This window comes from Thiomicrorhabdus sp. Milos-T2 (genome assembly GCF_000702325.1).
Taxonomy (GTDB): domain Bacteria; phylum Pseudomonadota; class Gammaproteobacteria; order Thiomicrospirales; family Thiomicrospiraceae; genus Thiomicrorhabdus.
This window is the reverse complement of record NZ_KL370891.1, coordinates 1,977,333-2,079,229: the sequence shown is the minus strand read 5'-3', so window position 1 is coordinate 2,079,229 and position 101,897 is coordinate 1,977,333. Positions and strand designations below refer to the sequence as shown.

General features: G+C 38.6%; 87 protein-coding genes, 2 tRNA genes and 1 pseudogene (1 of these 90 only partly in view). 49 read left to right on the top strand and 41 right to left on the bottom strand.

Annotated elements, in window-relative coordinates; all coding sequences use genetic code 11:
* Window positions 1–259: 259 nt before the first annotated feature.
* On the bottom strand, window positions 260–577 hold the full coding sequence (locus BS34_RS0109415) for a hypothetical protein (protein ID WP_029408272.1): 318 nt from the start codon (window positions 575–577) through the stop codon (window positions 260–262).
* Between the two features lie 373 nt (window positions 578–950).
* Here BS34_RS0109415 and BS34_RS13235 point away from each other — a divergent pair.
* From BS34_RS13235 to BS34_RS0109380, 8 genes and pseudogenes are all read left to right on the top strand, one after another.
* Window positions 951–1,148: pseudogene (locus tag BS34_RS13235) on the top strand (5'-nucleotidase); the annotation flags it as partial.
* Between the two features lie 406 nt (window positions 1,149–1,554).
* Window positions 1,555–2,550: an Abi family protein gene (locus BS34_RS0109410; protein ID WP_029408271.1), complete on the top strand. Its 996-nt coding sequence runs from the start codon at window positions 1,555–1,557 to the stop codon at window positions 2,548–2,550.
* A gap of 27 nt (window positions 2,551–2,577) precedes the next feature.
* Window positions 2,578–2,766 carry a hypothetical protein gene (locus BS34_RS0109405; RefSeq protein WP_029408270.1) on the top strand — a complete coding sequence of 63 codons (189 nt, stop codon included), beginning with the start codon at window positions 2,578–2,580 and terminating at the stop codon, window positions 2,764–2,766.
* A 69-nt stretch (window positions 2,767–2,835) separates the two neighbouring features.
* On the top strand, window positions 2,836–6,507 hold the full coding sequence (locus BS34_RS0109400) for an ATP-binding protein (protein ID WP_029408269.1): 3,672 nt from the start codon (window positions 2,836–2,838) through the stop codon (window positions 6,505–6,507).
* An 86-nt stretch (window positions 6,508–6,593) separates the two neighbouring features.
* Window positions 6,594–7,142 carry a hypothetical protein gene (locus BS34_RS0109395; RefSeq protein ID WP_158661000.1) on the top strand — a complete coding sequence of 183 codons (549 nt, stop codon included), beginning with the start codon at window positions 6,594–6,596 and terminating at the stop codon, window positions 7,140–7,142.
* Entirely contained in the window at window positions 7,139–8,386 is a 1,248-nt protein-coding gene (locus tag BS34_RS0109390; protein ID WP_029408267.1) for a hypothetical protein, read from the top strand. The genes BS34_RS0109395 and BS34_RS0109390 overlap by 4 nt, the downstream gene beginning before the upstream one ends.
* Window positions 8,383–9,264, top strand: a complete 882-nt coding sequence (locus BS34_RS0109385) for a DUF7281 domain-containing protein (RefSeq protein WP_029408266.1) — start codon at window positions 8,383–8,385, stop codon at window positions 9,262–9,264. The genes BS34_RS0109390 and BS34_RS0109385 overlap by 4 nt, the downstream gene beginning before the upstream one ends.
* Window positions 9,254–9,976 (top strand): NYN domain-containing protein, encoded by a 723-nt coding sequence (locus tag BS34_RS0109380; protein WP_029408265.1) that lies wholly within the window; start codon window positions 9,254–9,256, stop codon window positions 9,974–9,976. The genes BS34_RS0109385 and BS34_RS0109380 overlap by 11 nt, the downstream gene beginning before the upstream one ends.
* Window positions 9,977–10,101: 125 nt before the next feature.
* Here the strand turns inward: BS34_RS0109380 and BS34_RS0109375 are convergent.
* Window positions 10,102–10,178 (bottom strand) — tRNA-Arg (locus tag BS34_RS0109375).
* 731 nt (window positions 10,179–10,909) lie between these two features.
* Here BS34_RS0109375 and BS34_RS12675 point away from each other — a divergent pair.
* Both BS34_RS12675 and BS34_RS12670 read left to right on the top strand, forming a co-directional pair.
* Window positions 10,910–13,813 (top strand): bifunctional diguanylate cyclase/phosphodiesterase, encoded by a 2,904-nt coding sequence (locus tag BS34_RS12675; protein WP_051640782.1) that lies wholly within the window; start codon window positions 10,910–10,912, stop codon window positions 13,811–13,813.
* A 134-nt stretch (window positions 13,814–13,947) separates the two neighbouring features.
* The gene (locus BS34_RS12670; protein ID WP_084151605.1) at window positions 13,948–16,794 is read left to right on the top strand and encodes an EAL domain-containing protein; all 2,847 of its coding nucleotides are present in this window, start codon (window positions 13,948–13,950) and stop codon (window positions 16,792–16,794) included.
* Between the two features lie 33 nt (window positions 16,795–16,827).
* On the opposite strand, the gene BS34_RS0109360 is transcribed toward BS34_RS12670, so the two are convergent.
* Window positions 16,828–18,174 carry a Y-family DNA polymerase gene (locus BS34_RS0109360; RefSeq protein WP_029408262.1) on the bottom strand — a complete coding sequence of 449 codons (1,347 nt, stop codon included), beginning with the start codon at window positions 18,172–18,174 and terminating at the stop codon, window positions 16,828–16,830.
* 78 nt (window positions 18,175–18,252) lie between these two features.
* Between BS34_RS0109360 and BS34_RS0109355 the strand changes: the two genes are divergently transcribed.
* From BS34_RS0109355 to BS34_RS0109335, 5 genes are all read left to right on the top strand, one after another.
* A complete protein-coding gene (locus tag BS34_RS0109355) occupies window positions 18,253–18,900 on the top strand; it encodes a LexA family protein (RefSeq protein WP_029408261.1) in 648 nt (215 codons plus the stop codon).
* A 175-nt stretch (window positions 18,901–19,075) separates the two neighbouring features.
* A complete protein-coding gene (locus BS34_RS12665) occupies window positions 19,076–20,959 on the top strand; it encodes a sensor domain-containing diguanylate cyclase (RefSeq protein ID WP_051640780.1) in 1,884 nt (627 codons plus the stop codon).
* 222 nt (window positions 20,960–21,181) lie between these two features.
* Window positions 21,182–21,568 (top strand): glycine cleavage system protein GcvH, encoded by a 387-nt coding sequence (gene gcvH, locus BS34_RS0109345; protein WP_029408259.1) that lies wholly within the window; start codon window positions 21,182–21,184, stop codon window positions 21,566–21,568.
* A gap of 595 nt (window positions 21,569–22,163) precedes the next feature.
* Window positions 22,164–23,357: a class I SAM-dependent rRNA methyltransferase gene (locus tag BS34_RS0109340; protein WP_029408258.1), complete on the top strand. Its 1,194-nt coding sequence runs from the start codon at window positions 22,164–22,166 to the stop codon at window positions 23,355–23,357.
* A 34-nt stretch (window positions 23,358–23,391) separates the two neighbouring features.
* Window positions 23,392–24,621, top strand: coding sequence for a hypothetical protein (locus tag BS34_RS0109335; protein WP_029408257.1), 1,230 nt, complete (start codon window positions 23,392–23,394; stop codon window positions 24,619–24,621).
* 323 nt (window positions 24,622–24,944) lie between these two features.
* Here the strand turns inward: BS34_RS0109335 and lysA are convergent, their stop codons facing one another.
* Together lysA and BS34_RS0109325 are read right to left on the bottom strand one after the other, a co-directional pair.
* A complete protein-coding gene (lysA, locus tag BS34_RS0109330) occupies window positions 24,945–26,198 on the bottom strand; it encodes a diaminopimelate decarboxylase (RefSeq protein ID WP_029408256.1) in 1,254 nt (417 codons plus the stop codon).
* A complete protein-coding gene (locus BS34_RS0109325; RefSeq protein ID WP_029408255.1) occupies window positions 26,195–26,392 on the bottom strand; it encodes an LPS translocon maturation chaperone LptM in 198 nt (65 codons plus the stop codon). Before BS34_RS0109325 ends, lysA begins: the two co-directional genes overlap by 4 nt.
* Before the next feature lie 428 nt (window positions 26,393–26,820).
* Here BS34_RS0109325 and BS34_RS0109320 point away from each other — a divergent pair, with 428 nt between their 5' ends.
* The 3 genes from BS34_RS0109320 to BS34_RS0109310 are packed head-to-tail and all read left to right on the top strand — an operon-like array spanning window position 26,821 to window position 29,061.
* Complete coding sequence (locus BS34_RS0109320; protein WP_233993184.1) at window positions 26,821–27,525, top strand: alpha/beta hydrolase; 705 nt, start codon at window positions 26,821–26,823, stop codon at window positions 27,523–27,525.
* A gap of 39 nt (window positions 27,526–27,564) precedes the next feature.
* Window positions 27,565–28,101 carry a HugZ family pyridoxamine 5'-phosphate oxidase gene (locus BS34_RS0109315; RefSeq protein WP_029408253.1) on the top strand — a complete coding sequence of 179 codons (537 nt, stop codon included), beginning with the start codon at window positions 27,565–27,567 and terminating at the stop codon, window positions 28,099–28,101.
* 36 nt (window positions 28,102–28,137) lie between these two features.
* A complete protein-coding gene (locus BS34_RS0109310; protein ID WP_029408252.1) occupies window positions 28,138–29,061 on the top strand; it encodes a PilZ domain-containing protein in 924 nt (307 codons plus the stop codon).
* A 65-nt stretch (window positions 29,062–29,126) separates the two neighbouring features.
* Here the strand turns inward: BS34_RS0109310 and BS34_RS12330 are convergent, their stop codons facing one another.
* The 9 genes from BS34_RS12330 to proC form a co-directional block, all read right to left on the bottom strand.
* Window positions 29,127–29,549 carry a hypothetical protein gene (locus BS34_RS12330; RefSeq protein WP_051640779.1) on the bottom strand — a complete coding sequence of 141 codons (423 nt, stop codon included), beginning with the start codon at window positions 29,547–29,549 and terminating at the stop codon, window positions 29,127–29,129.
* 111 nt (window positions 29,550–29,660) lie between these two features.
* On the bottom strand, window positions 29,661–30,608 hold the full coding sequence (locus tag BS34_RS0109300) for a PilZ domain-containing protein (RefSeq protein WP_029408250.1): 948 nt from the start codon (window positions 30,606–30,608) through the stop codon (window positions 29,661–29,663).
* A 41-nt stretch (window positions 30,609–30,649) separates the two neighbouring features.
* A complete protein-coding gene (locus BS34_RS0109295) occupies window positions 30,650–30,928 on the bottom strand; it encodes a FeoC-like transcriptional regulator (protein ID WP_029408249.1) in 279 nt (92 codons plus the stop codon).
* An 11-nt stretch (window positions 30,929–30,939) separates the two neighbouring features.
* On the bottom strand, window positions 30,940–33,270 hold the full coding sequence (gene feoB, locus BS34_RS0109290) for a Fe(2+) transporter permease subunit FeoB (protein WP_029408248.1): 2,331 nt from the start codon (window positions 33,268–33,270) through the stop codon (window positions 30,940–30,942).
* The gene (locus BS34_RS0109285; protein ID WP_029408247.1) at window positions 33,267–33,509 is read right to left on the bottom strand and encodes a FeoA family protein; all 243 of its coding nucleotides are present in this window, start codon (window positions 33,507–33,509) and stop codon (window positions 33,267–33,269) included. The genes feoB and BS34_RS0109285 overlap by 4 nt, the downstream gene beginning before the upstream one ends.
* A 679-nt stretch (window positions 33,510–34,188) precedes the next feature.
* Window positions 34,189–34,791: a methionine biosynthesis protein MetW gene (metW, locus tag BS34_RS0109280; protein WP_199774097.1), complete on the bottom strand. Its 603-nt coding sequence runs from the start codon at window positions 34,789–34,791 to the stop codon at window positions 34,189–34,191.
* Window positions 34,792–34,796: 5 nt separating this feature from the next.
* On the bottom strand, window positions 34,797–35,954 hold the full coding sequence (locus BS34_RS0109275) for a homoserine O-succinyltransferase MetX (protein WP_029408245.1): 1,158 nt from the start codon (window positions 35,952–35,954) through the stop codon (window positions 34,797–34,799).
* 6 nt (window positions 35,955–35,960) lie between these two features.
* Window positions 35,961–36,539 carry a YggT family protein gene (locus BS34_RS0109270; protein WP_029408244.1) on the bottom strand — a complete coding sequence of 193 codons (579 nt, stop codon included), beginning with the start codon at window positions 36,537–36,539 and terminating at the stop codon, window positions 35,961–35,963.
* Window positions 36,539–37,366 (bottom strand): pyrroline-5-carboxylate reductase, encoded by an 828-nt coding sequence (proC, locus tag BS34_RS0109265; protein ID WP_029408243.1) that lies wholly within the window; start codon window positions 37,364–37,366, stop codon window positions 36,539–36,541. The genes BS34_RS0109270 and proC overlap by 1 nt, the downstream gene beginning before the upstream one ends.
* 430 nt (window positions 37,367–37,796) lie before the next feature.
* Between proC and BS34_RS0109260 the strand changes: the two genes are divergently transcribed.
* Window positions 37,797–38,801 carry a hypothetical protein gene (locus BS34_RS0109260; protein WP_051640778.1) on the top strand — a complete coding sequence of 335 codons (1,005 nt, stop codon included), beginning with the start codon at window positions 37,797–37,799 and terminating at the stop codon, window positions 38,799–38,801.
* Window positions 38,802–38,931: 130 nt separating this feature from the next.
* Here the strand turns inward: BS34_RS0109260 and BS34_RS0109255 are convergent, their stop codons facing one another.
* Window positions 38,932–39,630: a YggS family pyridoxal phosphate-dependent enzyme gene (locus BS34_RS0109255; RefSeq protein ID WP_029408241.1), complete on the bottom strand. Its 699-nt coding sequence runs from the start codon at window positions 39,628–39,630 to the stop codon at window positions 38,932–38,934.
* A gap of 232 nt (window positions 39,631–39,862) precedes the next feature.
* Between BS34_RS0109255 and ppk2 the strand changes: the two genes are divergently transcribed.
* Both ppk2 and BS34_RS0109245 read left to right on the top strand, forming a co-directional pair.
* On the top strand, window positions 39,863–40,657 hold the full coding sequence (gene ppk2 / locus BS34_RS0109250; protein WP_029408240.1) for a polyphosphate kinase 2: 795 nt from the start codon (window positions 39,863–39,865) through the stop codon (window positions 40,655–40,657).
* A gap of 240 nt (window positions 40,658–40,897) precedes the next feature.
* Window positions 40,898–41,128 carry a hypothetical protein gene (locus tag BS34_RS0109245; protein ID WP_029408239.1) on the top strand — a complete coding sequence of 77 codons (231 nt, stop codon included), beginning with the start codon at window positions 40,898–40,900 and terminating at the stop codon, window positions 41,126–41,128.
* Between the two features lie 86 nt (window positions 41,129–41,214).
* On the opposite strand, the gene BS34_RS0109240 is transcribed toward BS34_RS0109245, so the two are convergent.
* The 13 genes from BS34_RS0109240 to metK all read right to left on the bottom strand — a co-directional run bounded on the left by BS34_RS0109240 (window position 41,215) and on the right by metK (window position 55,785).
* Window positions 41,215–41,937 carry a hypothetical protein gene (locus BS34_RS0109240; RefSeq protein ID WP_029408238.1) on the bottom strand — a complete coding sequence of 241 codons (723 nt, stop codon included), beginning with the start codon at window positions 41,935–41,937 and terminating at the stop codon, window positions 41,215–41,217.
* A 401-nt stretch (window positions 41,938–42,338) separates the two neighbouring features.
* Window positions 42,339–43,616 (bottom strand): dihydroorotase, encoded by a 1,278-nt coding sequence (locus tag BS34_RS0109235; RefSeq protein WP_029408237.1) that lies wholly within the window; start codon window positions 43,614–43,616, stop codon window positions 42,339–42,341.
* Complete coding sequence (locus BS34_RS0109230; protein ID WP_038126339.1) at window positions 43,613–44,668, bottom strand: aspartate carbamoyltransferase catalytic subunit; 1,056 nt, start codon at window positions 44,666–44,668, stop codon at window positions 43,613–43,615. Before BS34_RS0109230 ends, BS34_RS0109235 begins: the two co-directional genes overlap by 4 nt.
* The gene (pyrR, locus tag BS34_RS0109225) at window positions 44,665–45,177 is read right to left on the bottom strand and encodes a bifunctional pyr operon transcriptional regulator/uracil phosphoribosyltransferase PyrR (RefSeq protein WP_029408235.1); all 513 of its coding nucleotides are present in this window, start codon (window positions 45,175–45,177) and stop codon (window positions 44,665–44,667) included. Before pyrR ends, BS34_RS0109230 begins: the two co-directional genes overlap by 4 nt.
* A gap of 42 nt (window positions 45,178–45,219) precedes the next feature.
* Window positions 45,220–45,642, bottom strand: a complete 423-nt coding sequence (gene ruvX / locus BS34_RS0109220; RefSeq protein ID WP_029408234.1) for a Holliday junction resolvase RuvX — start codon at window positions 45,640–45,642, stop codon at window positions 45,220–45,222.
* Window positions 45,635–46,192, bottom strand: a complete 558-nt coding sequence (locus BS34_RS0109215; RefSeq protein ID WP_038126621.1) for a YqgE/AlgH family protein — start codon at window positions 46,190–46,192, stop codon at window positions 45,635–45,637. Before BS34_RS0109215 ends, ruvX begins: the two co-directional genes overlap by 8 nt.
* A gap of 16 nt (window positions 46,193–46,208) precedes the next feature.
* The gene (locus BS34_RS0109210; protein ID WP_029408232.1) at window positions 46,209–47,237 is read right to left on the bottom strand and encodes an FAD:protein FMN transferase; all 1,029 of its coding nucleotides are present in this window, start codon (window positions 47,235–47,237) and stop codon (window positions 46,209–46,211) included.
* 56 nt (window positions 47,238–47,293) lie between these two features.
* Window positions 47,294–48,253, bottom strand: coding sequence for a glutathione synthase (gshB, locus tag BS34_RS0109205; RefSeq protein ID WP_029408231.1), 960 nt, complete (start codon window positions 48,251–48,253; stop codon window positions 47,294–47,296).
* A 457-nt stretch (window positions 48,254–48,710) separates the two neighbouring features.
* Window positions 48,711–50,021 (bottom strand): glutamate--cysteine ligase, encoded by a 1,311-nt coding sequence (gene gshA / locus BS34_RS0109200; RefSeq protein ID WP_029408230.1) that lies wholly within the window; start codon window positions 50,019–50,021, stop codon window positions 48,711–48,713.
* Between the two features lie 79 nt (window positions 50,022–50,100).
* Entirely contained in the window at window positions 50,101–52,575 is a 2,475-nt protein-coding gene (locus BS34_RS0109195) for a transporter substrate-binding domain-containing diguanylate cyclase (protein WP_051640777.1), read from the bottom strand.
* A gap of 285 nt (window positions 52,576–52,860) precedes the next feature.
* Entirely contained in the window at window positions 52,861–53,607 is a 747-nt protein-coding gene (locus BS34_RS0109190; RefSeq protein WP_029408228.1) for a 16S rRNA (uracil(1498)-N(3))-methyltransferase, read from the bottom strand.
* Between the two features lie 11 nt (window positions 53,608–53,618).
* Window positions 53,619–54,473, bottom strand: coding sequence for a methylenetetrahydrofolate reductase [NAD(P)H] (gene metF / locus BS34_RS0109185; RefSeq protein ID WP_029408227.1), 855 nt, complete (start codon window positions 54,471–54,473; stop codon window positions 53,619–53,621).
* Window positions 54,474–54,624: 151 nt separating this feature from the next.
* The gene (gene metK / locus BS34_RS0109180) at window positions 54,625–55,785 is read right to left on the bottom strand and encodes a methionine adenosyltransferase (RefSeq protein WP_029408226.1); all 1,161 of its coding nucleotides are present in this window, start codon (window positions 55,783–55,785) and stop codon (window positions 54,625–54,627) included.
* A 322-nt stretch (window positions 55,786–56,107) separates the two neighbouring features.
* Here metK and BS34_RS0109175 point away from each other — a divergent pair, with 322 nt between their 5' ends.
* From BS34_RS0109175 to BS34_RS0109165, 3 genes are all read left to right on the top strand, one after another.
* A complete protein-coding gene (locus BS34_RS0109175; RefSeq protein ID WP_233993182.1) occupies window positions 56,108–57,961 on the top strand; it encodes a GGDEF domain-containing protein in 1,854 nt (617 codons plus the stop codon).
* A gap of 227 nt (window positions 57,962–58,188) precedes the next feature.
* Window positions 58,189–58,692, top strand: a complete 504-nt coding sequence (gene purE / locus BS34_RS0109170; RefSeq protein WP_029408224.1) for a 5-(carboxyamino)imidazole ribonucleotide mutase — start codon at window positions 58,189–58,191, stop codon at window positions 58,690–58,692.
* A 147-nt stretch (window positions 58,693–58,839) separates the two neighbouring features.
* On the top strand, window positions 58,840–59,949 hold the full coding sequence (locus BS34_RS0109165) for a 5-(carboxyamino)imidazole ribonucleotide synthase (RefSeq protein WP_029408223.1): 1,110 nt from the start codon (window positions 58,840–58,842) through the stop codon (window positions 59,947–59,949).
* 71 nt (window positions 59,950–60,020) lie between these two features.
* Here BS34_RS0109165 and BS34_RS0109160 read toward each other — a convergent pair whose 3' ends face one another.
* From BS34_RS0109160 to BS34_RS0109150, 3 genes are all read right to left on the bottom strand, one after another.
* On the bottom strand, window positions 60,021–61,538 hold the full coding sequence (locus BS34_RS0109160) for a bifunctional ADP-dependent NAD(P)H-hydrate dehydratase/NAD(P)H-hydrate epimerase (protein ID WP_029408222.1): 1,518 nt from the start codon (window positions 61,536–61,538) through the stop codon (window positions 60,021–60,023).
* A 181-nt stretch (window positions 61,539–61,719) separates the two neighbouring features.
* Window positions 61,720–62,487, bottom strand: a complete 768-nt coding sequence (locus BS34_RS0109155; protein ID WP_029408221.1) for an undecaprenyl-diphosphate phosphatase — start codon at window positions 62,485–62,487, stop codon at window positions 61,720–61,722.
* 105 nt (window positions 62,488–62,592) lie between these two features.
* Window positions 62,593–63,813, bottom strand: a complete 1,221-nt coding sequence (locus BS34_RS0109150; RefSeq protein ID WP_051640776.1) for a class I SAM-dependent methyltransferase — start codon at window positions 63,811–63,813, stop codon at window positions 62,593–62,595.
* Window positions 63,814–64,371: 558 nt separating this feature from the next.
* Here BS34_RS0109150 and BS34_RS0109145 point away from each other — a divergent pair.
* Window positions 64,372–64,836 carry a FliG C-terminal domain-containing protein gene (locus tag BS34_RS0109145; protein ID WP_029408219.1) on the top strand — a complete coding sequence of 155 codons (465 nt, stop codon included), beginning with the start codon at window positions 64,372–64,374 and terminating at the stop codon, window positions 64,834–64,836.
* A gap of 38 nt (window positions 64,837–64,874) precedes the next feature.
* Complete coding sequence (locus BS34_RS0109140) at window positions 64,875–65,339, top strand: FliG C-terminal domain-containing protein (RefSeq protein WP_029408218.1); 465 nt, start codon at window positions 64,875–64,877, stop codon at window positions 65,337–65,339.
* Window positions 65,340–65,362: 23 nt separating this feature from the next.
* Here BS34_RS0109140 and folB read toward each other — a convergent pair whose 3' ends face one another.
* Window positions 65,363–65,746, bottom strand: a complete 384-nt coding sequence (gene folB, locus BS34_RS0109135; RefSeq protein WP_233993181.1) for a dihydroneopterin aldolase — start codon at window positions 65,744–65,746, stop codon at window positions 65,363–65,365.
* A gap of 187 nt (window positions 65,747–65,933) precedes the next feature.
* Between folB and plsY the strand changes: the two genes are divergently transcribed.
* Window positions 65,934–66,575, top strand: a complete 642-nt coding sequence (gene plsY / locus BS34_RS0109130; RefSeq protein WP_029408216.1) for a glycerol-3-phosphate 1-O-acyltransferase PlsY — start codon at window positions 65,934–65,936, stop codon at window positions 66,573–66,575.
* Window positions 66,576–67,120: 545 nt separating this feature from the next.
* Here the strand turns inward: plsY and tsaD are convergent.
* Window positions 67,121–68,146, bottom strand: coding sequence for a tRNA (adenosine(37)-N6)-threonylcarbamoyltransferase complex transferase subunit TsaD (gene tsaD, locus BS34_RS0109125; protein ID WP_029408215.1), 1,026 nt, complete (start codon window positions 68,144–68,146; stop codon window positions 67,121–67,123).
* 177 nt (window positions 68,147–68,323) lie between these two features.
* On the opposite strand from tsaD, the gene rpsU reads away from it, so the two are divergent.
* The 5 genes from rpsU to BS34_RS0109100 all read left to right on the top strand — a co-directional run bounded on the left by rpsU (window position 68,324) and on the right by BS34_RS0109100 (window position 73,133).
* A complete protein-coding gene (rpsU, locus tag BS34_RS0109120) occupies window positions 68,324–68,539 on the top strand; it encodes a 30S ribosomal protein S21 (RefSeq protein ID WP_029408214.1) in 216 nt (71 codons plus the stop codon).
* A gap of 16 nt (window positions 68,540–68,555) precedes the next feature.
* Complete coding sequence (locus tag BS34_RS0109115) at window positions 68,556–69,005, top strand: GatB/YqeY domain-containing protein (protein ID WP_106379968.1); 450 nt, start codon at window positions 68,556–68,558, stop codon at window positions 69,003–69,005.
* A gap of 126 nt (window positions 69,006–69,131) precedes the next feature.
* Window positions 69,132–70,913, top strand: a complete 1,782-nt coding sequence (dnaG, locus tag BS34_RS0109110) for a DNA primase (protein ID WP_029408212.1) — start codon at window positions 69,132–69,134, stop codon at window positions 70,911–70,913.
* A 183-nt stretch (window positions 70,914–71,096) separates the two neighbouring features.
* Entirely contained in the window at window positions 71,097–72,881 is a 1,785-nt protein-coding gene (rpoD, locus tag BS34_RS0109105; protein WP_029408211.1) for an RNA polymerase sigma factor RpoD, read from the top strand.
* Window positions 72,882–73,056: 175 nt separating this feature from the next.
* A tRNA-Ile gene (locus BS34_RS0109100) sits at window positions 73,057–73,133 on the top strand.
* 48 nt (window positions 73,134–73,181) lie between these two features.
* On the opposite strand, the gene BS34_RS0109095 is transcribed toward BS34_RS0109100, so the two are convergent.
* Window positions 73,182–74,042, bottom strand: a complete 861-nt coding sequence (locus BS34_RS0109095; protein WP_029408210.1) for an HDOD domain-containing protein — start codon at window positions 74,040–74,042, stop codon at window positions 73,182–73,184.
* 312 nt (window positions 74,043–74,354) lie between these two features.
* Between BS34_RS0109095 and BS34_RS12660 the strand changes: the two genes are divergently transcribed.
* A complete protein-coding gene (locus BS34_RS12660) occupies window positions 74,355–75,173 on the top strand; it encodes a putative metalloprotease CJM1_0395 family protein (RefSeq protein WP_051640775.1) in 819 nt (272 codons plus the stop codon).
* A 141-nt stretch (window positions 75,174–75,314) separates the two neighbouring features.
* On the opposite strand, the gene BS34_RS0109085 is transcribed toward BS34_RS12660, so the two are convergent.
* On the bottom strand, window positions 75,315–75,632 hold the full coding sequence (locus BS34_RS0109085; RefSeq protein ID WP_369699485.1) for an ArsR/SmtB family transcription factor: 318 nt from the start codon (window positions 75,630–75,632) through the stop codon (window positions 75,315–75,317).
* 201 nt (window positions 75,633–75,833) lie between these two features.
* Between BS34_RS0109085 and BS34_RS0109080 the strand changes: the two genes are divergently transcribed.
* The 13 genes from BS34_RS0109080 (at window position 75,834) to BS34_RS0109020 (ending at window position 90,212) form a co-directional block, all read left to right on the top strand.
* On the top strand, window positions 75,834–77,156 hold the full coding sequence (locus BS34_RS0109080) for a S41 family peptidase (protein WP_038126337.1): 1,323 nt from the start codon (window positions 75,834–75,836) through the stop codon (window positions 77,154–77,156).
* A 136-nt stretch (window positions 77,157–77,292) separates the two neighbouring features.
* Window positions 77,293–77,853 carry a DJ-1 family glyoxalase III gene (locus BS34_RS0109075; RefSeq protein ID WP_029408206.1) on the top strand — a complete coding sequence of 187 codons (561 nt, stop codon included), beginning with the start codon at window positions 77,293–77,295 and terminating at the stop codon, window positions 77,851–77,853.
* 139 nt (window positions 77,854–77,992) lie between these two features.
* Window positions 77,993–78,394, top strand: a complete 402-nt coding sequence (locus BS34_RS0109070; RefSeq protein WP_158660999.1) for a type 2 periplasmic-binding domain-containing protein — start codon at window positions 77,993–77,995, stop codon at window positions 78,392–78,394.
* Window positions 78,395–79,645 (top strand): hypothetical protein, encoded by a 1,251-nt coding sequence (locus BS34_RS12655; protein WP_051640773.1) that lies wholly within the window; start codon window positions 78,395–78,397, stop codon window positions 79,643–79,645.
* A gap of 16 nt (window positions 79,646–79,661) precedes the next feature.
* On the top strand, window positions 79,662–82,499 hold the full coding sequence (locus BS34_RS0109060) for an EAL domain-containing protein (protein ID WP_029408203.1): 2,838 nt from the start codon (window positions 79,662–79,664) through the stop codon (window positions 82,497–82,499).
* A gap of 146 nt (window positions 82,500–82,645) precedes the next feature.
* Entirely contained in the window at window positions 82,646–83,047 is a 402-nt protein-coding gene (locus BS34_RS0109055) for a twin-arginine translocation signal domain-containing protein (RefSeq protein WP_029408202.1), read from the top strand.
* 254 nt (window positions 83,048–83,301) lie between these two features.
* The gene (locus BS34_RS0109050) at window positions 83,302–84,144 is read left to right on the top strand and encodes an HvfB family MNIO-type RiPP peptide maturase (RefSeq protein WP_029408201.1); all 843 of its coding nucleotides are present in this window, start codon (window positions 83,302–83,304) and stop codon (window positions 84,142–84,144) included.
* Entirely contained in the window at window positions 84,134–84,997 is an 864-nt protein-coding gene (locus BS34_RS0109045; RefSeq protein ID WP_051640772.1) for an HvfC family RiPP maturation protein, read from the top strand. Before BS34_RS0109050 ends, BS34_RS0109045 begins: the two co-directional genes overlap by 11 nt.
* Before the next feature lie 207 nt (window positions 84,998–85,204).
* Window positions 85,205–86,185, top strand: a complete 981-nt coding sequence (locus BS34_RS0109040; RefSeq protein WP_051640771.1) for a YihY family inner membrane protein — start codon at window positions 85,205–85,207, stop codon at window positions 86,183–86,185.
* Window positions 86,182–87,228, top strand: a complete 1,047-nt coding sequence (locus BS34_RS0109035) for a FecCD family ABC transporter permease (protein WP_233993180.1) — start codon at window positions 86,182–86,184, stop codon at window positions 87,226–87,228. Before BS34_RS0109040 ends, BS34_RS0109035 begins: the two co-directional genes overlap by 4 nt.
* Window positions 87,229–88,083: an ATP-binding cassette domain-containing protein gene (locus tag BS34_RS0109030; protein WP_051640770.1), complete on the top strand. Its 855-nt coding sequence runs from the start codon at window positions 87,229–87,231 to the stop codon at window positions 88,081–88,083.
* A 750-nt stretch (window positions 88,084–88,833) separates the two neighbouring features.
* Complete coding sequence (locus tag BS34_RS0109025) at window positions 88,834–89,367, top strand: sigma-70 family RNA polymerase sigma factor (protein ID WP_029408196.1); 534 nt, start codon at window positions 88,834–88,836, stop codon at window positions 89,365–89,367.
* A complete protein-coding gene (locus BS34_RS0109020; protein WP_029408195.1) occupies window positions 89,364–90,212 on the top strand; it encodes a DUF3379 family protein in 849 nt (282 codons plus the stop codon). The genes BS34_RS0109025 and BS34_RS0109020 overlap by 4 nt, the downstream gene beginning before the upstream one ends.
* Window positions 90,213–90,567: 355 nt before the next feature.
* Here the strand turns inward: BS34_RS0109020 and BS34_RS0109015 are convergent, their stop codons facing one another.
* On the bottom strand, window positions 90,568–91,491 hold the full coding sequence (locus BS34_RS0109015; RefSeq protein ID WP_029408194.1) for a histone deacetylase family protein: 924 nt from the start codon (window positions 91,489–91,491) through the stop codon (window positions 90,568–90,570).
* Between the two features lie 28 nt (window positions 91,492–91,519).
* Between BS34_RS0109015 and BS34_RS0109010 the strand changes: the two genes are divergently transcribed.
* Entirely contained in the window at window positions 91,520–94,213 is a 2,694-nt protein-coding gene (locus BS34_RS0109010) for a bifunctional acetate--CoA ligase family protein/GNAT family N-acetyltransferase (protein WP_029408193.1), read from the top strand.
* Window positions 94,214–94,803: 590 nt separating this feature from the next.
* Here BS34_RS0109010 and nrdB read toward each other — a convergent pair.
* Window positions 94,804–95,937 carry a class Ia ribonucleoside-diphosphate reductase subunit beta gene (gene nrdB / locus BS34_RS0109005; protein ID WP_029408192.1) on the bottom strand — a complete coding sequence of 378 codons (1,134 nt, stop codon included), beginning with the start codon at window positions 95,935–95,937 and terminating at the stop codon, window positions 94,804–94,806.
* Between the two features lie 429 nt (window positions 95,938–96,366).
* Here nrdB and BS34_RS0109000 point away from each other — a divergent pair, with 429 nt between their 5' ends.
* Entirely contained in the window at window positions 96,367–96,831 is a 465-nt protein-coding gene (locus tag BS34_RS0109000) for a hypothetical protein (RefSeq protein ID WP_029408191.1), read from the top strand.
* Window positions 96,832–97,274: 443 nt separating this feature from the next.
* Here the strand turns inward: BS34_RS0109000 and BS34_RS0108995 are convergent, their stop codons facing one another.
* From BS34_RS0108995 to BS34_RS0108985, 3 genes are all read right to left on the bottom strand, one after another.
* Window positions 97,275–99,212, bottom strand: a complete 1,938-nt coding sequence (locus BS34_RS0108995) for an ATP-binding cassette domain-containing protein (RefSeq protein ID WP_029408190.1) — start codon at window positions 99,210–99,212, stop codon at window positions 97,275–97,277.
* A gap of 79 nt (window positions 99,213–99,291) precedes the next feature.
* Entirely contained in the window at window positions 99,292–100,005 is a 714-nt protein-coding gene (locus tag BS34_RS12650; protein WP_051640769.1) for a spermidine synthase, read from the bottom strand.
* Window positions 100,002–100,559 (bottom strand): redoxin domain-containing protein, encoded by a 558-nt coding sequence (locus BS34_RS0108985; protein WP_038126335.1) that lies wholly within the window; start codon window positions 100,557–100,559, stop codon window positions 100,002–100,004. Before BS34_RS0108985 ends, BS34_RS12650 begins: the two co-directional genes overlap by 4 nt.
* A gap of 69 nt (window positions 100,560–100,628) precedes the next feature.
* Between BS34_RS0108985 and BS34_RS0108980 the strand changes: the two genes are divergently transcribed.
* Entirely contained in the window at window positions 100,629–101,261 is a 633-nt protein-coding gene (locus BS34_RS0108980) for a thiopurine S-methyltransferase (RefSeq protein ID WP_029408187.1), read from the top strand.
* A gap of 605 nt (window positions 101,262–101,866) precedes the next feature.
* Here BS34_RS0108980 and yrfG read toward each other — a convergent pair.
* Window positions 101,867–101,897, bottom strand: the end of a protein-coding gene (gene yrfG, locus BS34_RS0108975; RefSeq protein WP_029408186.1) for a GMP/IMP nucleotidase. The gene runs 647 nt beyond the window's last position; only the last 31 of its 678 coding nucleotides appear in the window; the start codon falls outside the window, past its right edge; it ends in the stop codon at window positions 101,867–101,869.

The window sequence follows — 101,897 nt, the reverse complement described above, 5'->3', positions numbered from 1 at the left end:
CTGGTTTATGCTATTCTGAAGAGTGGTAAACCCTTTGATCCAGAATATAAGATTGGTGCTTGACTATGAAAATCAAACACGGTATCTGGTATGTTGATAAATGCTTAAGAGCAGGTTAGGGGAATCTAAGATAATTTGGTGTTTTAGCGATGGCTTGAATCAATAAAAACCTTTGCATTAGTTTTAATATTTTGCATGAAGTTGCCCTTAGGTTTTTTCATGCAAAGCCATGCAAAGGTCTCTATTTTAAGGCAAATAATTATTTGTCTAATTTACGTAAAGACGCAACTTCTTCATCTAATGCTTTTTGGTCTTTTTTCAATTGCAACTTGCACACTCTAAAATCATCTTTTTTAATACCAGCCTGTAAACACATTTGGTATTTCTGAATGGTTTGAGCTCTTTTAAAGTGGCTTTGAATTTCAAGTTGCATTAAATTTTGTGCTTTAGCCAATAATTCCATCTGCTCTTGGATAAGCTTCTGACGATCATCCATCTTAGAAGACTCATTGGCCTGTGCCACAGAGAAGAAAGAGGAAAGAAGGGCGCATGCCATTAAAATTACAAATTTATTCATGTGAAAATTTCCTTGGTTTGAATATAAATTAAACCCAGGTTGAACAGTCAGAGTTTTAAAACAAAAGGTTTTACGGACAGCATTTTGTTTTAAAGGTATTCATTTCTGAGTACAAAAAAATAGTAACACACTATTAAAACCAATCCTCACAGGTATTTTTTTGTCTTAATTAACGACTTTTATATAAGTAACAACTTATGGAGTAGATGAGAGAGCTCTCTTTATCAGTTACCTACTTTAGTGGGAATTCACATTTAAGTTAATTAAACCTAAGTTAACTAAACCTAAGTTATCTAAATCTAGCGTCTTCAAAAAAATTTAAAGGTCATTGCTATGATTGAAATGATGAAAGACTTATAAAAATGATAAATGTTGCAATTTAGGTGGACTTCAAAAATCCAAAATTTTACGTGCCTTTAAGGCACATATTTTCTTTGATGATCAAGATACTCACTTAGAAACCACCTCGCAGTTTATCCCTTCTGGTAAGGTGTCATATGCGAGTAGTTCGCCTTTGAAATCGTTACCAATAAAGCCTGAAAAGGTAATATTTACTCAAGAGACCGAATAAAAGTAGTAATTTCATTTAAGCTCTTTTGTTATAGCAAAACTAAGCATTAACCTAGATAAAAACAGATAAAAATTTGAGAATTAGTATTTTTACCACTAAAATCAATGTTCATTAAAGAGTGCATGATAGGCAGGTATACCCAAAAAGCCTATTTAAATTTTATCTTAGGAACCATAAATGCTTACATTGAACCTCTTAAAATTCTTGACACTATCGGTTCATGTAACTAAACTTATATTTAACACACCCGCCATGCCTATGACTTGTCCGCAAGTTACGCACAAATCGAGCGGGTTTTTTACTTTTTACGCCTGTAAAAGTAATTCCTTACCAAATTTGACACACGCTCTATGCCTCTCATGCAAGCACACTTTAGGGCGTTTTTTATTTGTTATTGGAGGTTCATGTGCGAGCCTTTGATAAACCCGCCATTAATGTTGATCAACAAGTCTTAATGCTTAAAGAGCGTGGATTAACTATTCAAAATGAAGAGAGAGCTAAGTTATTTCTAAAAGCCGTTGGCTTTTTTCGCCTAAGTGCTTACATGCGCCCTTATCAAGTCCCTAATGCTGAAGATCATAGGTTTCGAGAAGGTACGACCTTTAAACAAATTACGCAAACCTATGAATTTGATCGAAAGTTGCGACTCCACTTAATTGCTGCAATTGAACGAGTTGAAGTTGCAATCAGAGCTATCATTAATAACCATATGGGCCCTAAATATGATGACTCTCATTGGTATCTAGATCGTTCATTATTTAAAAAATACTATTCCTATTACCGTCTTCTTCAGACTATTGACTATAAACAAAGCCAAGAATTGAAGAACTACCAAAAAGAGTGTGTTCGAATTGATAAAGGGCGAAACCGAACGCCACAGCAAAAAGAACAGCTGAAAGCAAAGCGAGCTAAAGAAAATTACGCTCGTCACTATCCTATTAATTATGAATTTCCTGATTTAATGCCCAGCTGGGCTATGCTTGAAGAACTTACACTGGGTGAGTTATCACACCTTTATGCTGGCCTGGCTAAAGACATTGATAAGAAAGATATTGCACGTGAGGTTGGATTAACAATGCCTTTGCTTGAGTCATGGCTCAAAACGCTGAATGCAATCCGTAATATTTGCGCCCATCACAGTCGATTATGGAATAGGGAGTTGGGTTTAAAACCTGAACTCCCTAAAAATTCAGATATTATTTGGCCTGAGTATCATAGAGAACATCAAGATCATATGCGTATTGCGGTTTTAATAAGTATCCTGCAACACTTTATGACTCAAATTAGCCCTCATGATGGCTGGAAAAATAAGTTGTTTAGCTTGTTTAATAACTACCCTGAAATTAACCAAGCTATGATGGGACTGCCTGATAACTGGCAAGATGACCCTTTTTGGAATTAGTTTAAAACGAAACGAAGGATAACTTTTATGGTTAGCCAAACCAATGAACAAGCATTAGAAGTTGCTATTGAGAGAGCCTTAACAGGGACTTGTGTTGAAGAACACAAGGCAGGATCTTCTGGTGTTGAGGAAACACCTGCGAATTATGTGACTCATAATGGCTTTAAGGTAGGATTGCCATCGGATTTTAATCTGATCAATAGCTTGAGAAGCTAAGAGCTGTTTAAGTTTTTTGAAACTTTTTTATCTACTCAACATAAATTACTAAGAAGAAAGAATTAGTCAATGAATTATCTCAATTCAATCATTACAGTGAACTCTTATAGAGGTCATAAAATCAATCAGTTTAGCGTTGATGATGGCGCTTTGATTCAAGGTTCAAATGGCGCAGGGAAAACTAGTATCCTGCGTTTGATACTACTTTTCTTTGGTGCACCTGCAAAGGACATTGCCTCTATCTCGGGTAAGAACAACCGATTTGCCGATTACTATCTTCCTTCAATCTCAAGCTATCTGGTTTATCAGTATAAAAAAGACAATAAAGACTTCTTGGTGATTGCGTTTGCCAAAAGCCGGAATGAAGTGACTTACTATTTCTGTGAAGGTTTATTTGACGAGGCACTCTTTGTAAATGAAACCGGACAGTTTATTGATTGTTCAGAAATTAAATCGCATATTCAATCGGTGGCGAAACGCAAAGTCTCTCCGGCATTTAGCTGGAGTCAGTATAAGCAGATAATTCAGTCTGGAAAACGTATCACTGGTCGTGACCGCGATAGTCAGAAGATTAACGAAGCAAAACTGAAATTTTCCCTCTGTGCGCCAAATCAAAGCTTGGATAATATTGAAAAGATTGCTGTTTCCATTCTGGCCAACAAACCCAGTTTGCATGCTATCCGCAGTTTGATTGCTGACGGAATTCTTGGTTTGGACAGTTTCTTAAAAGAAGACTTCGGTTCCAATTTCGATTCAAAACATCTTATTCAGCAACAAAACCTTTTGCGTCAAGCGAAACGCTTTAAAGAAAAACAGCCTGTGCTAGACGATATTCGTACAGCTGCTTCGCTAATGAAAAACTGGGAACAAGAGAAGTCGGTTTTAGGCGATCGGATTCTGCAAAGTTGGCAGCACTACTCCGAACAGCTACAACAGTTAACCTCTGATCGAAATAAGCTAATCCATGATAGAGATGAGGCAATCGATGCGCAAAACTATCAAATACAGCAACTCTCTTCACAGATTGGTGAACTAAAAGGTGAATCTAAAAGTCAGACTACTCGACTAGAAAACTTGAATAAGAAATACAATGATTATCACCAAAATGGTATTGAGGAAAAACAGCAGTTTGTTAAACAGCTACCGCATTTAACTGAGCAAGTCGCCTCAACTAAAGCCGAGAAAAAAGCGCTTGAAAGCAATTTTCAACATATTACTAAGCAATATGAGGTTGCCACCAGTGAAGCCGAGAACCGCAAGTTAAAACAACGGGAAGAACTGAGATCGGTATACGATAAGCAGCTGCAACAACTTGACAAACAAGAACGTGAATTAACTGATCAAAAATCAGAGAAACAGACTCGAATTTACGAACGATTCACTGTTCGTAGAGAGGAATTAAACAATAAACTCGATAAGCTGAAAGATGACAAAACAGCAGTTCAGTTAAAAATCCAGCAACCGTCTTCCCCTCTAACTGAGCAAAATGAATCGGATCTCAACAGCATTCAAAAAAAGTTAAACGATCACGTTCAAAATCATACCCAGCTATTGCAGGCGATTAATCAACTGCAGACAGAGAAAAATTCTGCGCAGAACCAACGTGTTGCGGAATTAACTGAACTGAAAAGAATTAGTTCAACCGTTGCAGAGCTTAATCAAAGTCTTGATGAAAATCGTGACGATCTGAAACATCTTGAACAGACGTTTTATTATCAATTAAACTCCTTATCTCCTCAGAAAGCGGAGCTAGCGGCTCGCGTGCTAAGAAGAAACGTCTTAAAAGCACCGTTAAAATATCAACTGGAAATAACTGAAAGAGATCATGGGCTCTTGGGGTTGAATATCGACTTTACTCAATTCCCTGCTCAACTGATTTCCGACAAGGCCGAGTTACAAAAACAGGCGGCTAAAATCGGTCAAAATCTACAAGTTCTAGAAGCATCAAAAACCGATACCGAAAATAAAATTCAATTTTTGAATCAAGGTTTAGAAGCTGATAAAAACCAGCAAGCCGATTTTGACCAGCAGCTTAATGTCTTAAAGACAGACAAAAAACGCTTAGAAAAACGACTCTCAGAACAGCGTCAAAACCAGGAGGTCGAAAAGAAAAAATTAGTATTGGAATTTGAAGCAGAAGCCGGCGAAATTCAAGCAAAAATCGACTCTCTGCAGGTCGAAAAACAATCGTTAGATCTAGAGCAGAAAGCACAAATTGAACTGGCACAAACACAATTTGATGAGCAAATTACTAAGCTTTCCCAACAAAAAACCGATGCAAAAAGCCATTATGACGCTGAACATAAACGTTTGGATGATACAACTGAACAAGAGCTTAGGCGAATTAACCAAGCTAAAAACAAAGATCTTTCAGATGCCGGTGCGCGTACCGAAGAAATTGCCAAGCTTGAACAACGTTTGCGAGAGCTGAATGGACAGCATAGTTCGGCCGTGAAAGCTGAAAAAGAAGTTGAAAAATACCAAGTTTGGTATGAGAGTGAATATAGCTTACGACCTAAATTAGAACAAACTATAGCTGAACTGACTTCTAAGCTAGAGCAGTTAAGCATCCAACATTCAGAAATGTTAAACCGCCTAGATGAAGTGAAAGAAAACTTCAAAAAACGTTTAGGTATTTTATCTAAGGATTTAGATGATTGCGACCACGAGGTCAAAACCTTTAATTTCCTTTTAGAGAATTATTACAAACGCGATTCTCTTACGGCGAAAGAAGACGATGCTGTTATGGTCGTCAAAATGGCGCGTGAGCAACTCGAAGGCTTAGTCAGTAATATCGAGGAGCAAAATAAAAATGGCCAAGAAGGCTATAAATCCTTTATTTACGCGCTGCGAAATCGCGACAACCAAGAGCTTTCCGAACGCTTAAGAGAATTATTGATTGAAAACGGTCTAAGTGAAATCGATTCCACCCAAAATTGGCGTGATTTAATTGACTCGCTTGCGTATGTAATGAAAACAATTGACGGCTTGATTACCGCTGCCCAGCAAGAGTTTCATACCATTGCTGGTGATGTTATAGGGCTGGATGCCAAACTGGATACGATTGCGCAAAAAATTGTCGAACGAGGTCGAAGTATCTCCAACAAGCTTAATCAAGCCGGAACCGCGTTTTCTAATATTGAATCGATCGAGGCGAAAATCTCCTCTAATATCGAAAGTTTGGGCTATCGAGCAGCTTTACGCCAAGCAGCAGAAGAGGCCAGAAAAGTTCAACGTTTACCGACACACGAAGCGATACCGGAAAGTTATTTTGACAAGCTTTCATGGGCATTAAAGCAGATTGAACGTTACGGTCGTGGGATGAAGCTGGAACAGTTTATCGATGTGGAATTGGCTGTTAAAAATACCGGCGTAATTCAACTGCGTCGTGCGAGAAATGACAAAGAGCTTAAAGATATTAGCAGTGAAGGTTTAAGCTTTTTGATTCTAATCGCGCTCTATATGGCGATTAAAAACACCTTTGGGGAAAGTCAAAATGTCAAACTGGTCTGGGCAATTGACGAGATTGGAAAACTTCATCCGGACAATATCGAAATCTTAATGAACATTCTTAAAGCTGAGCGCGTTGATTTCTTCTGCGCAGAGCCGCGCACCGATCCTCAAATTTTAAGCCAGTTTAAACACATTTATGAAATCATCGAATCCGGTAAGATCATTAAAGTAGAAGGTGACACGCTAAAAACTGCAGGTGTCGCATTTTTAGAAGTGGCTGGAGGTTAAAGATGGAAGAGAAAAATTGGCTACGACGTATAATTAGCGGTGAGATCTTGTGTATTGTTACCGAGGAAAAAGCTGTTGACTGGCTAATGACAAATAGCGGTCAAGAATACTCTGATTTAGGACTCGGTTATGTGGGTATGCAGCTGGCTAGTGATGAACAACAAACCTATTTTTATGCGGCTTACGACAATCTTGAAGATAAAGCGGATGCTAAAGCATTGAAATCGCATTTGCAGTACATCGTAAATCTAATGCATCCGTTATTGGCCTTCTTGGATTTTATTGCCCAAGCAAACAATGATGATCAATACGCTGATATTGAGCATATCTACCGCTATTCAGAATTAATTACAGCCATTGAAAATAGTCAGGCAACAGAAGAATCGTTAAGGGCCTTAAGCTCACATAGTTTGTTTAAAACCGCACGTTCAAAATCCAGTTTGGGAGAAAAACTCAGCTCGGTTCTTAAAACGATGGAAGAAGAAGGTTTTCTGTTATCGGACGGCTCTGGCACACACTATACCGTGACAGGAAAGCTCGCTTATTACATCAAACTATTTGAAGAAATCGTGCAACATCAGGCACCAAGTCTGATGGAACAAAGCGATGATTCGCAAAAGGAGCTTGTGGTTTGAATGCTGACGAGATTAAAAAACTTGGCGAAGCGATTACGAAAAATTCCGAATTTTTAGCCCATTTAGACCTTATTGAAGCCGATCCAATCGAACTCATCGAGGCTTCGCAAAGCTTAGGTTTATTAAAAAACTCACGCATTATTGAAGAGCTGGAGCTAAACAGTTTTTTTCCAGGTGAAAATTTTGAGCTACTTAGAAGCGCCATCCACTCTTCCAACTATGAATCCAATACCACACCGGATATTGGCGAATGGGTAACCAAATTTAAACATCGTTGTGAACATTTCGCCCGAGCATCGATCGAAAATGATGCTGAGCTATTTGCTGTTAAACGGTTTATTTACCGTTATATCCATCAGCTCACGTCAAATTTAAAAGGTTCAATTCGCGATATTGATTCGCAAGTCAGCAATGAATTTGGTCACATCAAACGACTAGAAGACAAAATTGCAGAAACCGATTTTTATCTCAATCACACCCAAGAAATTCTTGAGAAACTTAACCGCTTAACCTATCGAGAACTCAAAGACTTCTCTAATCATCCAGAATTGGAACGAATTATTCTATCGGTACTGGATAATAAGCTTAGCGCTTTACGAAAATATCTTGGATTGGTGATTCGTAAAATCCAGAAGTTAAGTCTCTCATTCCGCCGGATTGAGCTAAGAACCCGCCGCTTAAAGCGTATTCTGAACGCCCTTGAAGAAAAGGCCTTTCAACCGAATTTTGAATCCTTGTATGTGGAGGATTTCACCGGATTACTCGTCAAAAATGCGGTTCCACAAATAAAAGCCGGATATCGACTTGATGATGAGAGTTTCATTAATCAAAGCCGCTTTAAAGACTTGGTTGTTCAAATTTCAATGCCGGATGTAATTTCTTCAACAGCAACCGATTCAGAGAAGTCTGTCATCGAACGAGAAACGACGGTTGAAGAAATTAAAGCACATTTTTGGAAGCAATTAGAAGCATGTAAATCAGAATTTTCGAAACAAATACTTGCTGCGGATTCACCAATCTCTGTGGTGAGCTTTTGGCAAAACACTTTGCAACTGCAAGAATTACTCAGTCTAGATGCCTGGCTCTCCTATGCAAATCGTTGGCTAGAGCAGTTGCAAAAGGATCTAAATGGAAGCGAATGGCTCTGTTCTAACAAGCGTATTGAAAAACCTTTATCGGACTATTCAAATATTTATGTGTTGTCAGATATTGAAATCAATATCATTAAAGGCATAGTGGCATGAAACTAAATAAGCAACAGCTAAAAAAACTGCAACAGATTATTCAAAACGCAGTCTCTACCCATGTTGCTTTGGGTAAAGGTTGGCAAAACTTTTATGATTCGGAAATGATTGGTTCAGTGCAAGGTAAAGAACTTATTTTTGGCATTTCTGATATAAACAAGATAAAAAGTTTTCTGGAAATTAACGGTTACCCACTAGCTTCTCAAGAAAAAGACTTTTCCTCAAGAACACATGCGGCAAATACCTTACCAAGTGAAAAAATGGCAACCAAAGCTGTAACTGATAATCGACTGTTGCTTAAATCAATTAACGAACCTTTTCAGCTTGATCGTGTGAATTTCCCGCCACGACACGGCATTGAATTCAATGTCGATGAAGCACTTCAAATAAAAGCATCGCAAATCGTTTTAATTGAGAACCTAGAATTGTTCTTAAAGGCTGAAGACTACCAACAGTTTTCGATTCAGCTTAAGCCGGATGCATTATTGGTTTACCGTGGTGGAGCGGGAATATTTTCCACCAATGCATCAATTAAGTTTTTAGAAAGTTTTGGCGGCGAACGCATCGGATTTTTTGACTTCGACCCCGCCGGTCTTTGCCGTTTAGGACACAAACATTTGGACGTGATCATCCTACCTGATTTCGAATGCATGAGTCCAAACAAACTGAAAAGCTGGTCCCGAGAAAACGTGTACTATCAACAATTGCCAAAGTATCAGTCTTGTTTAGAGGAAATGGTTCAATCATCTTCAGAGATGTCCGAATATGCAAAATTAATGAAGCAGGCGCAACTGGCCATCATGCAAGAGAAGTTGTTTGCTCACAACATCAAACTCATCCAATTAAAAAATATATCGGTAGAGAAAAATGCCAAATAAAAAAATTGCAGTACTAATCGACTCAGAAAATACACCAAGTACAAAACTTCACCTGATTTTAGATGAACTTTCGGGGTTTGGACAAATTATTGTTAAGCGTGCCTACGGTGACTTTTCTATGGATCAGTTGAAAAACTGGAAACAACCGCTAAACGCTTTAGCTATTCAAGCTAAGCAGCAATTTGCTTACACTACCGGAAAAAACTCAACAGACTCACTGATGATTATCGATGCTATGGATTTGCTATATTCCAGTCGGTTTGATGCTTTTGCATTAGTATCTAGTGATAGTGATTTTACTAGCCTTGCAACACGTTTAAGAGAATCTGAAATGCATGTTATTGGCGTTGGGAAGGCAAAGACACCAACAGCCTTTAAAAATGCTTGTGATGATTTTATTGCCGTTGAAAACCTTACTAGTGATGAAGGTTCTGAAGAACAATCAGAGAATAGTAAAAGTAAAAATCTAGAACAAGAAATTTGGCGTTTAATGCATCAGGGCTATCAAAAGTTTAGTGATGATTCTGGATGGTCCGAACTCAATGAAGTTGGTAAATATTTAAAACGCCTTAAACCTGATTTTGATCCTAGAAGTTTCGGATTAAACAAACTCTCAGAATTTTTTAATAAATTTCCCGGTCGATACGAAACTCGCCGAGTCAAAGGAACCGGTGTAGAGTTTAAATTGATTACTAAGTCTAATAGCAAGTAATTGTAATTTTGTCATTGACCAGAAAAAAGATACACTCGGTTATTGCCGTTTTTGATGTCACCATAGTTGGCACAAATCTGTCACAGAAGAAAAATTGGAGATTTAGAGCTACACTCAAAAAGAAATGGTGCGCTTGAGAGGATTTGAACCCCCGGCCTCTCCCTCCGGAGGGGAGCGATCTATCCAGCTGATCTACAAGCGCGTTTTGTTAGGCCTTGTATTATAAGGGTTTGAGAGTTTAGTATGAATTTTTTTCTGTTTTTTTGAAATAACAGTCGTTAGAAATTTTTAGTGAAAATGTAATTTGACGTAGCCCTCAATTTTCCTAAAAATCGACTTTTGCTCTCGGTGTGATTATGCTCGCTGACGCAGCACTCCGGAGGGAGAGGCCGGGGGTTCAAATCCTCTCAAGCGCACCATCTTTTTATATACCTCGCTATTAGTTCTGTTCTATGCGTTCACAGTTCAATATTAAAAAACATTTTGACCAATCTTTTGCTGTGGTCAAACCGATGCCCTTAAATTTATTATTGACTAAACTAATCAAAACATAAAAAAATAAACTGCAATTTTACGTATATGACTGTATTAATTTCCAGAGAGTTGTTAGACTAAGATATTGTGAGACCTTTGCACTAGAGTATGCACGAGTAAAAATGGTTCTAGGTGCCCCTTGAGGGTAAAAATTCACCCGATTTTTGTTGTACCCCAAGGGCACTTCCGTTGGGCGACAACTTGCGAATAGCTAGCTATTCCCTGCGTTTTCCGCCGCAAACGAAGAACTCGACGCCCGAAGGGGTAAGTCGAGAATCAGGCAAATTTTTTACCCTCAAGGGGTACTCACGCCTATTTTTCTTTCGCACCTATCTCGTGTTTATGCCCTTGGGTGCAAAGGTCTCTATAAATTAATCACTTATTAGTATTGGTTTTAATATGCCGATTTTAACGTTAGATAAAGAGTATGACGTTTACCTTGTCTTAGGGTCGCTTTTAATCTCTTTTTTAACCAGTTTTTTAGCGATTGCATTTGCCAGCTTTATTGTGTGGCATAAAAAAAATACCTCTAATTGGTGGTTAATGGGTGCCTCCGTTAATATGGGGCTAGGCGTGTGGGCAATGCATTTTGTTGGAATGCTTGCACTGCATTTAGATGTGCCATTTGCCTTTGAACCTATTCGAACGATTATTTCCGCACTTATTGCCGTTTTAGCCAGTTATGGAGCCTTTTGGGTTCTTTTGTCAGAAGATTTTAATACCAAAAAACAACGTCAGCTTTATGGCACCTTTGTATTAGGCTCAGGGGTTGCTGCCATGCATTATCTAGGCATGGACGCAATGCAGATGTTTCCTAAAATACAATACGACACTGCGCTTTTATTGCTCTCTTTGATTATTGCTTACAGCGCCTCTTATATTGGTTTAAGTTTATTTATTAAAGCGTCCAATAAAATTAGTCACCATCTCTTTTCTAAAGAAAATTTAGTCTCTTCTCTGGTCATTGGCTTAGCGGTTTCGGGTATGCATTACTCGGGCATGGCAGCGGCACAATTTAATTACAACTCTTATTGCACAGTATTAGAACAGGGAGTTGGCGCCGGAAGTTTATCAATAATGGTAGTGATTGCTATTGTTGTCATGTTGTTAGTTTCATTTTTGTTAATTGCTTATGAGCAATATGCCGAGGCTCAAGAAAATGAACAAAACCGTTTGATGTTGCAGATGGTAACCATGGAGGTTGAAAAAAGAGCCAATGAATTACAGCAGCAAACGAGTATGAATCAACGTTTGCTTGAAACCATGGATGCTATTGTGGTTGTTTTAAATCCGCATGGGGTGATAGAACAATTTAATTTAGCGGCTCAGAAAATTACGGGTTACGATTTTAAAGAGGTGGTGGGATCAAAACTTTGGGATAAGTTAATTCCAGAAGCCGATATTGAAAAATCTAAGCTTGCCTTTAAAGGATTTACTTTAGACGAACAATCAAATAAACATCAAAATCAACTTTTAACAAAACAGGGTAGTTTGGTTGCTATTGATTGGCATAACTCTATATTGCATGATAAGCATGGCAATATAGAGTTTATTATTGCCACAGGTATTGATATTACCCAAAGGTTAAAAGACCAAGAGGCCTTAAGACTTTCCTCCGTAGCATTTGAAACACAGGAAGCGGTTGTCGTCACCGATAACCAAGGTGTGATTTTAAGAATTAATAAAGCCTTTCAAGCCATTACAGGGTATTCCGAATCTGAAGTCGTTGGCTTACGTATGAGTGTGCTTAAATCGGGAAAACACAGTGATGTTTTTTATAAAAAATTATGGAAAACGGTTGCAGAAAACGGTTGTTGGCAAGGTGAAATTTGGAACCGAAAGAAAAATGGAGACATCTTCCCTGAATGGTTGCGTATTACTCAAGTTTTAGATAATAACCAAAATGTCACTAATTATATTGGCAGTTTTTCGGATATCACTCAGCGTAAAAAAATTGAAGATGAGCTTCAGTTTTTGGCCTTTTATGATGCTATAACCGAATTACCAAATCGACGGTTATTCAATGACCGTCTAGAACAAAACCTTCAATGTCATAAAAAAGAGCATCATCACCTTGCGGTTGTTTTTATTGATTTAGATAACTTTAAACAAATTAACGATACTTTTGGGCATGCTTTTGGTGATAAGTTGTTGGTTCAATTTAGTCAATTAATTAAAAATATGATGTCTGATAGTGTGACAGTTTCGCGCTTTGGCGGGGATGAGTTTGTCATGCTATTTCCTGAACTTGCCGATAAGATTGAAGCGGCAATTTTTCAGGTAGAAAATATCGTTAAATTATTATTAGAAGAGTTAACTAAAGGGTTAGCCGTAGATGAACATCATGTTCATGTTTCCTGTAGCATAGGAATTGCCGTGAGCGATAGCTCTAATGACTCGGTTAGCAGCTTATTAATGCAGGCTGATAGCGCGATGTATCAAGCTAAATCTATGGGCAAAAATACTTTTCGTTTTTATACAGACTCTCTTGGAGAGTCTATGGCTGAACGTTTTAAAATGGAAGTTGCCTTGCGGCATGACTTGTATCAAGTAGATTCTGGAGAATCGCCATTTTTTGTTGTGTACCAACCTCAATATAATCGAGATATGCAGATGATTGGTGCGGAGGCTTTGGTACGCTGGAATTCAAAAGAATTTGGTTTAGTCTCGCCTTTTTATTTCATTACAATCGCAGAAGAGTCAGAGCTGATTGATAAATTGGGGATGTTTGTTGTTGAACAAGTGTTAAATGACATTAACCATATGGACGCTTTATTTTCATACAGCACGCTAAAACACATCTCTATTAACCTTAGTATTAAGCAGTTGACTAACCCCAATTTGACTTCACGTTTATTAAGTTTGTTTCAGGAAAACAAGGTTGCGCCTAATAAGGTTCGCTTTGAATTTACCGAAAGCGCCTTTTTAGATAATGCATTGGATCCAAAGGCGCTTTTTGCAGAGATGTCTGAAATTGGATTTACTTTTGCATTAGATGACTTTGGAACCGGCTTTTCATCACTGTCCTATCTTAAAGATTTACCTATCTCAGAACTTAAAATTGATAAATCATTTGTTGATGGAATCCCTGCTGATGAAAGTGATATGACGATTTGCAGTGCAACCATTAGTATGGCTAAAAAATTAGGATTAGAATTGGTTGCAGAAGGGGTCGAGACACAAGAGCAATTTGACTGGCTAGTCTCTCATGATTGTGACTTGCTTCAAGGATATTTAATGAGTAAACCTATTTCTTACGAAGAGTTTATTGCAGTATTAAAAGAAAACTCTTTTTACGATTAATGTTCTACCGGTGAATCGCCTTTTTAAGAGTCTTGTGCTCAATTAGAAATATAACAAATTTTTAATGAACACGGTTTGTGGTAATAAAGTATAATTTATAAGGTTATTCATCTTTGTTATGTTCTTGGTACTTTATGCATTTTTTTAATTCCATTCGTGGTCGTTTAATACTTTCCTTAATGGCGGGGCTTTTGTTCGTCGTTATTCTGATTGTTCTATTATCGTCATTTCGCTATGAACGTATGACGGTTGAGAATAGGGGGGAATTATTGTCGCAACTGTCCTCTGGAATGGCTTATCAATTAAGCCAGGATATGCATAGTCGAACGACAGAAATACAAATGCTGACGCACCTCCCCGATATCCAAAACCCCAATGTCAGTCTTGAACAGAAACGTGCCATTTTTGAAAAAATGAGAGATTCTTATCCTTATTATGCTTGGATAGGCATGACCGATGCGAAAGGCAATATTCTCACCGGCACCCAGGGGTTGTTGGTTGGTAAAAATGTTTTTAAGCGCAGTTGGTTTATGGAAGGGGCTAAAGGACCACATTTGGGCAGTGTGCATGATGCATTTTTATTATCAAAAATTATGCCGAAACCTAAGTGGGATGACTTACCTCTTAGATTAGTGGATGTCTCCGCGCCAATAAGGGATAAAAACGGCCAGCTTTTAGGGGTGATTTGTGGCCATTTAGGTTGGGATTGGGCGTTTGAAATGCGTGACAAAATCCTGGCATCGCCAAATTTGGCGAATATTGATCTTCTAGTGGCTAAAACTGATGGTGCTTTATTAATGGGTACCGCCCGCTTGCCATCTAACTCAATTGATTTGTCTCAATATGATTTCTTCCAGCAGGCGTTAAAAAATCGTCATGGTATTGGGTTTGAAACTTGGTCTGATCAACACTCCTATCTTACCGCTTCAGCTTATGAGTCTTCTGTTAGTAATGACATGTTGAAATGGGTTGTGCTTGCCCGAGAAAACAAGTCTATTGTCATGGCTCCTTTCTGGCATCAAGTTAAAATTAACCTCCTTTTCACATTAGTTATTATTTTACTGTTAATCGCGATTGTCTATCGTATTGTCTCTAAATCAACGCAACCCTTAGAAAAGCTTACAGAGGCCGCACAAGCCATTTATTCAGGAAACAATCAGACCAAAATACCGCTATTTAATAAGCAGGATGAAGTGGGTATTTTATCGCGCTCATTCAAAACATTAGTGGATTATTTACAACTGGAAATTAAACAAAAAACCGCTTATGCAGATCAGCTTAGGTTAATGGGTCGAGTTTATGAAAGCAGCCCTCAGTCAGTGATGATTACCGATAGTCATCAGAATATTCTGGATGTCAACGAATCGTTTACGAAGATGACAGGGTATCAAAAAACCGAAATCATTGGAAAAACCCCGAATTATTTGAACTCTGGTCGTCAAAATCGTGCTTTTTACGAGCAGATGTGGCAAAAAATTTGTGATGACGGGGTTTGGCAAGGCGAGATTTGGAATAAAAACAAGGCAGGTAAAATTTATCCTGAATGGTTGTTAATTACGTGTTTAAAAAATGACAAGGGTGAATTAACACACTTTATTGGTATTTTCTCTGACATTAGCGAAAAGAAAGAGGCGGAAGCGCAATTGGTGTTCTTAGCCAATCATGATGTGTTAACGCAGCTTCCGAATCGACGATTATTGCAAGACCATGTTAATTTGGCTTTGAAACAGGGTGAAACTAAGCAATCGGGACTTATCTTCTTAGATTTAGATTTCTTTAAGTCGATTAATGATTCACTCGGTCACATTGTTGGAGACCAACTGTTAGTTGCCATTACAAAATCTTTGAGCCAGGGCTTTAAAAAACCTAATTTAGTGGCTCGGTTTGGAGGGGATGAGTTTGTTATTTTTGTGCCCGACTTATCTAGTGTGAATGAGATGGAAAAAATTGCATGGCAAATAGATCAGTTATTCTCTTCTCCTTTTATGGTCGGAGATTATACCCTTCAAGTTGGGGCTTCAATGGGGATCAGTCTCTACCCGCAAGATGGCCAAACCGCTGAGGAACTCATACAGGCGGCAGATACCGCAATGTATAGCATTAAAGGAAACCATAATGCTAGCTATCAATTTTATACTCGTGAAATGCATGACGCCGCTTATGAAAAACTGTTGTTGGAGCGCGATTTAAAACAAGCACTTATTAATCATGAATTCTATTTAGTTTACCAGCCTCAAATTGATTTAGATACTTGTAAACTCAATGGTTTAGAGGTCTTGATTCGCTGGGCTCATCCGAAGCGTGGCATTGTTTCACCTATGGTGTTTATTCCCGTTCTTGAAGAAATGGGGTTGATTGATCGGGTTGGCTTGTGGGTGTTGGAAGAGGCGCTAATGCAATATAAATCTTGGTTGAAAGAGTTTGCAATAGACGACGATACAACGCTTTCAGTTAACTTATCAGCATTACAATTTCGTAACCCTAATATTGTGAAGATGCTTGAAAATGCGGTATCACAGTCAGGCGTTGAGTGGGAACAAGTGATCTTTGAAGTGACTGAATCGGTTATGTTGGCTGATGATGCTCGCATTCAGCATGATATGGAGAAGTTAAAAAAATCTGGGTGCCAGTTTGCATTGGATGATTATGGAACCGGCTATTCTAGTTTAAGTTATATTGATCGTTGTCACTTTTCAGAACTAAAAGTTGATCAAGCTTTTGTCCGCAAAATGATGGAAAAAGAATCTGATCAGCTTATTGTGCACCATACGATTGAAATGGCAAAAGCGCTGGGTATGAAAGTGGTGATTGAAGGGGTAGAAACCCCACAGCAAATTGATTTCTTGAGACAATATCCAGGCTTGACTATCCAAGGTTACTATTTTTCAAAGCCGTTGACGGTAGACGATTTCACGCATAGATTAAAAAACAATAAAGATAATATTTGGCAGCCTGATGCGTTGATTGAAGATAAGGTTTAGATTCAAGTTGGTTTTTTCGATTGTTAAATAGCGTTATCCGGCATAGGCTTTTAGTAGTTCTTCCCATCGCGTGGTATAGCGCTTGGACATTAAATTACGGTTCATTTGCCAACGATTTTTTTGCAATCCACTACTCGCCAGCTGTAAGGTGTTTTTACCCATTTTTTGATTAATGTTATCTAATGCTTTCATTAAGTTATCGGATTTAGGATTACCTGAATATTGTGGGTTAGGTGCAAATAAATCAGGCTGTAAGTTGGTTTTAGTTTGAATGTTAGTCAGCATAACGCCTGCTTTTTGGTATTCATATCCTTCGTACCAAATATGTTGTAGAGCTCGTAAGGCAATTTTGGTTAATAAAATTGTGCTGTCGGTTGGGTAAATAAGTGGCAGTGTGTATTGGTTTTGATATTGTGCTAAATGGGTTTGATAGCGCGGTGTGTTAATAAATACGGTTAACGCTTGGCAGGTGCTTTGTTGCTTACGCAGTTTAGCCGCCGCCGTTGCGGTATAGCTGCTGACGGCTTCTCGCATTGTCGTAAAATCTAGCACGTTTTGTCCAAAAGAGCGTGATGAAACAATATTTTGTTTGTTATCTGGTTTTTCATGAAAATCAAAGCAAGCTTGACCATTAAGCTCTAAAGCGATGCGTTCAACGTTAACCGAAAAGCGTTTTCTAAGTGTTTTACTGTTCGCGCTTTTTAAATCGTATACGGTTTTAATCTCTTGATTAATGAGTTGTTCAGAAAGACGTTTGCCAATACCCCATACCTTGCCGACTTTAACTTTTTTATATAATGCATCTAATGCCGATTCTGGCATTTGGGTTAAATCTAAAACGCCATCAGCATTGGTTTTAGCTAAATGGTTAGCCAGTTTAGCTTGGGTTTTTGAGTGCCCAATGCCTACCGCAACCGGAATACCAATCCATTGCGCAATGCGTTTTTTTAAAGCCAAAGCGTGTGAGTGTAAACTCTCTTTTGGCATGCCGGTAAAATCTAAAAAGCTTTCATCAATAGAGTAAATTTCTTGTCTTGTGGCAAACTGTGCACTAATGGCATGCATGCGTTGGCTCATATCCGCATAGAGTTCGTAATTTGAGCTAAATACGGCTGTGTTGTAACGCTTTAATAAAGGCGCGACTTTAAAAAAGGGTTGAAACATCATGCTGTCTGGCGTAGCAGCATGATATCCACCAGAGCCCATACTATTGGTTTTTATGTGTTGTAAATCTAGGTTTTTCGCAATTTGATTAGCCGCCACAATGCAACCATCATTATTTGATAAAACCACAACTGGGCGATTTACCAGGCCTGGTTGAAAGGCTATTTGGCAGGAGGCATAAAACGAGTTTCCGTCAACTAAAGCGTAAATGGTCATTTAATTTTGTCATAGTGTATAATTTAATTTTGAAAAGTGTAACATAAATCAAAGTAAATTGAACATGAGTAAAAAACAATGACTAAAAAGCAAAATAATGGGATTTCTGACGTTTCTCGAGGTGGCGTTCGTCAAGGTGCTGGGCGCAAGAAAGGGTCTGGTAAATTTGGTGAGCCAACCAAAGTCATGCGTATCCCTCAGTCTAAGGTTTCGGCTATCCAGGCCTGGTTAAATTTGCAAAACAGCCAAAGTTTACAATCGGCGCAAGACATTATCCCTTCTAACCAAGCACAAAGTGATTCGCCTTTTGTTTGGCATTTACCGCCAGAGGAGACTGAACCTGCTGAATTGCCATTGTATGCCCATAAAGTGGTAGCTGGGTTTCCCAGTCCCGCAGAGGATTATATAGAGGCACGTTTGGATTTAAATGAAAAACTGATTCGCAATAAAGAGGCGACTTTTTTATTGTCTGTACAGGGCGATTCTATGAAGGATGTTGGGATTTTAGATGGTGATATTCTAGTGGTGGATAGAAGTATTGAGCCACAAGATGGAAAAATAGTTATTGCTGCTCTAGATGGCGAGTTGACGGTAAAACGATTGTCTATGAAATCAACAGGGACTTGGTTAGTTCCTGAAAATGAAAACTACCCTCCGATTTTAGTGAGAGAGTCTTCTGATATTGTGATTTGGGGAGTGGTAACGGCAACAATTTCTCAGTTTTAGCTTCGCACATATTCTCGTGTTTATGCCCTGTGGGTGCAAAGCTCTTTAAGTGTTATTAATATGGGTATAAATAGCTTAACCGCAATGAGATTTGCAACCCTTTGTGAAAAGGCGCAAAATTAAACTAAGCTTAAAGTGAAGTGAGCTAAAAAAGAGAAGAGGCATTATTAAATTTATGAATTTTTTTAAACATGCTAAACCTTTAATCATCTCGACGTTGTTAGCCACACTGCTTATGATGTTTGCTATTTACTGGCTATATGGAAGCGCTAAGGCGCAGCTTTATGCTGATGTGCAATCTAAGTATTACCATACTCTAAATGGCGAAATTAATAGCCTAATCAATCACCGGCGGGAAGCTTCTATTGCACTTGCAATAGTCTTATCTGAAAATCACGAAGTACGTAGTTTTGTTTGTCAGGAATGTCATACCCACCCTGAGTCATCATTTTCTTTACGTCGAATTTTGGATGAGTTGGCGTTGCACGCTCAATATAAAGGCTTTTGGATTCAGGTTTTAGATAAAGAGGGCATCAGCCGTTATCGCAGCTGGACAGATAAAGTGGGGGATTCTTTAGTTTCTGTTAGAGCAGATGTACGAAAAATGTTAAGAACCCCACAAGTCATTCAAAGTGTAAGTGTAGGTAAATTTAGCTTAACGTTAAAATCAATGGTGCCTTTGTTAGACAACAATAATCAACTGATTGGGATTGTTGAGGTCATTTCTAATATTACACCTTTAGCGGAACGTTTAAAAAATAGCCAGGGAATAGAGTCGGTTATTTTGGTCGATAAGCGTTATAAAAGGCAGTTGACTAAGGCATTGAGTCAAAGTTTTATAAACGATTACTATGTAGCTAACTTCCCTGTTTTAAAAGAGAATGCCGTTTATTTAGAAGATATGGCGGATCAACGGTTTGCTAAAAGCCTTGATATTAGCGTTAATCATCACCGAGTCATTACTCAACATGCAATTAAAAATGATAGTGGACTTGTGTTGGGTTATTGGTTTACCTTTAGTTCAGATGAAGTCTTGAATGTTATAGACATTGAACAACTCAAAAAACGTTATTTATATGTTGCCATTATGGTAACGATACTGAGCTTATTGTTAATGTTTGTTTATCTATTTAAGACTCGTTCAGATACCAGCTTAAGCTACTATCGCCATGTTTTGGATTCGGCTTCAGAGATTATTTTTGTAAGTAATCATCATCGGATTATAGAAGCCAATCAACAGTTTTTTGAATTTTATTCTGACTTTGCTTCTATTGATGAATTTCTTAAAGAATATGCTTGTGTGTGCGATACCTTTGAAATTAACGATGGGTATTTGCAAACTGAAATGGAGGGCGTTTATTGGTTAGATTATGTTTTAAAACATCCTGACAAACAACATAAAGCGATGATAAAAAAACAGGGTGAGCTTCATTATTTTGTGATTAAAGTTGCTGAAATTAACCTTTATGACAAGCCGCTATTTAGTGTCATTATGCATGATATTACCGAGCAAGAAACTTACAAGCAACGTTTAGAGCTCTTGTCAGAAACGGATACGTTAACGGGAATTTCCAATCGTCTGGTGTTTAATAGAACACTTATTCAAGAGATACAACGCTCGCATCGTTATCATTCCGATTTAGCTTTGTTAATGTTTGATGTAGATTATTTTAAAAACATTAATGATACTTTTGGTCATGAAGTGGGCGACCAAGTTTTAATTGCTTTAAGTGAAGAGGTTAAACGTTTACTACGTGAAACGGATGTGTTTTGTCGAATTGGTGGAGAGGAATTTGTCATTATTATGCCTGAAACCAGTTTGGAATTTGCTTACCAAACCGCAGAACGTTTACGTAAATCCATAGAAAATTTACCAGCTAATATTTTACCTACGCAGTTAACGGTTAGCTTTGGTGTGGCTGGAATGACTCGATGGGATAATGACAAAACAATGTTTAAACGAGTTGATAAAGCCCTTTACAAAGCTAAAGAAAATGGCCGAAACCGAGTTGAAAAAGCTGAAATGACAGATGATTCATCTGCAGGCATTCATTTGTAAGTTTGGTGACGCTTTTAAACATTACTCATGCATACTCAGTATAATAACGATTTTTGCATAGAGCCGATTTGAATAGGAGCGGTAATCTAGGCAAAAGGTGTGTTTAAAACGTTGAGTATAGAAAGCCATCCAATATTTTTCCCACAATGAAAACCTATTCTCTTAAATCCATGAGAATCTTTGCATTTATCTCTTGTAAAGATCGCAGATAAAGGAAATCGTATGAGTGTTTTACCTAGTCATTTAAAGTACGCTGAAACCCACGAGTGGGTTTATATTGATGAGAATGGTGTTGCCACCGTAGGGATTACCGATTTTGCTCAAGAATCTTTGGGTGAATTAATGAGTGTGACTTATCCTGAATTAGGGACAGATATTGCCGCAGGGGAAGAAGCCATGTCACTTGAATCGGTGAAATCAGCATCGGATATTTTTGCTCCAGTCAGTGGAGAAATTATCGCTATTAATGAAGATTTGGAAGAAGACCCTGAATTAATCAATGAAGAGCCTTACGATGGTGGGTGGTTATTTAAAATTGCCGCACATGATGAGGCAGAATTAGAAGATTTATTGACGGATGATGAATATCAAAAACTGATTGATGGTTAAGTTTACAAAGCGGTTTACAATTAAAAAATCTAGTTAGTCAGAGTCAACGACCTATTTGAAGAGGCTTAACCTTTTTGGTTAAACCTCTTCTTTATTTTATGTTCTCATAATATCTAAACGCTTAGATTTAATCAGACAGTTCAGCGATTGAGAAGCCTTTTTAAATATTAACCGTTGCCTTAAATATTGTCACTCAGGCTTCCCGTTACTTTTTGCAATTTGGCAAAAAGTAACCAAAAAACAAACCCCACTCCATAAATGGGCAAGTTCTAAGTTTGTGAACTGAAAACGCTGAACTCGCTGCACTCAAACAGCAGCGTTTTTTGACCGTTCACTACACTAAGAACTTTGCGCCATTTATTACAAGGGGACTTAAGGCGTTTGTCCAAGCTTCAATATCAAGCATCACAAAAGTGAAAAATAATTCTAATCTCATGATGATGGGTTATTAAATTAGTATAGTATTTGACTGTTGTTTTTTCAGGTTAAGTTCAATTTTTACAAATTAATAGAGACCTTTGCACAAGTCTCTATTAATAATTGAACTTGAGACCATTGAACATAAAAACTAAGCATAAGAAAAAGAGAGTATTTCATGTTAGCCAGCCTACGATTAAAAAAGAATGAAGAACGCCGTATTAAACAAGGTCATGTTTGGGTATATAGCAATGAAGTGGATACCACGGCGACGCCATTAAAAGCTTTTGAGCCGGGTCAACAAGTGATTGTTGAGGCTTCCAACGGAAAGTCATTAGGCTTAGCATTTGTTAACCCTAATACATTAATTTGTGCACGTATTTTAAGCCGTAGCACCAAGGTTGAATTCAATATTAAGTTTCTTAAAAAACGCATTCAGGCAGCGCAAGCTTTACGTGAATTGAATTTTGATCAACCCTTTTATCGTTTAGTTTTTGGTGATTCAGATGGTTTACCAGGCCTGGTAATTGATCGTTTTGGTGATGTTTTCTCGGTACAGATTACTACGGCAGGTATGGAAGTCGTTAAAGACGATATTCTTCAAGTATTAGAGAATTTGTACCATCCTCAAGCTATTGTGATGAAAAATGACACATCTAGTCGAACTCTAGAGGGGTTACCTTTGTATGAAGAGGTGGTGGCAGGAGAATTACCTGACTCTTTAGTGATTACTGAAAACGATACCTTGTTTGAAATTCCGGTTCAAGAGGGGCAAAAAACAGGTTGGTTTTATGACCATCGTTGTTCACGTCAACGTTTGCAAAAACTGGTAGAAGATAAACGTGTGCTGGATGTGTTTAGTTATTTAGGCGGCTGGGGCGTTGCGGCAGCAAATGCTGGTGCTGAAACGGTAACTTGTGTAGATGCTTCTGAATTTGCGTTAGATGGAGTTGATCATAACGCGGCTTTAAATGGGGTAGCAGACAAAATGACCACCATTCAAGGGAATGCGTTTGATGTATTAAATGCCTTGAAAATGGAAGCTGAGAAGTTTGATATCGTCATTGTTGATCCTCCTGCGTTTATTAAACGTAAAAAAGACTTTAAACAGGGCTTTGAAGCTTATCGCCGTATTAATGAATTAGCAATGCGTCTATTAGAAAAAGACGGTATTTTGGTTTCCGCCTCCTGTTCTCATCATTTAACACGAGATAATTTATTACAAGCCGTTCAGTCTGCTTCACGTCATATTGATCGTAATGTGCAATTGTTTGAACAAGGGCATCAAGGGCCAGATCATCCCATTCATCCCGCTATTCCAGAAACTGAATATATCAAAACCCTATTCTTTAAAGTTTCGGCAAGCTGGTAATGGTATTTTAAAGTAGAGGATGCGAGTTAACGCGATGAAAACGCCTGGCCTGTTAACGGCTCAAGACCGTAAACAAAAAATGCTCGCTAAATTTTGTTTTTGGGATGAGTTTGAGCAAAAACTTTATATAGATGCTCGCACGCTCTTTCCGCAAGAAGGCGTGGTCACTATTATTAGTTGGGATAATATGATGCTTAACGCTCAACCTATTCCAAACTACCCTAGCTATTTCAAAATGATGGGGTGGTCTAATCACCCTCAGTTCTCTGATTGGCGTAAACAAATCCCTAAATGGGTTCAAGATAGTTGTGCGTTGTTTCCATCACATCAAATGACATTGCTGCACTACGCAGGAAAATATCCACAGGTTTTTGAGTTGCTTGATCATGCCCCCATGCTGGCGTGGAGATTGGTGACTTCAGGATTGGAGGAACCTGAAATAGTGGCTTTATTATCTGGCAAAAGAGCGCAAATCGCACAAAGCATTGGTTGGCCTGGAAAGGCCGAAACCATCAAGTTTTTAACCAACTTACGCTTACGCTGGGTAACGAAAGAAATTGCTGAACAGATAGAAACCTGCTTATTAGACGAACAGCGATTAAATGCCTTGCAAACGCTGCCAAGAATTAACTCTATGGCCTTATCTTTAGCGGCACGTTTTCCGGAATTAATTGGCAGTAAATTGCATCATGCCTTAGCACAATTGCCTTGTCGGCCAATGCAATGTCAAAGCATGTTGGCCCTCTTAGAGGATGCCTACCGTGCGGCAGAATTTTTGCAGTACAGCGATGATGTTGTCGATAAGATAGGAAAATGTCGTTATTTGGTAGAAGTCAGCGAACTCTACCAGGCCTGGTTAGTTGAAGCGATTAATCAAAGTCGTGATGCCAAAATTAAGCAGCATGGCGCCACTCAAAAACACTTAAAGCAACGTTTAACCACTGAGCCACAAGTAATGCATGGATTAGACGACTGGATTACGTTGACTCAAATTCAGCAACACATTTGGTTAACAGAATATATTGCGCATGAAGAAGCTCTTAAGCAAACAAAAAACCAAGGTATTTTAGTTGCTTGGAAAGATGAAGAGGGCATATGGGCAGCGTTAACTTATGCGCATTTACCTGAGAGTCCGCAAGTGACGAATAATGTCATGGAAATGAACTCTATTCTAAGAGTAAGAGGCCTAGAAAATAGCTTGCCAGGAGCAAAACAACTCTCCACCCTGCATCTATGGCAAGCCAGTCAGCTAAGGCAAGAATAAAGCTAAAGTGAGCGTTTGGGTTCTATTGCAAAGATCTCTTAATATTGAAGCTACCAGGCCTGGTAGCTTAATTAAAGTAAATATAAATAAAGCCAGTATAAAGTTAATATAAATGAAGAGGGTTTGTATTTAGCGCTAAGTTATTTAAAATAAAAGGATTTTAGTTAACATTCTAAAATTCATTATTTCCATAAATCCAAAATATGTCATTACCCGGCTTGACCGGGTAATCTCTATTTTGCTCTAGGTTGATTGCTTAACGATTTTTAAACAATCTTCGAGTAAAGTAGGTCAGCAGCTAAGCATATTAGATTAATTTTGAATTAATCCTGGATAATCTGCTCTGTTCCCATTAGGTCTTCATAGGTTTCACGTGGTCGAATTAACCAGGCCTGGTTATCTTTTACCATGACTTCAGCCGCTCTTGGGCGAGTATTGTAGTTTGAGCTCATGGTAAAGCCATAAGCACCGGCCGATTTAACCACTAATAAATCGCCTGCTTTTAAATTAAGAGTACGGTCTTTTCCTAAGAAATCGCCGGTTTCACAAACCGGTCCAACTAAATCCCATTGTGCTGTTTCACCGTCGGTTCTTGGAACTACAGGCACAATATCCTGATAGGCCTGGTAGAGGGCTGGACGAATTAAATCATTCATCGCCGCATCAATAATGGCAAAGTTTTTGTGTTCAGTTGGTTTTAAGTATTCTACTTCGGTTACCAAAACACCGGCATTACCGGCAATTGCTCGCCCAGGTTCAATAATGACTTCAACGCTGGAATCATTCAATTTATGTAATAAGGCTTGAATGTAGTCTTTGATAAGTGGTGGGGTTTCATCGGTGTATTCAATACCAAGACCGCCACCTAAATCGAGGTGATGAATGTCAATTCCCATCTCTGCTAAGGTGTTTTTTAAGGTTAATACACGCTCTAACGCATCAACAAAAGGGGTGATTTCAGTTAATTGCGAACCAATATGGCAGTCAATACCGATGGGGTTAATATGTGAACAGGCGCAGGCATCAGCATATAATTCAGGTGCGGTATTGATATCTACCCCAAACTTATTATCTTTAAGGCCGGTAGAGATGTAAGGGTGCGTTTTAGCATCCACATCTGGATTCACTCGAATAGAGATATTGGCAATTAAATCCATCTGTTCAGCTACGGTTTGAATACGAGTGAGTTCTGCGTGTGATTCTAAGTTAAAACAACGAATGCCCACTTCTAAAGCACGACGAATTTCTGCTGATTGCTTAGCAACACCAGAAAAAACCACTTTTTTAGGGTCTCCTCCGGCTTTTAAAACGCGCTCTAATTCACCCAAAGAGACAATATCAAAGCCCGCACCTAGTTTAGCTAAGACATTTAATACGGCAATATTTGAGTTGGTTTTTACCGCATAACAAACTAAATGTGGCTGCGATTCAAAAGCGGAATCAAAGGCTGTCCAGCGGTTTTCAAGTTCGCTACGAGAATAGATGTAAAGCGGAGTACCAAATTCTTTGGCTAAAGATTCAATACTAACGTTTTCGGCATAAAGCCCGTCGTTTTTATAGCTAAACGCTGGAGTCATGATTTGTCCTGTTGCAATCGGGTTTGGATAGTGGCTAATCTTAAAGCTTGCTGCGGCATATTGATACTAGAGACCTTAGAAGTATTCATCGCTTGTTTTTTTGGCTCATCAGGTAAGTAGAGCGGCCCTTTTTTACCACAAGCGGATAGCATGATTGAGCATAAGATAATGCTAATTAAAAGTGGATTTGGCACGATTTACATCCTATTGTTGTGAATCTACGTTGAACTTATTCTTATTAACTTATTCTTATTGCAAGCCAAGCTAAAAATGGAATTTAGCCATCTTTAAAAAGCCGTTATTTTAACAGAGGAAAACAAATAACTCACGATAGAAAATCGCTGGCATAGAGAATCTTTTAACAAATCTATCTTAGTGCAGGGCTTATAGTCCGTCATTTACCGTGACTAGGCATGGTGAGACCTTTGCACGAGAGTATGCACGAGTAAAAATGGTTAAAATTCACCTGATTTTTGTTGAAAAACTTGCGAATAGCTAGCTATTCCCTGCGTTTCCCGCCGCAATCAGGCAAATTTTTCCTCATTTTTCTTTCGTACATACTCTCGTGCAAAGGTCTCATGGTAAAATTCCTATCATTCTTTTTTAGGAGATTAAGTTCATAATGAGCTCTATTAATAACCCAACTATGAAACCTAGCTATACCTTAGCCGATTTAGATGAAAGTATTGTGGTTGAGCCGCAAGAAAAAGCAACCTCTGTGGTGATTTGGTTGCATGGTTTAGGTGCGGATGGTCATGATTTTGAAGGGATTTTGCCACAACTTCAGTTGCCAGAAAATCATACCATTCGCTTTATTTTTCCTCATGCTCCTGTGCAACCAGTAACCATTAATGGCGGTATGACCATGCGCTCTTGGTATGACATAGTGTCCATGGAGATAGCCGACAGAGTTGATATAAATGGTGTTGAACAATCGGTTGCGGTGATTAATGAAAGTATCGACCAGCAAAAACAGCTTGGTATTGAGGTAAAAAACATTTTGTTAGCGGGTTTTTCTCAAGGCGGTTTAATAGCCTTAAATGCAGGACTAAATTGTTCTGAATCATTGGCCGGTATCTTAGCCTTATCCACTTATTATCCTGAGCCTTGTTTTAAGGAAAGTATTAACCGTTCAGCTATTTGCCCCATTTTTATGGCGCATGGTAATTACGATCAAGTCATTCCTATAACGGTTGCACAAGATTCAAAGAACTTTCTTGAATCTAAGGGAATTGAAATTGAATGGCGTACTTATCCCATGGAGCATAGTGTCTGCATGCAAGAAATTGAAGATATTGCCGATTGGATAAAAGCCCGTTTACTGTAAGAGACCTTTGCAAAGGTCTATATAAATCTAAGGTGAGATATGACTAATCAACAACAATGCAAAGCCTTTTTTAAAAGTAAAAAAAGCCTAGTGTTAAGTACGTTAGATGCAACAGGACAACTTGAAACCAGTGTGGCTCCGTTTGTTTTGTATGATGAAAAAATCTATATCTATGTCAGTGAATTAGCTAAACATACTCAAAACTTATTGTGGCTAATTGAGGGTAATCGTTATCACACCCAATCCCAAGGACAAGACACCTTAGATTTTGATTTACCAGGCCTGGTAAGTGCAATTTTAATCGCTGATGAAGCACAAGCAGAACAGCTCTTTGCTAGAGAACGTATGACTTTGCAATTGTTAGCCAATGAGGTTGAAAGAGAGAATAGTGATTATTCTAAAGTTTTAGGGCTATTTCAGCAGCAGTTTGGCGAGGTTGTTGATGTGCTTAGTGGGTTAAGTGATTTTCATATGATTCAATTAAGCATAGTCAAAGGCGGTTATGTTAAAGGATTTGGTCAGGCTTTTGCTTTTGAAAGCAAGCCCTGTGATAATTTAACCCCGGTCTTTAGATGAGACCTTTGCTCGAGAAATTAATTAGGATTCTTCTTTATGTCTAACAACGCCCGTCGTTACTTTCGTTACGATGTAATTTTACCCATGCATCTAGAGCCGGTTGACCGCTATGGAAAACATTTAAGTGCTGAGCGTAGGGAATTGATTTCTTTGGCTGAAGAAGAGGGTTTAAAAGAGTTAAATGCCCAGTTAAGTGGTTGGTTAGAAAAAGTGTTTGATGCTAGTTCCAATGCGCTTTATGTATTTTATGTGTTAAATCATCGTTTAGATTTTATGTGGTGGTTGATTGAACATTTAATGGAGTCGAATGATCCACGTTTAGCCGATGATTATAAGTTTAGAACCCGAGAAGATAAGAAATTTAGCCCTCCTTCAAGTAAGAAGTCGTCATCTATTGGGCCGTTAATTTTAGGTTTATATGAACAAATCAATCAGTATATTGAGGAGTTGCAAACCGTTGTAACAGGCAGTGTTGATGGTAAGATTTTTATCTATTCCAAAGCCTCGTTAGAGGTTTTTGATGATAAAAAATATGTTAAAAACCTTGATGAATTAGCTCAAAGTGGCGTTTTGCCCGCTAAGGTACTTCGTTTGATGTTAGATAAGTTGAACTTACAAGCCAAGGTATTAGAAAGACTAAAAGAGGCTTATAGAGAGATTTCCCACTCGCATGAATGGAAGAATTATCGGGTGAACTTAAGCGCGGGTGGTTTTAGTTTTTTATCAACCTCGCCTTATAAACTGTTTAGTATTATGGATGTCTTTATGGATATTGACGGTGAAATACTCATTTGTAGAGGTAAAATTATCTTTCAGAAAGAGACCAACGAACAGATTCATCCCTATCGAGTTGGTGTTGAATTTGATTTGCTAACCTCTGAGCAGGAACAAAAGATAACCTTGTTTGAACAGCGTAAAGAGCTTAGAGATGCCATTGTTTCAGTTGCTTTATCTTATTAATGGCTGGCGGGTTAAGTCTGAACTTCTGGTGATAAAGGCATATAAAGGCCATCTAAGACCTTTTTTTATGTATTTGAACTATGTTGAATACGAATATTAGCCTGTTTTGTTTGAATGGCTGTTTTAATCCAGCGGGCAAAGCTAGGGTGCTCTGAAAGTACCGACTGATATAGTTCCATAGGGTCGTTAGCGGATAAACCGCGTGCATAACAGGCTATTTCAATGAGTTTATCTATATAACGATTGGGAAAGTTAACTTCGATTTTAAAATAGCTTATTTTAGTTAAAATAACCGCATCTAAAACAGCTGACCATTGATCTTCTGATAAGGGAAAGCGATCTTTTAAAAATTCAGAAGGTCCTTCTAATTTGAATGAAAGCATATCTTTTAAACTTGAGTAACGAATGAGGTCCGCAGCGGCTGCTCTGACTGAAAAAGGTAAGGCATCCATAAAACTAGCATCAATGTCGTGATTACTTCCGGGCATTTTTTTGGGTTCTCAATGGTGTTTGGACAATTCGTTATCTGTAATGGCTTAGCGGTATTATTTATTAATTAGTTATTAATTAGTTATTAACTTGGTTATTAATAAACTCTCTTATGAGTATAAAGCAAATTTCATGCACTCTTTGACTTCTTGCTTTTGAATCTCATTTTGTATATAGTCTTGGTCGTTTCCATTTGGAAATTCAAAGTTAATTGCTACCCGTTCTCTGTGGTTTTCATTGTCTTCACGTAAGTCAACCACACTGCCATCAAAGTTAATGATTTTATTGTCGTGTTCAAAATACAAATAAACATCGACTCGAGAGTACAATTCAAATCTTTTAGGAAGTAAAACGGCTAATCCACTCGCACTTAAGTTGCCAATTTGATTTGGCCAGTTTTCAGGAAACTGTTTGATGTAATTATCATCGTTAATTTGTCGATAAACATCTAGATAGGCTTCTAAGAATTCTGCTAAGTGTAATATCGCTTGAATTAGCGGTATCTTTGAAAATTTGGGGTTTTGAAAAACGCCTATCATTTCGTCAAGTTTATATCCGATGGGCAAAAGACCCTCAACATAAAAGTGTTCAGGCGTAGATTGGCCAATGCTATTAGTTAAGCGTTGTAAATAACTTAAATACTTTTCTTCAATTAATGATAAGTATTGAAATGTCTTAGGCGAGCTAGCTTTAATACTATGAATGGAAGAGAACCCTTCTAGCTTCTCTTTTACTTTCAACCAATAACTAACATCATTTTTGGGGTTGACACCAATAGAGACGTTTTTGGCACATTCCCCAAAAAACTCAATGTCTTCAATAACATCGTTAAAAATTTTTGTGACCAATTCGCTCTGTTCTTTGATTTTTTCAACAGAGTGAATAGTATGATATTTTTTAGTTTCAATCATATCGACTAAAGTTGGTGGAAAGTAGTCGGCACCAGTAGCATAAATTTCACGGTCTTTGATAGGAGAGCTCGGCACGATAAAAAAGCGTATAGGTATATCTACACGATGAAAGCGTCGAGCATTGCCTTTTCTGAACCATTTATTCATGCAGTATCGAACCTAAAATATTTGTTGTATTGAGTGGTATTCTAAAGAATTTGTACCGGAATTGATAGCGGTTTAATCGGTTTATCAATCCATTGAAAATCTGAACCTTTGCTAACTTGATGACATGTACTTGAACATTTACCTGATGAGCATGAATCGGTATTAGTATTGGGTATTAATTCTTGAATATGGCCTTGTTGGAGTAGAGGTTCCATTAAGCCTATTGCGGCTTGCTCATCAATATCAAAATGACGTTGAATATCTTGAAGAGAGACACGTTCATGGCGTTTAATATATTTTTTTAAATCTAATAAAATCATACGCAATTACCTTAGAGTGCAGCAGTTTGATTTCTGTAAGGTTTTCCTTGCTTCCATAATGCTGCCACCAAAATAGCAAAGGCTAAAAGAATTATGCCAATCCAACTTAATGTTTGTAGAGGGTGTTGTGAATAGGTTGCTATTTGATAAAAACCTACTGCTACGCTATAGCCTAAAAACATACTCCAACTCCCACTGTATATCGCCCAACGCCAGCCCAACTCCTGTTTAATCGCTCCAAACGTGGCAACACAAGGAAAGTACAATAAAATTAATAATAGGTAAGCGTATGCGCCTATTTTGCCATCAAAAAATTGCACCATTTTATCAAGTGTAGAAGGTGTAAAGCCTTGTTCTTCTGCAATTTCATTTTTATCAGCAACGCCATCAATCGACTGTAAACCTAATGGGTCAGGTATGTCGTAAAATATGTTTGATACATTTTCAGGTATCGTTTTTAGCGCTTCTTGTATCGCCCCAACAAAGTCATAGCTATAGTGTTCTATCGTTTCTTGTTCAGCGCTTTGATAAAGTGCATCTAAAGAACCCACAACCACTTCTTTAGCCAGTAAACCGGTAAATAATCCTACCGTAGCAGGCCAGTTTTCTTCTGTGATGCCCAAGGGTTCTACAATAGGGGTTGCCGCCTTGGCGACGGTACTAAGCACAGATGAAGGTTGATTTTCATGTCCAAAGGTGCCATTTGTTCCTAAACTGTTAAAGAAGTTTAAGACTAATACCACTAATACAATGACTTTACCCGCATCTAAAATAAAGCTTTTTAGCTTATTACGTGTATTCAATAACACATTGATAACCGCTGGCTTATTGTAGATAGGCAGTTCCATTAATAGAGCAGGGGCTTCACCGGGAAGCAGTGTTTTCTTTAATAAAATAGCGGTGAGAATAGCGGCTAAGATTCCCACAAGATAAAGTGAGAATACTATCAACGCTGCGTTTTCACTAAAGAATGCAGTAGCAAACATGACATAAACGGTTAAACGTGCACTACAAGACATAAAGGGAGTCATCATGATCGTCATAATGCGATCACGTTGGTCGGGTAAGGTACGGCTTGCTAGTACAGCAGGGATGTTACAACCAAAACCTACCACTAACGGTATAAATGCTTGTCCGGATAAACCCAGGCGGCGCATTAAACCATCCATAATTAAAGCGGCTCGTTGCATATAGCCGGTTTCTTCCATAATTGAGAGCAGTAAAAAAAGAGCTCCAATAACAGGAATAAAGGTTGCCACAACTTGCATACCGCCACCAATACCATTTGCCAAAAAGGCAATGACCCATTCAGGTGCATGAATAGAGTGTAATAGTGCAGAAGGTCCATCCACAAAGAGTGCTTGTGCGCCTAAATCAAAAAAGTCTAAGAATGCATTTCCTATGCTAATAGAGAGTGCAAATACTAGATACATAATGGTTAAGAAAATGGGCATCCCTAAAAGGGGGTGCAAAGTCCAGCGGTCAATGCTATCGGTCGTGTTTCGGGTAAATTGATCCGTATTTTCTTGACTGGCATGAGTGGCATCATGGGCATACTGAAAGTATAAGTCAGCCGCAATAAGTGCTAAATCTTCTTCGTAATGGGTTTCGATTTTTTTCTTTTCAGTTTCACAAAAACTTTGCAATTCAAGAGGAGCTACCTTTGGCTCAATTAGCATTTGTAATGTCTTCCAGCAAGATTCTGAATCAGGGTTTTGCTGTTCGTTTCTTACCGCATGCACAGAAGTATGCAAGGCTTCTGGGAGGTCAAAATGCAAATCAGTATGCTTATTTAGCATTTGAGGAAGGTGTTGTTTGAGTTGGTCAATCCCTTTGTTGTAATAAGCAGAAACAGGAATAACCGGGCAACCTAATTGTTGAGAGAGCTTATCGACATCTATATGTAAATTACGCTCTTTAAGTAAATCCATGCGGTTTAGCACCACAACAACGGGTAATCCCATATGTAACAATTGAGCGGTTAAAAATAATTGGCGCTCTAAGCTCGTTGCATCCACAATATTTAGAACTAGATCAACGGGCTGACACTTTAGGAAAGAGGTCGTCACTTTCTCATCTAATCCGCTCTGTTCAGAATGCTCTAGACTGTAAACCCCAGGAAGGTCAATGAGATGATATAACTTATCATTCAGCTCAAAATTTCCTGTTTTTTGTTCAACGGTTACGCCAGGCCAATTTCCTGTAGTTTGTTGCGAACCCGTAAGACGATTAAATAGTGTGGTTTTGCCACAGTTTGGGCTACCAATTAGCGCAATTTGATAGGCGTGTTTTCCTAATGGTATTTGTTTTTTAAACTTAATTTTGGGTTTGATAACGGTCATGCTAAAGGTTCTACTTGAATATATTCGGCCATGTTTTTATCAATGGCAAAACGGCTACCATCAACGCTGATGACGAGGTTGTGACCTCTTGTTAATATCATTTCAACAATACTATGAGTGTGAAAGCCTAAGTTTACTAAGCGCAGTTTCATCTCTAACTTGCCATTTAAGGCTACTATTTGACAGACTTGGCCAGTATGGCATTGTGATAATTGGATGGAGTGTTGGGGTGCTTGCATAAGGTTTCAAATGATAATAGTTTTTATTTAGAAGTAGGATATCAAAACAAATTCTTAAATGCAATTAATTCTCAATAAAAGGGTTGACGACTTTTCGGAGCTTGTTATTAAGAGTTTTTTTAATACCATTTATGTCAGGTTACCAGGCCTGGTGAGTTTAAATAATTAGAACCTTTGAAAAAAATAAATAATGGAGTGGATACACTATTTAGTACATAGATTGAGAAGCCTTTTAAAATATTACACCTTTGCCTTAAATTTTGTCACTCAGGCTTCCTGTTACTTTTTGCAATTTGGCAAAAAGTAACCAAACGAAGAACTTGGCTGTAGAGCCAAGAAAAAACAAACCCCACTCCATAAATAGGCAAGTTCTAAGCTTGTGAACTGAAAACGCTGAACTCGCTACGCTCAAACAGCAGCGTTTTTTTACCGTTCACTACGCTAAGAATCTTGCACCATTTATTACAAGGGGACTTAAGGCGTTTGTCCAAGCTTCAATATTAATCATTCAAAAGTGAAAACAATTCAAATCTAATTATGATTTGTTATTAAATTAGGATAGTAATTGACTGCTGAAATGTCAGATTAAGTTCAATTTTTTACATATAACAATACATATAACAAATTGAATTTTAGAGAGCTTTGCACAAGTGAGGTTAGTGCAAAACTCTTGTTTAGATTACGATTTCTTTTGTACTTGATATAAAGCGACTTCACCTAATAAGTTAGGGGCAATTCGCATGCCCATAGTGGAGCGATGTTGTGCGTTTACAACGGTTCTGGCTACGACTTCTAAACCTTTCTCTTCACATAAATCTTCAAAGTCATTAAAGGTACACATATGAATATTGGGGGTGTCATACCAGCGATAAGGAAGGGTATCGGTTTCTGGCATACGACCATTTGTGAGTAATTGTAGGCGCATACGCCAATGCCCAAAGTTAGGAAACGTAATAATGCACTGTTTACCAATGGCGAGCATGTCATCTAATAATTCATCTGGACGGCTCACCACTTGCAAGGCCTGGGTCATAATGACAAAATCAAAAGAGTTTTCATCAAAGTATTCCGCTAAATCATGGTTGTTTAAATCACTTTGAATGACATTAATATCTTTTTGAATAGCCTGCACATTCTTTTTAGGGTCTAACTCCATTCCGTAGCCGGTAATTGAATAGGTATCAATAAGGTGCTCTAGTAAAGTACCGTCACCGCAACCTAAGTCAAGAACTCGGCTATTTGGGGTTATCCAATCGGAGATAAGTTTAAACTCTGGAGAAATCTGTTTCATTTTTGCTCTCCATTTTGACTGTGCTCAGGCAATTCATTAACTAGTTTTTGCATGTAAGCTCTAAATACTGCTTCATAATGTTCATTGGGTAATAAAAATGCATCATGACCATGTTCAGATTCTACTTCCGCATAGCTCACATTGGCATCGTTATCCAATAATGCTTTTACAATTTCATGTGATCGTTGTGGTGAAAAACGCCAGTCAGATGTAAATGAAACCACTAAAAACTTAGCGGTTGCTTGAGCAAGGGCTTTTGTTAAATTGTGATCAAACTCTGCTGCTGGGTCAAAATAGTCTAAGGCTTTAGTCATGAGCAGATAAGTATTGGCATCAAAGTTCTGTTTGGTTGCAAATTTTTCACCTTGATAGCGTAAATAGCTCTCAACCTGGAACTCTACCCCATAGTTATATTGCAATTTGTCTTCACGTAATTCACGTCCAAACTTTGATCCCATCATGTCATCAGATAGATACGTTAAATGTCCTAACATTCTGGCTAATGAAAGCCCTTGTTTAGGAATGGTATTGTTTTCAAGGTAACGTCCATCATGAAATTCTGGATCTGTCATAATGGCGCGACGCGCCACTTCGTTAAACGCAATATTTTGCGCCGAGAGTTTAGGTGCGGCGGCAATAACTAAGGCGTGACGTAATTTATCAGGATAATCAATCGCCCACTGTAAAACCTGCATTCCGCCCATAGAACCACCAATTAAGGCCGCCCATTGCTCAATACCTAAATGTTTACGTAATTCATTTTGACTGTTAACCCAATCACGACAAGTCATCATTGGAAAGTCTGGACCATAGACTTTGCCTGTTTCAGGGTTAAGACTAGTGGGGCCAGTACTGCCGCGGCAACCCCCTAAGTTGTTAGAACTGACGACAAAGAATTTGTTGGTATCTACCGGTTTTCCTGGTCCAATATAACCATCCCACCAACCTGGTTTTTGGTCTTTATCTAGGCCGGCAACATGGTGGTCACCACTTAACGCATGGCAAACTAATATGGCATTTGAAGCGTCAGCATTTAGCTCGCCGTAGGTTTCATAAACCAAGTCATAACGGGGCAGTTCAGCACCACTTACTAAGGTTAGCGGGCGCTCTACTTGAAGGAGTTGTGGTGTAATTACACCTAAACTTTGGGACATTGATTCTTAACCTATCATTTGCTGAGCAATTTGGGTGATTGATCCAAGCACCACAATTTGAAAAAGTTTGATTGCTAAAATAGCAAAGATTGGCGATAAATCCATGCCGCTAATCGGTGGGATTAGACGTCTAAAAGGATCTAAAATAGGCTGGGTTAATTGATTGAAAATCACGGTATTTGGGTTATATCCAGGTGATACCCAACTTAATACGGCTTGAATAATAATTAACCAAAACATCATATCTAATAATTGATTAGCAATTTCAGTCATTGAAGCCAAAGCAATAAACGGCACACTAAAATCACGAGCCGTAAAATAGCCCACTAAAACCACAAATATTGCTTGAATAATCACGGCAGAAATAATGGCTGACCAGTCCCAACGAGTTTTAGCGGGGATGATTTTATTAAGCGGAGCGCAAACAGGGTTCGTTACTTTTGCAATAAACTGCACAATAGGATTATTCCAATCGGCATAAGTCGCCCGCATTAAAAATCGTAACATCAACGCAAAAATAACTAAGCCAACGATGGCTTGCATTAAAAATAATCCGCCCTGTCCAACAGGTGAAGTCATTTCCATTAGGCTTTTCCTCCAAGTTCATTTGCCAGTTCTTGTGCACGGGTTTGTGAAGCTTTCATTGCGTTTTCTACTATTTGGTGTAATCCCGCATTTTCAAAGCTTTGTAGAGCTTTTTCGGTAGTACCATTTGGAGAGGTCACATTTTGACGTAAGGTCGCACAGTCTTGCTGACTCTCTAAGGCCATTTTTGAGGCTCCCAAAGCGGTTTGCAAAGTTAATAAATGGGCGGTTTTTTCATCTAAGCCTAGTTTTTGAGCGGTTTGTTCCATGGCTTCCATAAACATAAAATAATAGGCTGGGCCACTACCAGAAAGAGCAGTTACCGCATCCAGTTTAGACTCTTCATCAACCCAAACCGTAATTCCCGCCGCTCGTAAAATGTGTTCAGCTTGGCTCTGTTGCTCTTGAGAAACGGATGCATTCGCAAACAGTCCCGTTGCTCCAGTTTGAATCAGGGCTGGGGTATTTGGCATAGTTCTAACAATTGCCATGTTATCACCTAACCAGCGGTTAATATCGTTTGAGCGAATGCCTGCGGCAACCGAAATAATTAGCGGTTTTTTCGCTTGAACCGCCTCAGTAATCGTTTGGCAAACTGATTCAAATACCTGAGGTTTAACAGCTAAAACCACTATGTCAGATTTAGAAACGGCTTCTGCGTTATCTGCTAAGCAGTGAATGCCAAATTTTTGAGTCACCGCATTGCGTTGCGCCTCAGTAGGGTCGGTAGCAATAATGTTCTGTTGGTTATAACCACTGGCTATTAACCCGCCAATAAGACTTTGCGCCATGTTCCCTGCGCCAATAAAACAGATAGTAGTATTCATAATTATTCAGTATTTCCTGTCAAATGTTTAGACAAATGGCCTGTAAAAAGATAGAAAATATTATACGCTATCTTTTATATGAAATTGTAGAAGAGACCTTTGTAAGAGATGGTTGCGTGAATAAAAATGGTTAAAAGCTGTGTGATTTTTGTTCAAAAACTTACCAAATAGCGAGCGGTTAGTTACGGTTTTCACTTAAATCAGGCATTTTTTTTACACCTGACTCGCGCAAAACCCTCTTAGTTCAAATTAAATTTTGAATTAAACAATCGTTATCTCAATGAAATTATTAAAGTTAATAAGTTTTATGCCGATAACTTTTTTATAAAAGTTCTAATCTATAATCAAAACTATTTAATGTCGCATTACACAAGTTACCTTACACAAGGTAGATTACACAAGGGTTAGCGATAAGAAAGAGGATTGTTCCATGCCAAATACTATTACTGATAATCCGTTTTTAAAGCAACTTTTTGAGAATAAAGATGCGAATAAAAACAATAAACCCGGTCAGGATGTTTCTGAATTAGCCAAAGCTAAACAACAAGCCGATCAAGTTGCCCAACAAGCGAATATGGGCGATGTTTCCTATGACCCAAGTAGCAAAGCTCTGCAGTCCATGGCCAGTATGCAACAAGTGGAACGGGCTTATCAATATAGTGAAACCACGAGATTACAACTTACCACTAAAGAGGGCGATAAGGTCTCGGTAGATTTTCGTCAATTGTATGCACAGTATCAATCTTATAAAGAGATGCATTCAGAAGAACAAGGGCCTAAAGGCGTGCGTCAGTTTGATAGTCGAGAAGCGATGGAAATGACGGCATTTGAAGAGCAGTTTGCTTTTAGCGTAGACGGCGATTTAAATGAAGATGAGCTTAAAGCGGTATTTGATGTATTTGAACAGGTAGACACATTATCCAATCAATTTTTTGATGGCAATATTGAGAAGGCTTTACAACAAGCAAATGAGCTTCAAATTGATTTTGGACAGTTAAGTAGCATTAGTCTTAATTTGACTCAGTCTGAATCTATGGCTGTTCGCCAACAACAAGCGGCTTTGGCAGAATATAGTGACGTGCAAAAGCAGACTAACCCAGAAGAAACTGATGAAACGGCTGATGACTATGGCGTGAATATGGCCGATTTACCGCCGTATTTACAAACTTGGCAAGACACAATTAATCATTTAGACGAGCAGTTTCAAAACTCTCAAGATTTCTTAAATGGATTAATGGGCGAAATCAATGCTCAGCGTTTTCCTGATCAAGATACTCGCCCTGGTTGGTTAGAAAGAGTTCGTGCGTTTCATGAAGAATTAATGGCAATGGCAAATAAAGAGTCAGAAAAGACTTTACAAGAGCCCACTGAAGTAACGCCAACAGAAAATAGTGAAACGCCTTTGCCAGAAGAAAATCTTGTGAATAATGATTAAGTGATAAAAGCTTAGATTTAATCAGACAGTATAAATATTGAGAAGCCTGTTTAAAGATTAAGGCAAAGGCTAATACTTCAAAAGGCTTCTCAATCGCTGTACTTTTTGAATACATCGAAGCTTTTACATGTTATTTTTGGCTATAGTCTCTGGCACCAAAAATATCAGTTCCTATTCGCACAATGCTTGCGCCTTCATAAATCGCGGCTTCCAAATCTCCTGACATTCCCATTGATAAGGTATCCAGATTTTGGTTGGGTAATGAATCCTGTAATTTAGATAAAAGCTGATGCATCTCAGTAAAGGGTTTACGTTGTTCTTCTAAAGAAGCAGCCGGTTGAGGAATGGCCATTAGTCCTCTTAATTGTAAATTAGGAAGCTGGGCAATTTGCGGTGCAATTTCTAATAACTCTTTAGGGGTAAATCCCGCTTTTGAAGGCGCTTCACTAATATTGATTTCCAGTAAAATGTTTAACGGTGGTAAGGCTTCAGGGCGTTGCATGCTTAAACGTTGAGCAATTTTTAAGCGATCAACACTATGCACCCATTGAAAGTTTTCGGCTATCGGTTTTGTTTTATTAGATTGAATCGGACCAATAAAATGCCATTCAAGGTTAGGCAAAACTTCAATTTTACTTAGCGCTTCTTGCAGGTAATTTTCACCAAAAGCAACTTGGCCATGTTCTGCTAATTGTTTAATGTCTTCAATTGGCTTGGTTTTACTTACGGCCAATAAATGCACAGATTCAGGGGCACGTTTGGCATTTAAGCAGGCCTGGTTAATTCGGTGTTTAACGTTTTCATAACGGGTAATAATAGAATCAGACATCAGTAATCCAGTCGTTTTTATAGTTGGGTAAATAAGTATATTTTAATCAATTACCAGGCCTGGTGCTTTTTAATACGGTCACCGACCTTCAAAAAGTTCTCTTTTAGTTTTATAAATGTAAATTATTCTTAATCAATTATTAAAAAAAATCTTGTATAACCCTACAGAATAATCTTTTGATAGGGAGTATAGTTTAATTATAAATACTGAATAATTTAAGCAGGAGGATAGAGTGAAAAAAGTTAAGTCCAGTCAAAATAACTACCCTTATAAAGAAAAGATTAGCCGTGATGAATATGAAAAAACAAAGCGTTCTTTACAAATTGAACTTTTAAAGTTGCAGAAGTGGGTAAAAGAGAATGATGAACGTATTGTTTTAGTCTTTGAAGGGCGTGATGCTGCCGGGAAAGGGGGCACAATAAAACGTATGATGGAACACCTTAATCCTCGTGGTGCTCGAGTGGTAGCCCTTGATAAACCGAGTGAAATCGAAAAGGGTCAATGGTATTTTCAGCGTTATATTGAAAATATGCCAACAGCGGGAGAGATTGTTCTATTTGACCGTTCTTGGTACAACCGAGCTGGAGTTGAGCGTGTAATGGGATTTTGTAAGCCTCAAGAATACACCTTGTTTATGCACCAAGCCCCAGAATTTGAACGTATGATTCAAGCGGATGGTGTACGCATTATGAAGTTTTGGTTCTCCGTAGGGCGTAAAGAGCAGTTAAGACGTTTTAATGCACGTAAAACTGACCCATTAAAACAGTGGAAGTTAAGTCCAATGGATTTAGCCTCGCTTGATCGATGGGATGATTATACGCGCGCTAAAGAAGATATGTTTTTCTATACCAATACCAGCCATGCACCATGGACAGTGGTGAAATCAAATGATAAAAAACGTGCACGTATAGAAACAATGCGTCATGTTTTGAGTCAGATTCCATACGATGGTAAGGATGAAAAAATTGTAGGAATACCGGACCCTTTAATTGTCAGTTCGGGTGAAGATATTTTTCAGAACGATTAAATTTAAGAGACCTTTGCACGAGAGTATGCACGAGTAAAAATGGTTAAAATTCACCTGATTTTTGTTGTACCCCAAGGGTACTTCCGTTGGGCGACAACTTGCGAATAGCTAGCTATTCCCTGCGCTTTCCGCCGCAATCAGGCAAATTTTCTCTCATTTTTCTTTCGCACCTACCTCGTGCAAAGGTCTCTGTAAGTTAATTAAAAAACACTACCTAAAGCTTAGTGATTGGAGTAAAAAATGAATATTGAAAAGCATGCCACCAATGTGGTTGAAGGTTTTAAAAAAAGTTTAAATACGCAACAAAGAGCGTTATTAACAGAAGATAATTATGGTGAACTGCATATTTTAGTTGAAGCGGCTTTAGGTTCAACAGCGCAATTAGCTTTACATACTGCCGCTAAAGATTTAGAAAATATGGCTAAAATGACGCGTAAAAAAGCGGCTTCGGTTAATGGTTTAGAAGAATGATTTTGTAGGTTTAAACAAAGCCTTTTTATAGATTTATCGACTCTTGCAAAGGAGTCTATACCTTATTCTATACATTATTGTGTACCTTATATAGTGCCTAAATGTTTAATCCAATCATGCTGTTGGATGACATTTAGGCATTTTTTTTGAAATTCTTTCTCAGCAAAGATGATGATTTGCCAAGTTTCAATTTCTAACAAATTTTGATTGTTAAACTGTTTGGCGGCAAGCCATTCAGACAAAATTTCATCTAAGCTTCCCCCAAAACTGCCTGGTAGCCCCTCTGAAGAGGCTAATCGGTTTTGAATTTTCCAATCCTCCAGTAAGGTGCAAGCACCAATCGCTTCTGCAGGCATTTCATCCATTAGGTAACGAGCCGGTTTTACAACAAAAGGAAATAAGTTTTCGGTTGAGAGAATGACATTGGTGATGCTCTGTGGATGATTGAGACTTCTATTTTTGGCTAAGGCAAATGCATTGGCTATATAGAGGTTACTTGCCAATATAAGCAAGGGTTGAGAGGCTTCAGGTAAGCTGATATTTGAACTTGATTCAAGGCAAAGAGTGGTGCTGTTATCAAGAGCTATTTGCGGTAGAGGCTGGTTTGTTAAAAACTGATAATTTGTAGAGGGATTATCTTTAGCATGCTCAAATAAGGCTAAAGAGATGTTTGGGATATCTTTTAAATAAAAGTGTGATGTTAACCCCTCTGACAATGGGATTTTTTCATTCAAGGTCAGACTAACCATCCAAAAACCATTAAGTTGTTCGGTTTGACTGGCAGGTTTATTGAGTGAATAGCAAGACATAAAAATCGCAGAGCCTAAAATGTTGTGGTTTATAAATTTGGGGTATATGTATTTTATGATTGATTAAATAAATCTTTTAACCACGAAGACACAAAAGCACGAAGATTTCTAATATTTAATACCAACTTAAATTTAACGAATAACGAAACTAAACGTAATAAATTAATCGCTGTTAAACTATACAAATGCAAAGCTTATAGGCATGAGTTAATAACGTTAGGATATGATTTTGTAATCGCTTTTATTTATTTTTTTATCTTCGTGCCTCTGTGTCTTCGTGGTTAATTTTTACAATATTGGATAATCAATCACAAAATATGGATACTCTAAATTCGTTGCAACTCACTAATCACTTTAACCCAGTTTATTTTATGAGAGGGTATCGAGTTGCAATAAACTCGTTATAAACGAAAAACAGGTCTTCCTTGGAAGAAGGTTTGTTCTACTTGTCCCACAAATTCCCAGCCGGCAAAAGGGGTATTTTTGCCTTTACTTAGCATCTGTTGAGTGTCTAATGTCCAAATGGCTTCAGGATCTACAATGCAAATATCTGCAGAATGACCTTCTGTTAAACAGCCCGTTTTGCAATCGATGATTTCAGCAGGTTTTTGGGTGACAGATCGCACCGCTGTCATTAAGTCTAAATCACCATTTTGAACTAGTTTTAAAACTAAAGCCATTAAGGTTTCTAATCCACTAATGCCTGGGGCACTTTCACCAAAGGGGAGTAATTTAGCGTCGCGGTCTAATGGGGTATGGTCACTGACAATGGCATCAATAACTCCGGTTTTGACACCATAGATAAGCGCCTGTTTATCACTCATGCTACGCAGTGGAGGGGAGACGTTAAATAGACTATTGAATCCTAGTAAATCCATTTCTGAAAGGTGTAACTGATGAATGGCCACATCACAGGTAACGGGTAAACCACGTTTTTTAGCATCGGCAATGAGTTCAACAGAACGAGCGCAAGATAGCTGTGAAAAATGAGCTTTAACGCCTGATTGTTCAACTAAAACTAAATCTCTCGCCAGTGCAGCGGTTTCTGCAGCAGGAGGGTTTTCAGGTAAGCCTAATCGAGAACTGACTGGGCCACTATGCGCAATGCCCCCATTACGGAGTTGTTTATCTTCACTGCGCAAAAAGATAGGAATATCTAGGGTTGAGTTGTACTCGAGTGCATTTTTAAGGGTTAATGAATTTTGAATAGGTTTATTGGCTTGGCTTAATGCAATACATCCTGCATCTTTGAGAGAGAATGAGTTGCTTAAACGCTCGCCATCTAAACCTTGAGTCATCGCTCCAATTGGCATAACAAAAGCCGTAGCAGCCTGACGGCCACGACGTTGAATGAGCTCGGTTACAGCTTGAGAGTCGTTAACGGGTGCAGTATCCGGAGGGCAGCAAATACTGGTAATCCCTCCGGATACGGCGGCTTTGGTTTCTGAGGCAATACTTCCGGTGTATTGGCTTCCTGGTTCGCCTAAACGTGCGTGTAAATCTACCAGGCCTGGTAAAACCCATTTACCTGTTGCATCCACTTCTTGATCTGCATTAAACCCTTCTGGAGCTTCATCGCTAACCGCGACAATTCGGCCACGTGAAAAATACACATTGGTGACTTTATCAAGGTTTTGGCTAGGGTCGATGACACGACCGTTTTTAATAATGCGTCTCACAGTGTGCCCTCCGCTTGGTTGTTCTGTTCAATTAAATCAAGGTTTGCTTGCTGCTCTTGTTCTAGTTTGTGTTGTGAAAGTTGGGCTGCATTACTCATGATAATTGCCATAACAGCCATTCTTACCGCAATGCCGTATGTTACCTGTTCTAAAATAACGGATTGGGAACCATCAGCAACCGCAGAGTCAATCTCTACCCCGCGGTTGATCGGGCCAGGGTGCATAACAATGGCATCGGGTTTGGCTAATGCCAAGCGTTCTTCTGTTAGGCCATATACTTTAAAAAACTCTTTTTCACTAGGAATTAAGGCACTGGTCATGCGCTCATTTTGAAGCCTAACCATTATGATGACATCGACATCTTTAAGACCTTCTTCCATATTATGATAAACGTGAACCCCAAGCGCTTCTGGAGACTCTGGCATAAGGGTCTTAGGGCCAATAACTCGGATTTCACGTGCTTCTAAAATACTTAAAGCTTGGATTTGTGAACGAACCACTCTAGAGTGCAAAACATCCCCAATAATGGCAACGGTTAAATCATAAATATCACCCTTATGTTTGCGAATGGTATACATATCGAGCATGGCTTGAGTAGGGTGGGCGTGTTGACCATCTCCGGCATTCATGACATGAACATGCGGCGCAACGTGCTGGGAGAAAAAATGTGCCGCTCCACTTTCGGCATGGCGGATAACAAACATGTCTGCTTGCATGGCCTGTAAATTCCATAGGGTATCAAGCAGAGATTCACCTTTTTTGGTTGCAGAGGTTTGAATATCTAAACTTTCTATGTCAGCAGAAAGACGCTTTTCGGCAATTTCAAACGTAGTACGAGTTCGTGTACTAGGTTCAAAAAATAGGTTCATAATGCTTTTACCACGCAAAATCGGTACTTTTTTAATCTCGTTGGTAACAGGATTAATAAAAGATTCTGCGGTATCCAAAATCTCGGTTAAATGATGCGCTTTTAATCCTTCTAAGGTTAAAAAGTGCTTCAATTTTCCCAATTCATTGAGTTGGATATTGGGGCCAGCTAATTTTGAACTCATGCTGTTTCCTCTTGTGTCTCTAAAATTGTCACTTTTAAAGGTTCAGGACCAGTTAACTTAATGGTTTGGCTACATTCTAAACTTTCGCCAATGATGTCAGCTTGAAAAGGAAGTTCTCGGCAGCCTTTACGGTCAACTAAGGTCACTAAAGTGACACTAGCAGGGCGGCCATAATCAAAAATTTCATTTAAGGCGGCGCGGGTTGTACGCCCTGTATATAAAACGTCATCGACTAAAATAATATGTTGATTATCAACATCCCAAGGAATATGTGACGGCTTGACGGTTGGATTTAATCCAGTTTTTGAGAAATCATCTCGGTAGAAGTTAATATCAATAACACCTAACTCGTCACTCAGTTCGAGTTGCTGGTGTATTTTTTGGGCAATCCATTCACCACCTGTTCGAATCCCAATCATTTTGGGAGATTGGGCAAACATAGGTTTTTGTTTAATTTGTTCGCAGATTTGGGTAATGAGTTGTGGAACATCAATGTCGAGTTCAGTCATTCGAATGTCTCATTCAGTATTTAAAGTAAGGTTGCAATGAATTTATGACTGCAACCAGTTTTCTAATAAAATTTGGGCGGCATGATCATCAATATGTTTTTGTTTTAAACCGCGGTTTTCTGCTTCTATTGAGCTTAGTTGTTCTTCTATATAGAAGATAGGTCGATTATAACGGCCACTTAAACGTTGTCCAAATTTGCGAGCAGGTTGGGTTAATGCTTGTTCAGTTCCATCTAATCGCATTGGCAAGCCAACAACAATAGCAACGGGCTGCCATTGTTCAAACAGTTTGGTGATATGTTCCCAATCCGGTTTACCGTCTTTACTGTTTACTATCGCTTGTGGCGCGGCTGTTTGAGTGATGGTTTGTCCTATGGCAACGCCTATTCTACGTAAGCCAAAATCAAAACCAATCACAACTCCTTTGGGTTTAACGGGCTGTTTGGTTTGCGCTGAATTAGGCATTACCTGCCTCACTGCTCAAGAATTCTGGTGAAATACCTAAGGTTCCTAATGCAACTTGCCAACGCTCTTCTATTTGGGTTTCAAATAATAAGCTTTGGTTGTAAGGAATAGTTAACCAACTATTTTCTTGAATTTCATTAGCAAGTTGCCCGGGTTCCCAACCGGCAAAGCCAAGACAAACTAAAAAGTGCTCCGGTGCATCACCTACACTTAATGCTTCTAAAAAGTCTTCTGAGACGGTCATATTTAAGTTATCAGGCAGGCTCATCGAGCTTTTCCACTCTCGGTTACCATTATGCAAAATAAAGCCACGCTCTAAATCAACCGGGCCACCAATAAGCACTCTTTGTTCTAGATAGTCGGCACCTTCTGGAATAGGAAGGTCAAAATGTTCTAGAAGTTCAATGGTATTGATTTTATTGGGTAAGTTGATGACCAACCCCATAGCACCATGTTGATTGTCTTCTACAATATAGATAACGGTTTTTTCAAACCAGCTATTCTCTAGGGCCGGCATAGCGATGAGAAAGTGGTGTTCAAGCGAGTTCATTTGATTCATTGAGAAATTATAGCAGTTTAAGGCGTTTTGCCATCTGTTTTGTTTGCCTGATTTGCCCTTGATTATCAATACAAAAAACTTGCTCAATCCCCATTGACTTAGCTACGGCTAACCAGCGTTTAGGGCCGGCGACTAAAATTGCAGTCGCTGCTGAATCGGCGGTGGTGGCATCTTTATGGATAACCGTAACCGATGAAAAACTGTTGGATGGATAGCCCGTACCAGGGTCTAAAATATGCGAGTAGCGTTTGCCTTGCCATTCAAAATAGCGTTCATAATTTCCTGAGGTAACAATACTTTCACCTCCTTTTAACTCTATTTTAGCCATCGCTTGACTTGGCTTTTGTGGGTTTTGAATACCAATTGACCAGGCCTGGTTGTTTTTTAAACCCAAAGCTTTCATGTCTCCACCAATGCTAACCAAGGCATGTTTAATGCCCGCATCTTTAAGGGTTTTAAGTGCAATATCAATGGCCAGGCCTTTAGCATTGCCGCCAAAGTCGAGCTGTACATAAGGGTTTTTACTGGTTAGCTGATTGTTTTTTATTTTAATATCGGCAATAGAGGGTTTGTGGTTAAGCCAATTTTGAATTTTTTCAGCACTTGGCGGGGGGCCTTGCCAGTTTTCGGAATGAAACCCCCATAGCTCAACTAAGCTTCCAATGCCTGGATCAAAAAGGCCTAAACTTTGTTGACTTAATTTTTGAGATTTAATAATGAAATCAGCCACTGAATTGGGGATTTCTATTGATGTTTTTTTAGCGATAGCTTGATTGATTTTACTGACAATCCCGCCTTTTTCCCAAGCATGCCATTCGTGATGCATGGTTTGAAAAGTTTGTTCTACTTGGTGAATTGCTTGATTAGCTTTATTTTTATCAGCGCTATAAACCGTAATATCAACAGTGGTTCCAAATACAATTAAGCTGGCTTTAATAGGGGGCGTTGGTGGATTATTGCAGCCCATAAAAGTCAGAATAGAAGCGAAGATAAAAAGCTTAATAAACCAAAAAGAAGGTAAGCGAGTTGTTGTCATGGAGTGTTTAATCCAATGCGGTTAAAGTTATTCAAGTTAACCAAAAAAATAAGGTTTTAATGAGATGCTAGTTGGCTTTCTAAACAATCAAATAAGATTCCGGATATATTTAGGTTGAACTGACTATCTAATTCTCTAATACAGGTTGGGCTGGTGACATTAATTTCAGTGATGTAATCTCCAATCACATCTAAACCAACAAAATAGAGACCTTTGGCTTTTAGAGTAGGCGCTATTTCGCTGCATAGCCAACGTTCACGTTCGGTAATTTCCATTCCAACGCCGGTTCCGCCAGCGGCAATATTGCCACGTGTTTCGCCTTCTGCGGGTATGCGAGCTAAGGTGTAATCAATAGGCTCACCGTTGATTAAGAGTATACGTTTGTCGCCGGCTTTAATTTCTGGAATATAGGTTTGCGCCATAATGTGATGTTTGCCATGGTCGGTCATGGTCTCAATAATGACGTTCATATTGGGGTCGTCTTTGCGTACTCTAAAAATAGAGGCGCCACCCATGGCATCCAGCGGTTTTAGAATGGTATCTAAATGCGTCTTTACAAACTCTTTTAGTTTATCCGCATTGGCGGTAACCACTGTTGGTGGGATGCATTGTGGAAACCAACTTGCAAATAGTTTTTCATTAGCATCACGTAAGCTTTGCGGTTTGTTAACCACTAAAACACCCTCGGCCTCTGCTTGCTCAAGAATATGCGTACTGTAAAGATAGTCGTTATTAAAAGGCGGGTCTTGACGAATTAAGATGATATCTAAGGTGTTTAAGGCAATATCATGCGAGTTGCCAAAACCATAAAATTGTTCATCTATAGTGCGATCCCAAACCTTTAGCTCGCTACTAATCGCAAAGGCTTGACCGTTTTTTAGGTAGAGGTCTTCTGGTTGCATATAAACCAGCTCGTGACCACGGCGTTGTGCTTCCAAAAGCATGGCAAAAGAACTGTCTTTATGAGGTTTAATATTGGCAATGGGGTCCATTACGATACCAACACGATAAGTCATTTTGTTCCCTTTATAGACTGGTTTTCAATCAATTTAAGTTTGTTCTTCAGATTTTACTAAATTGTAACAGCTTAGGTTTAATCAGAAATTACAGCGATTGAGAAGCCTTTTAAAATATTACGCCTTTGCCTTAAATTTTGTCACTCAGGCTTCCCGTTACTTTTTGCAATTTGGCAAAAAGTAACCAAAAAACAAACCCCACTCCATAAATGGGCAAGTTCTAAGCTTGTGAACTGAAAACGCTGAACTCGCTGCGCTCAAACAGCAGCGTTTTTTTACCGTTCACTACGCTAAGAACCTTGCTCCATTTATTACAAGGGGACTTAAGGCGTTTGTCCAAGCTTCAATATTAAGCATTAAAAAAGTGAAAAATTATTTAAATCTCATCGTGATTGATGATTAAATTTAAATGGTAATTGACTAATCTTCTGTAAAATTAAGTTCAATTTTTTACAAACTAAATAGCCTCAATAGATGGTAATTCACCTTTGGCTTCTGCAATTTCACGCGCGGCGGCTAATAAGGCTAAACGGGCAATAACGCCATAAGCATAAAAGCGGTTAGGGCTGGCGTCTGGATTTTGATTTTCATCAGGTAAAGCGCAAGCCGCTTCAAAAGAGAGGGGTTCAAAATGCATGCCGGGTGAGTTCAGGTTATCGGTGGCTTCTTTGCCGGTATGCACTCGGTAAAATCCACCAATGACTTGGCTGCCAATCATATAAACTACGGGTTCTGCCACGGCATCATCAACGGTTTCGTAAGTGTAAACACCTTCTTGCACTAACATTTGCTCAACTTGTAAACCTTCTTTTACCGATGCCATTTTGTTACGTTGTTTGCGGTTTAAATTCAGAATGTCTTCAGGGTTATTGACCGACATAATAGACATGCCGTAAGTACCGCTATCTGATTTAACAATCACAAATGGTTTGCAATCAATTTTGTGGGTATCGTAATAACTTTGAGTTTTTTCTAAAACCTGGTTAACTGCTTGTGCCAAATCTTCAATTCCTGTTCTGTCCTTAAAATTGATAGGCCCACAGGGAATAGATTTAGGGTTAATTAGCCATTGGTCAATATCAATAAGCTTGGCAAAAGCTTCGGTAACGTCAGAATAGTGAGCAAAGTGCTCGGTTTTATAGCGATTAGCCCAACCTAGTTCCATAGGTGGTAATAAGGTTTGTTCAATATCTTCTAAAATTTCTGGGCGGCCACCTGAAAGGTCGTTATTGAGTAAAACCGCACAAGGGAAAAAGTCATTTACCCCAACTCGATTGTCTTTTCTAACCACCGGTTTTAAAGTTAATGTATTGCCTGAAGGGAGTTCGATTACCATGGGAGCATCTAAATCGGGTATTAATGAGCCAATATGAACTTCATAACCGGCTTTTTCTAAGATAGTTTGCAGTGCATAGACGTTTTCGAGATAGTAGAGGTTACGGGTATGGTTTTCTGGAATAATTAAAATGCCATCTGCAACAGGGCAAACCTGAGTCACCGCTCTTTGAGCAGCTTGTACTGCAAGAGAGCGTAAGTCTGGGTGAAGGTTATTAAAACCAGCAGGGAAGAGGTTGGTATCAACCGGGGCAAGTTTATAACCAGCATTACGTAAATCCACAGACCCATAGAAAGGAGCAGGCGTATTTTTAAACTGCTTTCTAAACCATGATTCAATAGCGGTATTGTTCGCTAAAAGGTGTTTTTCAAGTTCTAAAAGAGGCCCATTTAAAGCGGTTTGTAAATGCGGCACTTGATTGGTTGATGGCATCGATACATCTCTTAATGTTAAGCAATATAAAGGCACTATTATACTCAGATTTTAAGGCCTTTATCAGATACTTAGTCTATTAGCTTTCAGAAGCATAAACTTGGTTTCTGCCTAGGGTTTTTGCTTGATAGAGATTGGTATCGGCTCGAGCGATAAAATTTACATCCGGTTCATTTAGCGTGTAGGTTGCTACCCCAATACTGATGGTTTGAACAAAACCTTGTTCAAAGTGAATGTTTTGAGCGGTTTGCAAAAGCTTATTGGCCATAATAATGGCTTGTTCATGACTGGTTTCTGGGCAAATAAGCATAAACTCTTCCCCTCCCCATCGGCCAAGCGTATCGGTTGAGCGAATATTCTGTTGAATGCTTTTGCTCATGGCTTTTAAAACCGTATCTCCAACCAGATGACCATAGGTATCATTAATTTTTTTAAAGAAATCTAGGTCAATAATCATTAAACTTAACTCTAATTGATAGCGGTTACTTCGTTCGATTTCGTCCTTAAGAACTTTGTCGAGATGAATGCGATTGTATAATCCGGTTAAGAAGTCGGTAATGCTAATAATTGAAAGTTGCTCATTGCTCTTTTCTAGCGCTTTTTGGGTCTCTAAAAGAGTGGCATTACTCTCATTTAATTTAAAATTTAATTTTTTGAGCTTACGGTTATAAATTAACATGATGAGCAAAAACAGAACGATGGGTAAAACAATCCAAAAAAGTCGATTCCATTCAAGTTCTTTTTTATAGTTCACTTTTAACCAAGAGTTTTTTAGTTTAGCTTGAGTTTTTAGATCCATGTTATCTAAGCCTTTTTGAATAATAGATTTTAACTCAGGCCAGTCTTTGCGTATTGCAATGGAGATATCTGCTCTAAAAGGCATTTCACCACTAATTTGAATGTTTGATAGCCCTGTTGAGCCTATGTGATATGAGATGACGGCAATATTATCAACATAGCCTAATGCTTCGCCCTTAGATACGGCTTTTAAACCTTCCGAAGGGGAGCTGACTTCTTTAATGGTTAAGTTAGGATAATGTTTTTTAATGAGTGTTTCTGATGCATAACCCTTTACAACGGCAATGGTTGCATTACCAAGGTTCTTTAAATCCATAATATAGACGTGTCCTTTTTGGGTGGCAATGACCATAGGAAATTTAAGATAGGGTTTAGTAAAATTTAGGTATTTTTTACGTTCAGGGGTGGAGATCAGTGCCGAGAACATATCAAGCTTATGTGCTTTAACTTTCTGTACTGAATCTAGCCAGGATAATTCGGTTTTAGGGATAAACTTAATGCCGGTAAATGCCGTTAAATAATTAAGGTATTCATTTGAGATGCCTTTATATTCGGCTTTATGTTCGGTTTTATGTTGGGCTTCATCACCTACAAATTCAATAGGCGCCCAGTTTTGGTCAATGGCGACATTTACGGTTGGGTGGGCGTTAATCCAAGCGATTTCTTTGTCGGAAAACTTAACTTGATGGGTTTCTTTTTGATAGATGCCTTGTGAAAAATCTAAGTTGCTATTGATTAACTCACTCTTAATAAACTGTTTTTCAATATATTTAAGGCGCCCCTTATCTAAAGTTCCAATAGGGGTTGAATTTGGTAGTATGACATCTTCAATCACACTGGCTTCATACATTAGGTGTTCATAGCTTTTATCAACTTTTAAGGTGTTGATCATATAGTTAATTATTTCATCTTTGTGACTTAGCGCATATTGCCAGCCTTTAATGGATGCGCGTCGAAAACGGTCAACTCTGTCTGGATGATTATTGCGTTCATCTAGGTTGGTAAATAACATATCTCCATATAAATCTACCCCATAGTTGATTGGGTTGATGATGTTAATTTCAACCCCTTTTTCCTTAAAAAAGTAGGGTTCATTAGAGAGGTAAGCCGGGTAGGCATCCACTTGTCCATTTAATAACATTTCCGGCCCAGTCTTAATCATGACTCGGTCTAAATTGGGCTCAACATTATTTTCATGCAGCATGGCTAAAAGAGCAAAACCACCGGTATCCTTGTGATAAAAGGCAATGTTTTTACCCTCAAGGTCGTATAGGTTATCTATTCCACTTGATTTTAATGTAATAAATACTTGCGGAGAGTGCTGAAAAATAGGGGCAATAATGGATAGAGGGGCTTTTTTTGACAGATAAAGGAATAGCATTGAATCGGCAATTCCATACTCAGAATCTCCATCAATAACTTGCTGAATATTGTTTACAAAGGTATCTCTTTCTTTGATAGTGACATCAAGGCCTTCATCTTGATAAAAACCTTTGAATTTTGCGGCGTAATAGCCAGCAAACTGAAACTGATTAAGCCATTTTAGTTGCAATGAAACGGGTTCGAGTTTGGGGCTTTGATGGGGCGTTATGTTAGTTTTAAGGTTGGTGGGCTTGCTGATAGCAGGCGTTATTGCATTAGACAAGGTTGTGTCGTTTGCCATGATAGAAGAGGAGTAGGGCAGCCAGAACAGTGAAAAACAGATTAAAAACCATTTTATTAGATTACGTTTGAGTTGCATTTTCGTTAACTTCATCTTGATATCTGTTGATATAATTGAATCATGATATCACTTTAACACCTTTCTTGAATGTATGGATTAGTTAAGTTGAGACCTTTGCACGAGAGTATGCACGAGTAAAAATGGTTAAAATTTCCCCGATTTTTGTTGAAAAACTTGCGAATAGCTAGCTATTCCCTGCGTTTTCCGCCGCAATCAGGCAAATTTTACCTCATTTTTCTTTCGCACCTATCTCGTGCAAAGGTCTCAAGTTATTTAAAGAGTGAGATAGTTGTCCTTAAATAATTTTTGAATTGTATTTTAAGAAAAATCACCCCATAAACTTTGTAATATGGCAAGTACGGCTGGGCCTGCGGTTTCAGTTCTTAGTATTCTGGGGCCAAGTTGAATAGCTGTTAATCCGGCGTGTTTGGCCTGCTCTACTTCATTCTCGGATAATCCCCCTTCTGGGCCAATAAGAAGTTGAATCGGCGTGTTCGTTTGGGGTGGTGTAATGTTGGTAAGATTCATACTTGAATATGGGTCAAGCACTAATCCAAAAAGGTTTTCATTGCTTTGGGCTTCAGTTAACCAGGCCTGGTAAGTTTTAATGGGCAATATTTCAGGGACAACATTACGACCGCTTTGCTCGCAAGCATTAATGACCATAGCTTGCCATTGGTTGCGACGTTTTTCTAATTTATCGTCTTTGAGTTTAACATCGCAGCGTTCCGTAAATATCGGTTGTATAGCGGTTACGCCAAGCTCGACCGCTTTTTGTATGGAATAATCCATACGGTCGCCTTTAGAGATACCTTGAACTAATACGGTATTAATGGGGGATTCATTATGAGACTCTTCAATCGTTTCAATCGCAAAGTCAGCGGTTCTTCGGCTGGTAACGATGAGTTTGCCTCTAGCCAATAACCCTTTGCCGTTAAAAGTCTCAATGAGGTAGTCATTTTTTAGCCTAAGGACGGTAAGCGCATAATGCGCTTGTTCCTTAGGTAAAGCAATGGTTTGATTCGCTTGATAATCACCTTCTAAAAATAGACGAGAGATTCGCATATCAATCGCCTTTAGCTTTTAAAGGTTAGGTTTTTAACAATATCTAGGGTGGGTTCAACGCTGTTCATGCTATAAAAATGCACACCTGGAGCGCCGGCATCTAATAGCTTTTGTGATAGCTCTTGCACGACCTCTTTCCCAAATGCTTTTAAGCTTTCGGTATCGTCTTCGTAACTTTCTAAACGGCACTTTAACCAACGAGGCACTTCCGCACCACAACCTTCTGAAAAGCGAATTAGGTTTTCGTAATTGGTAATGGGCATAATGCCAGGGATAATGGGAAGATCAATGCCGTTACGTTCACAATTATCAATAAAATAACGGTAACTATCAAAGTTAAAGAAGTATTGCGTGATTGCCGAATCCGCACCTTGCTCAACTTTGTTTTTAAACCATTTAATTCCAATATCACAGTTACGAGCTTGTGGATGGGTTTCAGGGTAAGCCGCGACTTCAAGATGAAAGGTATCACCACGAGTGTCTTTAATAAATTTAACTAAATCACTGGCGTACTTAAATTCACCCGGGTCCATCATTCCTGAAGGAAGGTCTCCGCGAAGCGCCACAATGCGTTTAATACCCATGGCTTCATAGGTGTCGAGTAGTTCGGTGACGCTCTGTTCACTTGCACCAATGCAGGTTAGGTGAGGAGCCGCTTCATTATTTGTGTTTTCTTGAATATAACGAACCGTTTCTAACGTTTTTTCTTGCGTTGTGCCGCCCGCTCCGTAAGTTACCGACATATATTGTGGGTTTAGGGTTGCCAGTTCTGTAATAACGTTTTTTAGTTTATCCATTCCCGGTTCGGTTCTGGGAGGAAAAAACTCTAAACTGAATTTTTGAGGATATTGTTGTTGAGATTTCATTTCAATGTCTCTTGTAAACTCTACCAGGCCTGGTGATTTATAAGTTACCAGGCCTGGTTAATCTTAAATTGAGTTGTTTATGTGTAGTTCATGTATTGCGTTGTGAAGAATGCTTGGCTATTAATGTTTGGTTATAAAAACCAACCCATTCTTACAAACCCGCATCAGCTCTTAAAGCGTCAGCTTTGTCAGTTTTTTCCCAAGTAAACTCAGGTAATTCACGACCAAAGTGACCGTAAGAGGCGGTTTTTTGGTAGATAGGACGATATAGGTCTAACATTGCAATTAAGCCTTTAGGGCGTAAATCAAAGTGTTCACGCACTAATCTTTCTATTAATTGAATATCAACTTTTTCTGTACCAAAAGTTTCAATGCTAATAGAGGTAGGCTCTGCCACACCAATCGCGTAAGAAACTTGAATTTCACATTTATCTGCAAGGCCAGCGGCAACAACGTTTTTAGCCACATATCGTCCAGCATAGGCGGCAGAACGGTCTACTTTTGAAGGATCTTTACCAGAGAAAGCTCCTCCACCATGGCGCGCCATACCGCCGTAGGTATCAACAATGATTTTACGCCCGGTTAATCCAGCATCACCCACTGGGCCACCAATCACAAAACGCCCAGTTGGGTTGATGTGGAATTGGGTCTCTTTGTGTAACCATTCTGCTGGCAGAGTCGGTTTTATAATCTCTTCCATAATAGCTTCACGCAGGGTTTTATTATCAATGTCAGGACCATGCTGGGTTGATAGAACAACGGCATCAATCGCAACCGGTTTACCGTCTTCATAACGTAGTGTTACTTGGCTTTTTGCATCTGGGCGCAACCAGTCTAGTTGGCCAGATTTGCGAACCTGTGCCTGGCGCTCCATTAAACGGTGTGCGTAGTAGATAGGTGCAGGCATTAAAACATCGGTTTCATTTGAAGCGTAACCAAACATTAAACCTTGGTCTCCAGCACCCTGTTCGTGTTCGCTGGTATCGTCTACACCCATTGCAATTTCAGGTGATTGTTTACCAATGGATGAAAGTACCGCACAAGTTTCACCATCAAAACCTAAATCGCCATGGTTGTAGCCAATTTCTTTGACGACATTTCGTACAAGCTCTTCTTGGTCAACCCAAGCTTCGGTAGTGATTTCACCACCCAGCATAACCATGCCGGTTTTGACAAAGGTTTCACAGGCAACACGAGCGCGTGGGTCTTGTTTTAAGATGGCATCAAGCATGGCATCTGATATTTGGTCGGCGATTTTATCTGGATGACCTTCAGATACGGATTCAGAAGTAAATACTGTGGTTTTAGTCATGATTGTTCCTCGAGGAAAATAATTTATTAAAAACGAGGTACGGGGTTATGCTGGGAACTGAATATTTGGAATGGTTCCTCGCTTTAGCCGTACTTTTATAAAGCGCCCGCAAGCTGATATCAAATCGGCGCATTTGTTTATTATCGTATATTTTTTTTATCGCTGCAAGTTTCAATCAAGTTGGAAGAGAGTTGTAAGAGAAAAGGTTTGCTGTAAAAGGCCTATGTAACCTGTTTGTAATCTTACGGTAATATCAGGTTAATTAATTGAAGGCGCTTAAAAGGTAATATTGATTGGCTAAACTATTGGAAGGGAAACGGTTATGCCTTTATTTAAAAACACAGCTACAGATAACGATAAACTTCAGTCTGTTAATGTGTTGGATGCGGCTCAGCGATTGATGTTAAAGCAATCAAGTCTGGGAACAGAGTTATTAGATATTGTAGATAATAAAAAACTTCAATGTGTTTTTCAGCCTATTGTAGATCTTAAACGCAAGCGTGCATGCGCTTTTGAAGGTTTGGTTCGCGGCCCCTTTAATTCAGTTCTTCATCACCCTTTAAATTTTTTTAAAGTGGCAGAAGAGCAGGGTGTTCTTTATGAAATGGACACCTTTGCACGAATCTCGACAATTGAATCTTTTGCCAAACAAGCATCTCAAGAAGAGCATCTCCATCTTTTTATCAATATATCCATTAATGCGGTCATGAACCCGGCTCACCAAAAAGGTATTACTTTAGAGGTTTTAGAGTATTTTGGCCTTTCTCCTGAACGAGTGGTTATTGAAATAACGGAACTGCAACCTGTCGATGATTTTGAAGCCTTTATTACCGCAATAAATTATTATCGTTCTATCGGTTTTAAGGTAGCCATTGATGACTTAGGTAGTGGTTATAACGGTTTGCGTATTTGGTCGGAAGTACGTCCCGATTTTGTCAAAATTGACCGACATTTTGTTTCTGATATACACTTGCATGATGATAAAAGAATGTTTATGGAAACATTGATGACTTTGGCAAAAAGCACCCATACTCGAGTGGTTGCTGAAGGGGTTGAAACAGAAAAAGAGTTGGAGGTCTTAACGCATTTAGGCGTGGATTTAGTGCAAGGTTTTCTATTTAAAAAACCGGAAGAACTGATTGATGAATCTTTACTCTATGAATGGCCGGAATCACATCATGAAAACCAAGCTGAAAAAGGTGAGGCTACGGTAGCTGAAATTACTTTTGAACACCCGAATGTAAAACCTGATATGACCGTCAACGAGGTTTCTGAAATGTTTTTGGCTCATCCTGAATTTGACTATTTTCCAGCGGTAGACGGAAAGCAAGTAGTAGGAATGGTCTGGCGACGAGATTTAATGAATCTGTTGGCAAGAAAGTTTGGTCAAGACTTACATGCCAGAAAAAGTGTCTCTAAAGTGATGGACAAAACACCTATTATGGTTGATTCAAGAACCTCTTTAGTTGAATTGAGTCGATTAGTGACGGATAGTAATGAGATTGGTTTCAGAGATGCATTTATTGTTGAAAAAAAGAAAAAATATCTAGGTTGTGGAAACTTTAAGGATTTACTAAGAAAAATAACCGATATAAAAGTTGAAAGCGCGCAGTTTGCCAATCCTCTTTCAGGGTTACCAGGTAATGTCCCAATTCAAAAAAAGCTTAATAAACTCTTAAAGCATAAACAAGATTTTATGGTCATGTATATTGATGTGGATAACTTTAAACCTTTTAACGATAATTATAGCTTTGAAGAGGGTGATGGGATTATTCGTCTAATCGCGGAGATTCTTATAGAGGTGTTACCGGAAGAGCAAATTATGCATGGTGAAACCTTTATTGGACATATTGGTGGAGATGATTTTGTTGTTTTAAGCAAGTTTGTTGACGACCATGCTGCCTTGGCTGAGAAAATTTTACAAAAATTTAAATTAGAAGTGCAGCGCTTTTATACCCAACAAGATCAACAAAATGGTGGAATTGATTCTGTCGATAGAGATGGAAACCGTAAGTTTTATCCGTTAATGAGTTTGTCTATTGGTATTTTGTTGGTACACCCACAATATTTTGAACACACCCAAAAATTATCGTCCTATGCCACGAAGGCTAAAAAAGGTGCAAAAGCCGCGGGTGGTAATCAGTATTTTATTGTAGATTCTAAAAACGCCTTGTAAAAAACAGAAAAACACTTTTTAGAAATGCATAAATAATGTAAAAAACGTATAAATAACGCATTAAAAATAAAGCTACCAGGCCTGGTAGTTCATCAAAACAAAGCGATATTGTAAAAACATTATTTGTTCAGGCGCCTCGTGCAAAGGTCTCTATAAGAATAACAGCTTGAAAAATAAAATAAAATCTATAGAATACCCCGCTTTCCCTATTTCTAAGGTATTAAAACATGAGTGAAATGAAGCAACCAGTCGTTGGCGTAATTATGGGCTCAAAGTCAGATTGGCCAACCATGAAGTATGCTGTAGATATGCTAGAGCTTTTTGGAGTGCCTCATGAGGTAAAAGTCGTTTCAGCACACAGAACTCCTGATCTAATGTTTGAATACGCAGAGCAAGCTGAAGAACGTGGATTACAGGTGATTATTGCAGGTGCAGGGGGTGCGGCGCATTTACCAGGCATGGTTGCAGCAAAAACGCTTGTGCCTGTATTAGGTGTGCCAGTTCAATCACGTGCTTTAAGTGGTAAAGATTCTTTATTGTCAATTGTACAAATGCCGGGCGGAATCCCAGTGGGTACTTTAGCAATTGGTGATGCCGGCGCAAAAAATGCAGGTATCTTAGCATCTCAAATCGTGGGTAATTCAAACCCAGCAATTCGCACTGCAGTGGCTAATTTTAGAGAAGAGCAAACGGATTTTGTTTTAGAAAATTCAGACCCACGTGAAGAATGATTTATGGTTTATGGCTTAGTGGGAATATTTAAATTAAATCGATTAGTTAATCATTAAGCAAATTGAATATAACGTTTTTAAAACCGTAATGGTGGTTGTTTGATAAAATGGCCTTCATTACGGTTTTTTTATTTGGAGAGAGTGGGTATGACCCCGATTACAAAATGCATTGGTGTTTTAGGTGCTGGCCAGCTTGGTCGTATGTTAGCGATTGCTGGTTATCCTTTAGGGCAAAAGTTTGGTTTTTTAGGAACTAATGAAAGTGAACCATCTGCACTGCTAGGTCACATGCATATGGCGTCAGATGATACGGATTCACTTAATAATCTAGTCGATTTTGCCGATGTCATTACCTACGAAAGTGAAAACACGAGTGTAGAGCTTATGCGTGAAATTTCCAAAACCACCCCTGTTTACCCGGCAGAAAAATCTCTGTTTATTTCACAGCATCGTGGTCGTGAAAAAGGCATGTTTGATCAATTAAGTATTCCATGCGCGCCATACCAAGTGGTTGATTCATTAGAAAGTCTAAAAATTGCCGTGGATGAAATTGGACTGCCCGCTGTGCTAAAAACCACAACCGAAGGCTATGATGGAAAAGGGCAATTTGTGCTTAAAGAAGCGTCTCAAATTGACCAGGCCTGGTCAGAAATTGGCGGAAGAGAACTTATTTTAGAAGGCTTTATTGATTTTCAGCGAGAGCTTTCTATTGTGGCTGTGCGCAATGCGAATAATGAGCATGTTTATTACCCGTTGGTACAAAATGTGCACCACGAAGGCATTTTACGTTACACCATTGCCCCGGCCAGAGAAGTCTCAGCAGAAATTCAGCAGCAAGCTGAAGAGTATATGCACAGCCTGTTAGATGAGTTGGATCATGTGGGGGTATTAACCTTAGAATTGTTTGAAACCGTCAATGGTTTAGTGGCAAACGAAATGGCACCACGAGTCCATAATTCGGGACATTGGACAATTGAAGGGGCTTATACGTCACAATTTGAAAACCATGTAAGAGCTATTACCGGCATGCCATTAGGCGATACCTCTCCACGCCAGCCTTTAGCCGCAATGATTAATATTATTGGCGAGACTGGACCAGTAGAAAAGGTGTTAACCATGCCAAATGCCTTTTTACACTTGTATGATAAAGAAGAAAGAGTGGGACGCAAGTTAGGGCATATTAACGTATTAGCGGTTGATGAAGACTCTCTATACAAAGATATTCAAACCTTATCCGGTTTCTTGCCTAAAGTTTAAGTGGTTTGAGTTTGAATGACTTGAGTTTGAATGACTTATGAAATAAGGTTTAGCGACCAGGCCTAGTAGGTTTAGATTTTTGGGCTGTCGCTATAGCTTAATAGCTGACTCATGACTTGTGCGACTTCAGAGGGTAAGATACCGGGTTGACTGTTTTGGTTGGCGAGGACGTCTCCGGCATGAGCGTGTAAAGAAACCCCTAAACAAGCCGCATCCCAAAGAGATAAACCTTGTGCAATGAAGGTGGATATCGCGCCGGTTAATACATCTCCCATCCCGCCAACCGCCATGCCTGGGTTGCCGGCTAAACAAACTTCCATATTCTTGCCATCATAAATTAAGGTGCCATTGCCTTTTAAAACAATGACTCCACCGTATTTATTTTGTAGCGCTTTAATGGCGGCAATTCTATCTTGCTGAATGCTTTGGGTGTCGCAATTTAGTAACACTGCCGCTTCGCCAGGGTGTGGGGTGAGTACCCAGTTTTGATTGCTTGCTTGCTCCTGGGTTTGTTTAAAGAGGGTCTGACCAAAGCGACTTTGACAAAAGCTTGCTAGATGTTTTAAGGCATCGGCATCAATCACTTTATTTAATGGCAAGTCCATCACTTTTGAAAATAAATCCTGCCCCCAATTGTCTAATCCTAAACCCGGGCCAATACCAATCACATTAGCTCGACTGGCTTGCGTGGATAAGTCTTCCGTTTGATAACACATGACTTCTGGAATAGCTTGAGTGATTGCAATTCCGTGTTCTTGATGGGTAATCACTTTTACCAGGCCTGCCCCAGTTTTTAAACTGGCTAGGCCAGCAAGCTGAATGGCTCCCATCATGGTTTTATTGCCACCCACTAAACAGACAGTTCCCGAAACCCCTTTATGGCGACTTGCGAGCTGAATAGGGAGTTTGTTTAGCCAGTATTTTAATGGATGGTTTTCAGCGATATGAGGTTGCGTTTGATAAAGTTCTTGAGGAATAAAGAGTGGGCTAAAATGAATTTTACCTGCCGTGTCATTGCCTTGGAAGGTGTATAAACCTAACTTTTGCGTAATAAAAGTACAGGTATTTTGCGCTTGAATTGCTGAGCCTAAAATGGCACCCGTATTGGCATCTAAACCACTAGGAGTATCAATGGCTAAAACGGGTTTTTGAGTTTGATTGATTTGCTTAAATATGTCAGCAAATTCACCTAATACCGGTTTATCTAATCCTGTTCCAAATACGGCATCGATAATGACATCGGCTTGTGCAAAATTTTGCAGTGAAAAGGGTTGTGATGTGATGCCCAATGCATTGAGTTCGAGCAATGCACTTAAAGCATCACCTTGTATTTTGGATGAATCACCTAGTTGAGTAACAGTGACCTTGTAGCCGGCTAAGATGGCATATTGAGCGACAACAAAACCATCGCCACCATTGTTGCCTGTGCCACAAATAATCTGTATATTTTTGGCCTTTGGCCAGAGGGATTCTAGGGTTTTAAAGGCAAAAAATCCCGCACGCTTCATTAGTAAAAGCCCGGGAATATGGGCCTTTTGAATCGCCAATTTATCAATGGCTTGAGAACTTTGGGCGCTGTAGAGTTTCATAATGAGACCTTTGCACGAGAGTATGCACGAGTAAAAATGGTTAAAATTCACCTGATTTTTGTTAAAAAACTTGCGAATAGCTAGCTATTCCCTGCGTTTTCCGCCGCAATCAGGCAAATTTTACCTCATTTTTCTTTCGTACCTATCTCATGTAAAGGTCTCATGTTAAAAACCGAGTTGTTTAAACAAACCAAATCAGTAAGACAATTCCAAAAATAATGCGATAGATACCAAAGGCATTAAAGGTGAATTTTTCTAAAAAGCGTAAGAATAAACTCATGGTTAAATAAGCCACAATGTAAGCCATAATAAAGCCAACAATAAGAGGGAGCCATGAGGTATTGGCAAATTCTGAGTAGTTTTTAAGTAGGTCTAGCCCAGAAGCCGCCGCTAAAACGGGCAGCGCTAATAAAAATGAGAACTCGGCTGAGGCTTTTCTATCGAGTCCAACCATGATGCCCCCCACGATGGATGCCCCTGCACGGCTTGTTCCAGGAATGAGCGCAAACATTTGGGCAATGCCTATCCAAAAAGCTTGTGTGATGCTTAGGTTTTCAATGTCTCGAGTGCGGTGGGTGCCTTCGTTATAGAGTTTTTCCATTATCAGAAAAATGATCCCGCCTATAATAAACATCCACGCGACGATGCTGAGTGCAAAAAACTCTTTGATTTGATGATGAAACAGAAAACCAATGGCGGCAATCGGTAAAAAAGCGATGAAGACGTTAATCCACAAGCGAACGTGCTCTAGGCTAAATTTGGCACTGTAATGCGAAAAAATAGCCAGAATAGCGGCAACTTGAATAATGACTTCAAATGCCATGTTTTGATTGGTTTGTTCTAATCCCAACCATTCACTTGCCACAATAAGGTGGCCAGTGGAGGAGATGGGCAAAAATTCGGTCAGACCTTCAATAATACCTAATATAGCGGCTTGAAAAATATCCATGGTTTTTCCTGTATTGGTTAGTGAGTTTTTATAAGAGACTTTTGCACCTATCTCGAGTTTATGCCCCTGGGAGCAAAGGTCTCTATAAGTTAAAGTTGATGAAAGTTAAAGTTGATGACGTAAATCCCTTACACTAAAGCCTATTAAGGGTTGGTCAAAGTTTTTAGTTAAAGCGATAGCCTTAAAGGTTTCGCCCATTTCATCTGGTAGTGTTAATGTTTTGATTTGTTGTGCATTGTGAATCTGTTCTGTTACGTCTGCATTAGCATCAAACGACATTTCTAGTAAGCCGCTACCCATTAAAAAGTGGGCTTGCGTTGTATATCCGGCCACTTTAAATCCACTATCAAAAGCTTCTTCGGCCACAGCTGTAAAATCGACATGGGCGGTGATGTCTTGTAACCCTGGGTAAAAGAAAGGGTTGTTATGAGCGCGATGTTGATAATGACAGCGCAAAGTTCCCATAACTCGAGCGGGTTGATAGTATTCATCTCGAGTGTAACCATAATCAACTAAGAAAACGGCACCACTTGATAGGATAGCATTTAAGCTTTTTAACCACGGTTTGATATTTAGATTTATTTCAGTTTCATAACCTAAATCAGAGACTTTACCTATGTGTTTAATCAGTTGATTGGCAAATCTTTGAAGTTTGGTTTCAGTAATGTTTTTGTAGTCCCAATCAAATTGTTGGGTTGTTTCATTAAAAACAACATAACCTTGCAGAGCTCGCTCGGGTTCGATACGGAGTCGTTCAAAAGGCATGGCGTCTAAGACTTCATTGGCCAAAATAACAGCTGAAATGGGTGTGGTAGGTAGTTTATCTAACCAAACGATTTTGGCAAAAATCTCTGCGGATAAATTTTCTGAAAGAACCTGTTGTTGGCGCTCACGTAAATCGGCACTGATTTCGATAATATAGTATCGATGCAGAGTTTGCTGTATGGCCTCAAGTTCTAATAAGATGTCTTTAGCCATGGTGCCTTGACCAGCACCAAATTCGACAATATTCGGTTCATCTAATTGAGATAAAACTTGAGCTGTTTGACGAGCTAAACAACGAGAAAAAATGGGCGAAACTTCAGGCGCAGTAATAAAATCACCGGCTTTACCAAATTTGGGTAAACCTCCTGCATAATAACCTAACTGAGGTGTGTATAACGCCATTTCCATAAATTTAGAAAAAGGTAAGTTCTGGTGACGAGCTAAAAATCGTTTAATGTTGTCGGTTAATATCTGACTATGCTCTGCCGCTTCTTCAGTTGGCTGAGGTAAAATTTTGGCGCGATTTCGGCCTTTTGCTGTGTGGTTATGGGTTGGTTTCATTGTAAAGAATTATATTATCTTGAATTGGGCTATGTTTTGTTTCTATTCTATAAGTACTGAGCATTATGCATCAAAGCAGATAAAACAGCTACTTAATCCACGGATTTAAATGTTATTAATATAGTGATTTTTTCGTATGGTTTTCAACTCAAAAATCGAAGTTGAACGTTTCTTTTTTTGCTGTAGATAGAAAAAAATAACCTTTTTTGTAAATTTATCTACTTTTGCAAAGGTCTCTATAAGTTTAATTGTTGGATTTAGTTGGTTTTGGAAGCATCTTTGCTTAAGATTGTTTATTGTGAGACTTTTGCACGAGAGTATGCACGAATAAAAATGGTTCTAGGTGCCCCTTGAGGGTAAAATTTCACCTGATTTTTGTTGAAAAACTTGCGAATAGCTAGCTATTCCCTGCGTTTTCCGCCGCAATCAGGCAAATTTTTCCTCATTTTTCTTTCGCGTCTATCTCGTGTTTATGCCCTTGGGTGCAAAGGTCTCATTATGAAAGCGAGTCGTTAATTAAGAACTTGGACTCAACCGAGTCTAATCTGTGAGACAGAAATGAAAGTTGGTATAAAAAAAATACAAGAAAATGAATGGTTGGTGCATATCGGCTGCGGTGTGGTCAAGATGGATCAGTTTTCAGTTGCGTTACTCAATATTACTTTAGAGCACTTATTAGCGCTTGAAAAAGGTGAGCAGCATTCAACTTTAGACAGTTATGTAAAGCTTGGTTTGCGTATCAAGTCGCTTACTCCCATTCATATGCAAAAATTGCTTCGTACTCTTGATTCACAAGATTTAATAATCATGATGATGTTGGCGCAAGATAAAACGCTTAATGAATTAATTTTGTCGAATATCGGAAGTATTCTGGCAAAACAGATTGAAGCTGATTTACTCACCTCAAACATTCCTGAAGAGTCTGAAGCTAAAGAGTCGCTTCGACGTATTGTTGAAAAAACATTTGAATTAGAAGCTTTAGGTGAAATTGAATTTATTTCTAGCGAAACACGTTACATATAAAAAAGACTCTTGTAATGGTCTTAAATAAAGGATTGAATATGGAAATTTCAGCAAGCCGCGATAAGACGGGAGCCTATCAGCTTGAAATAGGTCCGGTAACTTTTTCTTTGCCTGTTGATGTCATACAAGCTTTGCATCAAGTGGTGGATGAGCGTTTAAATAGCCATTCTAAAGTTGATGAAGCGGGGTTGGAACGTAAATTAACGGCCTATCGCGTTTTGGCTTCAAAAATGACCGGGGTTGATGATCGAATTGTTCAGAAGTTTGCACCTAAGGTGACACCAGAGCAATTGGTAACTATAGTGCGTTTGGCTGAAGGAGATGCGCTTTATCAAAAAGTATTGCGTAATTTATCAAAGCAAAATCGTAGGCAGTTTGAAGCAGATTATCAAGCAATGGATAAAATTACCGAACATAATGCTTGTCTATATATGGAACAAATTGTTCCATTTATTAAGCTTGCTGCTAAAGAACAAAAAGAGCTACACGCTTCAACTATGTGAGGTCTTTAAAAGAAAGCCCGTTTCTAATTTCTAATACGGGTAATTTTTAAACCAACCGTGTCTGTTTCCGCCACCGCTTTAGGTTTACTTACTTTTAGATGTAATCGCTTTACAGCTAAATGGTTGGTAAGAATGTGTTGGCAAATTTCTTCACACAATGTTTCCAAAAGTTCATGCCGGCTGTTTTCTACCAGTTCAATAACTTCATCTGAAACCTGTTTGTAATTAACGGTGTCATTAATATCGTCACTTTTTGCCGCTTGCGTTATGGGTAAATCCATATCTATATCAAAAATAAGAGGTTGCCGATTTTCTCTTTCCCAGTCATAGATCCCAATAATTGCTTGAGTTTTTAAGCCTTCAATAAAAACGGTATCCATTTGTTGTGAAAAAGAAGATTGATTCATATTGATTGTCCTTGATGGATAGCTGACTTCGGTAAGTTAACGAGTTAGCGAGCAAATGTGTTTGAATTCATATTTAAATTAACGCTTATTATCTACTTCTTGTAAAATCATGCAATTATTTAAAATCCACGTATTGCTGAGTTGCACGTTGGTTCACGTTATTACCAGGCCTGGTAGAGGAAAGTAGATGGAATTACAAGCTGTATTAATTATTGTGGCAGCCTATTTGTTAGGTTCTATTTCAACCGCAATTATTGTATGCCGATTAATGTCTTTACCCGATCCACGAGAGGGAGGATCGGGTAATCCTGGTGCCACTAACGTATTACGTATTGGTGGTGACAAGGGTAAAAAGGCAGCAGCAATTACCTTGTTTGGCGATATGTTAAAAGGGTTGTTGCCAGTATTGATTGCACATCAATTAGGTTTTTCGGCCTTAGTGATAGGGCTTGTAGGATTTGCGGCGTTTATTGGTCATTTATACCCAGTGTTTTTTGGTTTTAAAGGCGGTAAAGGGGTTGCAACTATGTTAGGTGTAATGTTTGGTTTATCGTTGCCAATCGGTTTAGCCGTTGCAGGGACCTGGTTGTTTGTGGCAAAGGTCTTAAAAATCTCATCATTGTCGGCTTTAATAGCGACGATTTTAGCGCCTATTTATATTTGGTTTTTATCCGCTGAAATCGATTGGGTGTGGATCGTATCTATTATGACGTTGATTTTATTTTGGCGTCATAAAGGCAATATTCAGCGTTTATTGAATGGTGAAGAGAGCTTAATTAAAGTTTCTAAAAAAGAAGAAGATAGTCAAGAAGAGCAAGAGCGTAAATAGAGAATTCGACTCTTGCAAAGGTTTTACTGACTAGCCGATTGGATAAATTAGCCAAAACCAGTCTGTTAGCTTTATCAAATTAAAGGGTATCCGTATTTCGTGATTGATTATCTAGTATTGTAGAAATTAAACACGAAGACACAGAGGCACGAAGATAAAAAATAAATAAAAGCGATTAGAAAATCATACGCTAACGATCTTAAGTCATGCTTATAAGCTATGCAGCTCTGCATTTGTATAGTTTAAAAGCGATTATTTTATTAAATTTAGTTTGGTTATTGGTTAAATTTAAGTTGGTATTAGATATTAGGAGACCTTTGCACGAGAGTATGCACGAGTAAAAATGGTTAAAATTTGTCTGATTTTTGTTGAAAAACTAGCGAATAGCTAGCTATTCCCTGCGTTTTCCGCCGCAATCAGGCAAATTTTACCTCATTTTTCTTTCGCACCTATCTCGTGCAAAGGTCTCATTAGAAATCTTCGTGCTTTCGTGTCTTCGTGGTTAAAAGATTTGTTTAATCAATCATAAAATACATATACCCAAATTAAATTTTAGGTAAGTCTTCTAAAGACCATCTTGGCGTTGCGGCAAAGTTTAAATCATTAGACTGGCCGGCTAATAAACGCTGCGCACCTGCATAGGCTATCATTGCGCCATTATCGGTACAGAATTCGAGCCTAGGGTAAAACACTTCGCCTCTACGTTTTTTCATTAAGGCATCTAATTTATTCCGAATCTCTCGGTTGGCGCTGACTCCGCCTGCAACCACTATACGGTTAAGCTTTTCTTGCTCTAAAGCGCGTTTACATTTAATGCTTAAGGTATCGGCAACCGCAAGTTCAAAAGCGCGACAAATATCTGCTTTGGTTTGATCAGTAGCGTCATTGTTTTTTACGGCGGCTTGCCAAGTATTTAACGTAAAGGTTTTTAAACCACTAAAACTCATATCCAGGCCAGGGCGGTCAATCATTGGTCTAGGAAATTTGTAGCGATCCGCATTGCCTTTAAGCGCTAAGTCAGAAACTTTTGGACCGCCAGGGTAACCCAATTCTAAAAGTTTAGCGGTTTTATCAAACGCTTCACCGGCAGCATCGTCTAAGGTATCGCCCAATACTTTGTATTGACCAATGCCATCTACTCGAATAATCATGCTATGGCCGCCCGAGACTAATAAACAAATAAAAGGGAATTTGGGTTGATTTTCTTCAAGCATAGGGGCAAGCAAGTGGCCTTCCATGTGATGAACACCCACGGCTGGAATTTTTAATGCGTAGGCTAAACTACGCGCAACCGAACTGCCGGCTAACAAAGCACCAATTAAACCAGGCCCTGAAGTGTAAGCAATGCCATCTAATTGAGAGCGCTCAATATTTGATTCTTGAAGGATTTGTAAAATAAGCGGGGTGAGTTTGCGAATGTGATCACGAGAAGCAAGTTCAGGTACTACTCCACCATACTGAGCATGCAGTTCAATTTGAGTGTACAGAGTATGTGCAATTAAGCCTTTATCTGTGTCATAAATAGCCACTCCAGTTTCATCGCAAGAGCTCTCTATACCTAATACCAACATTGTAAAATTCTTCTATTAAAATCAAAGTGACTGAATTTTAACAAATAATGTTAAATTTTATCGGAAAAAGGTTTGCAAATAGTGAGTAGTAATTTTATAATTCCCCCTTTCTGCTATTTCTCATTTCTTGCGTGAGGAAGATGCAATGAATTCTAAATTTTGTAATAGGTTGAAATTATGCCAAGCGTAAAAATCAGAGATACTGAACCATTTGACGTAGCTTTACGTCGTTTTAAACGTGCTTGCGAAAAAGCAGGTGTGTTAACTGAAACTCGTAAACGTGAGTATTACGAGAAGCCTACTTGGGCTAAGAAGCGTATGAAGGCTGCAGCAGTTAAGCGTTTAGCAAAACGTTTATCTCGTGAAAACCGTCGTACGACTCGTATGTACTAAGTAAAGGCTTAAGTTAGTGTCAGCAACAATGAAAGAACAACTAACGGCTGAAATGAAAGCCTGTATGAAAGCTAAAAATAAAGAACGTCTTCAAGTAGTACGTTCAGTTTTAGCCGCCATTAAGCAGGTTGAGATTGATAACCAAACAACAGTAGATGATGCAGGTGTTCTAGCGATTTTAGATAAAGCTATGAAACAGCGCCGTGATTCTCATCAGCAATATACGGATGCCGAGCGTCCTGATTTAGCTGAGCAAGAAGCCTACGAAATGAGCGTTATTCAGGATTTCATGCCACAAGCCTTAACTGTAGATGAAATTAATGCATTAATTGACGATGCAATGACAAAAACAGGTGCCAGCTCCATGCAAGACATGGGTAAAGTGATGGGCTTGTTAAAACCTGAGATGCAAGGTCGTGCAGATATGGGTGAAGTCAGCAAGTTAATTAAAGCAAAGTTAGGCTAGGCTATAACCGCTAGACTGATTTAATTTTATTGGAACTGACTCTTCCTCAAGAAACCCGTTAGTGTAATGCTAGCGGGTTTTTTTGGTTTTAGGGCCTGTGTATTTTTCTGTGGATAAGGTGTGAATATGGCTGAACAGGGTGGAAGTATTCCACGTTCGTTTATCGAGACATTATTGTCTCGAGCCGATGTTGTGCAGGTTATAAATCAACGTGTTCCCCTTAAAAAAGCAGGTTCTTCTTATAAAGCTTGCTGCCCATTTCATGATGAAAAAAGCCCGTCATTTAATGTTAGTTCCAGTAAACAGTTTTACCATTGCTTTGGTTGCGGAGCCAGTGGTGATGCCATTAAATTCCTTATGGAATACGATGGTCTATCATTTGTAGAAGCAGTAGAAGCTCTTGCCGCTCAATACGGTATGGTTGTTCCTCGTGAACAGCGTTCTCCTGCGCAACAAAAAGCCCAGCAGCTCAAACAAGAAAAACAGCGCGATTTATATGATGTTATGCATCTTGCTGCCAAATTTTATCGTCATCAATTGCGTGATCATTCGCAATCTCAACAAGCCAAAGATTATTTAAAAGAACGGGGTCTGAGTGCCGATGTAGCCAAAGAGTTTGTCATTGGATTTGCTCCTCCTGGTTGGGATAGTTTGGTTAAAGGTTTAACTGCAGATAAAAAACTTCAACAGCAATTGGTTGAAGTGGGTTTGTTAGTAGAAAAAGAAGGCGGTAAACAATATGATCGCTTTCGTCATCGCGTTATGTTCCCTATTAGAGATGGTCGAGGACGGGTTATTGCTTTTGGTGGGCGGGTTTTGGGTGATGACCAACCCAAGTATTTAAACTCTCCGGAAACCCCAATATTTCATAAAAGCTATACCTTGTATGGTTTGTTTGAAATGCGTCAATCACGTGAAAAGTTTGACAATATTTTGGTGGTTGAAGGGTATATGGATGTCGTTGCATTAGCGCAGTACGGTATTAGAAATGCGGTGGCTACTCTAGGAACAGCAACGACGGTTGAACACTTGGAGCTGCTGTTTAGACAAGTCAATGAAATTGTATTTTGTTTTGACGGTGATTCTGCAGGCTTAAAAGCTGCTTGGAAAGCTTTAGAACTGGCTTTGCCGATGATGGAAAAAGAGCGTTCAGTTAAGTTTTTATTTTTACCAGAGGGAGAAGACCCCGATTCAATGGTAAGAAAAGAGGGTACTGAAGGCTTTAAGAAAAGAGTCGCAGAATCCTTGTCACTTTCCGAATTTTTAATGCAAGGCTTACAAGGTAAGTTGTCTTTTCCGGTAAATAGTATAGAAGGGCGACAGCAATTTGTGTCATTGGCCGAACCCTATGTTCAATCTGCGCATGGGCTTTACCAGTTCTTATTGGCTGAAGGCGTTGCTAATTTAGTTGATTTGCCAACCTGGCGAGTTGAAAAACAGATGAATGTTAAATCTGGTTTTGCTCAGTTTAAAAAAGATTCTACCAGGCCTGGTAAAAACCTAAGTTCTGAAAGTGTTGTGACCAAAGTCGTGACATTGCCACTTAAAATGCTGCGTTTATTACTTAAGCGACCTGAATGGAGTGTGGTTTTTGCAAAAGAATTTGTGCAAGACCTTGTAAAGTCTAAGCAGCGTGACTATGTAACCTTAGGTGGATTTATTAAAACGCTGCAAGCAAATGAATTTAATGTGCAAATAGCCACTCAAGTTGTAAATGATGCAGGGTACCAACCCGAAATGGAATTGGTTATGCAGTCTGATATTCCAGATGATGAAGCCTTTATTCAGGCTGAATTTGATGTGTGCGTTATTGCGTTAGCGACGGCTTTAGATGAACGAAACCTAGGCAAGTCAGGCTGGAATGCTGATGAAATGCTTAAGCTACAAGCTTTAGTGCAAAATAAATAGTCGATTAAATTCAGTGGCCTTGTTAATTTGGCTTAAGGCTAACTGACTAATTTAAAAGCATAAAGTTACCAAAACTAAACGGAAATTTAGTATAATCGCGTGTTCCGTTTTTTCTGTCCTAATCAAAGACCAGGCAGATTTTTGATAAAAAATGAATTATAGATACATTATTTGAGGCAAAACATGACTAAAGTCGAAAGAAAGCAACAGCTAATTGATTTGATTGAGCGAGCGAAGGAGCTAGGTTACCTGACGTTTGCTGATGTAAACGATGTTTTGCCCGATGATATCGAAGAAGATCAATTAGGCCAAGTTCTTACCATTCTGAAAGATTTTGGTATTCGCCTTTTTGATTCTGCGCCAGACGAAGATGAGCTTTTAACCCAAGAGGGTGGCGCATTTGATGATGCAGCAGCTGAAGCGGCGATGACAGCTCTTGCTGAAGTGGATGGTGAATTTGGTCGTACAACTGATCCCGTACGTATGTATATGCGTGAAATGGGGTCGGTTGAGCTACTGACGCGTCATGGTGAAATTGATATTGCTAAGCGTATTGAATGGGGTATTCGCGATATGCTTGACGCCTTGGCGCGTTATCCAGTATTCGCGTCAACGATTCTTGATACTTTTGCCAGAATGGAACAAGGCGAAGGAAAGGTCGCAGATGTGGTTCAAGGCTTTATTCGTCCTGAAGATTTAGTGGACATTCCAGTTGAAGAGTTATCACCAGATAGTGATAACCAAGAACCTAAAGAAGACGGAATTAATGAAGAACAACTTGCAAAGTTTTTAGCAACATTAACAAAACTAAGTAAAGCCGCCATAGATGCAGAAGCAAAATATGGTTCTGAAGATGAAAAAGCGATTAAAAAGCGTCATGCTGTTGTTGAGCATTTAAGAGGCCTTAAAATCACACCGATATTTACTAACCGCTTGATTCGTAATATTAAAGACCGCATCAAAAGTATTCGAGAGCAAGAAAGAGTGGTGGTTGATTTAGTTTTACGTAAAGTAAAAGTACCGCGTCCAATCTTTTTAAAGACTTTTATTGGTTCAGAAACCGATCCAGAATTAATTGATCGTTTAATCGCTAGCGCACCTGATCAAAGTGACGCATTAGAAGCCGTACGCTCAGAAGTTTCACGTGCCCAAAAACGTTTAGCAATGATTCAAAAATCTGAAAAAATGCCTATTTCTCTGTATAAAAGCGTTTATAAAGACCTCAGTAAAGCAGAAAATAAAGCGCGACTAGCGAAACGTGAAATGATTGAAGCTAACCTTAGATTGGTTATCTCGATTGCCAAAAAATACACGAACCGTGGCCTTCAATTTCTTGATCTTATTCAAGAAGGAAATATCGGTTTAATGAAAGCGGTTGATAAGTTTGAATATCGCCGTGGTTATAAATTCTCAACCTATGCTACTTGGTGGATTCGTCAAGCAATTACAAGATCTATTGCTGACCAAGCTCGTACAATCCGTATTCCAGTACATATGATTGAAACCATTAACAAGCTAAACCGTATTCAGCGTCAGTTGCTTCAAAAAATGGGTCGTGAACCGACTCCAGAAGAATTGGCTGAAGAGATGGAAATGCCTGAAGATAAAATTCGTAAAGTCATGAAAATTGCCAAAGAACCTATCTCAATGGAAACTCCAATTGGTGATGACGAAGATTCTTCTCTAGGTGATTTCATTGAAGATTCAAATATTTTGTCTCCGCAAGATGTTGCTGATTCTGAAGGTATGGGTGAAACGGTTCGTGAAATGTTAAGTACATTAACGCCACGTGAAGCAAAAGTACTACGTATGCGTTTTGGTTTAAGTATGAATACAGACCACACTCTTGAAGAAGTCGGTAAACAGTTTGATGTTACGCGTGAGCGTATTCGTCAGATTGAAGCAAAAGCGCTTCGTAAGCTTCGTCACCCAAGTCGTGCAGAGCGTTTAAAGAGTTTCTTAGATTAATTCTAAATATTCTCTATAAAAAAGCCCCAGTTCTTATGTTTGAGAACTGGGGCTTTTTATTTTATGCCGAGTTATGCTTAAATATTCATAGAAACCATTCACAAAGCGTTTTCTAGCCGCTATAATAGGCGCCACCTAAAGTTACCAGGCCTGGTAATAATAGTTATCCCATTTGGGGCCCTTAGCTCAGTTGGTTAGAGCACTCGACTCATAATCGATAGGTCCACAGTTCAAATCTGTGAGGGCCCACCATCTTTTTCAATTTTTTGTTTCTTTCTTTTGTTGTCAGTAATGGGTTAGTTAATGACTGCCTGTAGATAATCCCATAGACCTACCCCATTTAATAACCGCAGCATTGGCAGCTTTGATGGCATTTTCAGGTAAATCTAACTGGTTTTTACCTAAATCCCGGTATTCTTTTAACTCTTGGGTAATATATTGTTCATCGGAGTTGGTGCTGACAACGTAGTTGGCTAGCATAACGAGTGAAACTAGATGTCTAACTTTTTGATTATTTGCGAGTTTTACAGCAAACTCAGTATCATGATGCATTAATATTGATTTATATACATCAGAATTAATATGCCATTTTTTTGCAATAAAAGTTCCTAGATAAGTGTGACTTGTTTTATATTCAGTTATTTCTTTTTTATAGCCTGAAATAGGGTTAGAGAGCTGCGAATTAATGATTTCCAAATACTTCTCAGGTTCAGAGCGAGTAAAATAGACAGCGCCGATATTTTGCATTAATCCAGCCATATAAGCTTCAGAACGCGAAACATCAAACACCCAGTATGAGAGTTCTGCTGCCGCTAACCCAGCCTGCGCACCATGACTGAGAATAGCTTTTTCTTGAGGCGTTTGCGCAATAATTTTAGTTAAACTACTAGATAGAAAAATATTATAAATTTCATCGAGTCCTAGTACGTTTACAGCCGCTTTGGCATCTTTAATTTCTGTTTTTTCACTGGTAATATTGGTATTAACTAAAGTTAAAAAATCACCCAGTAGTTCAGGGTTATGACTAATTAAATTTGCAATAGAGACCGTGTTTGGATATTTTTTATTTAACTCTTCTTTTAGACGAATAATCTCTTCTGGAATGGAAGGAATATTGTTTTGAGAAAGTATTTTGGCAGCTAGGGCGAGTTTTTCTTGCATAGTTAATGTAGTCCTTTTAACTATTGTATTTTTTAATGTGTAAAAAAGATTTTTTCGATTAAATCAAGTTTTTTAAAACAAGTTTTATGGATTCAATGGGTGGTGTAAGGTTTTCTTTTGAGCTTAATAATAACTGAAATTCTGGAGTATGTAACTTCTTTAGACGGTTAATTGAGCGATAAGTTTTTCGATTAAGGTCTAATATCCTATTTATTGGCGGGGTTTAATATTTCGGTGTATTTATAAGTAATTGATTAATAAGATTAAATTATTTATAATAAATCTATCGGAGTGTTTTGAGAGTATCTTGAAATGATAAATTCTATCAATGGAGCCTTAGCAGCGAGTAGTGCGTATACATTGCCTAGCAGTGATATGCGGGCGTCAGCTAATTCTGCTAATGTCTTAAATTCTCAAGATTCCAAAATTATCTCTGCACAAAAAACTGCTACAAACGTTACATTAGACTCTTCTGAATCAAATCATCTTGCTTCTCAGCCCTCAAAACCTGTTAATTTTACGAATGAAGTACCAAGCGGTTCTGATAGTTCACAGGATCAATCTTCTGGTAGTGACCAAGCCCTTCAAGAGCAGCAAACAGCGCAGGTTATTGCCCAGTTAAAAGCCCGTGACCAAGAGGTTAGAGCTCATGAGATGGCACATTTATCTGCTGCTGGAGGTTATTCAACTGGAGGAATGAGTTTTAGCTATCAAACTGGCCCTGATGGTAAACGTTACGCTATTGGTGGCGAAGTGGGGATAGATACATCACCTATTAGTGGAGATCCTGAGGCGACATTACAAAAAGCGATGGTTGTTCAACGGGCCGCACTTGCTCCCGCAGAGCCTTCTTCTCAAGATTACAAAGTGGCTCAAAGTGCTTCACAAATGATGATTCAGGCTCGTTTGGATATTGCAAATGCCAAGATTGAAGAGCAAAACAAAACGGATTCTGAAAACGATAATGCAAACTCCGTGGGGTCTAATTCAAATCAAGATAATCAGGTTCTAGAGAATCAAACTCAAAATAATCAAATTCAAGGCAGTAGCAAAGATGAAGGTGCAGCGTTACTGAACGCTCAACGTCAACAATTTGATTTAAGAGTTCAGTTGCCGATTGATGTTGCTTAATGATGTTGCCTAATGATAATAATGCGGCGAATCCCTAATTCACTAATAAGGTTGTGAATCAGCCAGATTGGGGTGTTTTTAGCGAGTCTTATTCTTGCAATATGTTATGAAAAGTTTAATTAATATAAAGTTTATTTATATTTAGTCTACTGGGCAAAATGTTTCTTGCATGGCGTTCATCAACATTAGAATATTGTGGTCACGAACCTTACATAAGATTTTGCTGCCTTCTCTGCGAGAAGTAATAATTTCTTTTTCACGCAAAATATCAATATGTTGAGAAATGTTACTTTGAGTTGTTCCCACTTGTTTAACAATATCCATAACAGGTAATTCTTGTTCACCGATAACACACAGAATTTTAAGTCTTAAAGGGTGTCCCATTGCTTTTAAGGCCTTGGACGCTCTGTTGATATTATCTTCTTTCATTTCAAAGTATGAACTGTCTTGCATTGTCATTTTAATATTTCACTATATAACCATATATTAATTAGTTATGAATTCTAATGAAATCCATCTCATTTGTCACCTTAAGTTAATTTATAATGAACTAGTTATTTTTGGGACTAAATTTTAAATAATTCGTAATGCATTGATAATAAAGAACAAAATAAAATATCCATGGAGAGCAGTGTGAGTACATCTGGAATAAAAAAAGTAATGTTGATTGGGTCTGGAGTGGTATTAGGGGCTTTAATCGCTATTGGTACTACGGTTTGGGCTGACAAAGAGGCTGTTTCAGAAGCCAAAAGTGATCAAATTTCATTACCTCTTCAAGAATTACGCGCTTTTGTAGAAGTTTTTGAACGCGTTTCACATGACTATGTTGATGAAATTGATGATAAACAACTACTTGAAGGCGCAATCAGTGGAATGCTTTCGCATCTTGATCCGCATTCAGCTTATCTACCACCCAAAGATTTTAAAGAGATGGAAGAACATACCCGAGGTGAATTTGGTGGGCTGGGAATGGAAGTTGGAATGGAAGATGGTTTTGTAAAAGTGGTTTCGCCCATTGATGATACTCCTGCTCAAAAATCGGGAATTAAAGCGGGTGATTTAATCATTAAACTGGGTAAAGAGCCTGTTAAAGGCAAAACCTTAAGTGAAGCCGTTAAAATTATGCGCGGCAAACCAGGCACTAAACTGAATTTAACCATAGTTAGAAAAGGTGAAGATGCACCCTTAAAAATTGAAATTACTCGTGCGGTTATTAAAGTTAAGAGTCTTAAACAACGCATGTTAAAAGACAATATTGGTTACGCTAGAATTAGTCAGTTTCAAGTTCGTACGGGTCCAGATTTAATAAAATCTATTGCTAAACTAGAAAAAGAGAACGGAGCGCCTTTAGAAGGACTCGTGCTTGATTTAAGAAATAACCCTGGTGGTGTTTTAAATGCAGCCGTTCAAGTTTCAGATGCATTTTTAGATGATGGTTTAATCGTTTACACAGAAGGCCGTATTAAAAATTCAAAAATGCGCTTTGAAGCTAAAAAAGGCGATGTAATGAACGGTAAGCCAATTGTCGTTTTAATTAACGAAGGTTCGGCTTCAGCATCCGAGATTGTAGCGGGAGCTTTACAGGATCAAAAACGTGCGCTTATAGCCGGTAGAACCAGCTTTGGTAAAGGTTCAGTTCAAACTTTATTACAATTAAATAATGGTGCGGCAATAAAAGTCACCACGGCTCGTTATTACACGCCATCTGGACGTTCAATACAGGCGGAAGGGATTAAGCCTGATTTAAAAATTGATTTAGTTAAAGTTGAAAAGGTAGAAAAAGAAAATCTGACCAATATTAAAGAGAGTGATTTAGCCGGTCATTTAGAAAATAGTGAAGCAGATACTTCAAATAAAACTGATGCAGATAAAGATGCTAAAAAAGCCTCTGAACTGAACACGATTCTAGAAAAGGATTATGAGCTGAATGAAGCTTTACGCATTGTTAAAGCAATGGCCTTGGCTCAAAAAATGGCAAATTAACAAAATACACATGTAAGTTTCGTCTTAAAAAGCCGTATGTTAATTAAATGACATACGGCTTTTTTTTTACCGTAATTGGATAATAGAGACATTTAGGTGTAAAGGTCTCTAATAAAAAGTGAATGATGGGGATAATATGAATTTAAAAAAAGTATTAGTGCCTTTAGCACAAGGCTGTGAAGAAATAGAAGCAGTAACAATTATTGATATTTTAGTGCGAGGTGAGGTTGAAGTTATCACTGCAAGCTTAGATGACAATAAGGTGGTTACAGCGAGTCGTGGAGTGCAATTAGTCGCTAATAAAACGTTAAATGAAGTTTTAGAAGAATCTTTTGACATGATTGTTTTACCAGGTGGGTTACCAGGTGCAGATTACCTAAATCAAGACCCTAGAATAATTGTGTTACTTAAAAAAACAGTGTTACGCGGCGGTATATCTGCGGCAATTTGCGCAGCACCTAAAGTTTTGGTGAGTGCAGGCTTATTAGATGATAAACATGCCACCAGTTATCCTGGAGTCATTGACATTAATTCAGCCAAAGGCATGAAGTATCTCAATCAACCAGTCGTTGTTGATGGTCAAGTAATTACTTCTCGTGGTCCAGGTACAGCAATGGATTTTGCTTTAGTTTTATTAGAAACGTTACAAGGACAAGAAGTGAGAATAAATGTTGAAAAGGGTCTCGTTCGTAGTTAGAGTAAATTTAATGCGTACAAAATCCCAAATTAAACTTGAATCTGTTAAGGTTAATTTATAAGCAACGATTAAGTACCAATGGAGAGAAATTTTGATCTTATCAAAATTTAATATTACTTTGTTAATACAAAGATTTTTTGTGTTTATGATTCTGTGGCTTCCAGCTCAGGTTATAAACGCAGAAACAGTCGTTGTTGTGAATTCTCAAGTACAAATAGATACCATTAGTGCTAAATCTCTAGGTCGTATTTATGCCATGCAGGTAAAACATTGGCCTGATGGTCACCCCATCAAGGTATACACTTATTCAACTCAAAAAGAGTTGTATCGTCACTTCATGATTTCTCAAGTCAAAATGCAACCTCATCAATTAGAAAGGTTATGGAGCCGGTTAATATTTACGGGAACAGGCCGAGTCCCCGTGGTGGTAGGAAATGAAAAAGAGATGTTGCAAAAAGTGCGAATGACGCCTGGTGCAATTGGATACGTAGAAACAGAAGAAAGCTTGACAGGTGTCAAGGCTTTAACGGTGGAAAAGTAAATGAAAACGATAATTCAAAAAATGACTTTACCTCTTTTGCTTTCTATTTCTATTCACGCTTATTCTTTGGATATTAGTGATTCAGTTCAGTTGCATGGATTTGTTTCTCAAGGCTATATGCTTAGTCCAGATAACCCATTTTCTGGTACGAAAGCTGAAGATGGAAGTTTTGAGTTTAGAGAGTTGGGTCTCAATGCTTCATGGGAGGCAACCCCTAAATTAAGATTTGCTGGCCAAGTATTAAGTCGTACTATGGATGAAGCTTCTGACGGTAGTTTAAAAGTAGATTTTTTACTTGCAGATTATTTGGCTTATAGTAACGCTACAACTTCTTTTGGCGTGCGTGTAGGACGTATTAAAAGTGCGTTAGGTTTGTATAATTCTACCCGTGATATACCTTCAAGTCGTCCAGGCATTTCGGTACCTAATGCTATTTATTTTGACGCATTTCGCGATCCGTTATTGGCAACAGATGGTATTAATTTATACGGTAGCCATATTTCTGAACTAGGTTTATTTAGTTTTAACGCTTATGCAGGTGGTCGAGAGCTAGAAGGGCTTAGTATGGAAAATTACTTGTTAGGTAAAGATGTTGAAGGCGAGGTTAAAAACGTAGAGTTGAAAATATTTCAACTTACCTTTAAACCAGAAAGTGAACATGATTTGAACTTTGGATTAAGTTTTCTTCAAGTTAATACCAAATTGAGCGGGGCGCAGTCTGTTACTAAGGCTAAAACACAGTCTGTATTAGATTCACTGGCTGGCACCCCTTTTGATTATCGAAATTATATAACGGGTGGGGCGTTAGATTCATTATTTGTAATAGCATCGGCCCAATATGGTTATCAAGACTGGTTATTTACCGCTGAATATCTAAATATATTTAGTGACATTACTAATGAGGTTTTAGGCAATGAAGTGATAAACGATCCAGTGAGTGAAGCCTTTTCTATTCAAGCAGAATGGTTTACGACGCCACAAATACAAACGCTTATTCGTTATGAAGAACTTTATTTAGTAAATAATAATAGATCGTATAGCACGGTGGCTCGTCCGACTGATATTTACTCTGGTTATGGAAGAGGGCTAACTTTAGGCGCTAAATGGCTTTTTGATGAAAATTGGACCTTAAGGGGTGAAATGACTGTAAATGATGGTACTGCTTGGATACCTATCTATGACGGTATTGGTGATGTTGAGTTAAAAGAGCATTGGAATACTTATGGACTACAATTAACGTACCAATTCTAAGGTTTTTTAATAATCTATGTTTATTAGCATCAAATGGAAAGCGGTAATATTTTTAAGTTTGGTTCTATTTTTAATTACCCTGGCATGGGTGACGCAAAGTATTTATCAAAACATAGACAACTACCGTGTGGGCATAGAGCAAAACCAAAATAGACACCAAAAGATATTAGATCAACTCATCACGGATAACTATATAAAGTTATCGCAATATTCACAGTTAATTGTCGATAATCCTCAAATAAAATCTAAAAGCGTTACCGAAATCTCAAAATCCGTTAATCAATATCTACAAGACCAATGGTTTGCCTGGAATTTAAATATTGGTATTGATTATGTTGCCATTCTAAACGTTAACAAAGAATTTATAGCTGAGGCACATCAGTTTGAAAATCAAGCATCCCTTGAAAGCCTGCATGATTCACTTCGTCTCTTTGTTTCTCAAGTAACACGTAAACCTCAAAATTTTATTTTTTGCAGAGAGTCTTGTCAACAACTTGTAATGGAGCCTTTTGTCTTTGAAAATGGTAGCTTGGGGGTTATCATTCTAGGTCAAAATATGACTGATGTTATTACCCGTTATCAAGCGGTAAGCTCTTCCGATATAGCGGTGATTATAGATGCTCAAGAAAAAGTTAGCGCAAAAAATGGGCATTACATAGAAGAATGGAACGCCTATATTTGGGCAATGACAAACTTTGATGAGATGTTTCCAATTCTTAAACAATACAGCACACAAAATGATATTCATTCAATTCAAGCAGTTTCTTTATGGAATGCTTGGAATAATAACTATTCTGTTCAAAAAATGATTCCAAGTAGCTATAAACAGGTTGGCTCAGCTGCTTATTTCTTGAATATTGCTAATGAATTAAAACGTCAAGAGCTTCTCAAGTTAGAAATTATGAGCGAGGTCTCTACAAGTTTAGTGGGTTGGTTTGTCGCTGAGATATTTTTGATATTCGTCATGCTTGGGCCGATTAAACGTTTATTAATAATCGCGAAAGCCCTAGAGTTATTGCCAAAACATCAATATAAAGCAGCGTCTGAATTAGTAAAATCTTCTCAAGGTTATATTCGAGATGAACTGACTCAACTTGAAGATAGTACGCTTTATTTATCTAACGAACTTGACTCATTACATAATGAGGTTGAGATCTCTAAACAAGAATTAAATTCAAAGATAAAGATGTTGACTCGCTCTAAAGCCTTTTTGCAAAGACTCTTTGATAACGCTAATCTTTACATATTAACGCAATCCTATAAATTTAAAACAACCAGCCATAACAACTTATTTGCCAATGATTTGTTAAAAAATCAACATACTAATTTTTTGGATTTATTTATATCTTCTTTTGACAGAGAGTCGTTTGAAGATGGTGTTGAGAGTTTAAAAAATGGCTTAGTTGAAAGCTTTCAACAAGAAGTGAATATGCATACTAAGCAGGGTGAAGATCGTACACTTGCATGGACACATACTTTAGTTAAAGATGATAGCGGTAACGACCAAATTCTATCTATAGGAATGGATATAACCCAACGCAAAAAAGATGAAATAGCTCTTCATTGGTTAGCAAACAATGATAGTTTGACTAAAATAGGAAACCGTCGTGCCTTTAATAAAGAATTAGATACGGTACTGTCTCGTGAAAAAAGTGGAGCAGTAATCTTTATTGATGTTAACCGTTTTAAGCAAATTAACGATATTTATGGACATCTTTCCGGAGATAAAGTCTTAGTTGATATCGCTGAACAGCTCAAAAAGCATACTCGTGAAAATGACTCAATCAGTCGCTTAGCAGGTGATGAATTCACCATTATTTTACCAGGCGTTTCAGCTGACCATTTACCTAATGTTTTAGCTAATTTATCTGATAAGTTAAGCCGTACAATTAAATTGGATGATGAGAGAAAAGTTGAATATAGTGTGAGTTTAGGTGGGGCCTTGTTTCCAGAACACGGCACTGATGAGCAAACATTGATTGTTCATTCCGATATGGCTATGTATAAAGCCAAGAAAAAAGGTTTAAAAAACTGGCATATTTTTGACTATAAAGATGACCAGTTGAGTGACTTAAAAGCTGAGCATAAGTTGACGGAGTATTTAAAAAAAGCGTTGCAAAAAGATTTGTTTTTACTCGTTTATCAACCTATTTTAACTATTAAAAATCATCATGTGAGTCACTATGAAGTGCTACTACGTTTAAAGACAGAAAATGGAGAATGGATCTCACCAGAGGTGTTTATACCTGTTGCAGAACGTGTTGGACTGATTCGAGATATTGATTTTTGGGTGATTAGAAACGTATTTACTTATTTACAAGCTGTATTAAAAGAACAGCCCAATTTAAAATTTTCGGTTAACGTTTCGGCCCCTTCATTACAAGAGCAATTATTCTCCAGAAACTTTATTCAATTAATGGAGGAATATTCAATTAGCTCTAAGAATTTGATTGTTGAGTTGACTGAAACTGCTTATATCGATAATTTCGTACAAGTGTTAAAAAACCTTGAAGATCTCGACGGAATTGGGGTTTCAATTGCTTTAGATGACTTTGGTGTCGGTTATTCATCATTTAGTTATTTAAAAAAGCTGCCATTAACCTACGTAAAATTAGATGGTTCATACATTCAAAATATAAATAATATTCCGCAAAACCAAGCGTTTATTCAGAGTGTTGTTATTATGGCAAAAGCTTTTGGCATGCAAACAATCGCTGAATTTGTGGAAGATAAAGAGATTCTTGATGAGCTAGTTAGTCTTCAAGTTGATTTTGCTCAGGGGTACTACATTGGTAAACCAGAAGTTGAGTTATTGACTCAAAAACAGCTTTTAGACTTAAAGAAAACCGCCTAGTTTTTTAATCCTCACCTCACTTTTTCTGTTTTCATCTATAATCAAACTTAAAAAAATTTATTAATTGAAATAAATAAATTTTTTGCAGGTCTTATTTATTGCAAGGATTACAAATTCTTATTAAAAATAGAAATCGGAGATTAGTCATGAAAACGAATTCACGTAGAGATTTTTTAAAATTAGCTGGCGCAGCAATGGTATCGGTAACCGGCGTTGCTTCTGCTGCTGAGAATCCATTTGGCTTTAAAGAGATGGAGTCAGGCTACTCACAAGTGGCAATGGAAGGTAAATGTGGTGGTTCCAAATCTGATGCCGAAGGTAAGTGCGGTGGCAAGAAGATGGAAGGTAAGTGCGGTGGCAAGAAGATGGAAGGTAAGTGCGGTGGTAAGAAGATGGAAGGTAAATGCGGTGGCAAGAAGATGGAAGGTAAATGCGGTGGCAAGAAGATGGAAGGCAAATGCGGCGGCATGAAGATGGAAGGTAAAAGTGGCGGCAAGAAAAAGGAAGGCAAGTGCGGTGAAGGTAAATGTGGTGCGAAACCAAGCTAATTATTTACCTGCTCATTAGGGTTTTATCTATTAGAAATAAAGCATTGTAAACCCTTAAACCTTGCAATGCATAAAGCACACAATCAAATTTGTGTGCTTTATTTTATTAAAATTCTTAAACCGCTATAAATGTGAGCATTTTTTTAAAATGATCAGTTCATTTCAAATCAACCAGGCCTGGTTATTTTAAAATGTGTTTAAAAGAAAACTTTGCACTCCTCTCGTGTAAAGTCCTCTAAATGAGAGAGCCAAAAATGAGTTCACAAAAATATGCCGTTGAAGGCGTTGGCTTAGGGTTACGCAGAAGCTTTTTTGATGAAGTGTTAAATACGCCAGATTTTGCCGTCGATTTTATGGAGATTGCTCCTGAAAATTGGTTACATTTTGGTGGCGGACAGGGTAAAAAATTGCGCACGCTCACGGAGCGTTTTCCTTTTGTTTGTCATGGTTTGTCTCTTGATTTAGGTGGTATTAAGCCTTTAGATGAAAACTATTTATTTCAGCTTAAAGACTTTTTTAAAACCCATCAAATTCGTGCTTATACCGAACACTTAAGTTATTGCGGTGATAGCGGTCATTTATATGATTTAATGCCAATTCCATTTACCGAAGAAGCGGTTAAGTATGTTGCGCAAAGAATTCAACGTGTACAGGATATTCTTGAACAAAAAATTGGTATAGAAAATGTCTCTTTTTATGCCCTGCCCACCAGTCAAATGAGTGAACAAGCGTTTGTTAATGCGGTATTGCAAGAAGCCGATTGCGAACTGTTATTTGATGTCAATAATACCTATGTGAATGCAATTAATCATAAATATAATGCACAGGATTATATGCAGTCCATGCCTACAAAACGTATGGCTTATTTTCATATGGCAGGGCATTTTGATGAAGCGGATGATTTAAAAGTTGATACCCATGGGCAGCCTGTAAAAGAAGCTGTCTGGGAGCTGTTAGAGCAAACCTATCAATACCATGGATTGGTTCCGACTTTATTGGAACGTGATTTTAATATTCCGCCAATGGAAGAGTTGCTAAAGGAAGTTGAACAAATTCGTGCCTATCAAACGGCTTGGAGAGCGAATCATGGGAGCTGATTTAAATAAATCAACGCATTCTAAAAGACTACCAGGCCTGGTCGCTTTGTCAGAAGCTTTTGCGGAGTTGGGTGATTTAGAGAGCTTACCTTATTTTCAGCAATTACAACTGCAATTTACGGCTCATATTCGTAATCCGCAACAATTTAATTATCAGCCAGAGACCGAAAAACCCATTGAAGCCCGCCGTTTAAAAATTTACGAAGAGTTGTTTTTTAATAATCTTCAAGATTTTTTTAGTCAATTGTTTCCGGTGTGTAATGAAATTTTAGGTGAGTCGCGCTGGCTTTTATTGGTGCGAGAATATATGGCGAAACATAAGGCTCAAACCCCGTTATTTCATGAGTTGGGCGAGGAGTTTTTAGACTTTCTGCAAACGGAGTATACCCCTTTAGAGAATGATCCTGAATTTTTGTTAGAGCTAGCTCACTATGAGTGGGTTGAATTAGCTTTAGGGGTTTCTGAAGAGCAAGGTTTTGATAGCGATAATCAATCTGAAATTGATTTACAGCTGGAATATGAAATTTCTCCTGTAGCTTGGTTATTAGCGTATGAGTGGCCGGTTCATCAATTATCTGAAGAGAATCAACCAAAAACCAAACCTAATCAAGCGACAACGTTATTGGTTTACAGTGAAAACTCTGAGCAAGAACGTATTGATTTTATGGTCTTAACCCCATTGCTTTATCAATGGCTGTTGTCTTTTAAATCGGGCGTTTCTGCTTATGATTCTCTTTTGGCTATTAGTGAACCTTTGTTAGCGAGTAAGCAGATTAAGCTTGAAGAGTTAACCGAGTTCGCGGTTCAAACCTTACAAAAATTACAAGGTTTGGGAGTTGTTAAGGCAGCTTAAAACCTTAATTTATCTCTCATAATAGATTTCTTTTTTATTCCTGTTTGAATTTACCAGGCCTGGTTATTCTTTGCTTTTGTGCACTGCTAGTGTAAAGCTCTCTATACTCTGAATGTTTATGCGATAATTATAATCAATAATTTTTGCGTTTTTAAAAGAGAGTTTTGAATTCAAATCTCTCTTGTAGCCTAATATTTGGAGTTACCTTTGCATTCTCACGTTGAACCACCGCTTGAATCAAAATTAGCGTCAACCCCTTTATTAAAATCCAACCCTTTAACACTATTGAGATTACTTAAACAGGTTGCAAGTTGGCCATTTTGGAAGCAAGTGTTTCTGAATTTTAAACTTCGACAAGGTTCTGATGCCGTTGCCATTTTGGCTTATACCTCGTTAGTGGGCATTGTTCCGATGTTAGCGGTTATGTTGGGATTGTTTTCGGTATCGCCTTATTTTTCTTCATTTGAAAGTTTGGTGATGGAGCAGGTTGTGCGTAACTTGATGCCGAACTCGCAGCCTGTGATTCAAGAGTATCTTTTTAAGTTTTCTCAGCAAGCCGCCAGTTTAAAAGGACCAGGCCTGGTTGTTATGTTGTTTACCACTTTGATGTTGTTATGGAAGGTTGACCAAAAATTAAACGGACTTTGGTCAGAACGTTTGCAGCGAAGATGGTGGGTGAGTTTATTACATTATTTAGGCATTAGCTTACTTGGGCCACTTTTTTTGGGTATGAGTTTAGTGTTAAGTTCATCTCTATTGGCCTTGCCGTTGATTGTAGAGACAACGCCGTTGATTGATAAAATTACCTCAGGCATGAAGATAGTTCCTTTAATTTTGGCCTGGTTAGGGTTTACTGCACTTTATAAATTAGTTCCGGTAGCTAAGGTACCGTTTAAAATCGCTTTAATGAGTGGTTTATTTGCCATGCTTGAACTTGAGTTATTAAAATCTGGATTTGCCTTGTATGTTGAATGGTTCCCAACTTATGCGGTTGTTTACGGTGCCTTTGCTGCCGTACCGTTATTTCTTCTTTGGCTATACCTAGTTTGGTTTATTGTGATTTGGAATGGTGCGGTAGTGGTGACGTTACTTAAATGGCAGATTAAGGAAAATAAAACCATTCATGACCAAGAAAATATTCAATCCACAGCAATTAAATCTGAAGTGACAACAGGTCAATCCAAGTGAATACCCAGTCTTCAACGCATATCCAAACATTACACAAATCAAATTGGGTTAAATCAATTGGGTTTGTGAGCAGTATGCTTTTATTACTGTTGTTAGTGGGCATGATGGTACACATCAGTTCGGGAAGTCTTTCTATTGGTTGGCAGGCCTATCTTCAAGGCTTTAATGCTCAACAATCATTAGTGTTTTGGGAGCTTAGACTGCCACGTTTAGTGGTTGTTACGGTTGTTGGAGCAGGGCTGGCAGTTGCCGGTGTTGCTCTGCAAGCCTTGTTTAGAAACCCCTTAGCAGAACCCGGATTAATTGGTGTATCGAGTAGTGCTGCTTTAGGCGCTGTATTTATGATCGTTTTAGGCTCCACACTGTTTGGTTCCGTGAGTTATTGGCAGATGAGTCTGGCGGCATTTTTAAGTGCGGGCTTAGCCACTTGGTTTATTTACGCTTTAGCGACTCGTTATGGTAAAACCGATGTTGCCTTAATGCTTCTGGCGGGGGTGGCTATCAATGCCATAGCTGGCGCAAGCACGCAATTATTAATCAGTATTTCTGACGATTTACAGATGCGTAGTGCCATATTTTGGATGATGGGATCGTTTGCCAATATCAGTTGGCCGTCAGTAACGGTTGTTTTGGTGGTAACCCTGTTAACCTCAGTGGGATTATGGCGATTAGCCAAGCCTTTAAATGCATTTATGTTAGGCGAAAATATCAGCTTACATATGGGGTACGATGCTAAACGCATTAAGTGGCAAATTATGTGGGGCAGTGCCTTAATGGTCGGTGTCGCCGTCGCGACGGTTGGAGTGATTGGTTTTGTTGGGTTAATTGTGCCGCATATCGTCCGTTTATGGATTGGTACAGATCATCGACAACTGATTCCTCTTAGCGCTTTAACCGGGGCGATTTTATTAGTGTTTGCTGATTGGGTCGCCAAAACTTTAATTGCGCCATCAGAACTGCCAATTGGTTTATTTATGGCTTTGCTAGGTGGGCCGTTCTTTTTAATGATGTTGCTACAACAACGTAAAGCTTGGGTGAAGTAAATGGCTTTCCCCGTTAATTCGCTACCAGCAACACAATCTATTACTTGTCAAAATCTAAGTTATGTCGTTCAAAGTAATCGCTTGGTTGATCAATTAAATAGTGATTTTTTAGCGGGAAAAATTAGCGTTATTTTAGGAAAAAATGGCGCAGGGAAATCCACCTTATTATCTTTGATGACTAAAGAACTAGAGCCTCACGAAGGTGACGTTTTATGGCAAGAAACGTCTTTAAGTACGCTTACGTTTGCAGAACTCGCTCAACAACGCGCGGTGTTGCCACAACTCCAAAATATTGTCTTTTCTATTAGCGTACAGCAGCTGATTGAACTCGGTGCAGAGGTGCAAAAAGAGGGTAAAGTCGATCCGCAAAATATTCAGCAGATTGCGTTAGAGGTTATGCAGATTTGTGATGTGACTCATTTAGCTCAACGCGATGTGATGACCTTGTCAGGCGGCGAACAAAAACGTGCTCAATTAGCACGTGTTTTGGCACAAATTTGGCCATTAAAAGCAATGAATAGTCACCATTTAAAACCGTTTGAAGGTAAGTGGTTATTTTTAGATGAATGGACAACCAGTCTAGATTTACATCACCAACAGCAACTTAGCGCATTTTTTACTCAGTGGGCGCAACAGGGGCTAGGCATTATTATGGTTTTGCATGATTTAAACCTCACGAGTCAAATTGCAGATAATGTCAAAATTCTTCAGGACGGCAAGCTTGTATTAGAAGGTGAGCCAAAAGAGGTCTTAACCCCTCATAATATTAATTTAACCTTGGGTTTGAATGTGGTCGTGCTACCTTTAGATGGAGCCAAAAACCCCATGATTGTGACTGACTTCAGTCACTCTTAATAAGTTACTCTTAATTAGTCATCCTTAATATTTGTTGAGCGCTTTTTTCAAGATACAGAGTTTAGTAAAAGTGATTAAATACCGCCTGATTTTTATTTAAAACTTTGTCAATAAGGCTTAAATTTAAACATTTTGGGTATCCATATTTTGTGATTGATTATCCAGTATTGTAAAAATTAACCACGAAGACACAGAGGCACGAAGATAAAAAAAATAAATAAAAGTGATTCGAAAATCATAGCCTAACGTTCTTAAGTTATTTCTATAAGCTCTGTATTTGTAAGCTTTAAAAGCGATTAATTTATTACGTTTAGAGTGGTTATTCGTTAAATTTAAACTGGTATTAAAGATTAGAAATCTTCGTGCTTTCGTGTCTTCGTGGTTAAAAGATTTATTTAATCAATCATAAAAGACATATACCCAATATTTTTTATAGAGCTGAAATTTTTACAAACGATTACGGTCTACTTTATTAACATTGAGACCTTTGCACGAGATAGGTACGAAAGAAAAATGAGGGAAAATTTGCCTGATTGAGGCGGAAAACGCAGGGAATAGCTAGCTATTCGCAAGTTGTCGCCCATCGGAAGTGCCCTTGGGGCACAACAAAAATCAGGTGAATTTTTACCCTCAAGGGGCACCTAGAACCATTTTTACTCGTGCAAAGGTCTCATTGGGATATTTCAATTAACTTTTTAACAACAAGACTTTTGTTCATAGCTTGAGCAAGGGTTTTAATGAGAAGCCAAAATGCAGAATAAGCAGCGTTTTTTTGAACAGCTTGTATCCGCGTACGCTAATGACTTATATCGTTATGCCTACTGGTTATGTAAGCAACCGCCTTTAGCGGAAGACTTGGTGCAAGAGACTTTTGCGCGTGCTTGGAAATCCATTGATAAACTCAAAGATGAAAATGCCGCAAAAGCCTGGTTAATTACTATTTTACGCAGAGAAAATGCGCGTTTATATGAGAAATACCAACCACAATTGCTAGAAATAGAAGAGAGTTTAGTGGCGGATGACTACCATAATGAACCTAGTCATAAACTAGAAAAACAGCAGTTACACCAAATAATGTTGACCTTAGAAGATGAATACAAAGAACCGCTAATCTTACAAATTATGTGGGGATTTAGCGGTGAAGAAATTGCTGCTGAGTTGGGCTTAAAGTTAGCTACGGTAAACACCCGCCTTTTTAGAGCAAGACAGCAACTTAAACAGATTATGAATGATGAAAACGAATCAATTAATTTCAACACTAAGCCGGAGGGAGCAAAACAATGAATGAAATGACTTTTCGTAGCAAGCTACTGATGCACCCTCACCAGTTAGATGATGAGATGCTGACATTTTTAGAACAGAACCCAGATAAAAAAACATTGGTTCAAAAAACACGTGAGTTTGACCAACACATTTCAGATGCTTTAGATGTAGATGTCCCAGAGGGTTTGCATGCCCGAATCTTATTAAAGCAGAGTTACCAGCAACAAGCGGAATCGGTTGCTGATTCTAAAAATAATAATGAAATGGGGACGACTGATGAACTTGAAATTATTGAAGATAATAATGTGGTGAAAGGGCCTTGGTTTACTCATTTATTTAGGTTGACGGGCTTAGGAAGTATTGGGGCATTAGGCCAATTAGGTCGATTAGGAGGCATTGCTGCTAGCCTATTAGGTTTTGCAATACTCTTTAGCGTTTGGCAAAACCCAAATGCGCCACATGCTATTTCTGGTGAAGATACCATTAATCATATTTTGGCGCATATTCAGGAAGACCCAACCTTAATGACAGCGGTAAAACTTCCCAAAACTAATCAAGAGCTAAATCAACTATTTGCCAGTGTAGGTGCTCAGCTTAATAAACCCGTAGAAGGCATGAGTTATGCCGGTATTTGTGATGTAGAAGGTCAACAAGGCTTGCATATTGTTCTACAAGATTCAGGAAACCCTGTTACGGTGATTGTGATGCCAGGACAGAAATTAGCGGCAATGGAGGCTTTTCAAAAAAGTGGTTATCATGGAGAGATGATTCCCGTGAAAGGCGGTGTTGTTGCCATTGTCGGTAATACGATGGACCAAGTGTTATTAGCCCAAGCACGTTTTTTTAAAGCGGTACGATTTGTTTGATGTTTGTTGTGTGAGATTTAACGAACGATATTAAAGATTACTGTTTTGTTCTGGTTGTTAAATTATAAGAGACCTTTGCACGAGATAGGTGCGAAAGAAAAATGAGAGAAAATTTGCCTGATTCTCGACTTACCCCTTCGGGCGTCGAGTTCTTCGTTTGCGGCGGAAAACGCAGTGAATAGCTAGCTATTCACAAGTTGTCGCCCAACGGAAGTGCCCTTGGGGTACAACAAAATTCGGGTGAATTTTTACCCTCAAGGGGCACCTAGAACCATTTTTACTCGTGCATACTCTTGTGCAAAGGTCTCTATAAATAACTATAAACAACCAGGCCTGGTAATAATGGTGTCTGCCTTTAATCTAACTCAAACAAAGTTCGTATATGCTCACGAGCAGAAACACTGACTGCCCCTAAGTCATAACCGCCTTCTAGTACGGATACTATTTTGCCGTGACAGTATTTATCGGCAATTTTACCGATTTCTGAGGTAATCCAAGCAAAGTCGTTTTCATGTAGTTGTAGGTTAGCAAGAGGGTCCAAAGCGTGGGCATCAAATCCTGCCGAAATTAAAATTAATTCTGGTTTAAAAGCTACCAGGCCTGGTAGTCCTTGTTCAGACCAGGCCTGACGAAATACCTCGCCATTTGAGTATTTTTCTAAGGGAATTTTTACCATATTGTTAATATCCGATTTAGGATCGGTAAAAGGGTAGAGAGGGTGTTCAAAGCTCGATGCAAACCAAGCTTTGGGTTGTTTGCGCACAAAAGATTCAGTGCCATTACCATGATGGACATCAAAATCAATAATCGCGACTCTTTCATAGCCTAATTTTTCAATGGCATAGGCGGCACCAATAGCGACATTGTTAAATAAGCAAAATCCTTGTGCTTCATCATATTCTGCGTGGTGACCGGGAGGTCTCACACTGCAAAAAACTCGTTTATAGTTGTCGTTATGTACGGCATCAATACCATCTAATACCGCCCCAACGGCATAGCGTGCGGCACTCATTGAATCAGGACAAAGGTTCACATCTTCTGATATTTCTACCACGCCTTCTTTGGGTAGGCTGTTTTCTATGTGCTCTATTAATCTAGGATGGTGCGCTAGAGCAATTTCATCATTATTAGCGGCTCTTGATTCTTTATGGTGAAACCAGTCAAACATTTGGGCGCTAATCAGTTGGTCTTGAATACGGGTAATTCTTTCAGCTGTTTCAGGATGATCATTACCATTGTCATGCAAAAGACATAAAGGGTTGCTAATATATAGGTTCATCTATTAATTTCTCAATTAAGGCAACGATATGGGTCCTCATTATCTTACTAAATTATTCAAACCGAGTAGTATTGCCGTTTTTGGTGCCAGTGAACGTGCTGAATCAGTTGGCGGAAATGCCTTTCAAAATTTACTTAAAGCGGGTTTTAAAGGCGATATTTATCCTATTAATCCTAAGCATGATACGGTACAAAATCAAGTCTGTTATGCCAATATTGAAACTTTACCTAAGGTTCCAGACTTAGCCGTAATTGCCACGCCGGCTAAAAGCATTCCTTCTATTATTCAGGCTTGTGGTGAGCGTGGCGTTGCTAATGCGGTGATTTTATCGGCAGGTTTTGAAGATAAAGCGGGTAAAGTTTTGCAGCAGAAGATGGCATCGATTGCAAAAAATTATGGCATGCGTTTAATTGGACCTAACTGCTTAGGTATTCTGCGACCAGAAATTGGCTTGAATGCAACGTTTAGTAAAAACCAAGCGATTCCAGGAAACTTAGCTCTAGTTTCGCAATCAGGTGCTATTTGTACAGCGGTATTGGATTGGGCAGAAGCCAATGGTGTTGGCTTTTCTCAAGTTATCTCTACCGGTGATGCTGCAGACATTGATTTTGGTGAGATTTTAGACTTCTTAGCGTTAGATCCGCAAACAAAAAATATTCTTCTCTATATTGAAGGGGTAGCTAATTCTCGTCAATTTATGAGTGGTTTAAAAGCTGCTGCACGTATGAAACCGGTTATTTTATTAAAGTCTGGTCGTATGCCTGAAGGTTCTAAAGCTGCAGTTTCGCATACTGGAGCTTTAGTTGGGGGTGACGATGTCTTTAACGCGGCTATTGAACTTTCAGGAGCAGTGAGAGCTCAATCTATATCACAGTTATTCGCGGCGGCTAAATCGTTATCAGATAATATTCAAATTAAAAATAATCGCCTTGCTATTTTAACGAATGGCGGCGGGCCAGGAGTCATGGCGACGGATCGTGCTGCAGAGTTAGGTGTGAAAATGCCTGATATTAGTGAGCAAAGTATGGAAAAACTGAATGCGTTTTTACCAGAACATTGGTCGCACGGTAACCCGATTGATATTTTGGGAGATGCCACAGGTGAACGTTATACTCAAGCTTTGGATGTGTTACAAAACGATGATCAATTTGATGGCACATTAATTCTACTCACACCTCAAGCGATGAGCGACCCTACAGGGATTGCCCAAGCCATTATTGACTATACAAAAGCTACAAAAAATCATAAGCCAATTTTTACCGCTTGGTTAGGTGAGTCACTGGTTGCTGAAGCTAGAACACTCTTTAGTAATGCCAAAATTCCAACCTTTATAACTCCTGAAGCTGCGGTAGAAGCCTTTAGTTTTATCTCAACCTATCATAATAACCAGGTATTGTTAATGCAATCTCCTGCAACAGCCAATCAGTTGTCTAAGCCGTCTGATGTTTCTGGTGCGCGAGCGATAATAGAGTCGGTATTGAGTGAACACCGTAATATCTTGAGTAGTACTGAAACTCGAGCCATTATGAATGCCTTTGGCGTGCCTATTACCCCAGCGATTGAGTCAAATTCTCCCAGTCAAGCAATGGTTGCAGCCGAGTCTATAGGTTTTCCAGTGAGTTTAAAAATTAATTCACCAGACTTAACGCATAAATCAGATGTGGGCGGCGTAAAGCTTAATTTAAGAAGTGTGCAAGAGGTTAGAAGTGAATACAGTAGAATGGTTGAACGCATTCAAGGGGAGCAACCTAATGCAAATATTCATGGTGTGACGGTTGAACCCATGTTCAAACGTCCTCATGCCCGTGAGCTGTTGATTGGTGTCTCTAGAGACCCAGTATTTGGTCCAGCTATAACCTTCGGTAGCGGTGGTACAAGTGTAGAAGTTCTTAAGGATAATGCCATTGCTTTGCCTCCTATTAATGAATTTTTAGCCAAAAAAATGATTCAGCAGACTAAAGTTGCCAAAATGCTTAAGGATTTTAGAGGCTTACCTGCAGTAGATCATGCCGCAATAGAAAATGTATTGTTAAGAATTTCTGATATGGTGGCGCAGTTGCCAGAAATTATGGAGTTAGATATTAACCCTTTATTTGCTGACGAAAACGGTGCAATGGCCGTGGATGCTAGAATTAGTATTAAAGCCTTGCCATTAAATTATAAACCTTATCAACATATGGCTATTCATCCTTATCCGAGTGAGTTAATTAAGCATCAAGAAACTCATAAAGGTTTAGACCTTACCATAAGACCTATTCGTCCAGAAGATGCGGAATTAGAGATAGATTTTGTGCGTAACTTGTCAGAACGCAGTCGTTATTTACGTTTTATGCATAGCCTGCAAGCTTTGTCACCAAAAATGCTATCTAGATTTACTCAGATAGACTATGACCGTGAGATGGCATTTATTGCAACGACTCAAGATAAACAGGGTAATAATATTGAAATTGGCGTTACCCGTTATACAACCAACCCTGATGGTAAAAGTTGCGAAATGGCTGTAGTCGTGCGTGATGATTACCAACATCAAGGAGTTGCCAGTGCTTTGCTTGCAAGCTTAATTCAGCATGCTAAAGCAAAAGGTCTTCAACAGATGATGGGAGAGGTTTTGAGCGAAAATAGTTCAATGATTGAATTGGTCAAAAAGCATAACTTTAGCGTAAAACACATGGAAGGAGATTCTACGGTAGTGGAAATAGAGTTGAATTTAAATCAAGTTTGATGCTAGTACTATATGCTAAACGGGAAGTCTGAGTGATGAAATTTAAGTGTAAAAAATTATACTTAAGTTGACAAAATAACAGTTAATTACTAACCTAACTTGATAAAAATTCATTATTAGATTTAAGTTATTTTCCACTTTTGTGATGCTTAATATTGAAGCTTGGGCAAACTCCTTAACTCCCCTTGTAATAAATGGTGCAAGGTTCTTAGTGTAGTGAACGGTAAAGAAACGCTGCTGTTTGAGCGCAGCGAGTTCAGCGTTTTCAGTTCACAAGCTTAGAACTTGCCCATTTATGGAGCGGGGTTTGTTTTTTGGTTACTTTTTGCCAAACTGCAAAAAGTAACGGGAAGCCTGAGTAACAAAACTTAAGGCAAAGGCTAATATTTAAAAAGGCTTCTCAACCGCTGTACTGTCTGATTAATGCAAAGGTATTTATTCAAGAGATTTCAAGACAACTGTATTGCAGGATTCAATCTAAGCTTCTAAATTTATAAGCTAAACCAATAAAAAAGGTCATTTAACGATGTGTTAAATGACCTTTTTTTATATCTTCATCTTATTAGTAAACATTTTCTCGTAAAGGTCTCTTATAGAGAGAAATCACTAAAATCATCGGTACCTACTTTTGAATCGACCTGACCCACTAAGTAAGAGCTGATTTCTGATTCTTGCGGAGCTACTTGAACATTATCACTGACGAGCCAATTATTCATCCATGGAAGTGGGTTGCTAGTATTGGTAAAAATAGGATCTAAGTGAATCGCTTTTAAACGCACGTTAGTAATGTACTCAACATAATCTTTAAGGATATTGGCGTTCAAACCAATCATTGATCCATCCTTAAATAGGTATTCTGCCCACTCTTTTTCTTGTTCAGCAGCGACTCTAAAGATTTCATAAGTCGCCTCTTTTTGCTCTTTTGCAATCTCAGTCATTTCTGGATCATCTCGACCATCTGCCATCATGGTAATCATGTTTTGTGTGCCGGAAAGGTGCAGTGCTTCATCTCGTGCGATAAGCTTGATAACTTTAGCGTTTCCTTCCATTAGTGAACGCTCTGCAAACGAGAAGCTACAAGCAAAGGAAACATAGAAACGAATCGCTTCTAAAACATTAACCGACACAACGGTTAGATAAAGCACGGTTTTAATTTTTTTACGGAATTCGTGATCTTGGTTAATATCAATTTTATTGGCATACATGTAGTTAGTTAACGCAATCAGCTCATCATAATACTCGGTAACACTTTCGGCACGCTTTACAATCTCTTCATTGGTCACAATGTCGTCAAAAACCAAAGACGGATCAGCCACAATATTACGAATAATATGGGTGTAAGAACGGCTATGAATCGTCTCTGAAAACGCCCAGGTTTCTATCCAAGTTTCAAGTTCAGGAATCGACACCAAAGGGAGCAATGCCACATTAGGTGAACGACCTTGCACTGAATCTAATAAGGTCTGATATTTAAGATTGCTAATGAAAATATGTTTTTCATTGTCAGGTAGCTCAGAAAATTCCGTGCGGTCACTAGATAAATCTACCTCTTCAGGTCGCCAGAAAAAACTTAATTGTTTTTCAATTAGTTTTTCAAAAAAGGGATATTTTTGCTGGTCATAGCGCGCAACGTTAACGTTTTGCCCAAAGAACATAGGCTCTTTTAAAGCATCGTTAGTTGAACGACAAAAAGTAGAATAAGTATGTTTATCTTGGCAGCTCATGTACGGTTCACCTAAGTATGTGATGGGGATTTAATTTCGTTGCAGTATTGTAGTACAGTTTTAGGTTTAAAAATAGTAAGGAGGTTGTTATATTACCCAAAAAATCGCTTATGTTGTGGTTGTGATTTTTAATGACACAATATAAAAGTGATCTACCAGGCCTGGTAGGTTTAATTGATTGCGAGCTTAGCGTTTTAATTTAACCCTTTAATTTAACCGATTTAGATGGTTTTAATCGTCGAATTATTAGATAATGAGAGTTCTTTGAGGTATTTGCAAGAGTGGATAAATGGTTAAAAAAGGCGATAATCCTCTATATGTAAATCTAAAGGATTCTTTCACTTTTTCCTGATATCACAGGCTCGTGTTTATGCCCTTGGGTGCAAAGATCTCTATATTAATTGTTGGCAAATCAGGTGAGGACAATGGATGTCATTTAAAGAAAAGCTGATTTGGTTAAAAGGTAAAAAAATTGCGGTGTGTGAAACGGATGATATTCAGTTTTCACAGATGGAGCAGTTTTTGCAACGTTATGATGTTGAGGTAACCGGGTTAAGAGACGCCGAGCAAATGTTGCTTGATTTAGAGTCCCGCCGCTATTCAACTCATCGAGTTTATTTTGCGGTTTTTGTTTGCCCAAAGTTAGCTGAAGCTTTAGAGCAACCGTGGCAGGAAATTGTTGCCGTAAATCCAAGTATTAAAGAGACGCCGTTAATTTTAACGTTAACGAATGATGAAATAGCTAGGGCACAACCGCTGATTGATGCTAAACACTTTCATAGCCAATTAACTCACCCAATAATGGCAAAAGACTTTTTGGCATTATTACAAAGCTTAATTCACTGGAACGCTATGCGAGGAGATATAACCCCAGCAGCGACATTAGCCAAATAATAAGCTGAAAAAAGTGTAGATGTAATCAGACAGTACAGAGATTGAGAAGCCTTTTAAAATATTACGCCTTTGCCTTAATTTTTATCACTCAGGCTTCCCGTTACTTTTTGCAATTTGGCAAAAAAGTAACCAAAAAACAAACCCCGCTCCATAAATGGGCAAGTTCTAAGCTTGTGAACTGAAAACGCTGAACTCGCTACGCTCAAACAGCAGCGTTTTTTTACCGTTCACTACGCTAAGAACCTTGCACCATTTATTACAAGGGGACTTAGGGCGTTTATCCAAAACTCAATATTCATACTTGGAATCACAAAACTGAAAAATAATTCTAACCACTTTATGATTGTTTATTAAATTAGAATATTAATTGACTGTTGTCCTGACAGGTTAAGTTCAATTTTTTACAAATAAACTACCAGGCCTGGTGATTTATAGATTCAAAATCACGCTTCACCCATTACTAGAGCTTCTAGTACTTCCCAACGTTCAAATGCGGCTTCTAATTCATTCTCTTTATCATCTAAGGTTTTAAGTGTTGCTTGCACCACTTTTTCACCTTGTTGATAAAAATCAGGCTGGGCGATTTGTTCATTAATCGCTTCTAATTCAGTCTCTAAACTCTCTAAGCGTTCTGGCAAAGCATCGTATTCGCGTTGGTCTTTATAACTGAGTTTTTTGGGCTTTTTATCAACAGCAGTTTGAGAAGGTTGAGGCTTTTCAACCGGTGTTGTTTTTTCAGCTTCTGGTTGGCGAGTACCGGTTATTTTAGTGACGTCACCGTATTCTGCTGGTCTTTGGCGTAACCAGTCGTCATAACCGCCAACATATTCATTGACCTCACCTGGTGCATCAAACACTAAACTACTGGTACATACGTTGTTTAAGAAAGCACGGTCGTGGCTAACAATGAGAACGGTTCCTTGGTAGTTCATTAACAACTCTTCCAGCAGTTCTAAGGTTTCAACATCTAAATCGTTAGTGGGTTCATCTAAAATAAGTAAGTTAGACGGTTTGGCAAACACTCGCGCCAATAAAAGTCGATTACGTTCACCACCTGAAAGTGACTTAACTGGCTGACGAGCACGATCGGGTAAAAATAGGAAGTCAGCCAAATAACTCATAACATGTTTACGCTGGCCATTAATCTCTACGTGATCACTCTCTTCTAAAACACTTTCAACAACCGGTTTATTTTCATCCAATTGTGCGCGGTGTTGATCAAAATAGGCAATATCAATATTGGTACCCACTTTAACGGTTCCTGAATCGGGTTGTTGTTTTTCGAGTAATAAGCTCAATAGGGTGGATTTACCACAACCGTTCTCACCAATAATCCCAACTTTATCACCACGAATAATCATGGTAGAAAGATCGCTAACAATGGGTTTTTTAGGCCAATTAAAGGTTAAGTTATCAATTTCAAAGACCTGTTTTCCAGAGGCGTCGGAGCGGTTAACTTGAAGATTAGCCGTACCTTGCTGGCTGCGACGTGCTTTATGGGTTTCACGTAACTTTTCTAAGGCTCTAACTCGGCCTTCATTTCGGGTACGTCTGGCTTTGATGCCTTGACGAATCCAGGTCTCTTCTTGGGCTAGTTTTTTATCAAACAGCGCATTTTGTTTGGCTTCGGCTTCCAGCGTTTCTGCTTTACGTTGTAAGTAGGTGTGGTAATCACACTGCCAATTACTTAAGTTACCGCGATCTAATTCAATAATACGGGTGGCTAAAGCTTGTAAAAAGGCACGATCATGGGTAATAAAAATGAGTGAGCAACGAATGTTTTTTAAAAAGCCTTCTAGCCATTGAATAGAGGGAATATCTAAGTGGTTAGTTGGCTCATCAAGTAATAAAACATCTGGTTCTTGAACTAACGCTTGGGCTAACAAAACTCGGCGTTTCATTCCCCCAGAAAGCTTAGAAAACTCACTATCTTCCGGGAGACCCAGTTTTGAAATAATGGTATCTACCCGCTGTTTCATCTCCCAACCGTTTTGGCTTTCAATGGCTTGTTGGGTTTGGGTGAATTTTGCTAAGACTTCTTCCGTATAGTTTTGTTCTAGTTCTAAACTTAATTGATGAAACTTTTCTAAGAGATCACCAATATTTCCCATACCCTGGGCTATAACGTGAAATACACTGCCGATGGTATCATGAGGCACTTCTTGCTGAAGTTTGGCTATTTTTACGCCATCTTGCACGATACGACTACCCGAATCGGCATTGACAATACCTTCTATGACTTTTAATAGGGTCGATTTTCCCTCACCATTTCGGCCAACAATACACACTCGTTCTTGTGGTTCTAGTTGAAAAGAGACTTTATCAAGTAAAGGAGCCGCGCCAAAGCTCAAAGAGATGTCGCGTAAGAAAAGTAATGCCATAAAGATTCGCTAAGTAAATGTGGGTTAGAGTTGGGGGTTGATGATGAGTTGACTATGAATTGACTCTTTATCAAACCGTTCAGCTTTTCAAAACTTCTAAAATTAAGTTTTGACTGGACTTGATATTATAGCGATTTAAATGACAGTCGGTATTTTCATTATCAAGCGCCTCCCAAAAATTTAATACTTGTTGGGTTTCTGAAGTTGTAATTGGTTTACCGTTAGTCTGTTGTTTATCCCATTGATACCAAAGATTAAAAATCACCAGGCCTGGTGATTGTGTTGAGTGCCAAAGGTTTTCATGAAATTGGGTATCGCTTAATGCTGAGGGTAGGCCTTCAGCGTCAAATATATCAACAATAATGACATCGTAGGCGAATGGGTTTTGGTTAATAAAGGCAATCGCATCATCTTGTACGGTTTCAATTTCAGGTTCGTTGGGTAATTGAAAAAAACGATAAGCGCAATCAATTACCGCTTGGCGTAGTTCTACAATGGTCATTTGAAGATTAGGTTGAGTGTGAAACAGGTGTGTTGCCATTGAGCCCCCACCCATACCAAGCATTAAGGCTCGAATAGGTTGTTGCTTTTTTTTATTTGCGGCAAAAGCATGCACACGCTCAATGATTTTTTCTTGGTATTCAAAATTGAGAGTCATGGGGGCATTAAGATATAAACAACTTTGCTCAATAGGAGAGTCAAAATAGAGTTTGCGAGTGACTCGGTTATCCACTACTTCAATTAAACCAAACTCATCACGCTCACTGTGAATAATCATGCCATCATACTTCATAGCCCAGCCCACCAAAGTCTTAAGCGTAAGCCCCATGCTGTGGTAAAACCAACTTCCACAAATTCAATTTTACCATTAGGCGCAACCACAAAGTCTGCAGGGACCGCTTTGGCACCAAAGGTTTTAAGCCACTTTCCCTCTAAATCGTTGACGATAATATTGGGGTTCATCTCATTCTCTTTAGCGTAAGTCAGTAGCTGGTCATTGTCAGCCGATTGAGTGGCAATATTAATCACCGCATAATCCTTAGCAATGGATTCAACGCCGCCTTTGCTTACCTTACAAATCGGGCACCAGGTAGCCCAAATATGAATTAAAACGGGTTTGCCTTGCTGGTTTAAGGCTTGTAAATCAATGGTGTTTCCATTGATAGTCGTCACTTGCATGATAGGTGCTTGCCCATGAATAACATCACCTTGCATAAATGGGCGTACTGACAGATAAATCGCCACAAAAATTACAACAGTGATGAGGTTTTTAACCCATTTTTTTTGCCAAAATTTTACCGTTGGTAATGGCTGGGATTTTTGTTCGGAATTTGGTTGATTGCTCATAAAATAGGTTTTTACCATGTGTTAATATAGCGCTCATTATAAGACGGTTAACGGATTAGGATTAGAGTAATGGAAGCTAATTTTTGGCATGACATGTGGGAGAGCGGTGTTGTAGGGTTTCATCAGTCGGAGATTAATGAATATTTAAAAAATCATTGGTCAAAGCTGGGTTTACAGGGCAATGAAAATGTTTTAGTTCCTTTGTGTGGTAAAACCTTAGATATGCTTTGGCTTGCTCAACAAGGGCATTCCGTATTAGGCATAGAATTAAGTCCTAAAGCTTTAGAGGAGTTTTTAGTCGAAAATAATTTGCAGGCGCAAGCTATTCAGCAAGGGAATCATTGTGGTTATCAATTACCCAATATGATGTTGTTGTGCGGTGATTTTTTTCACCTAACCGCTGAGCAGTGTCGTGATATTCATGTTGTTTATGATAGAGCGGCTTTGGTGGCTTTGCCACCGCAAATGCGTCAAGACTATGTATTGCATTTACAGGCTATTTTGCCAAAAAAATCTCGCTATTTACTTGTCACAATGGAGTTCGACCAAACTAAAATGCCAGGTCCTCCATTTTCAGTTTCTGAAGAAGAAGTAAGAAGTCTATTTGAACCTTTTGCTAGGGTAACCAAAGTAGAAGAAGTGCCTTTTAGTCGTAAAGGGCATAAAGCCCTAGAAAAGGTTTTTGTAATTGAAGGGGAATAAACCTGTTTGGTCTTTACCAGGCCTGGTTGTTTGTAAATTAGGACGTTGAATAAAGACCAAGATTATCGGGTCAAACCCGATAATGACCAACTCTCTGCGTTATATTCGGAAAAATAATTAACGTCATTCCCGCACTTGATGTGGAAAATTTTAAACATTAAATTGTAATAATTTGAATTTAATCTGAACGGATAACAGTCAATTAGGATACTAATTTAATAACCAATCATAATAAGATTAGAATTATTTTTCACGTTTGTGATGCTTATATTGATGCTTGGACAAACGCCTAAAGTCCCCTTGTAATAAATGGTGCAAGGTTCTTAGCGAAGTGAACGGTAAAAAAACGCTGCTGTTTGAGCGCAGCGAGTTCAGCGTTTTCAGTTCACAAGCTTAGAACTTGCCCATTTATGGAGTGGGGTTTGTTTTTTGGTTACTTTTTTGCCAAATTGCAAAAAGTAACGGGAAGCCTGAGTGACAAAATTACAGGCAAAGTATCCTATTTAAAAAGGCTTCTCAATTTCTGTACTGTCTGATTTAATACAATCTTTCACAGTTAAATAAACGAGTTAATTATTTAAGGTTTAGTAGCTTAAAGGCTAAATTTAACTCGGCATAATTTCAGAATAATGATGA

Coding starts and splice junctions, on each gene's coding strand:
- BS34_RS0109300 (WP_029408250.1), bottom strand. CDS start 30,608: ATGAATAAATGGTTCAGAAAAGGCAATGCTCGACGCTTTCATCGTGTA.
- BS34_RS0109245 (WP_029408239.1), top strand. CDS start 40,898: ATGAATATTGAAAAGCATGCCACCAATGTGGTTGAAGGTTTTAAAAAA.
- BS34_RS12665 (WP_051640780.1), top strand. CDS start 19,076: ATGAATTTTTTTAAACATGCTAAACCTTTAATCATCTCGACGTTGTTA.
- BS34_RS0109140 (WP_029408218.1), top strand. CDS start 64,875: ATGGAAATTTCAGCAAGCCGCGATAAGACGGGAGCCTATCAGCTTGAA.
- BS34_RS0109080 (WP_038126337.1), top strand. CDS start 75,834: ATGTTGATTGGGTCTGGAGTGGTATTAGGGGCTTTAATCGCTATTGGT.
- rpsU (WP_029408214.1), top strand. CDS start 68,324: ATGCCAAGCGTAAAAATCAGAGATACTGAACCATTTGACGTAGCTTTA.
- BS34_RS0109385 (WP_029408266.1), top strand. CDS start 8,383: ATGAAACTAAATAAGCAACAGCTAAAAAAACTGCAACAGATTATTCAA.
- BS34_RS0109400 (WP_029408269.1), top strand. CDS start 2,836: ATGAATTATCTCAATTCAATCATTACAGTGAACTCTTATAGAGGTCAT.
- BS34_RS0108995 (WP_029408190.1), bottom strand. CDS start 99,212: ATGGCATTACTTTTCTTACGCGACATCTCTTTGAGCTTTGGCGCGGCT.
- lysA (WP_029408256.1), bottom strand. CDS start 26,198: ATGACTCCAGCGTTTAGCTATAAAAACGACGGGCTTTATGCCGAAAAC.
- BS34_RS0109085 (WP_369699485.1), bottom strand. CDS start 75,632: ATGACAATGCAAGACAGTTCATACTTTGAAATGAAAGAAGATAATATC.
- BS34_RS0109255 (WP_029408241.1), bottom strand. CDS start 39,630: ATGTCTGATTCTATTATTACCCGTTATGAAAACGTTAAACACCGAATT.
- pyrR (WP_029408235.1), bottom strand. CDS start 45,177: ATGACTGAACTCGACATTGATGTTCCACAACTCATTACCCAAATCTGC.
- BS34_RS0109270 (WP_029408244.1), bottom strand. CDS start 36,539: ATGGAAATGACTTCACCTGTTGGACAGGGCGGATTATTTTTAATGCAA.
- BS34_RS0109340 (WP_029408258.1), top strand. CDS start 22,164: ATGTTAGCCAGCCTACGATTAAAAAAGAATGAAGAACGCCGTATTAAA.
- BS34_RS0109010 (WP_029408193.1), top strand. CDS start 91,520: ATGGGTCCTCATTATCTTACTAAATTATTCAAACCGAGTAGTATTGCC.
- BS34_RS0109335 (WP_029408257.1), top strand. CDS start 23,392: ATGAAAACGCCTGGCCTGTTAACGGCTCAAGACCGTAAACAAAAAATG.
- plsY (WP_029408216.1), top strand. CDS start 65,934: ATGGAATTACAAGCTGTATTAATTATTGTGGCAGCCTATTTGTTAGGT.
- dnaG (WP_029408212.1), top strand. CDS start 69,132: ATGGCTGAACAGGGTGGAAGTATTCCACGTTCGTTTATCGAGACATTA.
- purE (WP_029408224.1), top strand. CDS start 58,189: ATGAGTGAAATGAAGCAACCAGTCGTTGGCGTAATTATGGGCTCAAAG.
- BS34_RS12655 (WP_051640773.1), top strand. CDS start 78,395: ATGAAAACGATAATTCAAAAAATGACTTTACCTCTTTTGCTTTCTATT.
- BS34_RS0109405 (WP_029408270.1), top strand. CDS start 2,578: ATGGTTAGCCAAACCAATGAACAAGCATTAGAAGTTGCTATTGAGAGA.
- BS34_RS0109060 (WP_029408203.1), top strand. CDS start 79,662: ATGTTTATTAGCATCAAATGGAAAGCGGTAATATTTTTAAGTTTGGTT.
- BS34_RS0108980 (WP_029408187.1), top strand. CDS start 100,629: ATGGAAGCTAATTTTTGGCATGACATGTGGGAGAGCGGTGTTGTAGGG.
- feoB (WP_029408248.1), bottom strand. CDS start 33,270: ATGACCGTTATCAAACCCAAAATTAAGTTTAAAAAACAAATACCATTA.
- BS34_RS0109310 (WP_029408252.1), top strand. CDS start 28,138: ATGTCTAACAACGCCCGTCGTTACTTTCGTTACGATGTAATTTTACCC.
- folB (WP_233993181.1), bottom strand. CDS start 65,746: ATGAATCAATCTTCTTTTTCACAACAAATGGATACCGTTTTTATTGAA.
- BS34_RS0109380 (WP_029408265.1), top strand. CDS start 9,254: ATGCCAAATAAAAAAATTGCAGTACTAATCGACTCAGAAAATACACCA.
- metF (WP_029408227.1), bottom strand. CDS start 54,473: ATGAAATCTCAACAACAATATCCTCAAAAATTCAGTTTAGAGTTTTTT.
- BS34_RS12670 (WP_084151605.1), top strand. CDS start 13,948: ATGCATTTTTTTAATTCCATTCGTGGTCGTTTAATACTTTCCTTAATG.
- BS34_RS0109195 (WP_051640777.1), bottom strand. CDS start 52,575: ATGAAGTTAACGAAAATGCAACTCAAACGTAATCTAATAAAATGGTTT.
- gshA (WP_029408230.1), bottom strand. CDS start 50,021: ATGCCATCAACCAATCAAGTGCCGCATTTACAAACCGCTTTAAATGGG.
- BS34_RS0109260 (WP_051640778.1), top strand. CDS start 37,797: ATGCCAAATACTATTACTGATAATCCGTTTTTAAAGCAACTTTTTGAG.
- BS34_RS0109275 (WP_029408245.1), bottom strand. CDS start 35,954: ATGTCCCAAAGTTTAGGTGTAATTACACCACAACTCCTTCAAGTAGAG.
- BS34_RS0109210 (WP_029408232.1), bottom strand. CDS start 47,237: ATGACAACAACTCGCTTACCTTCTTTTTGGTTTATTAAGCTTTTTATC.
- BS34_RS0109000 (WP_029408191.1), top strand. CDS start 96,367: ATGTCATTTAAAGAAAAGCTGATTTGGTTAAAAGGTAAAAAAATTGCG.
- BS34_RS0109045 (WP_051640772.1), top strand. CDS start 84,134: ATGGGAGCTGATTTAAATAAATCAACGCATTCTAAAAGACTACCAGGC.
- rpoD (WP_029408211.1), top strand. CDS start 71,097: ATGACTAAAGTCGAAAGAAAGCAACAGCTAATTGATTTGATTGAGCGA.
- nrdB (WP_029408192.1), bottom strand. CDS start 95,937: ATGAGCTGCCAAGATAAACATACTTATTCTACTTTTTGTCGTTCAACT.
- BS34_RS0109160 (WP_029408222.1), bottom strand. CDS start 61,538: ATGAAACTCTACAGCGCCCAAAGTTCTCAAGCCATTGATAAATTGGCG.
- BS34_RS0109395 (WP_158661000.1), top strand. CDS start 6,594: ATGACAAATAGCGGTCAAGAATACTCTGATTTAGGACTCGGTTATGTG.
- BS34_RS0109055 (WP_029408202.1), top strand. CDS start 82,646: ATGAAAACGAATTCACGTAGAGATTTTTTAAAATTAGCTGGCGCAGCA.
- BS34_RS0109230 (WP_038126339.1), bottom strand. CDS start 44,668: ATGAGTTCAAAATTAGCTGGCCCCAATATCCAACTCAATGAATTGGGA.
- BS34_RS12330 (WP_051640779.1), bottom strand. CDS start 29,549: ATGCCCGGAAGTAATCACGACATTGATGCTAGTTTTATGGATGCCTTA.
- BS34_RS0109145 (WP_029408219.1), top strand. CDS start 64,372: ATGAAAGTTGGTATAAAAAAAATACAAGAAAATGAATGGTTGGTGCAT.
- BS34_RS0109075 (WP_029408206.1), top strand. CDS start 77,293: ATGAATTTAAAAAAAGTATTAGTGCCTTTAGCACAAGGCTGTGAAGAA.
- gshB (WP_029408231.1), bottom strand. CDS start 48,253: ATGACTTATCGTGTTGGTATCGTAATGGACCCCATTGCCAATATTAAA.
- BS34_RS0109240 (WP_029408238.1), bottom strand. CDS start 41,937: ATGTCTTGCTATTCACTCAATAAACCTGCCAGTCAAACCGAACAACTT.
- BS34_RS0109020 (WP_029408195.1), top strand. CDS start 89,364: ATGAATGAAATGACTTTTCGTAGCAAGCTACTGATGCACCCTCACCAG.
- BS34_RS0109150 (WP_051640776.1), bottom strand. CDS start 63,813: ATGAAACCAACCCATAACCACACAGCAAAAGGCCGAAATCGCGCCAAA.
- gcvH (WP_029408259.1), top strand. CDS start 21,182: ATGAGTGTTTTACCTAGTCATTTAAAGTACGCTGAAACCCACGAGTGG.
- BS34_RS0109355 (WP_029408261.1), top strand. CDS start 18,253: ATGACTAAAAAGCAAAATAATGGGATTTCTGACGTTTCTCGAGGTGGC.
- proC (WP_029408243.1), bottom strand. CDS start 37,366: ATGAATACTACTATCTGTTTTATTGGCGCAGGGAACATGGCGCAAAGT.
- BS34_RS0109190 (WP_029408228.1), bottom strand. CDS start 53,607: ATGCGAATCTCTCGTCTATTTTTAGAAGGTGATTATCAAGCGAATCAA.
- BS34_RS0109155 (WP_029408221.1), bottom strand. CDS start 62,487: ATGGATATTTTTCAAGCCGCTATATTAGGTATTATTGAAGGTCTGACC.
- BS34_RS0109050 (WP_029408201.1), top strand. CDS start 83,302: ATGAGTTCACAAAAATATGCCGTTGAAGGCGTTGGCTTAGGGTTACGC.
- BS34_RS0109415 (WP_029408272.1), bottom strand. CDS start 577: ATGAATAAATTTGTAATTTTAATGGCATGCGCCCTTCTTTCCTCTTTC.
- BS34_RS0109315 (WP_029408253.1), top strand. CDS start 27,565: ATGACTAATCAACAACAATGCAAAGCCTTTTTTAAAAGTAAAAAAAGC.
- BS34_RS0109360 (WP_029408262.1), bottom strand. CDS start 18,174: ATGACCATTTACGCTTTAGTTGACGGAAACTCGTTTTATGCCTCCTGC.
- BS34_RS12650 (WP_051640769.1), bottom strand. CDS start 100,005: ATGAAGTATGATGGCATGATTATTCACAGTGAGCGTGATGAGTTTGGT.
- BS34_RS0109095 (WP_029408210.1), bottom strand. CDS start 74,042: ATGCAAGAAAAACTCGCCCTAGCTGCCAAAATACTTTCTCAAAACAAT.
- BS34_RS12660 (WP_051640775.1), top strand. CDS start 74,355: ATGATAAATTCTATCAATGGAGCCTTAGCAGCGAGTAGTGCGTATACA.
- BS34_RS0109025 (WP_029408196.1), top strand. CDS start 88,834: ATGCAGAATAAGCAGCGTTTTTTTGAACAGCTTGTATCCGCGTACGCT.
- BS34_RS0109215 (WP_038126621.1), bottom strand. CDS start 46,192: ATGAACTCGCTTGAACACCACTTTCTCATCGCTATGCCGGCCCTAGAG.
- ruvX (WP_029408234.1), bottom strand. CDS start 45,642: ATGCCTAATTCAGCGCAAACCAAACAGCCCGTTAAACCCAAAGGAGTT.
- BS34_RS0109030 (WP_051640770.1), top strand. CDS start 87,229: ATGGCTTTCCCCGTTAATTCGCTACCAGCAACACAATCTATTACTTGT.
- BS34_RS0109015 (WP_029408194.1), bottom strand. CDS start 91,491: ATGAACCTATATATTAGCAACCCTTTATGTCTTTTGCATGACAATGGT.
- BS34_RS0109165 (WP_029408223.1), top strand. CDS start 58,840: ATGACCCCGATTACAAAATGCATTGGTGTTTTAGGTGCTGGCCAGCTT.
- BS34_RS0109295 (WP_029408249.1), bottom strand. CDS start 30,928: ATGATTTTATTAGATTTAAAAAAATATATTAAACGCCATGAACGTGTC.
- BS34_RS0109320 (WP_233993184.1), top strand. CDS start 26,821: ATGAGCTCTATTAATAACCCAACTATGAAACCTAGCTATACCTTAGCC.
- metK (WP_029408226.1), bottom strand. CDS start 55,785: ATGACTAAAACCACAGTATTTACTTCTGAATCCGTATCTGAAGGTCAT.
- tsaD (WP_029408215.1), bottom strand. CDS start 68,146: ATGTTGGTATTAGGTATAGAGAGCTCTTGCGATGAAACTGGAGTGGCT.
- BS34_RS0108985 (WP_038126335.1), bottom strand. CDS start 100,559: ATGAGCAATCAACCAAATTCCGAACAAAAATCCCAGCCATTACCAACG.
- BS34_RS12675 (WP_051640782.1), top strand. CDS start 10,910: ATGCCGATTTTAACGTTAGATAAAGAGTATGACGTTTACCTTGTCTTA.
- BS34_RS0109175 (WP_233993182.1), top strand. CDS start 56,108: ATGCCTTTATTTAAAAACACAGCTACAGATAACGATAAACTTCAGTCT.
- BS34_RS0109285 (WP_029408247.1), bottom strand. CDS start 33,509: ATGCAAGCACCCCAACACTCCATCCAATTATCACAATGCCATACTGGC.